Raw genomic sequence first — 108,133 nt, forward strand, 5'->3', positions numbered from 1 at the left:
CGCCCCTCTCCCCCTCTTTCTGACCCCCAACCGCCCACCCCCCCAGCTAACCCCTGACCTCGCCGTTCCCCCCCCCCCCCCCCCCCTCCCCCCCCCCCCCCCTCCTCCCCCCCCCCCCCCCCCCCCCCCCCCCCCCCCCCCGCGATCCGGGTGTGGCACCGGTCGTGGACTTTGCGGAAGCTGTCGGCTCGCGGCTGCGCCCGTTCTCGGGTGGCGGGCATCCGCGCGTACAGGTCGTGAGCGGCCAGCGCATCCAGGTAGCGGCGACCATCGAAGTTGTATGCGACCACGGTGACCGCCGCCGGGTCCACGTCGGCGGATTCGAGCAGCCAGTTCACGGCCCGTTCCGGGAACGCGGCCGCGTGTTTGATCCCGACGAGACGCTCCTCCTCCGCGAACCCGGTCAGGACGTTGTCGACCAGCAGCGCTGCGGCGGAGTCGTGCGTGAAGGAGCACAGCCCCAGCACGACGTCGCGGGTGCTCATTGCCCACCTGCGGCCGCTGCCTCGGCGAGGGCGCCGGCGTGGACAAGACGTTCGTACCAGTGACGAAGGGCCGCGCCGAGCGGGCCGGTAATGGCGACGGCCAGCTCACGCGCCTTCGGCCGGTCGCCTGCGCTCCAGTGCCGGTAGCTGTCTATGACCGCCGCCATCTCGTGCCAGGCGGCGTCCGCGTGCGGAGGCACATGCTTGGTGACGACAGCGTTCATGAACTCCGTCAGAGCATCCGCGGGTGCGCGAAGCGCAGCCATCACCGGCGAAGGTGCGACAGGGCACCCGGCGATCTCGGCGGCGGCCTGGTCGTGCTGGGCGTACAGGTGCAGCGAGTCGACGTGGTGGTGGTAGGCGCCGATCGGCACGCCGAGCCATCCCGCCATGAGCTCCTGCAGGATGGTGGCGGTAAACAGGTCGTACGGCAGGCCCAGCCATACGTCGTTGCTGCGCATCGTGGTGTGCATGTCGAGCCGCCCACCGCGGCGGAAGAACCGATAGTTCAGCGTGCACGGCACGTCGCGGTGGCCGCGCGTGTCGCGCTGCGGGTCGTAGAGCTGGACGACCGCCTGGCGGGTATCCGGGTCCCGGCTTAACAGCCGCCGGACGTGATCCAGTTGATCCACTTCGCCGTTCCAGCAGCGCATCCGCGGCCCGTACGCTCCTTGCAGCCGGCCCCCGTCGGCGAACTGCTCGAGCGAGCGGTTATAGGTGAAGATCCACGGCTCGTCCGAGCCCGACAGGATCCACAGCGCCTCCGCCACCGCGAAGGCAGGGTTCAGCACCCGTGCCGGCGGCACATCGATGAATCGGCGTTGTGGCTCGGTGAGCTGGAGATGAGCGCCGAGCACCTCCGTGGTGGCCAAGCCGCGCGGCGCGCTGCGCTGCCCCGTCGCCAGGACCTCGCGGCACACCGCCGCGTACAACTCGTTGGCCGAGGCGGCGGTCAGTTCGAGCATGCCGGTACCTCCTGCTGGATGGGAGGGGGCGCGTAGACGCGTAGCAGCCGCGGGGGTAAGCCGCGCAGCCACTCGGCGTGACGGGCCATCCCCGTGCGAAGGTCGATGCGCGGCTGGTACTTCAGCAGCAGCCGGGCGAGCGTCAGGTCGGCGGCCGTCGCCGCGACATCACCGGCCTGCGGTTCGACAGCGGTGAGCGGGACGGGGTTTCCGGTGACCTCGCGCGCCATGACGATCACGTCGATGAGAGAGACGCTGGAGCCGCCGCCGACGTTGATCACCGCCGCCGGGACGTCGAGGTCGGCCGCCGCGATGGTCGCATCCACGACGTCGTCGACGTAGGTGAACTCCCGCCGTTGCGTCCCGTCGCCGAAGATCGTGTACTGCTCCCCGGTCAGCGCAGCCGTCAGAAGGCGAGCGATCGCCATGTCCGGTCGCTGGCTCGGCCCGTACACCGTGAAGTACCGCAACGCGGTGGCCGAGAAATCGCTGTTGGGCATCTTGGCGTACGCCAAGCAAAGTTGCTCGCCGCAGAGTTTTGTTACCCCGTAAGGCGAGATCGGTTGGGTGAGATCGTTTTCGCCGCTTGGTGTGCTGGCGGAGCCGTAGACGCTCGATGATGATGCGTAGACAAGCTTCTCGGTTCCGGCGTGCCGGCAGGCTTGCAGCAGGTGCTCTGTAGCGACGACGTTGGCTGCGACGTAGTCCTCGAACGCGGTCCACGAGGAGCGGACGCCCGGGACGGCGGCAAGGTGAAATACGCAGTCCACGCCGCCGAGCAGCGCCAGCAAATCCGCTTTCAGGAGGTCCGCGTGAATCCATGAGAACCTCGGGTGATCCAAGACCCCGTCCAGGCGTACTCGAGTCAGTGGATCCGAGCGCGGATCTCGTCGATCGAGTCCGATGACCCTGCATCGCCGGTCGAGCAGCTTCTGCACCAGATGGGAACCGATGAACCCGGCCGCGCCGGTCACGACGACCGTCGCTCCGGCGTGAATCCTACTGGTCATGACCGAATAACCCTTCCGAGGTGTGGCTGAGTTGCCAGGACCGCCACGCCGGGGCGGACGGCAGCTAAAGCGGTCGAGGTGAGTCGCGGATCAATGGCTGGAGCGCCGTAGGTGGTCAGGGCTTGACGGCGACGCCGCCGTAGACCGACACAAGTTCTGGGGCCGGCATGTCGCCGGGCACGCGCCGCCACTGGCTGACGACCTCGACGCCAGGCGAGATGAGGCTCAGCCCATCGAAGAAGTGCAGGAACTCTGTGCCGCTGCGCCCGGTGAAGTCGCCGGTGCCGGCAACGTGCCTGGTGGTGAAGGCTTCCGCGACGTCTGCATCCATGAAGTCGAGGGTGGCGTGTGAAGCAGCGAGATAACTACCGGAGGGCAACGCCTCGACCAGCGCTTTGACGGCGGCGTATGCCTGCTCGTTGTCCGGCAGGAAGTGCAAGACCGCGACGAGCAGCAGCCCGACCGGCTCGCATAGGTCGAGGATGTCGGTGAGCGCCGAGTCGGCCAGGATCTTGGTCGGGTCGCACAGGTCAGCGTCGACGTAGGCAGTGCGACCGGCGGGATGGCTGGTAAGTAGGGCTCGGGCATGGGTAAGCACGAGGGGGTCGTTGTCGACGTAGACGACGCGCGCGGCCGGGTTGATGGCTTGGGCGATCTCGTGAGTGTTGTCAGCTGTAGGTAGACCGGTGCCGATGTCGAGGAACTGCCGGATGCCCGCCTCGCTGGCGAGGAATTGAACGGCCCGGCTGAGAAACCGTCGGTTCTCCACAGCGGCGGTCCGGATGTGCGGATAGACCGCTTCGATGGCGTCGCCAGATTCGCGATCGGCGGCGAAGTTGTCCTTACCGCCTAGCCAGTAGTCGTACCGGCGGGCGGAATGCGCGACAGTGGTGTCGATGTTTCGGGTCGGGTCCTCGGTGCTCATCTGGCGCGGCCTTGTCGTTGGCGGATGAGATGTGTCGGGCATTGATGTTGGAGCCGGGCGGCGCACCGGCGTCGGGGCATGCGGCGCACCGCCCGGGTCTGGAACCGCTTAGCCGCGTAGTGCGGCGTCGGTGGGTCGCAGCGTTATCGCACCGCGTAATCCCGGCAAGTCACGGAGCCCGCCACTGTGCGCGACATGGTTCGCCCATTCGACACGGGGTGGCGTCATGTGCGGTGCGCGCACTATCCGCGCCATAGTGCGCGGTCACGCCATGGGCATCCCGCTATGAACGTGATTTCCTCACAGGGTGACGCTCTCAGACAGGACGGGTCAGCCGCACGCCCCTCGATGCGCTGCCCGGCTGCGGCAGCAGGCCCCGCAACAGGGGTGGTCGCTTCGTGAGCTAGCCGAAGCGATCGCGGGACACTGCGGTCACAGCAGACTCCGCGCCTACCGACTTGCCCGAGGCTGGTCGTTGGCACAGCTGATCGAGCAGATGGTGAAGGTGACAGGCCTCGGGCAGCGTTTGGTCCCCTCCCGGGTCTCACGGTGGGAGCGCGGCGAGGAACGACCGTCGAGCGGCTATCTCGACGCTCTGTGTCGGGTACACGGCACCGGGCCCGTCGATCTCGGTATCGCCGCCGACTACAGCGAATTGGCACCCGGTAACCGATCGCCAGTCGCCGAAGCTCGCGGACCCGTCGTGACGGACGGAGAGTCACAAGACGCGTCAAGTGGAAGCACATTTCTCTTGACCAGCCGCGGCGACCAGATCCGCCGCCGCGTTGACGAGACGCTGTCCGGTTCCACCCTGTCTGACTGCACCGTCGCCTACAAGGAAGCGGTCGCCTCTCAGTACGGCCGCATCTACAAGACTCAACCCGCCACCCTCTTTCTAGCCAACATCCTTGCGGACCTCGATGACTTGCAGATCTTGACTGACCGACGACTGCCCGCCGGTCAGCGCCGGGACCTGTGCGCAGTCACTGCGCAGCTCGCCGGCCTGGTATCCATGACCATGGTCAACCTGGGCCAGTACCGACATGCTCGAGAATGGGTCCACACCGCCCGGCTGGCCGCCGACGAAGCGGGGGACCCTCTCCTACGCGCCTGGGTAGCAACCCGCAGCGCCGTGGCCAGCTTGCACTTGGGCGATCCACATGCCGCGATGGCGGCAGCCCGTGAAGCTGAGCTGCTCACCCGACACCATCGCGCCCCAATCACTGCGATGGCTTGGGCAATTGTGGCTCGAGCCGCTGCGACCATGACCGATGCACACACCGCCCACACTGCGCTGCATCATGCCGATGCGCTCTATGGCGCAGTCGAAGAAATCCAGGACAACACCGCGTACGCGTTCACCGCAGGGCAGCTACATTTCTACCGCTCCCACGCGCTGACCACTCTCGGCGAGAGCCGCGCCGCCTGGCAGGCCCAAGACGACGCCATCGCCGCTTTTGGACCAGATGAACGCTTGGACCCTACGCTTGTGCATCTTGACCGCGCCCTTTGCATGGTGCACAACGGCGACATAGTTCAAGGCGCCGACTACGCGGCCACTGTCCTGCAGCAGTTGCCCGTCGTACATAGACCTGCAATCGTCTGGCACCGAGCGCAGGCCGTTGCCAGCGCCATCCCGACCGCGCGGCGTAGCGCTCCGATGGTCCGAACGTTGCACGAAGTCCTTGCCATAAGCGCCGAGCCGGCTCGGTAGGCCTTTGACCATGACCGTCAATTTCGTGATCCGCGAGTACCAGACTGATGACCACGCTCAGGTGGTCGCGCTTAACGCGTACGGGCTGGCCGCCGCCGGAGTACCCGCCGACGCGGACGTCTACGCCGGCGACCTTGACAACATCGAGGCGACTTACCTGACCGGCCGCGCCGCCCTAATCATCGGCGAGGTTAACGGGCAGGTCGTCGCCATGGGGGCGCTGCATGAGATCGACCAAGCCACGTGCGAGGTCACTCGCATGCGCGTTGCTCCGCATGCTCAAGGACACGGCTATGGCAAGGCCATCCTGGAACGGCTAGAGGACATCGCTCGCCGGTACGGCTACCGGCGGGCGATCCTGCTTACTGGTCCTGACCAACACCCAGCTATCGATCTGTACAAGGCGGCAAGCTACACCGTTACTGAGACCGAACAACATGGTCCGCTCAGTGGTGTCCGTATGAGTAAGCAGCTGGCGCGTCCCGTGAGTTGAGGTTCGTCTTTCCCAGCACCCATTTCACGCGCCTTCGACCACAGTCGGACAGGGGAAGGAGCGGAGTCCTCGGCGATCGCCCTCAAACTACGACTGGGGCGGAAAAGGACGGGGCTAAGCTGAGTTGGGGTTTCGAAGACCCCAACTTCCTGGCGGTCACCGAGTACGCCCAGACCAATTGCCGGTCCTGTTCAACTCGGCACCGATGCGTTCTTGAGTACCCCGCGGTAGGCGTCGAATTCCGCCTCCAACGCCGTCACTAGTGCGGACCCAGACACGTAGTGCCCCACCCCATCCAGCGCCAGCATCCCCACCAGCAGGTCGCGCTCGCGCAGGCCGACCGCAAGCGTGGTCACATCATCGATGGGCGCGACCTCATCGCGTACGCCGTGGACCAGCAATACCGGCCAGCGCACCCGACCCGCTCGAACCGCGGCGTCGGGTGAATCCAAGATCGCAGCGTGCGGGCGCTGGAACCGGGGTGCGGTCGTGATCCACCGGTGTGTATCCACGATTGCCGACCGGGCCACCGCCAGTGCGAACGGCCCGTCCTCGGAGACAGCGCGCAATGCGGTGTAGCCGCCCGCGCTGGCCCCGGAGATGAACACCGCCTCCGGTACGGCGCGGCCAGTGTCGATCAAATGTTGGGCGACGGCCCGGCAGTCGGCAACGTCGAGCTGTCCCCATTCCCCGTCGAGGGCTTTGCGGAACGCCCTGCCGTAGCCGGTGCTGCCCCGGTAATCGACATTGGCCACCGCGAACCCTCGGCTGGTGAAGAACTGCACCTCACCGTCCAGCCGCAGATCGCTGTGATAGGTCGGCCCGGCATGCGGCCGCACGATCACCGGCGCCGGCCACGCCGCACCGGCCGGCGGGTACACCAATGCCGTCACCGCACCGACCGTCACCAGTTCGGGCACCGAGACATCGCCGAACCGATGGCCGGGGCCTCGCCGGATCACCTCGATGTCTCCGGAGCCGTCCGCGCTGACCAGCGCGATCTCCTGAATCCGGGTCGGCGAGGCGCCAATCAGCGCGACCCGGTCGCCCGCCGTCGCCAGGAACGGCTTGATCGACGTGTACGGCATCGGCACGCTCACCACGCCACCGGCGGACACCAACACGAGCTCCTGCATCGGGCCCCGTTGCACGGTCATGGCGATGCGGCCGTCCGGCAGAAACGTGTAGTTGGCGTAGCCGGACTCCCACGGCGCGGTGGCGCACTCGGCCTCCATCGGCGCGACCGCTTCGGTCCGGCCGTCCCGCCACCGGTGGAGATTCCACCACCCAGTGCGATCCGACAGGTAATACAGCCATCCGTCCGGCCCCCACTGCGGCTGGAACGCCGACTCCTCAGCACCGCCCGCGATCCGCTCGGGGTTCATCGGTCGCCCACCAGCGAAGTACCGGGCGACCCAAATCTCGCTGGAATCCCAGGGCATCACGTCCGCGGCCCAGCGAACCCAGGCCAGCCGATCCGCGGACACTCGCGGCGAGGCAAGGAACCCGTCCGTCTTCTCCAGGACCCGCAGCTGCCTAGCGGACACGGCGATCAGCTCATCGTTTCCGGCGCCTTCGCGTACGCCGAGAAGTTCCCCGCCAGACCAGATCAGGTCTCCGTAAACGTGCTCGCTAGCGGGGATAGCGACCCCGCCGGCAAGTTGCCCAGAGGAGTCGTCCACCACGACGACCTCGCCGGAGGAGAGGGCCGCGTAGGGCATGCCTCCATAGGCGTGCAAGCCGCTGCCTACACGTGCTCCTGGCAGGACCGAGACCGACCCTTCGAACCAGGTGACCAACGCGGAACCGCCCGTCTCTGGGGACGACTCCACCCAGTACAACCGGCGGTCGACGCCGGTCAGCCAGTCATACGAGACGCCGGCTCGAGCCACATCTGCAGCCGTCGGCGTAGCTCCCAGGCCTTCAGCGGTCACCAACACCCACCCTGCTTCAGCTCGCACTGGTATCGGATGCGGACACCGCCAGTGTCCGCGTTTAACGGCTAGCAGCAACCAGACCCACCGGATCATTGGAACCATAACCTCGCCGCTGTACCTATCCCCACGCTGCGGCGGCGAGCGACCGGCGGGCTCGCCGGATCTCAACCCTCAGCACAACGTTCGGCGAGCCCGCCCTCCAAGGCAGCGGAAGGGGTGGTGATCAGTGACGACTTACCTGACAAGGTCCGCGAGCGGCGTGATCCTGGCAGCGCTAGACGCCATCAACACCCGTGCAACCCCTAGCAGCACCGATACCTGTCGTACCTGCCAGACGGAGGGGTCATGCGACAAGTGGCTCCAAACCGAACGCCACCTCCATGACATGGACCTCTTGCCCCCGTCAGCCCAGCGCAGCCGACCGGCGAGTCCTACCGGGTCGTCCCGACCGCCCCGGTCGACGCCGTGTGGCATGTCTGCCTTCAGAACACTGAGCCGTACGCTGCCGTCTGTGACGCGACCGCCGGCTTCGTGTATCACCGCCCGATCCTGACCGAGGTCATGCAGGACGGCACCGCGAAGGAGTACACGATGAGCGCGCTAGCAGCGACCGGCTATGCCATCGACATGGAGTTCTGGGACGGCAGGCGGAGTCCTGCTGCCCGCCGAACCCCGGCGTCTGAAGGGCCGAGTAACTGATGCGTAGTGACTGGAACGCTTTGCCCGAAGCCGTTAAGCGGGAGATCGCTGCCAGGATCGGCGGATCGCACGCTGTCCCCGCTACCAACGGCGATCATGCCGAGATCGCCGGAACGGTCACGGGGACGAGCGGAAAGGCGTTCGTCAAGGCGGCCTTCTCCGACTTCGGCGTCCGGTCCCTGCGCTACGAGCTGCAGGTGGGTGAGGCCCTCAACCAGCCCCACCCGCCTGCGATCGAGTGGTACTTCGAGGCCGACGGCTGGCTCGTGGTCGGATTCGAGCACCTGGAAGGAACCCACGCCGACCTTTCACCAGCCAGCCGCGATCTCGATCTGCTCGGCGCAACCTTGAAGGAACTCGCCGCGACGCCGGCACCCGACTTGCCGCTGTTCAAGCCGCCGGCTCGGCTTGGGTTCGCGCATCCAGCGATGGAGGGCGGCACGCTCGTCCATACCGACCTCAACCCGGCCAACCTGATCGTGACGGCGCAGGGCCTTCGCATCGTTGACTGGGCGTATGCCACCGAGGCGGCGCCGTGGGTCGAACTGGCCTTGCTCGCACAATGGCTGATCGGCAGCGGCCACACTCCGGAACAGGCCGAGACCTGGCTGTCTCAGCAGCCGGTGTGGGGCACGGTCGACGCGGATGTCTTGGACGACTTCGCGTTCAGCAACGCAGCGAAGTGGTCGCTGAAAGCCGAAGACAATGCCGCACCCTGGGTGCAAGATCTGGCGGCCTGGACGGCTCGCTGGTCGGCCCATCGGTGCGCAAAAGCTGTCAAGCGGTGAGCCCCAGGTGGCGATCCAGTTCGAGCAAGAACGACTCAAGCGCTCCCTCCCCCGTCCGGAGACTTCCCCCTACAGGGAAGTGTCGGGTTTGCCGGCTGGCCGACCCGAGGGCTCCTAGCTGCAGCGTTGGGCGACGCGGGTCGGCCCAGGGTCGGCCGGGCACTGCGGGGCCCTGGCCGGACTGCTGGCCTACCCGCAGACGCATGTCAGGCCGATCTCTTGATCGACGCTGAATGGCGCGACCAGACGGGGTGACCACGGGGGCCTGGCGCGAGGCCGTGCGAGCTCGGCTCCTTCCGCCGTCAAGGGATCGGAAGCGAACTAGGCCCAGTCAGGCCGACGCCGCCGAATCTCCGGGACGCGGACGGGGCCCGCCGCGTGCCCGTGGCTTGTTCACGAAGGGCCTCTGTCGGGTGTCCAACGCGGCCTCCGCTCGGCCGATCCGCCCAACACCGGCCCAACAGCGGTCTCTTGGCTGCCGCCGTTGGGCCGCCACCGCGGGCGGAGGGCACCACCGACAGCTGGCTTCGTCGCGATCGAAAGCGCGACGGCAACTGAGCAGGTTAAGGCGTTGCCGCGCTGGAAGATGCCAAGAGCTGCGGCCCAACGGCGCAGATCAACGCCGCTGCTGGGCAGATGTTGGGTGGTGCCCCGGGGCAAAGGACGCCCAACGACCGCCTTCGCTGTTGGGTCGCTGTTGGCCCGAAACAACAGCGCCAACGCCGCGAACGGGAGCGCGAGGACGCCTTTGTAAGTTGCGAACACGGCCAGTGGGCACCGGGGGCAACCCGCCAATGACTGCCACAGATGGCGCGGCGTCAGACAGTTCGAACGACGCCGACACCCCGCGACAAACACCCGACACCCGCATCGGTCGTCTTCGGTCATCCGGGCCGGCGGCCGTGACACCCCACGACAGTCGCGACAGCGATCTCGAGCCGGCGCGTCAGAACCAACACCGGCGTCCTGTCACCCCCGACACCACACCCAGCACTCGCGACAGAAACCCGTCACCCGGCGACAGAGCCGACAAGCCGAGCCAGCAGCCAAATGAGTCAAGCTACGCTGCGGCGGCACAGCCCCGCGGCGCCCATCCGCTCAGCGTGAAGATCACGTTCGTCGTAGTTCACGGGACTGCCGCCGAGGAGCTGACCAAGCGGCAGGGAGCGGCCGTCAGGGACGCCCTGGAATGGTTCTCCAACCACCCGCCCGACCAGACGGACGGATGAATCCCAGACGGAGGCGTGCCAGCCGCACCGCAACAGGGAGGGCAACATGACCGCACAACCGCCCGAGGTGTCGCAGCCCATCGACGACGGCAGCGAGGCGAGCCTGCTGGACTGGCTTCGTGTCGTCGCCGACCAGAACGTGCCCGAGACTCTCCAGCAGTCGGCGGTTCCCGTCGCGTGGATGGGCCGCACCTCTACCGACGACGCTCAGGACCCCACACTCTCTCTCCCCCGGCAGCTGGAGAACTCGCGTAACGCGCTGCCGCCCGGGTTCGTGATCGTGGCGAAGTTCTACGACGTGGAATCGGGCCGCAAGAGCGTCGAACGCCGAGGCACGGGTAACGCACACCAGCAGTTCGACATCCCCATCCCCCGCGACGGCGGCATCGCCGATCTACTCGCCGAAGCCAAGCGACCAGACCGGCGGTTCGTCGCGGTGGTCTGCGAATCGATCGAGCGGGTCGCGCGGACCACCTACTTCAGCACCAAGATCGAGTACGAGCTGGAGCAGGCCGGCGTTGCCCTGCTGGCCGCCGACGAGGGCATCGACCCGTCAGCGATTCCCGGTCTCAACGAGACCGCAGCGCCGTTCCGCCGGGCGACGCCCACCCTGACCCGGCGCATCAAGCAAGCCATCGCCGAGTGGTACGTCCTGAACATGCTCGAGCTGTCCTGGGGCGGCACCAAGGCGCACACCAACCAGGGCTTCAACATCGGTAAGCCGCCGTACGGCTACGCCGCCGTCAAGGTGCGCCACCCGGTCAAGAACAAGGCCGAGCAGGGCAGGACCAAACATCGGCTCGTCCCGGATCCCGTCCGCGGCCCGGTGGTGACCGAGATCTTCCTCATGCGAGCCCTGGAGCGAATCGGCTACCAGGCCATCGCCGACCGACTCAACCGCGAACCCGACCGGTATCCGCCACCGGACCCGATCATCGGAAAGGGCCGCCGCCACCGGGTCGGCGCCTGGACGGCCAGCAACGTCCGCGAGGTCCTCGACAACCCGAAACACACCGGCTACATGGTCTGGAACCGCCGCAAACGCCCGCGTCCCGAGCGCGGTATCCGCGGCAAGGTCAATCCGCCCACCGCCTGGGTATGGTCCGCCCTGCCCACCCACGAGCCGCTGGTCACCCGCGAGATCTTCGAGGCGGCCAGCACGGTCGGCCGATATCGCCAAGGCTCGCGGTCCGACGCCGGTCAAAACGCGATCGCCAAGCGCACCTACGCCCTGCGCGGCTACCTGCAGCATCAGTCCTGCGGTCGCCGCATGTGGGGCCACACCGTGCGGACGAATGTCTACTACCGGTGCACCCCAGACCCGAGTCATCACCGGCATCTTCCCTGGTTCGAAGGCCACCCGCCGCACGTTGTCGTCCGCGAAGACGAGCTCCTGGAACCGCTCGGCCGCTTCTTCCAGCGGCGGATCTTTGGGGACGGACGCGAGCTATTCCTTGCCCGAGCGACCGACGAACCCGTGACCGCCGGAGAAGCGGCCGACAGCACGGCAACGCTTACTCAAGAGATCACGTCACTGCAGCAGCGACAGAACAACCTCGTTGCCGAACTCGAACAGTTCGAGCCAACCGGCGACGACGACTTCGACCGAGCGTGGCGATCCGGCATCCAGGACCGGTTCCGGTCAATCCTGGCTGAAATTAAGGAAAAGACGGCAAGGCTCGCAAAGCTGGCTCAACGGCGCCAGGCTCTACCCGCCACAAACCCTGCGCTGCTCGAGGCGATCCCCCAAGCGAACATCGACGTCTGGAAGCTGCCGGAAGAGCGACGACGCCGGCTGTTCGACGCATTCCACCTCGAACTGCGCTACGACGATCTCAACCATGAGCTCGCCATACGCGTCACGATCACGGGAGAGACCGCAAGCGAACTGGGCGCCACTGTCGAGGCACTCGTTAGGGATCCGTTGCGTGACCGAAGTGGGTCACCCAGCGCACCTCAACCGGAAGCAGATGATCTCGTTGCGGATCTTCAGGGTGCCCGGGGCGGGTCTCGAACCCGCACGCCTCTACGAGGCAGCCGCTTTTAAGGCGGCCGTGTCTGCCATTCCACCACCCGGGCGGGCGAGTAACACCGTATCGGTTGCCGCCCGGGCGGTGGAATCGGACTAGCGGACCCCCGCGCCGACTGGCTTGCGGTCGTCGGGGAGGGCTACCGGCGGGGTCACGTGGGTGAACTCCGACCGCGGGGCGTGCAGCTGGCCGAGGGCGATCGTCTCGCGGCGCAGGACGAAGGCCAGCGTCCAGTCGGCGACGACCCGGACCTTCCGGTTGAACGAGGGGATTCGGCTCATGTGGTACGTGCGGTGCATGAACCACGCGGGCAGGCCCTTGACCTTGATGCCGTAGACGTGGGCCACGCCCTTGTACAGGCCGAGGCCGGCGACACTGCCGACGTACTTGTGGCGGTATTCCTTGGGCAAACCGCCCAGGATGACCGTACGGATGTTGTCGGCCAGGACTCGGGCCTGGCGCACGGCGTGCTGGGCGCTCGGCGAGCAGTACGCCCCGGGGTTGGTCAGGTCGGGCACCTGGGCGCAGTCGCCGGCGCTCCACGCTCCGTCGAGGACCTCCCCGTCGGAGGAGACCACCTGGAGCGTGGGGAGGCAGGTGACGTGCCCGCGCGGGCCGCGCGGCAGGTCGGTGCGGTCGAGCATCGGCGACGGCTTCACGCCGGCCGTCCAGACCAGCGTTTCGGCCCGGAAGCGCGAGCCGTCGGAGAGCACGATCTCGCCGTCGACGCAGGACTCGAGGCGGGTGTCCAGACGCAGGTCGATCCCGCGAGCGGCGAGCGCGCGGGCCGCGTACGCCCCCATCTTCGCTCCGACCTCGGGCAGGATCCGGTTCGTGGCCTCGACCAGCACGAACCGCAGCTCGGAGGGGTCGAGATCGGGGTAGTAGCCGAGCGCGTCGCGGACGACGTCCTCCATCTCCGCGAGCGCCTCGATGCCGGCGAACCCGCCGCCGACGAAGACGAACGAGAGCGATGCCTTGCGCACCGCCGGGTCGGGGGTGACCGCCGCGACGTCGAGCCGGTCCAGGATGTGGTTGCGCAGGTAGATGGCCTCACCGATGGTCTTGAAACCGATGCCGCGCTCGCGCAGGCCGGGAACCGGCAGGGTGCGCGAGACCGAGCCCGGGGCCACGATGATGTGGTCGTACTCCATCTCCGTGGACGGGCCGTCGATCGGCTGGATGGTGACCGTCTTGCGCGCGTGCTCGATCTTCGTGACCTCGCCGGACACGATGCGGCACTGGGAGAGCTCACGCCGGAGCGGGACGACCGCGTGCCGCGGGCTGATGTTGCCGGCCGCCGCCTCGGGGAGGAACGGCTGGTACGTCATGTGCGGCTGAGGGTCGATGACGACCACCTCGGCGCGGCGCCGGCTGAGCTTCTTGGAGAGGCGAAGGGCCGCGTACAGCCCGACGTGACCTGCTCCTACGACTACGATGCGCTGCGGATTCACATGAATATTGTCGCTCGTCGCAGCCCGCGGTGCGTCGTTCTGTGACGTATCACAAGTCCATTTGTCAAGTGCTGTGACGCACATATTTCCAGCGGATTTCACGCCCTCTGCAAAAGGCGTGCTATGACGACCGTGGCGCCCACGGCGCCGGCGATGCCGACCAGCGTGGCCAGCAGAAACGCGTCGCCGGCAAGATCAGCCGACAGTCCCAGCGCGACCACGGTGAGTACCGCCGAGACCAGCACGACCGCGGCGGCGCGGAGCAGCCACCCGCCGACCATGTCGAGGCTCACCATCGCGTCGTACGGGAGGACGGCCGCGAGCGCCGTGAGACTGTGTCCGATGTAGAGCAGCGTGGCGAGGGTCAGAACCCGGGCGAGCGTGATGCGGGACTCGAAGCCGGTCGTGTCGGTGATCCACCCGGCCACGACGACCAGGGCCGAGAACGTGGCGCCCCGGCCGCGCGGCGCGACCGCCGGGTACAGCGCGATCAGCACCAGCATCGGCGACGTGTACTGGCTCGTGCTGACCTCGCTCGGCCAGGCCACGAACATCGCGATCAGGCCGCACAGGCCGATGCCGACGCGCACCAGGACCGGGATCGCGGTGGCCCGGGAGAGCACCGCCCGCGCCGCCTCGACCTGCCGGGAAAACGTCCGGGCCATCAACGCCCCCTCGGCGCCGAGGCGAGCCGGGACACGTCGCGCAGCACCAGGTCGAGGCTGCCGGCCCCGGCCCAGGCCACCACCGGCACGCCGTGCTCGCGCAGCCGGCCCAGCACGTTCTCGCGCTCCATCCGCCACAGCCGGGTCGCCAGCGGCGTCCACTGGCTGCGGTTGGCCGGGGTCGCGCCCGCGGGCAGCGTGTCGACCGCCACCACGTACCGGCCGGAGCGGGTGAGCTGCGCCAGCATGTCGGCCGAGCGCGGGTCGACGAGCGGGGTCAGCACCATGACCAGGGCGTCGGACGAGACGTGGTGCACGCCGAAGACGTTCTCGTAGTCGTCCTCGTCGACCTCGACCGGGTCGGGGCGCACGTCGAGCAGCCACTCGAGGACGGTCAGGTATTGCCGGCGGCCGGTGGCGGGGCGCAGCCGGCGGGCCTGGGCGCCGTACTCCAGCAGGGACACCCGGTCACCGCGCTGGAGGTAGTGCTCGGCGATCGCGGCCGCCGCCCGGACGGTCGTGTCCAGGACCGACGCGCTGCCGCCGACGCCGCCGGAGACGCCCACCTCGCCCAGCACGTCGAGCAGCAGGAGCACCTCGGCGTCGCGGTCCGAGAGCGTGGAGGCGACGTGCAGGTCGCGCGTCCGCAGCGAGACCCGCCAATCGATGCGCCTCAGCCGATCGCCGGGCGCGAACGGCCGTACCCCCGCAAGCTCTCCGCCCTCGCCGGGACGCCGGGAGCGATGGTTACCCACCAGGCCGGCCGCGGCCGGCATCGCCTCGGTCGCGTTGAACGGCTCGGTGACCGGATAGACCCGGACGCCCTGACCGGACACCACCACCGGGCGGCAGGCCAGCAACCCGCCGCAGGCCGCCACCCGGGCCGCCGCCGGACCGACGTCCTGCCGGCCCCAGCGCAGCGCGTCGCCGGGCAGTTCCACCGAGTACCAGCCGTCGCGCGGCACCGAGATCGCGAACGGCCGATCGGCCTGCTCGAGCTTGAGCCAGCGCGAGGTGCGGGTGCGAAGGACCACGAGGTCGTACGCGATGACGTCCGGATTACTGACGGTGACCGATGCCTCGACATGGCCGCCCTCGACCGTGTAATCGTCGTCGCCCGAGATCAGCAGTTCGGGGGCCGAGCGAGGCATCCGGCGCAGTCCGATGGCCGCCCCGATCGCGAAGGGTGCGCCCAGCAGCACCAGATCGACCCGGCCCAGTGCCACGCCCAGCAGCAGGAGCAGGCCGGTGAGCAGCACCGACCGGCCCAGCGCCCGGGTCGGCACCCAGGCCGGGGCGGCCCATGTCTCGGAATCGGCGGCCGCGGACGGCGGCACCGAATGCCGCAGCGTCAGCCGGTCAGTCATGCCGCGCATAGGTCGGCAGCGCGCCGCTGGCCGGCGCCGGCACGTTGGTCAGCACCTCCTGCACCACGAAGGCCGGGTCGACGCGGCGCAGCCACATCTCGGGCCGCAGCGTGATGCGGTGGGCCAGGGCGGGCACGGCCACGTCCTTGACGTCCTCGGGGACCACGAAGTCGCGGCCGGCCATCGCGGCCCGGGCCCGGGCCAGCAGCAGCAGCGCCAGCGAGCCGCGCGGCGAGGAGCCGACCAGCACCGAGGCGTGCTCGCGGGTGGCCGCCGTCAGCGACACGATGTAGCGGCCGATCGAGTCCTCCACGGTGATCGACTCGAGCGCGCCCTGCATGGCCTGCAGCGTCCGGGCGTCGACCACCGGCTGGAGGAAGGCCTCCTCCTGGCGGCGGGACATGCGGCGTTGCAGCACGTCCCACTCCTCCTCGGCGGTCGGGTAGCCGAACGAGACGCGGATCAGGAAGCGGTCGAGCTGGGCCTCGGGCAGCGGGTAGGTGCCCTCGTACTCGATCGGGTTCGCGGTGGCGAGCACGTGGAAGGGCGGGTCGAGGCGGTAGGTCACGCCCTCGACCGACACCTGCTTCTCCTGCATGGCCTCGAGCAGCGCGGCCTGCGTCTTCGGCGGCGTCCGGTTGATCTCGTCGGCCAGCAGCATGTTGGTGAAGACCGGGCCGGCCCGGAACGCGAAGTCGCCCTTGCGCTGGTCGTAGAGGAACGAGCCGGTGACGTCGGCCGGCAGCAGGTCGGGGGTGAACTGGAGACGCCGGAAGTCGAGGCCGAGCGACTGCGCGAAGCAGCGCGCGGTCAGCGTCTTACCCAGGCCCGGCAGGTCTTCGAGCAGCACGTGCCCGCCGGCCAGGATGCCCGCCAGCACCAGCTCCAGCGACTCCCGCTTGCCGACCACGACACTGCCGACCGAGTCGAGGACGGCACCGGCCAACCTGCCCACCTCGTACGGGGGAAGGGCGTTCTCGGTCACCGGCACACCTTTCTCACAGTCGTTCCAACGCATTCACGTAGGTCTCGAGCTCACTCGCCTTGGCCGAGCGCCGCCCATGGTCGTGCAGCGCCGCCCACAGCGGGTCGCCGAGCAGCTCACGAGCCCGGCGCGGGTCGGACGCCCGGGTGATCCCGTGGCGCAGACGCAGCCGCTCGTCGGCGAGCTCGGCGAGCACCGGCAGAACGTTACGCGCATAGAGATCCGCGTCGGCGTGCGCCCGGTCGAGGTTGCGCTCCCAGCGGCGTACGGCCGCGCGCAGGGAGTCGCCGGCCACGTCCTCCCGGCCGGACGCGCCGCCCCGCCGCTTGGGCATCGCCGGCGGCGCCACCTCCTGCACGGCGAAGACCACCAGCCGCAGGCCGGTGTAGAACGCCACCACCAGCAGAACGGAGATGTGGTTGCCGGAGTAGCGGATCGCGGCCACGGTCACCACCGTCAGCGCGACGATCAGCAGCGCGTTGCGCAACAGCCACAGCGCCCGCGAGCGCTGCTTGGGCACCGCCTCGCGTTCCTCGACCGGCTCGTCCCGGAGGCTGAAGAGGTCGTCGAGACCGCCGTCGCTCACGACATCGCTCCCGCGCCCGCGCCGAGGTCGGCGCGCAGCCGCTCGAGCGCGCTGATCGCCTGCTGGCGCATCCGGTTGTCGACGGTGTGCGTCGCGTAGCGCGCCTCGCGGTAGACGTCCAGCAGCGCGGCGAGCACCTGGGCGTCGACCTGCTGCTCGCGCAACAGCCGGCCGACCAGGTCGGTGGGACTGTCGCCGGGGTGGCGGGGTGTGCCGGCCGCGGCGGCGGCCTGTTCGAGCCGGACCCAGCAGGCGATGATCGCCCGGCGCGGGTCACGGTCGGTGTCGGAGAGCTCCTCGAGGCCGGCGTCGAGGGCGGCGACCAATTCCTCGGCCGTACGCGCACCTTGCTGTCCCGGGACGGCGCGGCGGCCGCGGCGGCGCTGCCGGCGCTTGGCCTGGTCGCGCAGGAACGCCCAGAGCACGACGCCGACGACGACCAGCGCCACGATCACCAGCAGCAGCAGGGCCGCGGTGCCGAGCCAGTCGGGCAGGCCCTTCGCCGCATCGGGCGGCTGGGCGGCGCCGGTGGTCGCGCTCGGCTCGGTGCGCGGCAGCAGCGGCGGGGTGGTCGGCGTCGCGTCCGGCGCGATCTGGTCGAGCTGGGGCGCCGAGCGGGTGGCCGTCAGCGCGGTGACGAAGAGCAGCACGAGGACGGCGGCGAGAGGCCACCAGCGTCGCACAGCGGCGAGATCCATCAGTGCAGGCTCAGTCTCGTTCGGTTTCCGAAATTTGGCTGTGCCGAATCATGCCAGGCCCGCGAGTGACTTCGCACGGCCGAACACGTCGTCGAGCATCGCCGGGGTGAGCCGGCCCGTGAAGGTGTTCTGCTGGCTGACGTGGAAACACCCCAGCAGGACCGGCCCGCCGGGGACAACCACCTCGGCGCCGTGGCCGAACTTCGGCCGAGGCACGGGCGCTTTTGTGCCATAAACCGCGGTCATCGCCGGCCACCAGCTCGCCCAGGCGAAGGCGCCGAGGGCCACGACCACCTTCACCGTCGGGCGGATCAGCTCGAGCTCCCGGTGCAGCCAGGGGGCGCAGGTGTCCCGTTCCTCGGGGGTGGGCTTGTTGTCGGGCGGCGCACAGCGTACGGCCGCAAAGATCCTGGTGTGCTTGAGGGCGAGCCCGTCGTCGATGGCGACGCTGGTCGGCTGGTTGGCCAGGCCCGCGCGGTGGAGGGCGGCGAAGAGCACGTCGCCGGACCGGTCGCCGGTGAAGACGCGGCCGGTGCGGTTGCCGCCGTGCGCGGCCGGGGCGAGGCCGAGGATGCCGATCTCCGCGTCCTCGTTGCCGAAGCCCGGGATCGGTCGCCCCCAGTAGTCCTGATCGCGGAAGGCGGCACGCTTCGTCATTGCCACCTCCTCACGCCAAGCGACCAGTCGGGGGCACGCGTAACAGTCCGCTATCCGGTCGTCGAGAACCCTGAGCGACGTTGCGCCTTCGGCGCTCTCTTTCGGATTTTTTATCATTTGTCGTATTCGTCCGGCAGGCGCAGGTTAGGGCCGCCGACCTGGAGGCCGAGCGGGGTGGCCCGCCCCTTCGGCTCCTCCCACTCCTCCTGCCGGCCGAGCGCGGTGAGGTCGAGCCACTGATAGCCGTTGTGGAACTCCTCGATGCCGCGGCCGAACGTCGAGTAGGTGTGGAAGACGTCGTCGCCGACCCGCAGGAACGTGCTGATCCCCGGCATCTCGGTGCCGTTCATGTCCTCGGTCCACGGCCCGCTGGTCCACGGCGTGCCGGCCGCTGCCAGCTCGTCCTTGTCGCGGAAGTGCAGCTGCACCGGGGCGACCCGATCGTCGAGCGTCGCGTGGAAGTCGTAGTTGAAGTCGCTGCCGTGCGACGAGTACCAGGGAAAGCTCCAGCCCAGCCGCCGCTGGACGGCGGCGAGTTTCGGGTACGGCGCCCGGGAGACCGCCACCAGCGTGGTGTTGCGGATGTGCAGCCGGCCCAGCCCCGAGATCCCCTCGGCGGCGCTCGAGCAGCTCGGGCAGGGATCGTCCCACTCCGGCGCGTACATGAAGTGGTGCATGACGAGCTGCCGGCGGCCCTCGAAGAGGTCACTCAGCGTCGCCTGCCCCCGCGGCCCCTCGAAGACGTAGGGCTGATCCACCCGCACCATCGGCATCCGGCGGCGATCGGCGTTGACCCGATCGCGGGCGCGGGTGACCTCTTTCTCCTTGGCCAGCAGCTCCCGGCGCGCGGCGTCCCACTCCTCGCGCGACACGACCTCGGGCAGGTTGTCGCTCATTTGTCCGACGCTACCAAGATGGCCCCATGGGACAGACGCTGGCAGAGATCTTGGAAGCGGCGGCCGGGGGCCGATTTCCCCCGGACGACGGTACGACGTCGATCGTGCCGCAACCGAGCCATCGCGACGCCGGCGTCGTCGCCTTCACGGCGCACTCGATCGTGTTCACCGACGAGGACCCGGCGTGGGTACGCGAGGCGCTGTCCACAACCACCGCCGACTCCCTGGCCGCGGCGATGAGCGCGCCGTTCCTCAATGCGCTGCTGGCACGGACCGGCCGCCGTACCGACACGATCGACGTGCTGTCGGTCGCGGACCGGCTCCCGGGCCCGCCACCACTCCCGTTGCGCGAGATCACTGACCCCGGTCATCCCCGCGTGCGGCGTGCGCTCGACCACCGAGATGACGTACGCGTATGGACCGTCGACGACGCGGTCCTGATCCTGGGCCGGGGTGTGGCCGGCCGCTGGGAGGTGGCGCTCGAGGTCTCCCCCGCCGCGCGGCATCGGGGTTTGGGGCGGCAGCTCGCGGTGGCGGCCCGCCACTTGCTCCCGGACGGCGAGTTCGTGTGGTCGCAGGTGGCCGCCGGCAATGCCCGAAGCCTGCGCGCCTTCCTGGCGGCGGGGTACCGCCCGATCGGCGCCGAGTCGCTGATGACGCCGCACTGACCCTCGACCGCAAGGCCCCGCGCTCCCGGCCGGCCAGGGCAGATCGCCGGCCGGCCCCGCCCGCCGCCTCGCCGACCCACGACCTTGCCGACCCACATCGCGCGACCACCGCCTAGCCGACCAACCTGGCCGCCGACCCACCCGCCAGCCGACCCACCAGGCCGCGGCCCACCAGCCAGCCGACCCACCAGACCGCAGCCCACCAGACCGCAGCCCACCAGCCAGCCGACCCACCAGCATGCGGCCCACCAGACCTTGCCGACCCCACCGCGTCCGCATGGTCTGCTGGTCCACTTTGCCGGGTTGGCCTCCCACGTGATGCCGCGGGCGCGAAGGCCGAGGTAAGCAATGAAGAGTTTGTGCGCGCTGCGAGCACGAACTCTTCAAGATTGCCGAAGTCGACGCGCGGCGCGGGGGAAATTTCGTGATTTTGTGGGCGGGCATCCGCGGCGACCGAGCGGCCGCGAGCGAAGGGACGTCAGCGGGCCGGAAGCGACGCGCCGGCGGAGGTGGATGGCGACGGGGCGCGGGAAGGCCCCGTGGAGCTGGACGGCGCGGCCGAGGTAGGGGCGGCGGAATCGGACGGGGTGGGGGCCGAGCTCGGGCCGAAGGGGGCGTCCTGCGGGCAATACGGGTAGCCCATGTTGCGCGAGCGGAGGCTCTCGCCGGTGGAATCGTCGGTGCAGAAGTTGGTGCCCAGCTGGATCGGGGAACCGTCCTGGTCGTAGAGGTGCGCGCCCGGCACCAGGTGGCCCTGGCTGTCGTACACGTAGATGTCCTGGACGTTGCTGTACGGGTTGGGGTCGCTGTAGCCGTAGTTGGCGTCGCTGAAGTTGGGGTCCCGGACGTCGCTGTCGGCGCTCACGAAGCCGGCCAGGGCGAAGATGACCAGCAGCGCGGTGGCCGAGCGCAGGGCCAGGCGGGGCATCCGGGCCATGGACGCCGTGCGGTTGCCGAGGACGATCGAGAGGGTCACGCAGCCGGCCAGCAGGACGATCGCGACCAGGGCGCTGTCGCCGATGCGCGGGAGCAGGCCGAGGTTGCTGCCGCCCGCCGACTCCGACAGCAGGTAGGCCACCGCCATCGCGGCCAGGTAGCCGCGCAGCACCCACCACGCCGGACGCAGCAGCACCAGGAAGTCGGCGGCGCGCTCGTAGCCGATCACCGGACCGATGCGGCGGTCGGCCCGGTCCAGCACGGCGAGAGCCTGGTCGCGCGCCTCCAGCAGGGAGGCGAAACGGTCGGGCGGCGGGTCGGGGAAACCGCCCACCAGCCCGGCGGTGGCGCGCAGCTCCGACGCGTACGCCCGGGGCGAGCCCAGCCTCTCGACCAGCGTGCCGCTCCCCTCCGCCTGCACCTCCGCCAGGTGTTCCGGAAGGTCCTCGAGCAACTCGTCGCGAACGTCCGCGGAGACGCCGGCCAACTCCTGCCGGACCTCGTCGACGTACGCGTTGATCTCGTCGTTCACGCCGCCCCCCGCTCGCGCAGCAGATCGTCCATGGTGGATGCGAATCCGTGCCAGATCTTGCCCGACCGTTGCAACTCCGCGCGGCCGGCCGGGTTGAGCCCGTAGTACTTGCGGTGCGGGCCCTCGTCGCTGGGCACCACGTATGTCGTCAGGAAGCCGCCGTTGAAGAGCCGCCGCAGCGTGCCGTAGACCGAGGCGTCGCCGACCTCGTCGAGGCCCGCGGCCCGCAACCGGCGCAGGATGTCGTAGCCGTAGCCGTCCTCGTCGCGCAGTGCCGCCAGCACGGCCAGGTCCAGCACGCCCTTGAGGAGCTGGGTCGTGTCCACGCGATGCACAGTAGTGCGCAGTGCGAAGTACCGTCAAGAGCACGATAGCGAGCCGGTCACCGGGGAACCTAGGCGAGGGAGAAGGCGATCCCGTCGAGGATGTCGTGTTCGGACGCGACGACCGACGAGGCGCCGGCCCGGTCCATGATGATCTTCAGGATGAGTGCGCCGCCGCCGATCACGTCGGCCCGGCCGGGGTGCATGACCGGCAGCGCCAGGCGCTCGGCGACGGTCATCCCGAGCAGCGAGGCGGTCACCGCGGCGACCTGATCGCGGGTGATGCGAGCGTGGTGGATCTTGTCGGCCTCGTAGGAAGGAAGCCCGAGGGCGAGCGCCGTCATGGTCGTGACCGTGCCGGCCAGACCGACCAACGTACGCGCGGAGGCACCGTCCACCGCGGCCAGAGCCACGTCGACCGCGTCCGAAATATCCGCGGAAGCGGCGGCGATCTCCGCGGCGGAAGGCGGATCGCCGTGCAGATGCCGCTCGGTCATCCGCACGCAACCGATGTCCATCGAGATAGCGCGGCCGACCGACGAGCCCCCGGTCACGAACTCCGTCGACCCGCCGCCGATGTCGAAGATCAGGTAGGGCGGCGCGGCGGCGAGACCGGCGACCGCACCCGTGAACGAGAGCCGCGCCTCCTCCTCGCCCGTGATCACCTCGGGGTCGACGCCGAGCACGCCGCGGACCATCGCCCGGAAATCGGCCGCATTGGAGGCATCACGGGACGCGGAGGTGGCGCACATTCGCACGTGTGAAATGCCAAGATCGGCAATCTCCGCGGCGTACGCGCTCAGGGCCGTCCTTGTTCGGGAAAGCGCCGCCTCGGAGAGCCGTCCGGTCCGGTCGACGCCCTCGCCGAGCCGCACGATCTCCATGCGCCGGGCGACGTCGGTGAGCCGGCCGTCGGCGACGTCCGCGATGAGCAGGCGGATCGAGTTCGTCCCACAGTCGATCGCGGCGACCCGGCTCATAGGTGCAGCAGCATTCTCGTGTTCCCCAGCGTGTTGGGCTTGACCCGCTCCAGATCGAGAAACTCGGCGACACCCTCGTCGTACGACCGCAGAAGTTGCTCGTAGACCGCGTGCGGGACAGGAGCGCCGTCAATCTCGGCGAACCCGAACGAGCCGAAGAACCGGGTCTCGAAGGTGAGGCAGAAGACGCGACGGATGCCCAGGTCACGGGCCACGTCGAGGAGCTGGGTCACGATCTTGTGGCCGATCTTCCGGCCGCGGCAGGCGGGATCGACGGCGACCGTGCGGATCTCGGCGAGGTCCTCCCACATCACGTGCAGGGCGCCGCACCCGACGACGACCTCCCCGTCGACGGCGACCCAGAACTCCTGCACCGCCTCGTAGAGGGTGACCGTGGCCTTGCTGAGCAGGCGGCGGTCGGCCGTGTACGCGTCGACGAGCGCCCGGATCGCCCGGATGTCGCTGGTCCGCGCCCGCCGGATTTCCACCTATTCGTCCTTCTTGTCGGGAAGGGTGACGCACGGCCCCTCGGCCCACCAGGGCGCCACCGCGTCGCGTACCTCGTCCCCGAAAGGATTCACCCCGGGACCGGCCGCCAGGGCGTGGCCGAGGTGCACGTGCAGGCATTTCACCCGGTCGGGCATGCCGCCGGCGGCCACGTGCGCGATCTCCGGCACGTCGTCGATGGCCTTGCGCCGGGCCAGGTAGTCCTCGGCCGCCTTCTCATATTGCTCGGCCAGCTCGGGATCGGTGGACAGCCGCTCCTGCATGTCGCGCATGACGCCGGCCGACTCGAGCCGGCTGCACGCCGCCGTCGCATGCGGACAGGTCAGGTAGAAGAGCGTGGGAAACGGGGTGCCGTCCGGCAGGCGCGGCGTCGTCTCGACCACGTCGGGGTTGCCGCAGGGGCAGCGATGCGCGATCGCGCGGGTCCCCCGGGGCGTGCGGCCCAGCTGGGCCGCCACGATCTCGAGGTCGGCTTCGGAGGGTCCATCCGGGGTTTCATTCGGTTTTCCGCCGCGGGTTGGCACAGTCATGGTCAGTTCGTGGACTCCGCGTCGGCGGCTCGGACGCTGTTCCACAGCGTGTCGTACCAGCGGTCGGGCGCGGCCGCCGCCGGCTTGTTCGGGTCGGCCGCGGCGGCGGCCGGATTGTTCAGCACCAGCAGCGGCGTCTCACCGGGTCGCACGTAGAACAGCTTCTCCCGCGCCTGGGCCCGCAGATATTCCGGGTCCTGCCACTTCTGGAGCTCCTGCTGCTTGTCGGCGATCACCTTGGCCTTGATGGCCCGCTCGGACTCGAGCTGGGCGATCTGCGACTCCTGGGCGAGATAGACCCGCAGCGGGTACGTGTAGGCCAGCGCCAGCGCGACGAACACGACGATGAGGACGGTCGCCCGGCCGGTCAGCGCCCGTGGCCGGGGTGCGGCGGTGCGCTTGGCCGGACCCGTTCCCACGTTCACCGTGCGACGGGTCGGGGCGGGACGGGCCCGCGTGCGCGTCTGCACCCGGGTCGAGCCGGTCGTGCGCACCCGCGACGATCCCGGGCGGCGGGCCGGGCCCTGTCCGCTCGGTGCGCGTCGCTGTGTCGTCACCCTGCTCCCCCGCTCGACCGGTCATGGATTGTGGCACTCCGTTCGAGAGTGCCACAACTCCATGATCTTCGGCCCGGCGTTACGCGGCCCGGTAACGCGGGAAAGCGCCCGCACCGGCGTACCGGGCCGCGCTCTCCAGCTGCTCCTCGATGCGCAGGAGCTGGTTGTACTTGGCGACGCGGTCCGAACGGGCCGGGGCGCCGGTCTTGATCTGGCCGCTGCCCACCGCGACGGCCAGGTCGGCGATCGTGGTGTCCTCGGTCTCACCCGAGCGGTGCGACATCATCGTCGTGAAGCCGGCCCGGTGCGCGAGGTCGACGGCGTCGAGGGTCTCGGTCAGCGAGCCGATCTGGTTGACCTTGACGAGCACGGAGTTGGCCGCGCCCTCGGCGATGCCCCGGCCGATGCGGGTCGGGTTGGTGACGAACAGGTCGTCGCCGACGATCTGGATCTTGCTGCCGAGCTGCGAGGTCATCGCGCTCCAGCCGGCCCAGTCCTCCTCGGCCAGCGGGTCCTCGATGGAGACGATCGGGTAGTCGCCGGCCAGCTTCGAGTAGTAGTTGATCATCTCGTCGGTCGACTTCGGCGAGCCCTCGAAGACGTACGAGCCGTCCTTGTAGAACTCGGTCGCCGCCACGTCCATGGCCAGGACGATGTCGGTGCCCAGGGTGAAGCCGGCGGCCTGGACGGCCTCGGCGATCAGGTCGAGCGCGGCCGCGTTGGCCGGCAGGTTGGGGGCGAAGCCGCCCTCGTCGCCCAGGCCGGTCGAGAGGCCCTTCTTCTTCAGCACCGACTTGAGCGCGTGGTAGACCTCGGCGCCGGTGCGCAGCGCCTCGCGGAAGGTCGGGGCGCCGATCGGGGCGATCATGAACTCCTGGACGTCGACGTTCGAGTCGGCGTGGGCGCCACCGTTCAGGATGTTCATCATCGGGACCGGCAGCACGGCGGCGTTCGGGCCACCCACGTACCGGAACAGGGGCAGCTCGGCGCTCAGCGCCGCCGCCTTCGCCACCGCGAGGGAGACGCCCAGGATCGCGTTCGCGCCCAGCTCGCTCTTGTCGGCGGTGCCGTCGAGATCGAGCATCTTCTGGTCGATCAGACGCTGCTCGCTGGCCTCGTAGCCGACGAGCTCGTCGGCGATCTTGTCTTCGATGTTGGCGACGGCCTTCTCCACACCCTTGCCCAGGTAGCGGCCCTTGTCTCCGTCGCGCAGCTCGAGCGCCTCGAAAGCGCCGGTCGAGGCGCCCGAGGGCACCGCGGCGCGGCCGACCGTGCCGTCGTCCAGCCCGACCTCGACCTCGACGGTCGGGTTGCCCCGGGAGTCGAGAATCTCGCGGGCGACGATCGCTTCGATGGTGGCCATGTTGTCGTGTCGCTCCCATTCGTAAGGCTGCAGTTCTCCGACCGCGACCCTGCGGCGGACCACGGTCTGAGCGTATCGGTGCCGGTTGACGGGCGTACGCGGGGCCGGTGAACTTCGGCCCGACTATCGCTAATGGGTGCGAGTCGGTTGCCGATATCCCGGGCACTATGAGTGCTGACATGCTCCCGCCGGACGGGTCTTACATCGAGATGACCTCGTACGGCGAAACGCTCCCCGAGGTGCGGGTGGTGCACGCCTCGGGCACCGTGATCACGCTCTCGCTGGCCCGTGCGCACGTGCCGCCCGAGCATTCGACGGTCGAGTTGCGCTGGGCGGCCGCCCCGCGCGGCCGATATGCGCAGGAGGGCCAGGTCGCCGCCGTCGACGGGAACCGGGTCGAGATCCATTTCACCGGCCGGGCGGTGGTGATGCAGAGCCGGTCGTTCGTGCGCGGCGGCGGTGGCGAGCCGATCGTGATGAGCCGGGACAAGGAGGAGGACGCCATCGGCATGGTGCACGACATGAGTGAGCGGGCCGTGCGCGCCCACTTCACCGACGTGCATCTCAAGCCCGGCGACGAGATGATCCTGCGCATCCACGTCGGCGGGGAGCTCGTGGCGTTCCCGGCGACCGTGCTCAAGGCCAGCTCGATGCGGCAGCAGGTGCCGGTCCGCGGGCCTCTCTCGGTGGAGATGGTGGCGGTCTTCGACGACCAGGACGAGAGCCAGGCCAAGATCATTCGCCGGTACATCATGCAGCACCAGTTGCAGTCGAGGAACCGGGGCTCCTGAGCCGGCGCCGTTACTCGATTGCGCGGGCTTGCGCGCATGGACCAAGGTGGCAGTCGTGCCGTCGCGTCCGCGCCTGTCGTTCGCCGTCGCCGCCTCCGCGGCGACGGTGCTGGCCGCCACCGGTTGCACGGGCCTCGACGAGGCGAGCGCGGCCGGCATCGGCCACGACGATCTGGTGTCCGAGCTGACGGTGCAACTCGCCCGCGTGACCGGGCTCACCTATACCGCGGCCTACCATCTGGCGGGCGGCGGCACGGCGACGGTCACCCAGGCGCAAAAGCCCACCCGGACGACGTACGTGTATCCCGGCGGTCGCCTGCTCGAGACCGGCGATGCCACGATCCGCTGCGCCGGCGACACCTGCACACAGACCGCACCGACTCCGGCCACCGCGCTGCCGCTGGCCGGGAGCGACCTGGTCACGCCCGAGGCGGCCCTCGCACTGCTCAACACGGCCGCGCTCGACCCCGAGGTGACGGCCACCCAGCACGACACCACGGTCGCCGGGCGGCACGCGACCTGCCTCGACCTCAGCCAGGTCGACGGCACGCCGGCGTCCGAGTTCGGCCTCTGCGTCACCAACGAGGGCGCCCTGGGCAGCTTCACGGCGACGATCGCGGGCAAGAGGTTCGAGCAGGCCCTCACGTCGTACGAGGAAAAGGCCGCCCCGTCGTCGTTCGAGGTGCCACCTCACACCTTGCGGTAGCGGGCCTGCACCACGCCGAACAGCCCATAGGCCGCGATGCCGAGCGCCGTCAGGGTCAGCAGCCAGGTCCCGTACGCCTGCCCCGCCATCGCCCGCAGCGCCGCATCGAGTCCCCGCGCCTTGTCCGGGTCGTAGCGCACCGCCGCCAGCACGAGCAGCACGCCCGCGATCGCGTAGGCGCCGCCCTTGGCCGCGTAGCCGACCGTGCCGAGCGTCCGCACCGCCGCCTTCCCCGGACCGGCCTTGAGGTGCTTCTCGAACTTCTGAGCGATCCCGTAGATCGCCAGCCCCACCCCGATCACCGCCACCGCGACCCCCGCCAGCGCCACCGTGAGACGCCCGCCGGTCGACACCATCAGATCCTGGCTGGCCTGCTCCTGCGTGTCGGCGGTCGACGTCTTCTTGCCCTTGAGAACCTTCACCCCGGTCCAGGCCACGTACGCGTAGAAGGCCGCCCGCCCCGCCGAGGCGACCCGCTCGTAGACCCGATGCCGGCCGCGCTCGCCCCGATGCCCGGTGGCCGCCTCGAAGGCCTGCCAGATCGTCATCGCCACCAGCCCGACCACGATCGCCACGATGAGAGCGGCCCCGAACGGTTTGCTCGCGAGCGTGTGCAACGCGCCCGACTGATCCCCATCGGCGGGCGCCCGCCCAAACGCGATGCGCACAATGAGCCAGGCAAAGAGCAAATGCACGGCGCCGTACCCCACCAGCCCGGCCCGCGTGAGGTGCTCAAGCCAGGGCGCGCGCCGTACAAGCGTGTTCACGAGCCCAGATTCACCAAACGATCACCCGCCGAAACCTGCCCACCGCGGCGGCCCCGCTCTCAGCCTCGCCCGCCGCACCCACCCGCAGCGGCCAACTCCATGGCGAGGCCCGATCTCAACCCGCCCGGCTCGCAGCACGCCCACTCACCGCGCCCGGCCGCAACGGCCAAGCCGCAGCCCGACCCCGCGCCGCAACGCCGACTCACCGCGCCCGACCACCACGGCCAAGCCGCAGCCCGCGTCGCCGGCCGCACAAGCTTCGTCCGCCGCGCCGGCCGACTCCATGGCGAGGCCCGGTCTCAACCCGCCCGGCCCGCAGCACGCCGACTCACCGCGCCCGACCGCGACGGCCAAGCCACAGCCCGACCCCGCGCCGCCAACTCACCGCGCCCAACCGCAACGGCCAACCACCGCACGCTCCCGCTCGCAGCGCCCACTCACCTGCGCCCCGACCGCGCCGGCCAAACCGCAGCCGGCCACGCCCGCGGCGCGCCCCAAACGCCCAGCGCGGGCCGTGCAGCGCCGTCAGACGCCGAGCAGCGTGCGCAAATGGCGGGGCGGCGGGGAGCCGTGCGCCAGCATCGCGTCGTGCCAGGCCTTGGGGGTCGCGCCGAACGGGCGGGACGCCGCGATGGCCGCAACCTCCGTGTAGCCGACGAAATAGGTGCTCAGCTGGGTCGACGTGAGCAGCGCGCGGCGCCACTTGCCGGCCGCCTCGCCCTCCTCCTGGAAGCCGGGGCCGGTCATCATGGCCATCGCCTCGGACTCGGGCAGCTCCTCGCAGTGCACCAGCTGGTCGATGACGGCGTTGAGGCTCATGCGTAGCTGCATCTTGAGCTGCTGGAGCCGCACCGGCAGGCCGCCGAAGCCCAGCTCGGCCATCAGCTCCTCGGTGTAGACCGCCCAGCCCTCGACGAACGGGCCGGACCAGCCGAGCGCGCGCACCCGGGTCGCGGCCCGGAAGCGGCGGGCGTGGGCGAGCTGGAGGAAGTGACCGGGCATCGCCTCGTGGACGGTCAGGTTGCGGAGCATGTGGTCGTTGTACTCGCGGTAGAACGACTCGACCCGCTCCGGCGACCAGCCCGCGGGAGTCGGCGAGATGCAGTAGAACGTGGGCACGTCGGCCGTCTCGAGCGGGCCCGGCGGGTCGCAGTAGGCGGCGGCGACGCCACGGGCGAACTCGGGCATCTCCTCGATCACGCACGGGTCGTCGAGCAGGGTGAGCACGTCGTTCTTCCGGACGAACTCGGTCGCCTCGTCCATCGTGCGGCGGGCCAGGCCGATGATCGTGGCGTCGTCGGGGTGGTCGGCCGCGAGCGTGTCGAGGGCCCGGCGGACCGTCTCGTCGGTCTCGGGGCCGCCGACCAGCTCGGCCGCGGCCGCCCGCAGCTCGGCGCCGACCCGGTCGAGGCGCTCGCGGGCGCGGGCGAGCACCTCGGCCGCGGGCAGCTCGGTGTCGAGCGTGTGCCACAGCCGCGCCTCCCACAGCGGGCGGCCGAGCCGCGGGTCGCGGCCGGGCTCGCCGCCGTCGACCCGGGCGCGCAGCCAGCCGTCGAACTCGCCCAGCGCGGCCAGCGCCGCCGCGGCCGCCGGCTCGACCGCCGCGCGCATGCCGGGCTCCTGCTCGAGCAGGCTCGGCAGCTCGTCGCGGATCAGCGCGGCCGTGCCGGCGAACTGGCCGACGGCCGTCTCGGCGTGGATGCGTGGCACGTCGCGCAGCACGGCGCGGGCGGTGGCCAGCGCGTCGGGAATCGCCGCGAGCCGGCCGCCGAGGCTGCTCAGCCGCTCCTCGGCGGGCGCGAACGGGCGGGAGATCAGCGCGTGCAGGAGCGGGCCGGGGTTGTGGTGAAGCGGGTTCCACTCGTGCTCGCGCACGTCGGTGAGCTCGAACAGCCCGCGCTCGACCATGGCCGCGAGGATCGCGTGATCGACCTGGTCTTCCGGGCCGAAGGCCTCGGGATCGATGCCGGCGAGGGCGTCGGCCGCGTCGCGCAGCATCGACACCCGCTCGGTGACGGCGCCCGGTGAGAGATCGGGCAGACGGTCGTCGTAGCGATGGTCACCCGCGCTCGACGCCAGGCCCGGATCGCTGCGCAGGATGGCGTCGACGATGCTCTCGGCTAACGGCACAAACTCCGGCATGCCGAGAAACCTACTCGGCGGGTCTGACAATTCTCCGCTCGGCGCTCCGCACTTCTTCGGCGTAGTCGAGAGTCGCCCGCCGGACCTCGGCCTCGGCGTCGGCGCCCGCCTTCCGGGCCTCGGACACGAGCCGCAACAACGCCGGTCCGAGGTCGTCGCCGGCCGGCAGCGGCACGTCGAGGCCGGCCCGCTCGACCCGCTGGAGGATCTTGGCAGCCAGCGCGAGCGCGGGCTGGCTCAGCGCGATCCCGTCGAGGATCGAGTCGCGGGACTTCTCGGCCTTCTTGATCCGTTCCCAGTTCTCGGTGATCTCGTCGAGGTCGGCGGCCTCGACGCCGGCGAAGACGTGCGGGTTGCGGCGCACCATCTTCTCGACCAGGATCGCGGCCACGTCGTCGATGCCCCAGGCCGCGCCGTCCGGCAGCTCCTCGGCCAGCCGGGCGTGCAGCACCACCTGGAGCAGCACGTCGCCGAGCTCCTCGCGCAGCGCCGACAGGTCACCGGCCTCGATCGCGTCGTAGGCCTCGTACGCCTCCTCGAGCATGTACGGCGCGAGCGTGCGGTGGCTCTGGGCCCGTTTCCAGGGGTCGCCGCCGGGCGAGACGAGCCGATCGAGGACCGCGACCGCGTCCAGCAGCCGCGCGCCGGGCGGGTCCCACGAGCCGTACATGAGCTCGAGTTCGGCGAGATCGGGCTCGCGGGTCAGGCGCAGGCCCAGGTGACGGGCGAAATCCTGGTCGCCGGCCGGCCCGGCGAGCCAGACGACGGCCTCGTGGTCGGCCAGCGCGTCCAGCAGCACCTGCGGGTCGGGCTCGATGACGGCGACCGGCACGCCCGACTGGCGAAGGACGGCCGACTGTTCGGACTCGGCGGCGGCGAAGACCGGGTGCTGCCGGACGACGTCCCAGGCCGCGGCCGTGAGCAGGCCGGCGGGCAGGCGCGGCGAGGTGACCAGCAGGACGATGCGACGAACCGGCATGCGTCAGGAGAGGTCGTTGACCGGCGCCGACTCGTCCTTGCCGAGCGGGGCCGACACCAGCGGCTTGACCGCACCGTCCTGCGTCTGGAACTGCAGGACCGGGATGCTGGCCGGCTGGTAGCGCGGGTTGATCCTGATCTTCAGCGGCGCGGTGACCTCGTTGATCTGGTTGCGCACCGCGGTGGCGGTCTGCACGAGCTGCTTGTTCTCCGCCGGGAGGCTCTGCTTGAACTGCTCGAACGTGCCGCCCGGGGCGACCTGCCCGCTCTGCACCAGCACGTCGAAGATCTCTTGCAGGTCGGCGTCGCTGGGCTCGGGCGCGTCCTTCACGCCCTGGCGCAGGAGCCGCACGTACTGGTCGGCGGTGGCGTAGAGCTTGAGGTACTCGGTGGAGGCCGGGATGTGCAGGGTGTTCGCGTAGTCGTCGAGCTGCAGGTCGGCCGGGAGCGTCACGCTGTGCTGCCGGGCGACCCGGGCCAGCACGTCGGCGCTGATGATCGTGCGCACCACGTCGCCGCGGGTGATCGGGACGGTCGTCGCCTCGCCGGTGGCCGGCGGAGCGGCGGCGTCGATGGCCGTGCGGGCCTCGTCGTAGACGCCGTCCACGCGGGACTCGGTGATCTTGGTGTCGCCCAGGTAGGCGGCCACGGACGGCTCCGAACGGCAGGCCGAGAGCCCGGCCACGGCCAGGGACGCGACGGCGACGACGGAGGCGAGTCGGCGAGCACGCTGCATGGGCATGACTCTCTCACGTCTGTTGTGACGCACGCCGCCGACCCCCGGAAAACGGATCAACCGCCCTTCGCCGCGATCGCGGCGATCAAACCGACAGCTACGACGATCAGCACGGCCACCTGCATGGTTTCTCGGCGCTTGCGAGGCGCGTACGCGAGTCCGGCGCCCACCGCCGCACCGGTGACCAGTCCGCCCAGATGCCCCTGCCACGACGTGAACCCGGCGGCGAACACGAGCCACAGCAGGGCCGTGAAGATCAGGCGGTTCCGGTCGATCGGATACTCGTGCAGCTTGCGCGTGATCACGAAGTACGCGGCGGCCAGCCCGAAGCCCGCGCCGGACGCCCCGATCGCGCCCTGGTGCGGGTCGATGAGCACGATGAACACCGACCCACCGAGCGCCGACAGCAGGTAGAGCGCGAGGTAGCGCCCCCAGCCGAGCTGCCGCTCGAGGAACGTGCCGAGCGTCGCGATCCACATCATGTTGAAGAGGATGTGGGTGAGACCGAACCCGTTGCCGCCCGGCAGCTCGTGCAGGAACGTGCCGGTGAACAGCCGCCACCACTCGCCGTGCAGCACGCCGATCAGGTCATACCCGGCGGCCGGCACCCCGTCGTCGACGTAGTACCGCCCGTCGGCCCCGATCAGCCCCGTCCCGAGGACGTCGAACCGGTTGATGATCGCCGGGTGGATCAGCTCCACGACGTACGCGAGGACATTGATCGAAATAATCGAGTACGTGACGTAGGCCGGCCCGTTGCCCGCCCGCGCCCCGAAGATCGTCCGCGCCTGCCGGATCGTCTTGTTCTCGCCCTTGACGCACTCCGGGCAGCGCTGCCCGACCGGCGCCTCCCGCATGCAGTCCGAGCAGATGAACCGGTCGCACCGGCTGCACCGGACGTACGTCTCCCGCTTCGGATGGCGATAGCAGGTGGTCTCGGCACCCACGGTCTCCACGGGGCTCTCCTCGAGTGATCGGCGATCGGGCCCGGAGATTGTGCCTGCTCGATGGCCCGCCACGCATTCGCCGATGCACACATGCAACACATCGCGTCAGACCGCCGCCTTGGCCGGCACCTCCCCCAGCACGTCCTTCAGCAGCTGGGCACACCACTGCAACAGAGCCTGGTCGCGCAACAGCTCCCCGCCCACGCGCCGGGTGGCCGGCCGCGGGACGCTCACCTGGTCGGTGGCCGGCTTGTAGACCGCGTCGGGGTGGTAGCGCTTCAGCCGCAGCTGCTTCGAGTCGGGCAGCGGAAGCGGGGAGAAGCGGATGTGCTTGCCCTGCATCGAGACGTCGGTCAGGCCGTAGGCGCGGGCCACCTGGCGGAAGCGTGCGACCGCGATCAGGTTGGCGACCTGCGTCGGGGGCTCGCCGTAGCGGTCGGTCATCTCGGCGACGACCTCGTCGAGCTGGGCGTTGTCGCGGGCCTCGGCCAGTTTGCGGTACATCTCGAGGCGCAGGCGCTCGACGGCGATGTACTCGACCGGGAGGTGGGCGTCGATCGGAAGGTCGATCTTCACCTCGGGCTCCTCCTCGGGACGCTCGCCCTTGAAGGCCTGCACCGCCTCGCCGACCATGCGGACGTAGAGGTCGAAGCCGACGCCCTCGATGTGGCCCGACTGCTCGCCGCCGAGGAGGTTGCCGGCGCCACGGATCTCGAGGTCCTTCATCGCCACGTACATGCCGGCGCCGAGCTCGGTGTGCTGGGCGATGGTGGCCAGCCGCTCGTGGGCGTGCTCGGTGAGCGGCTTCTCGCGGGGGTACAGGAAGTACGCGTACGCCCGCTCGCGGCCCCGGCCGACCCGGCCGCGGATCTGGTGCAGCTGGGCCAGGCCGAGCAGGTCGGCCCGCTCGACGATGAGCGTGTTGGCGTTCGGGATGTCGATGCCGGACTCGACGATCGTGGTGCAGACCAGGACGTCGAACTCCTTCTCCCAGAAGCCGACCATCACCTTTTCCAGCTGGTCCTCGCTCATCTGGCCGTGCGCCACCGCGACCCGGGCCTCGGGGACGAGCTCGCGCAGCTTGCGGGCGGCCCGGTCGATCGACTCGACCCGGTTGTGCAGGTAGAAGACCTGGCCGTCGCGGAGCAGCTCGCGGTGGATCGAGGCAGCGATCTGCTTCTCGTCGTGGGCGCCGACGAACGTGAGCACCGGGTGGCGCTCCTCCGGCGGGGTGGCGATGGTGGACATCTCGCGGATGCCGGTGATGGCCATCTCGAGCGTACGAGGAATGGGTGTCGCCGACATGGTGAGCACATCGACCGACGCCCGCAGGGCCTTGAGCTGCTCCTTGTGCTCGACGCCGAAGCGCTGCTCCTCGTCCACGATGATCAGGCCGAGGTTCTTGAAGCGGGTCGAGTTGGCCAGCAGGCGGTGCGTGCCGATCACGATGTCGGCGGTGCCGTCGGCGGCCTGCTCGAGGGTCAGTTTCGCCTCGGTCGGGGTCTGGAACCGGGACAGCTGCTTGATCTGGACCGGGAACTGGCCCATCCGGTCGGTGAACGTGTTGAAGTGCTGCTGCACGAGCAGCGTGGTCGGCACCAGCACGGCGACCTGCTTGCCGTCCTGCACGGCCTTGAAGGCGGCCCGCACCGCGATCTCGGTCTTGCCGTAGCCGACGTCGCCGCAGATCAGCCTGTCCATCGGGACGGCCAGCTCCATGTCGTGCTTGACCTCGTGGATCGCGGCCAGCTGGTCGGGGGTCTCCGTGTACGGGAAGGCGTCCTCGAGCTCGCGCTGCCAGGGCGAGTCGGGGCCGAACGCGTGCCCCTTCGAGGCCTGGCGGGCCGCGTAGAGCTGGATGAGCTGGGCCGCGATCTCGCGTACCGCCTTGCGGGCCCGCGCCTTGCTCTTCTGCCACTCCGACCCGCCCATCTTGTGCAGGGTGGGCTGCTCGCCGCCGACGTAACGGGAGAGCTGGTCGAGCTGGTCGGTGGGCACGTAGAGGCGGTCGCCGGGCTGGCCGCGCTTGGACGGGGCGTACTCGATCACGAGGTACTCCCGGTCGGCGCCGTTGACCGTGCGCTGCACCAGCTCGACGTACTTGCCGATGCCGTGCTGCTCGTGCACGACGTGGTCGCCCGGCTTGAGCTCGAGCGGGTCGATCGTGTTGCGCCGGCGGGACGGCATGCGGCGCATGTCCTTGGTGGACGCGCCGCGGCCGCCGCTGATGTCGTTGCCGGTGATGACCGCGAGCTGGGACGCGGCGTCGATGAAGCCGTGGTTGAGCCCGCCGCAGGTGACCAGCAGCTGGCCGGGCTCGATCGGCGTCTCCACGGAGTCGACCGGGGTCACGCCGAGGCCCGCGTCGCGCAGCACCTCGGTGGCCCGCTGGGCGGTGCCGTGGCCCTCGAAGACCAGCGCGATCGCCCAGCCGTTGCCCATCCACTCCGTCATGTCGGCGACGAGCCGCGAGGTGTCGCCGTGGTAGAGCGGAACGGGCTGGGCCGACAGGGCGATGGCGTCGCCGAGATCGGGCGTGACCTGGGTGGCGGACGGCGCCTCCAGCCACGGCTGATCGTCGGCCGGCGCCTCGTCCTCGGCCGCGGCGAGGCCGAACGGCGAGACCGTCCACCAGGGCTGCGAGAGGGTCGCGGCGTGGGCGCGTACATCCGCAAGGGTCTTGAATGCGGCGGCGCCCACGTCGATCGGCGCCTTGCCCCCGACGGCGGCCGCGGCCCAGGACGCTTCCAAGAACTCATCGGACGTACGGGTGAGGTCGTGCGCGCGGGTGCGAATGCGCTCGGGGTCGCAGAGCAGCACGTGGCTGCCGGCCGGCATGCAGTCGAGCAGCAGCTCCATGCTGTCGGTGCCGTGCAGCAGCGCCGGGGCCAGCGACTCCATGCCCTCGACCGGGATGCCCTCGGCCAGCTTGTCGAGGATCTCCGCCAGCTCCGGGTGCTGCTCGGCGAGGGAAGCGGCCCGGGCCCGCACGTCGGGGGTCAGCAGCAGCTCCCGGCACGGGGGCGCCCAGAGGCGGTCGACCGGGTCGATCGTGCGCTGGTCGGCCACCGCGAACGTGCGGATCTCCTCGACCTCGTCGCCCCAGAACTCGACCCGGGACGGGTGCTCGTCGGTCGGCGGGAAGACGTCGAGGATGCCGCCGCGCACCGCGAACTCGCCGCGCTTGGTGACCAGGTCGACCCGCGCGTAGGCCATGTCGGCCAGGCGGCGGGCCACCCCTTCGAGCTCGGCCTCGCCGCCCGCGGTCAGCTCGACCGGCTCGAGGTCGCCCAGGCCCTTGAGCTGCGGCTGGAGCACGCTGCGCACGGGCGCCACGATCACCTGCACCGGCTGCTCGCCGGGGTGGGCGAGGCGGCGCAGCACGGCGAGCCGGCGGCCGACCGTGTCGGAGCGCGGGGACAGCCGCTCGTGCGGCAGCGTCTCCCACGACGGGAAGACCGCCACCCGGTCGGGGCTGATCAGGCAGCCCAGGGCGTCGGCCAGGTCGTCGGCCTCGCGGCTGGTGGCGGTCACCGCCAGCACCGGCCGGCCCGCGCCGCCGAGGTCGGCCGCGCCGGCCACGGTGGCCACCACGAACGGCCGCAGCGAGGCCGGCGCGGTCAGGTCGAGCGAGTCGGAGTCGACGAAGCCTTTGCGCGCGAGATCACGAGCGCGCGCGAGGCCCCGGTCGCGCAGTGCAGCCGGGATCAGTCCGGAGAGTTGCATGCCGATTTCCCCCACGTCGAATAACCCCAGACGTCCATCGGACGGGGGTATGCGATCGAGTCTAGTCCGGCCGTCTGACATTCCAGGGTCGGACAACATGTCCGACATGACTATCGATACCCGGAGAAAACTCCCGTCTCGTTGTCGGTGTGGGCTCCAGAGGAGGGCAACGTGCGGATCCTGCTGCTCGTTACGGCGTTCAACGGACTGAGCCAGCGTGCCTGGTGCGCGCTGCGCGAAGACGGACACGACGTCGGCGTGCTGCTGGCCACGAGTGAGCGGGACATGATCGACGGCGTCCGGCGGGCCGGGCCCGACCTGATCCTCTGTCCGTTCCTCAAGGACCGGGTGCCGGCCGAGGTCTGGCGGCACTGGCGCACGGTGATCATCCATCCCGGGCCGGTCGGCGACCGGGGACCGTCCGCACTCGACTGGGCGATCAGCGAGGGCGCCCGGGTCTGGGGCGTCACCGCGCTGCAGGCCGTCGAGGAGATGGACGCCGGGCCGATCTGGGCCACCCGCACGTTCGCCGTCCCGGCCGTGCCGCCGCGCAAGTCGTCGCTCTACAACGGGCCGGTCGCCGACGCCGCGATGGACTGCGTCTTCGAGGTGGTCGCCAAGGCGAAGGACCCGTCGTTCACGCCGGTGCCGGCCGACGTCGCGCCGGCCGAGGTGCCCGGCGCCCGGCTGCGCCCGCTGATGCGGCAGCCCGATCGCGCGTTCGCCTGGGACGACCCGACCGAGGAGATCGTCCGGAAGATCCGGGCCGCCGACGGCAGCCCGGGCGTGCGCACCGAGATCGGCGGCCTGCCGGTCTTCGCCTACGACGCGCTGCCCGGCCTCGGCCGGGCCGGCCGCGCCGGCCAGCTGATCAGCCGCCGGCAGGGCGCCGTGCTGGTCGGCACCGGCGACGGCAGCGTCTGGCTCGGCCACCTGCGCGCCGCTGAGCCAACCCGCGGCGGAAAACCCCAGAACAAAGCGTTGGATTACCCGGGGCACGGCCGCGCCGGGATCAAGCTGCCGGCCACCACACTGCTCGGCGCCCGGCTGCGTGGGGTGTCGCACTCGCCGCTCCCGGCCGGCAGCGAGCCCGAGCACCCGGCCACCTACCGGCAGATCCGCTACCGGCGGGCGGGCGCGGTGGGCTGGCTCAACTTCGACTTCTACAACGGCGCGATGGCGCCCGGGCACTGCCGTCGGCTGGCCTCGGCGCTGCGCCACGCGGCCGGCCAGGACACCGAGGTGCTGGTGCTGCGCGGCGGCATCGACGCGTTCAGCAACGGCATCCACCTCAACGTCGTCGAGGCCGCCACCGATCCGGCCAGCGCCGCGTGGGCCGGGATCCGGGCGATCAACGAGGTGTGCCGGGAGATCATCACGTGCACGCGGCAGGTGGTCATCGCCGCGTACGCGGGCAGCGCCGGCGCCGGCGGCGTGATGCTCGGCCTGGGCGCCGACATCGTGGCGGCCCGCGACGGAATCGTCCTCAACCCCTACTACGACATCGGCCTGTACGGGTCGGAGCTGCACACGTTCACGCTGCCGCGGCGGGTCGGCGCCGACCTCGCCCAGCAGCTGATCGACGAGAAGCTCCCGGTGAGCGCGGCCCGGGCGCGGGAGATCGGGCTCGTGGACCAGGTCGGACCGCGGCATCCCGACGCGTACGGGGAATGGCTCACCGCCCTGGCCGAACGGGAGAGTGACGTGCGCTCGGCGCGCAACCGGCGTCAGGCGAAGTCCCGGCGGCTCGCCGCCGAGCGCGTCCCGCTCGAGGTCTACGAGGCACGCGAGCTCGCCGAGATGAGCCGCGACATGTACGCCGACCGATCCGGTTTCGCACGCGAACGGCACGCCTTCGTCCGCAAGCTCAAGCCCGCCGAGACCCCGTCCCGGCTGCTCCTGGGCAAGAAGGCGCCGCGCGCGAGGACGGTCACCGCCACCCTCCGGCCGGCGGTGCCGATCTCCGCTTAGCATTCCCGCCGGCCGAGGTGAGACTTGCCTCAATTCACCCGGTACCTGAGTGACGCCGATACCATCGGCGGAGTCGGGACAGCGCCGTCCTGGAGCACCGAAAGGTTAAAGGAGCGCCCCGATGACCGACCAGCACGGCCACCTCGACCCCGAGGGGCCGGACGCGGCACTTCGCGCCGACATCCGGCGTATCGGCACGTTGCTCGGCCAGACTCTGGCCCGGCAGGAGGGCCGGCCCCTGCTCGACCTGGTCGAGGAGGTTCGCGCCCTGGTGCGGCAGGACGCCGCCGCCGCGGCCGACCGGCTGGCCGCGATGGACGTGACGACCGGCACCAAGCTGGCCCGCGCCTTCTCCACCTACTTCCACCTCGCGAACATCACCGAGCAGGTGCACCGGGCCCGCGACCTGCGCCGGCGCCGCGCCCGTGACGGTGGCTGGCTCGACCAGGCGGCCAAGCTGATCGCCGAGCGCGGGGTGCCGGCCGACGAGATCGCCGCGGCCGCCCGCCGGCTCGCGGTGCGGCCGGTCTTCACCGCGCACCCGACCGAGGCCGCGCGCCGCTCGATCCTCTCGAAGCTGCGCCAGGTCGCCGACGAGCTGGACAACGAGGCCGCGGCCGCGGTCCTCTACGGCGCCTCGGACACGACCGCCTCGACCCGCCGCTTCGCCGAGCTGATCGACCTGCTCTGGCAGACCGACGAGCTGCGGCTCGACCGGCCGGACCCGACCGACGAGGCCCGCAACGCCGTCTACTACCTGCGCGACCTGTACGCCGAGGCCGCGCCCCAGGTGCTGACCGATCTCGCCGAGACGCTGCGCAACCTCGGCGTCGAGACCGCCCCGACGGCCAAGCCGCTGAGCTTCGGGTCGTGGATCGGCGGCGACCGGGACGGCAACCCGTTCGTCACCCCGGCCGTCACCCGCGACGTCCTGATGATCCAGCACGAGCAGGGCATCCAGGCCACCGAGAAGGCCATGGACCTGCTGATCGACGAGCTGTCGGTCTCCCGCCGGCTGCGTGGCGTCTCGCTCGACCTCTCCGCCTCGCTCGCCAAGGACCTGGACAACCTGCCCGGGGTCGCGCCGCGGTTCCGCAAGACCAACGCCGAGGAGCCGTACCGCCTCAAGGTCCGCGCGATCAAGGCGAAACTCGCGAACACCCGGGAGCGGCTGCGCCAGGGCACCCCGCACGTGCCGGGCCGCGACTACCTCGGCAACGACGAGCTGATCAGCGACCTCGAGCTGATGCGCGCGTCGCTGGCCCGCAACTCCGGCCAGCTCACCGCCGTCGGCGTGGTGGCGGCCGCGATCCGCACCGTCTCCGCCTTCGGCCTCCAGCTGGCCACCCTCGACGTCCGCGAGCACGCCGAGAAGCACCACGAGGTGCTCCAGCAGATGTACACGCAGGTCGGCGAGGTCGAGGACTACGACGCGCTGGACCGGGCCGAGCGCACCAAGCTGCTCGCCGGCGAGCTCGCCGGGCGCCGCCCGCTGGCCAGCGCCGACACCCCGCTCACCGACTCGGCCCGCAAGACGTTCGACGTGTTCAACACGATCCGGGACGTGCAGGAGCGGTTCGGCATGGACGTCATCGAGACGTACATCATCTCGATGACCCTCGGCGTCGACGACGTGCTGGCGGCCGCCGTGCTGGCCCGCGAGGCCGGCCTCATCGACATCCACACCGGCCGCGCCCGGGTCAACATCGTGCCCCTGCTGGAGACGCCGGCCGAGCTCGACGCGGGCGGCGACCTGCTCGACGAGATGCTCTCGCTGCCGGCCTACCGGGAGATCGTGCGGGCCCGCGGCGACGTGCAGGAGGTCATGCTCGGGTACTCCGACTCCAACAAGGAGGGGGGTATCACGACCAGCCAGTGGGGCATCCACAAGGCGCAGCGCTCGCTGCGTGACGTGGCGGCCCGGCACGGCGTGCGGCTGCGGCTCTTCCACGGCCGCGGCGGGACGGTCGGCCGGGGCGGCGGTCCCACGCACGAGGCGATCCTGGCTCAGCCGTACGGGACGCTCGACGGCGCGATCAAGGTGACCGAGCAGGGCGAGGTCATCTCCGACAAGTACACGCTGCCGGCGCTGGCCCGGGAGAACCTCGAGCTGACGGTGGCCGCGGTGCTGCAGGCGACGCTGCTGCACACCTCGCCGTCGGTCGACGCCGAGCGGCTCACCCGCTGGGACGCCACCATGGACACGGCGTCGGACGCGGCCTTCGCGGCGTACCGGTCGCTGGTGGAGAACCCGGACCTGCCGGCGTACTTCTGGGCGGCCACCCCGACCGAGCTGCTCGGCCAGCTCAACATCGGCTCGCGGCCGGCCAAGCGGCCGAACGCGGACGCCGGCCTGGGCGGGCTGCGGGCGATCCCGTGGGTGTTCGGCTGGACCCAGACCCGGCAGATCGTGCCCGGCTGGTTCGGCGTCGGGTCGGGCCTCAAGGCCGCCCGCGAGGCCGGGCACGAGGAGACCCTGCGCTCCATGTACGCGGACTGGCAGTTCTTCAAGACGTTCCTGTCGAACGTCGAGATGATGCTGAACAAGACCGACCTCGACATCGCGCGGCGGTACGTCGACACGCTCGTGCCGGCCGACCTGCACCCGATCTTCGAGACGATCGTCGCGGAGTACGAGCTCACCGTCCGCGAGGTGCTGGCGATCACCGGCGACGACGAGCTGCTGGCGTCGCAGCCCGAGCTCCGGCGGACGCTGGATGTGCGCGACACGTACCTGCTGCCGTTGCACCACCTGCAGGTCGCCCTGCTCCGGCAGTACCGCGACCTGGGCGATCAGGATCGGCAGCCGGCCACCGCGCCGGGTGCGCGGCGGGCGCCGTCGGACTCGACCGCTCTCGAGCGGGCGCTGCTGACCTCGGTCAACGGCATCGCCGCCGGCATGCGGAACACCGGCTGATCTTCGGACGTACGCGGCCGGGCAGCGCTTTCTCGCGCTGCCCGGCCCTTTTTGATCCGCTTCACCGTCGCTTGCGTATTGAGGGGCACCTGCCTCGGGAGCGCTCCCACGCTCCCCTGCCCCTGGAGCGCCGGCTATGTCCAGATGGAAGCTCGTGGCGGCCTCGGCGGCGACCGTCGTGGCGATCTCCGCGGCCACGGTGGTGGCGCTGTCGGTCACCACGTTCAGTTCCGCCAGTACGACCAGTCCCGTGGGCGGCGCCGATCCCTTGAGCGCCGCCGATCCCCTGAACGCCGCCGATCCTCTCAGCGCCGCCGATCCTCTCAGCGCCGCCGATCCACTGAGCGCCGCTGACCCGGCGAGCGCCTCCAGCCCCACCGCCGCTGCCCCCCACCCTTCGTCCGACATTTCCGGAATTTCGGGTAAGGGGCTAGCGTCGCCTTCCGTGAGCGCTTCGTCCACGCCGGTCGCGATCAACGGGAAGCTGCGCGTCTGCGGGGTCCATCTCTGCAACCAGGCCGGCCGGCCGGTTCAGCTGCGCGGGGTCAGCACGCACGGCCTCCAGTTCGCGCCGGACTGCTACACCGACGCCTCGCTCGACGCGATCGCCCACGACTGGCACGCCGACCTGCTGCGGATCGCCATGTACGTGCAGGAGGGCGGCTTCGAGACCGATCCGGCCGGCTTCACCGCCAAGGTGAACTCGCTGGTCGACAAGGCGTCGGCGCGGGGCATGTACGCGCTGATCGACTTCCACGTGCTCAATCCCGGCGACCCGGCGTTCAACCTCGAGCGGGCCAAGACGTTCTTCGCCTCGGTCGCGAAACGGAACGCGGCCAAGCGGAACGTGCTCTACGAGATCGCGAACGAGCCCAACGGCGTCAGCTGGGCGGCCATCAAGGCGTACGCGCAAAAGGTCATTCCGGTTATTCGGCAGCAGGACCCGGATGCGGTCGTCATCGTCGGGACGCGCGGCTTCTCCTCGCTGGGCATCGCCGAGGGGTCGGGCGCGGCCGAGACCATCGCCGATCCGCTGAACCTGCCGAACGTGATGTACGCGTTCCACTTCTACGCGGCGTCGCACAAGGAGAACTACCGCGCCGAGCTGACCAAGGCCGCGGCCGAGCTGCCGATGTTCGTGACCGAGTTCGGCACCGTGACCTTCACCGGCGGCGGGACGTTCGACGCCGGGAGCACCAATACCTGGCTCGACCTGCTCGACCGGCTGAAGATCAGCTACGCGAACTGGACGTTCTCCGACATCGACGAGTCGAGCGCCGCGCTCCGGCCGGGCACCTGCAAGGGCTCGACCTTCGCCGGGACGGGCGTGCTCACCGCCTCGGGGAAGCTGATCCGGGCTCGCCTGAGGGCCCGCTGAGCCTTTTGCTGAGACTGAGCTGAGAAACCCCCGAGGGTCTCTCAGGGATTCTCCGGATCCGCGAAGGTGCGACCGGTTCTTAGGCTGTGCCCGTGACCATCATCGCGACTCAGGCGCTGACGAAGACGTACGGCGGCCGGGTGACGGCTTTGTCCGACCTGACCGTCGAGGTCGACGCGGGCGTCATCGGGCTCGTCGGCGCCAACGGCGCCGGTAAGAGCACCTTTATCAAGATCATGCTCGGGCTGCTGGCGCCCACCTCCGGTTCGTTGAGCGTCTTCGGGCTCGACCCGGTGACCGACACCGACAAGGTGCGGACGCGGGTCGGCTACATGCCGGAGAACGACTGCCTCCCGCCCGACGTGTCCGCCTCCGAGTTCGTGACCCACATGGGCCGGCTCAGCGGGCTGCCCAAGACCGCCGCCCGCGAGCGCGCCTCCGAGGCGCTGCGGCACGTCGGCCTCTACGAGGAGCGCTACCGGCAGATCGGCGGCTACTCGACAGGCATGAAACAGCGGGTCAAGCTGGCCCAGGCCCTCGTGCACGACCCCGACCTGCTGCTGCTCGACGAGCCGACCAACGGCCTCGACCCGGCCGGGCGCGACGCGATGCTGACGCTCGTGCACCGCATCGGCAACGAGTTCGGCATCTCCGTGGTCGTCTGCTCGCACCTGCTCGGCGAGGTCGAGCGCATCTGCGACTCGCTCATCGCGATCGAGGCCGGCCGCCTGCTGCGGGCCGACCGCATCTCGGCCATGACCGCGGCCTCCGACGTGCTCGCGGTCGAGGTCAGCGAGGGCACCGAGGAGCTGGCCGCGGTGCTCCGCGACCTCGGCCTCAAGGTCACCCCCGAGGGGCGGCAACTGCTGGTCCCGCTCGACTCCGACAGCTCGTACGACCAGATCCTGCGGGCCGTGGCCGAGCTCGACCTCCCGCTGCACCGGCTCGACCAGCGACGTCACCGCGTGGCCGAGCTCTTCACCACGAAGGAGACCGCCGATGTCTGAGGCCGGAGTCATCCACGACATCGGATACCAACGCTACGAGGGCCCGCGCCTGGGCCGGGGCGCCCTGCTCAGCGCGCTCTACGTGCACGGGCTGCGGGCCTCGTTCGGGTTCGGTCGCTCGGCCAAATCCAAGATCTTCCCGTGGGGCGTGGCCGGCCTCATCATGCTCGTCGCCGTGATCAACGCGGGCGTCCGCTCGCAGACCGGCACGTGGCTGTTCGACTACTACATGCTCGACAACAACATGAGCCTGCTGATCATCTTCTTCGCCGCGATCGTGGCGCCCGAGCTGGTCTCACGGGACATGCGCTCCGGCGTGCTGCCGCTCTACTTCAGCCGGCCCCTGCGCGCGGCCGACTATGTGACGGCCAAGGTGGCGGCGCTGGTCACGGCATTGTGGCTGCTTCTCGGCGTACCTCAATTCGTGATGTTCTTGACCGGGGCCTTCACCTCGAAAACCGGGATGAAGGGCGTCTGGCACGAGCTCGGGCTGCTGATCCCCGGCTGGGGCTACTCGCTGCTGTGGGCGGTCGTCTTCGCGAGCATCAGCCTGCTGATCGCCTCGCTGACCGGCAAGCGCGCGTTCGCGGCCGGCGGCATCGTTGCCTTCGTGCTGATGACCGTGCCGGTCGTCGGCGTGATCAGCCTGCTGCCGTCCCAGACGGCGCAGAACCTGGCCGGCCTGGCCAGCCCGATCTCCCTGATCAACGGCGTCGAGATCTGGCTGCGCGACCGCAACGACCTCGGCCTCGACATCGGCAACCTCGGCCCGATCTACGGCATCGAGGCGCTCTGCCTGATCGCCGTCTGCCTGCTGCTGTTGCTGGCCCGCTACCGGAAGGTGGCCTCACTGTGAGCATCGTCGAACTGCAGAACGTCTCCCGCTGGTACGGCAACGTGGTCGCGGTCAACGACATCAGCATGACCCTGAACCCCGGGGTGACCGGCCTGCTCGGGCCGAACGGCGCCGGCAAGACCACGGTGCTGCACATGATGGCCGGCTTCCTGTCGCCCTCGCGCGGCACGGTGACCATCGACGGCGCGCCGACCTGGCGCAACCCCGGCATCTACCGCGAGCTCGGCCTGGTCGCCGAGCGCGAGGCGGTGCACGGCTTCCTCACCGCCCGGCAGTTCGTCGAGGCGTGCGCCAAGATGCAGAAGCTCCCCGACCCGGCGGCGGCCGCGAACCGCGCGCTCACGCTGGTGGAGATGACCGACGCGCAGGACCGGCGGATCGAGACGTTCTCGAAGGGCATGCGCCAGCGCACCCGGGTGGCCGCCGCGCTCGTGCACGATCCGCAGGTGTTGCTGCTCGACGAGCCGTTCAACGGCATGGACCCGCGGCAGCGGATGCACATGATGGAGTTGCTGCACTCGCTCGGCGACCGCGGACACACCATCCTGTTCAGCTCGCACATCCTGGAAGAGGTCGAGCAGCTCTCCGGCCTGGTCCAGGTGATCGTGGCCGGCCGTCTCGCCGCCTCCGGCGACTACCGGCGCATCCGACGGCTGATGACCAACCGGCCGCATGTCTTCGCCGTGCAGAGCTCCGACGACCGCAAGCTCGCGGTCGCGCTGATCGGCGAGAAATCGGTGAGCGGCGTCGAGATCGAGGCGGGCGGGCTGACCGTGCGCGCCTCCGACTACGGCAGCTTCACCCGCGCGCTGCCGCGCATCGCCCTCGGCGAGGGCATCCGGCTGCGGCGCCTGCTGCCGTCCGACGAGTCCCTGGAGAGCGTCTTCTCCTACCTGCTGGAGGCATGATGTCCACGGTCGCCTACATCACCGCCCGCGGCCTCTTCGGCCGCCGCCGGGTGCTGCTGCTGCTCCCGCTGCCGGTGCTGCTGATCGGGCTCGCGCTGATCTGCCGCGCCAACGACGTCGACCCCACCCAGTGGGGCCAGGCCGTCGTGGTCGGCCTCGGCCTGGCCGTGGTCCTGCCCGTGACCAGCCTGATCGTCGGCACCGGCGTGCTCGGCTCCGAGGTCGACGACGGCACGATCGTCCACATCCTCACGAAGCCGCTGCCGCGCCGCGACATCATCCTGGCCAAGCTCCTGGTCGCGGCCGGCGTCTCGGCCCTCGGCGCCGCGATCCCGCTGTTCATCACCGGCGTCCTGGCGGCAAACGTCCGCTTCGGCCTGGCCCTGGCCGCGGCCGCCACCGTCGGAGCGCTGGCCTACACGGCGCTGTTCCTGCTGCTGAGCCTGGTGACCCGCCGCCCGGTGCTGCTCGGCCTGGTCTACATCCTGGTGTGGGAGGGCTTGCTGGGCCGCTTCGTGAGCGGCACCCGCGTCCTGTCCATCGAGCAGTACGTCATCTCGATCGCCGACAAGATCGCCCCGACCGACATGCTGCCGGGCAAGGTGTCGCTCCCGGTGGCCATCGTCATGAGCGTGATCTTCGCCGTGGGCGGGACCGTCTACGCGATCAACCGGTTGGGTTCCTTCAGCGTGGCGGGCGAGACCAGCTGAGGGGTTGTTGAGGGCTGGCCGGGGTGGGCGCGGTGGGGGTCGCGCTCGCCCCGGCTTTTCTTTGCGCCGTGATGCGCGGGGATGCGGCGCGGCTCCGGCTCGGGGCGGCGCGGCGCAGGCACGGCGCGGGCGGGCACGGCGCGGCGCGGGCACAGGGCGGCGCGGCGCAGGCACGGCGCGGGCGGGCACGGTGCGGCGCGGGCACAGCGCTGGGCGGGCGCAGCGCGGGGCGGGCGCAGCGCGGGGCGGGCGCAGCGCGGGGCGGGCGCAGCGCGGGCGGGCGCAGCGCGGGGCACGGGCTTGGACGCGGCGCGGGGACGGCGCGAGACGGGGCGCGGGATTGGGTTGGGCTCGGCTTCGTGCCTGGCGAATCTTGTAGAAATTGTGTGCGCAGCTAACACAAACTCTTCAGCGCTTACGTCGGATGCCGCGACCCAGCTGCGATATGGGCGGTGTGCCGCTTTTCTCCGAGCGGGCGGGCCGAATGCTGGACGCGGCGGCCACAAGCTGAGACTGCCGACCACGATGCGGAAGGGGCCGGCCGGCATGCGGGAAACCGGGCAGCGGGTGCGGTGGGGGCGAGCGGTCAGGGGTTGCCGTTCTCCAAGTAGCGCGTCTCGCCGGGGATGGCGGCCCGCAGGCGCTTCGACAAGCGGGGGCCGGTGTAATCGTCGAGGCGCGCGGGCTCGACGTACGCCCATTCCAGGATCTCGCCGTCGGTGAACTCTATTGCGGACAGCTGGGCGGGCGTCAGGGCGCCGCCGTCGAAGACGAACAGCAGCTTGTCGCCCTGGGTGGGGTGGGGGGCCCAATCCACGACCAAGGCGGGGCCCGGCTTGATGGTCAGGCCCAGCTCTTCCAAGACCTCGCGGGCGCACGCCTCCGACGGAGTCTCCCCCTCCTCCACGATGCCGCCGGGAATGTCCCACTCCGGCTTGTAGTGCGGGCGCACCAGCATGATGCGGTTGCGCTCGTCTCGGAAGAGGGCGCCGGCGGCCACCAGCAGAGGCATGCGTCCAAGCCTAGGGCGTGACGGCCACCTGGAAGATCGGCAGCTTGCCCAGCCTGCGATAAGCCTGGAGCGCCGCGGGCGTACTGTCCACCGAGGAATCTTGGCCCTTTTGGTTGTGCGGGGTCTCGAACTGGACCATCGCCCGGACCTTCGGGAACCGGCGGATCTCCGAGCCCAGCTCGCGGTAGAAGTCCACCTTGTACGCGGTGTTGCGTTTCGAGCTCCAGACGCCCCACTCGGCGATCATCAGCGGCTTGCCGGGGTGACGGATGCACGCCCAGGTGTAGAAGCCGGGCCAGCCGCGCTTGCCCTCGATGCGGCGGTTGAACACCGAAGCGAAGTCGCCGTGGCCGTAGCCGGGGTCGCTGTACGCGTACGTGTCGAAGCCGATCCAGTCGACGACGTCGTCGCCCGGGTACATGTCGTTGAACCAGCTCTGCGTGGCGTGCGGCACGTACGCCATGTGCACCAGCACCGTGACCATGTTGTTCACGCCCCGCGCACGCAGCCGCTTGATCACATGCCGGTACATCGCCGCGTAGTCGCGGGCCGTGTAGCCGGAGCCGGCCCGGGGTCGCACGTCGTTCTCGCCCTCGTGGTGCACGGCGAAGAAGAACTGCTCGGGGAACGTCTTCTTGATGTGCACGGCGAGCCGGTCGAGGAACGCGTCGGTCCGCTTGTCGCCGTGGGCGATCGCGGCCCAGGACGCCGACTCGGGCTTCCAGTTGAGGAACAGGATGCGGTGCCGGCCGCGCTGGTGGGCGATCGCGATCTCCTGCTCCGTCGGGAACAGCTGCCGGGTGCCGCCGTGATAGGCGTGGTAGATGGCCTGCGTACGCCCGGTCTTGCGCTCGAACTCGGCGAGGGCCGACGCCCCGCGGCTCTCGGTGTGCGCGCCCGGCGCCACGCCCCACAGCACGTTGCAGGTCGGAATCAGCTTCCGCCCGGTGCGACACGCGCCCCGGCGTGGCGCGACGGCCGCCGCCGGCAGCGCGATGCGCGGCGAGATGTCGGTATAGGCCGCGGGCGCCGGGGCAACCGACGCGGGCGTCGGCAGGGTCGACGAAGAAGACGGCGACGGAGACGGGGGCTCCACCCATCGCGGCCCACCGAGGGCCGGATGCGACGGCGAGCCAAGAACCGGCAGCGACACGGTCGGGTCACCGGGCAGCCCGATCTGATCCACTCCGCCGGTCCACGCCCAAGCGAGCGTGGTGACGATGGACAGCACGAAGGCGGTCGGGACGGCGGCGAAGTGTACAAGCCGCATGCGGCGCGGGCGTCGACTCACGAGGTGCCAGTATTGTGACGAAGATCCGGTTTGTCCAATACCCGACGCGGGAAAAATCGGGCAAATGCGCGGAGCGGATACCCGTCTCGACCGCAATCGGCGGGACTGACAAACTGTCCCCTAATCGGCCGCAGGGGGATGCAGAGGTGAATGGTTCGGTGCTTCCCGAGGACGTCTTGCGCGACGCGCCGTCGTACACGCCGCACCCGCACGAGCTCGCGGATCTCGAACTCCTGCTCTCCGGCGCCTACGCGCCGCTGACCGGCTTTCTGGGTCGCGCCGATCTGAACGCGCTGCGCCGCCGCGGCCAGCTCGCCGACGGCACGCCGTGGCCGGTCCCGGTGACCCTCGAGGTGCCGGCCGAGCTGGCGAGCGACCTCGTCCTCGAGGACCCGCTGCACCGCACGATCATCCTGACCGATCCCGAGGGCGCGCCGGTCGCGGCGCTCGAGGTCACCGACACCTGGCCGAGGGGCGAGCGCACGTACGGCGTGGGCGGCACCGTCCGCCGGATGGGCGACGGCGGCCACGGCCCGTTCCAGCGCCTCCGGCGTACCCCGGCCGAGGTCCGGGCCCTGCTCCCGCCCGGGCGCGTGCTCGGCGTGATCGCCGACCGCCCGCTGCACCGGCCCCAGCTCGCGCAGATCGCCCATGCGGCCCGCACGCTCGCCGCGCATCTGCTGATCCTCATCCCGGTCAGCGGCCCCGGCCCCGACGGCCTGCCGCCCGAGGCGCTGGTCCGGGCGATCTTCGCGGCCCGCGACCGCATGCCCCCGGCCACCGTCGTCGCCGTCCCGCTGCTCAACCGCGGCGACGAGATGCGCGATGCCCTGCTGCGGGCGCGGGTGGCCGCGGCGTACGGCGTCTCGCATGTGCTCTCGACCGGCGAGATGCTCTCCGGCGGTGGACCGCGGGTGCTGGTGCCGCGCGAGCTCGCCTACGACAACCGCGACGGCCAGTGGCGCTGGCGCGACGACATCCCGCCGCGCAACCGGCGGCTCGCGATGACCCCCGACGAGATCAACGACGTTCTCGATCGCGGCTTCCCGCTGCCCGAGTGGCACACGCCGCCGGCGGTGGCCAAGGAGCTGGTCCGCGCCCGGCCGCCGCGCCGGCACCGGGGTCTCGTGGTGTTCTTCACCGGCTTCTCCGGCTCGGGCAAGTCGACCATCGCGCGGGGCCTGGCCGACTCGTTGCGCGAGTCCGGCGAGCGCACGATCACCCTGCTCGACGGCGATGTGGTGCGGCGCGAGCTCTCCGCGGGGCTGGGCTTCTCCAAGGCCGACCGCGACCGCAACGTACGCCGGATCGGCTGGGTGGCGGCGGAGGTGGGCCGGCATCGGGGCATGGCCGTGGCCTGCCCGATCGCGCCCTACGAGTCGGCCCGCGCCGCCGTGCGCGCGATGGCGCAGGACGCGGGCGCCGGCTTCGTGCTCGTCCACGTGAACACGCCGCTCGAGGTCTGCGAGCAGCGCGACCGCAAGGGCCTCTACGCCCGGGCGCGGGCCGGTCAGCTGCGCGGCATGACCGGCATCGACGACCCGTACGAGGAGCCGGCCGACGCCGAGCTGGCGATCGACACCACCACGATCACGGTGCCGGAGGGGATCGAGCTCGTGCTGGCGTACCTCGTCGAGAACGGCTGGGTGGAGCCGAAACTGACGTAAACCCATCACGTCGGCGGGAGTGGGCCGTTTACCCCCCTGGGGGCAAAACGCCCGATCTCACTCCACCCCCGAAAGGGCCGCCGAACCGATGGAAGCCTCTCGCCCCGCGGATGTCTCGCACTATCTCGGCATCTTCCGCCGCCACTGGTGGATCGCGCTGATCGCGACGGGCGCGGGTCTGGGTGCGGGCGCGGCGCTGACCAGCACGATGCCCAAGGTGTACGAGTCGTCCGCCGCCGTTCTGGTGCAGTCTCTCGACCAGGACACCAACGCGCAGGGCGGCCGCACCAAGGGCACGGTCAACCTGGACACCGAGGCGCAGCTGGTCGGCTCCGGCGCGGTCGCGGCCAAGGCGGCCACCCTGCTGCGGACCCCGCGCTCGCCGATCGACCTCGCCAAGGACGTCTCGGTCGAGGTGCCGGCGAACACCACCGTCCTGGTGATCACGTTCCGGGCCGGCTCGCCGCAGGACGCGCAGGCCGGCTCGCACGCGTTCGCCGAGGCCTACCTGCGCAACCGCGAGGAGACCGCGCAGAGCGGCCTCGACCAGCAGATCAAGACGCTGACCGCGAAGATCAAACAGCTCACCACGACGCTGACCGGAATCAACGCGCGGCTGGCCCGCGCGGTCAAGGGCAGCCCGGACGAGAGCAACCTGCAGAGCCTGCGCAACAACTCGCAGAACCAGCTCAACGGGCTCACCGGGCGGCTCAACGAGCTGACCACGACCACCGTCGGCGCCGGCAGCATCATCAGCGACGCGCGGCTGCCGGACACCCCGACCAGCCCCAACGCCATGATCAATGTGGCCACCGGCGGCATGATCGGCCTGCTCATCGGCGTGGCGCTGGCCTTCGCCCGGGAACGGTTCGACCGGCGGCTGCGCTCGGCCGCCGACGTGCGCGACCGCGGGCGGATCAACGTGCTGGCGGCCCTCGACGAGCGCACCACGCCGCATTTCGATGACGTGCTTCAGCCGTACGGCGCCGGTGGTCGCGTTTTCAACCGCCTCCGCAACGAGATCCTCGCGACGCTCCGCCCGAGCGACCAGGTGATCGTGGTGACCGGCGCGAGCCGCGGTTCGGCCGCGACCCTGGTGGCCGCCAACCTGGCCGCCGCCCTCGCCCGCACCGGCAGCGACGTGGTGCTGATCGGCGCCCACCTGCCGGACAGCGTGGTGGACGCCGCGCCGCTGGCCCGCATGCTCGGCGTGTCGGCCGTTCCGGGCCTCTCCGACCTGCTGGCCGGCCGGGTCGGCCTGGCCCGCGCGCTCCAGCGCACCCCGCGCATCCCGTCGCTGCGGGTGATCACCACCGGCGGCGCCGCCACCGCGGCCGGCCTCATGCAGTCGCAGCGGCTCAAGGACACGCTCGAGGCGCTGCGCCGGCAGGGCGGGTACGTGGTGATCGAGGCCCCGTCGACCAGCAGCAGCGCCGACGCCCAGAGCCTGGCCAGCCTCGCCGACGCCGCCCTGCTCGCGGTCGAGCTGCGCAAGTCGCGCCGCCCGGCCCTGCTGGACGCGGCCGAGCAGTTGCAGCGCGTCGGCACCCCGCTGCTCGGCGCCGTGGTGCTGCCCCGGCTCTCGCACCTGCGCGCGGTCGAGGCGGCCGGCCCGGCGGTCACGTTGTCGGCGAAGGACCGGCCGGCGGCCGCGTCGCTGGACGGCCCGGTCACGGACAACGATCTCACCCAGCCGATGCGCTTCCCCACCAACACGATGTCGGCGGCGGAGAAGGCGGCCAAGGCGAAGGCGGCGGCCAAGGCCGCGGCGTCCGAGAAGACCGCCGAGAAGCCGCAGGTGCGGCCCCGCAGCGCGGACTCGGCCGGCGAGATCACCGCCGTGATCGACATGTCAGGGATGGTCAAGGACGGCGACGGGAAGTGACCCCGGCAGCCCCGGCCATCGCGGAGACCGGACGGACGGCCGGACCCGCACACGGAGCGCGCAAGACCACGACCCTGCCGGCCTGGCCGGTGGCGAGCATCCTCGCGCTCTATCCGCTGTGGTGGGCGCTCGGGCTCGGCGTGCTCATCTTCGCGGTGATGGCCGTACCCATGGTCTTCCTGCTGCTGCGCCGCCGCGCGGCCGGCCGTGTGCTGCGGCTGCCGCCCGGCTTCGGCTGGTGGGCACTGTTCCTGGTGGCGGTGGTGGTCAGCATCGGCGCGCTCGGCGCCGACCCGGCCGGCACGATCGCCGAGCACGGGACCGGCCGGCTCCCCGCGGTCTCCTACAAGCTCGTGATGTACCTGGCGCTGACCGTGCTGCTGCTCTACGCCGGCAACCTGACCGAGGCCGAGCTGCCCAAGAAGCGGCTGGTCAAGTACCTCGGCTGGCTGTTCGTGGTGACCGTGGCCGGCGGCCTGCTCGGCATGGTGGCGGGGAACTTCCAGTTCACGTCGCCGGTCGAGATGCTGCTGCCGCACGGCGTACGGAGCAAGGGCTTCGTGCAGTCGCTGGTGCACCCGTACGCGGCCCAGATCATGGACATCGTCGGCGGGGACAAGCCGCGACCGGCCGCACCCTGGGGCTACACGAACACGTGGGGCAACAACTTCTGCCTCCTCGCCGGCTGGCTCCTGGTGGCGGCCTGGCAGAGCGAGAAGCGGTCGACCCGCTTCTGGGCCGTCGTCTGCCTGCTGATCTCGATCGTCCCGGCCGTGATCTCGCTCAACCGGGGCCTGTGGATCGGGGCCGGCCTGCTCGTCGTCTACGTCGCCGCCCGGTACGTGCTGGCCGGCAAGCTGTGGATCATCGGCGCGGTGACCGTGGTGGCGGCGCTGCTCGGCATCGCGCTGACCACCACCCCGCTCGGCGGCGTGGTCAGCGCCCGGCTCGACAACGGCAAGTCCAACGGCGTGCGCTCGTTCCTGGTCGACCGCGCGATCGAGGGCTTCGCCGACTCGCCGGTGATCGGCTACGGCGGCACCCGGAACACCGCGGGCGGCCGCAACTCGATCACCGTGGGCGAGAGCGCCGGCTGCGAGCGCTGCGGCAACTTCACCGTCGGCGGCAACGGTCAGCTGTGGCAACTGCTCTACGCGCACGGCGCGGTGGGCACGGTGGGTTATCTCGGCTTCTTCGCGTACGCGCTCTGGCGGTTCCGGCGCGACCGAAGCGCGATCGGGGTGGCCGCCAGCGCCGCGCTCGTCACCTCGTTCTCGGCGATGCTCTGGTACAACGCGCTGGTCACCCCGCTGGCCTTCATGGTTCTGGCCGTTGCGCTGCTCTGGCGCAACTCACTCGAGGGGAATGACACGTGAGTCCCGTGAAGACCGCGCCGGCCGAGCTGACCGCCGGCGACGCGGCGCTGCGCACGCAGTACCTGACCGAGGTGCTCGACCTCCTCTACCCGTGGCCGTGCCGCACCGACGGCTCGCCCGGCACCCCGATCGCCGAGTACCTGGTCGTCCCCGACGCGCGCCGGCCCCGCCTGCTGGTCCCGGCCGAGTCGCGCCGGGTGGCGGCGGCCGCCGTCCGCCGGTACGCCGAGCCGCAGTCCCGGGCCGCGCGGCTCAAGCGTGGCGCCGTGGTCGCCGCCGTCCGCACCGGCGCGTCGGCCGTGCTGCTGCGCGACCGGGTGCGGGTCACCGGGCCGTACTCGTCGAGCATCGACGGCTATCTGAGCGAGCAGCTCGGCCGGGAGCTCGCGGTGAGTGTGCACATCGGACCGGCCCGGGCCAATCGCAAGCCGGTCCTGCAGCTGATCGGGCCCGAGGGCGACACGTTCGGTTTCGGCAAGCTCGGCACCGGCCCGCTGACGCAGCGGCTGGTCCGGGCCGAGACCGCGGCGCTGACCGCGCTCGCGACGAGCGGCCTGACCAAGCTGACCGTGCCGCGCGTGCTGCACGCCGGCGAGTGGCGCGGCCTCCAGGTGCTGATCCAGTCGGCGCTGCCGGTCTGGCTGCCCCGGGCGCCGATGACCCCGCGCCGGCTGATCGCGGCCATGCTCGACATCGCCGGTTGTTGCGGCTTCACGAACGGGCGGCTGGAGGGCAGCCCGTACTGGCACGAGCTGCGCGCCCGGATCGCCGCGGTGAGCGACCGGCCCGAGGGCGCCGGGCTGGGCTCGGCGGCCGAGCTGCTGGTCAAGCACGCCGGGGACGCGACGTTCCGGTTCGGGGCATGGCACGGCGACTGGGCGCCCTGGAACATGGCGAACCTCGCCGACGCGCTGCTGGTCTGGGACTGGGAACGGTTCGCGACCGGCGTGCCGATGGGCTTCGACGCCGTGCACCACGAGCTCCAGCGCCGCATCCAGACGACCGGCGACGCCCGGGACGCCGTCGAGCAGACCGTGCGGCGGGCCGGCGAGTTGCTGCAGCCGTTCGGGGTGCCGGCGAACGAGCGCGAGGCGACCGCGCTGCTCTACCTGGTGGACCTCGCCGTCCGCTACCTGACCGACCGCCAGGCCGAGGCCGGCGCCCGCCTGGGCGTGCTCGGCACCTGGCTGCTGCCGGTGCTCATCCGCCGCGTCGAGGAGCTCTGACCATGATGGACGTACGCAACATGCCCGCCGGAATGAAGCGGGTGGTGCACCTGGGCTCCCGCTCGTACGGCCGCCTGACCGCACCGGGCCGGATGACCCCGTCGTTCCTGATCTGCGGCGGGCAGCGCTGCGGGACGACCTCGATGTACCGCGCCCTGGCCGCCCACCCGGTTGTGCTCAAGGCCGTGCTGCACAAGGGCGTGCACTACTTCGACACCCAGTACGACCGGGGACTCGCCTGGTACAAGGCGCATTTCCCGCTGACCCGCACCGCCGACAAGGTGACCGAACGCTACGGGGTGGCGGCACAGACCTTCGAGTCGAGCCCGTACTACATGTACCACCCGCAGGCGGCCGCCCGGATCGCCCACGACCTGCCCGGGGCCCGCCTGCTCGTGCTCGTGCGCGACCCGGTCGAGCGGGCCTACTCGCAGCACCACCACGAGGTGGCCCGCGGCTTCGAGACCGAGCGGGACTTCGGGGCGGCGCTCGCGCTGGAGGCGGCCCGGCTGCACCGGCAGGAGGAGCGGCTGGCCGAGGACCCGTCGTACTACAGCTTCGCCCACCAGCATCACGCGTACCGGGCCCGCGGCGAGTACGCCCGCTACCTCAGCGTGATGGCGCAGCACGTGGGCCGGGAGCGGATCCACGTGGTGGAGAGCGAGCGGTTCTTCACCGAGCCCGAGGACGTCTACGACGAGGTCTGCGAGTTCCTGGGCCTGCCGACCTACCTCGAGCGGCCGCCGTTCGAGCGGCACAACGCCCGCCCGCGTCAGTCCGATATGGACCCCGGCCTGCGGCAGGAGCTGATCAACTACTACCTGCCGCACGACGACGCGCTGTCCCGCTGGCTGGGCCGGATGCCGATCTGGCGCCGCACATGACCGATGTGCTGGAGAAATCCGCGAACAAGGCGGTCGCCCGCGGCGGCCTGGCCAACATGGTCGGGTCGGCGCTGGCCGGCGGCACCGGCGTGGCGGTCACCTGGATCGTGGCCCGGTCGCTCGGCACCGAGCAGGCCGGCGCGTTCTTCGCGGCCACCGCGGCGTTCGTGCTCGGCGGCGGCCTGGCCAAGCTCGGCACCCAGACCGGGCTGGTCTACTGGCCGGCCCGGCTGCGCGCCACCGGCCGGGCCGACCTGCTCGGCGCCTGCCTGCGCACCGGGCTCACCCCGGTGGTCGTGGTGTCGCTGGCGCTGGCGGCCGGCATGTGGCTGGCCGCGCCGGCGATCGCCCGCACCACCGCGCACGAGGCGGCCGGCGTGGTCGGCGCGCACACCGCGGGCCTGCGGGTGCTGGCCCTCTTCCTGCCGTTGCAGGCGCTGACCGACGCGCTGCTCACGGCGACCCGGGGCTACCGGGCGATGCGGCCGACCGTGCTGTTCGACCGGGTGCTCCGCAGCGCGCTGCAGTTGCTGCTGGTGGCGGCCGCGGGCGTGGCGGCACTGTGGACGGCGGGCTCGCTGCCGTGGTTCGCCCTGGCCTGGGCCGCCCCCTATCTGCCGGTGACGGTGCTGGCGGCGTACGCGCTCCGGAAGGTCTATCGCCAAGCCAAACCGCCCGGGGTGACCACCCGCCGGGTCGATCGGCGCGGGATGCGCCGCGACTTCTGGCGCTTCACCGGGCCGCGCGCCCTGGCCAGCGTCGCCCAGCTCGCGCTGCAACGGGTGGACGTGCTGCTGGTGGCCGCGCTCGGCGGTCTCGCGCCGGCCGCCGTCTACGCGGTGGCCGGCCGGTTCGTCGTGCTCATCCAGTTCGCCAACCAGGGCGTCTCGCAGTCGGTGCAGCCGCGGCTGGCCGAGGCCCTGGCCACCGGCGACCGTGAGCGGGCCAACGACCTGTACCAGACGGCGACCGGCTGGCTCGTGCTGGTCACCTGGCCGATCAACCTGCTCGTGATGCAGCTGGCGCCGATGTACCTGCGCCTCTTCGGCGAGGGCTACACGGCCGGGCGAAATATCGTGATAATTCTCGCGGCGGCCATGCTCGTGGCAACCGGCTGCGGCATGGTCGACATGGTGCTCGCGATGGCCGGCCGCACCTCGTGGAACCTGGTCAACGTGCTGATCGCGCTGACCGTCACGATCGGCCTCGACGTGCTGCTGATCCCGCGGTTCGGGGCGCTCGGCGCGGCGATCGGGCTGGCCTGCGCGATGGTCGCCAACAACCTGCTGCCGCTCATCCAGGTGGGCCGCGCGGTCGGACTGCACCCGTTCGGCCGGGGCACCCGCGCCGCCGCGCTGCTCTCGCTCGCCTGCTTCGGCCTGCTCCCGGCCGTCATCGGAGTACCGGCGGGGCTCGCCGTCGCGGTACCGGCCTTCCTGGCGGGGGTCTGGCTGCTGCGCGGTCCCCTCGCGCTGGACGCATTCACAAGCTCAAGGAGGACCCGTTGACCACGGATTACACCAAGGTGTTCCAGGACGCCGCGGCGGTCGAGAAGTACGAGAACATCACGTACGCGCCGGACAGCTACGCGTCGCAGATCAACCAGCGGCAGCGCGACTACCTGCGCACGCTGGTCCGCCGCGAGTTCGGCCCCCGGGCGCCGGTGCAGCACGACTTCGCCTGCGGCACCGGCCGGGCCATCCGCACGCTGCACGGGCTGGTCCGCGAGGCGCACGGCTACGACACGTCGGCCGAGATGATGGCGAAGGCGGCCGAGGTCGGCTCGCACGCGACCTGGCACCAGGTGGCGCCGGCCGGGCCGGTCCCCGAGCCGGTCGCGGCCGGCCATCCGGCGATCGTGACGATGTTCCGGCTGCTGCTCAACGTGGACGAGGAGATCCGCGACCGGGCGCTGGCGTTCGCCGCCAAGGTGCTGCCCGACCCGGTCTCGGGCGTGCTGGTGGTGGAGAACCACGGCAACGCCGGCTCGCTGCGTCACCTGCGGGCCCGGCGGCACCGCGCCGACCGCTGGTTCGCCGAGCTCTCCCACGAGCAGGTCGACGAGATGCTCGCCAAGCACGGCTTCGAGGTCGTCGAGCGGCGCGGCTTCTCGATGATCACGCCGTCGCTGCACGGGAGCGCGCTCGCCCGGGCCGCCGACGCCGCCGTGCGCCGCCTCCCGGGGACGGACGGTTATGCGGTGAATGTCCTCTACACGGCTCGGCGGATCCATGCGTAAGGGTCTCGCCGCCATCGCGGCGGTCGCGCTGCTTCTGGCCGGCTGCACCTCGCATGACAAGCCGGACACGACGCCGTCCACACCGCCCGATTTGTCGGAGAAGCCGGCCGCGGTCGCCGTCGACCGCGGCCCGTTCGCCAGCGGACCGGTGCGGGCCCCGGAGAAGGGCGCCCTCGTCGGGGCCTGGATCAAGCCGGACGAGCTGACCCACGTGGGCCGGCTCGCCGCCGTGGACAGCCTCGAGAACGACCTGGGCCGGCGGCTCAGCATCATCAACACGTACCGCCGCTTCGAGCAGATGGTCGGCACCGAGTCGGACAAGGAGTTCCTGGCCCAGGGCGCGACCCTGATGGTCAGCTGGGCCACCGGCGACAACCGGTCCATCCTGGACGGCGAGCACGACGAGCTGATCCGCAAGCAGGCCCTGGCCATCCGGCAGATCCACGCGCCGGTGCTGCTGCGGATGCGCTGGGAGATGGATCGGCCCAACCTGCGGCCCACGATGTGGTCGGGGGCCGACTACATCGCGGCCTGGAAGTACGTGCGCACGATCTTCCGGCAGGAGGGCGCCGACAACGTCTCCTGGGTGTGGTGCCCGACCGCCGAGGGCTTCACCCGCGGCGAGGCGCCGGACTTCTACCCCGGCGACGACCAGGTCGACTGGACCTGCGTCGACGTCTACGCCGGCGAGACGTTCCAGCCGATCGGGCAGCTCATGGGCCCGTTCCTGCAATGGGCCGCGAAGCACCCCAAGCCGATCGTCATCGGCGAGTTCGGGGTGGCCAAGGCGTGGGGCTCGGCCGGGCGCGCCGCGTGGCTCAAGGACGCCTCCCGCACGTTCAAGGCGAACCCGCAGATCAAGGCGGTCGCCTACTTCGAGAGCGACCCCGAGGGCAACGGGCCGACCAAGCAGTTCCAGCTCACCGGGGACAAGGCCGCGTTCCGGGCGTTCCACGCGCTGGCCCGGGATCCGTACTTCAATCCCTGATCTTTTCCAGGAACTCGAGCCGGTTGCCGTGCGCGTCCGGCGCGTAGAGCCGCCGGTGACCCGGGAAGTGTGGATCCCACTCGACCGGGTGGCCGGCGGCTTCGAGCTTCTCGGCCAGAAGATCAAGGTCTTGCACGAGTACGCCGGGATGCGCCTTCCGCTCGGGCACGAAGCTCTCCACCGGCGCGATGTGCACCTCCCACGCGCCGCCCCGGAACCAGGCGCCGCCCCGGGCCGCCAGCACCGGCGGCTTGGCCAGCTCGGTCATCCCCAGCACGCCGGCGTAGAAGGCGCGGGCCGCCTCCTCGCCGCCGGGCGGGCACAGCAACTGCACGTGATGCAGATCCAGGAACTCCATGCCTTAACAGTACGCTCGTACTGCTACTTGGCGCGTACCCGCTGGACCGGCGCCTGGGCGAGCAGGCGCAATGCGTACGGCGCATCGTGCCGCAGGTAGCGCCCGGCCAGCCGGCGCGGCTCGACGCCGAGCCGGTGCGCCCACTCCAGCCCGGTGCGCTGCATCCACCGCGGCGCCCGGGCCACGTCCCCGGCCACGAAGTTGACCGCCGCGCCGCAGCCGATGAACCAGCTTTTGCGCAGGCCGGCCCGCAGCCGCGTGATCATCCGTTCCTGCTTGGGAAAGCCGAGACCGACGAAGACCAGGTCCGGAGCGGCGTCGATCACCTTGGTGCAGATTTCCTCGTACGTCCGGGGATCGTCGTCGAAGCCGAAGTCCGGGCAGAGAGTCCCGGCGATCTTGAGGGTGGGGAACCGCTCCCCGAGCTTGTCGGCGGCCCGGGTGGCGCCGTCGTTCTCGGGCGCGCCGCCGACCACGAAGATCGACCGGCCGTCCAGCCCGAGGCCCTCCGACAGCGACCAGATCAGGCTGCTGCCGGCCACCCGTTCGGGGAGCGGGGTGCCGCCCAGCCGGCTCGCCCAGATGAGCGGCATGCCGTCGGCCACGATCAGGTCGGCGTCGTCGAGGTGCTCGCGCGCCTCGGGATCGGTCTGCGCCCGCCGCAGGATGTCGATGTTCGGGGTGATGATGCGGCCGCCCCGGCCGTGGGCGAGCGCGTCCCGAACCACGGCCACCACCTCGGCCTCGGTGATCCGGTCGATGCCCGTCCCGTCCAGGTCGACTCGGTCGAAAGCCTCGATGGACACCTCACGCCTCCTTCACGCTAGTTCGCTCGTTATAGGAGCGAAACGAGCGAAGGTGGGCCAAAGTGGCACGGGTGTTATTTCTGGGTGGATTAGGACGTAGCGGAACAACGCTCGTCGAACGTCTGCTCGGCGAGCTTCCCGGCGTGTGCGCGCTCGGCGAGGTCGTCCACCTCTGGCAGCGCGATCTGCGCGACGACGAGCGATGCGGCTGCGGCGCGCGGTTCTCGGCCTGCGTCTTCTGGCGGCGGGTCGGCGCGCTGGCCTTCGGCGGCTGGCACAACGTCGACGTCGACCGGGTGCACCACCTGCGCGACGCGGTCGAGCGCACCCGGCACATCCCGCGCCTGGCCACGGCCGTCGAGGCGCCCGACGAGGTGCACGAGTACGCCGAGTTCTACTCCCGGGTGTACGCGGCGGCGGCCGAGGTCTCCGGCGCCCGGATCGTGGTCGACTCGTCCAAGCACTCGGCGCTGGCCCACGTGCTGCGCTGGTCGAGCGATCTCGACCTGCGGGTGGTGCACGTGGTGCGGGACGCGCGCGGGGTCGCGTACTCGTGGACCAAGACGGTCGCCCGGCCCGAGACCGACGGCGCCGCCGAGATGACCCGCTACTCCCCCGGCCGGTCGGCGTTGCTGTGGAACGCGCACAACGCGGCGTTCAGCCTCCTCGCCCGCCGCGGCGTGGCGGTGCGCCGGGTCCGCTACGAGGAGTTCGTCGCCGACCCGCGGGCGGCGCTGACCGACCTGGCGGCGTTCGCCGGCGTCGACCTCGAGCCATCCTCGCTGGACTTCCTGCGTCCCGGCCAGGCCGATCTGAAGGTCGGCCACAGCGCGGCCGGCAACCCGATGCGCTTCACCGTCGGCCGCATCTCGCTGCGCCGGGACGACGCCTGGGTCTCGGCGCTGCCACCGCGACAGCGCCGCCTGGTCGGGGCGGTCTGCGCCCCGATGCTGCGGGCCTACGGCTACCCCCTCTCACCGGAGGTTTCGCTGTGAACTGGCCATCCGTCGGCGTCGTCATTCCCACCCGCAACCGGCCCGAGCTCGTCCGCAAGGCGATCGCCTCGGTGCGGGACCAGCAGTACCCGGGCGAAACCAAGATCCTGGTGGTGTACGACCAGACCGAGCCCGACTACCTGCTGGCGTCGACCGAGGGCGTGCAGGTGCTGGTGCTGACCAACTGGCGTACGTCGGGGCTGGCCGGCGCCCGCAACACCGGCATCCTGGCGCTCGACACCGAGCTGGTGGCGTTCTGCGACGACGACGACCAGTGGCGGCCGGACAAGCTGCGCCGGCAGGTGGCCGCGCTGCTGGCCGAGCCGGACGCCGAGTTCGCGACGTGTGCGATCGAGGTCGAGTACGAGGGCAAGTGCACACCCCGGCTGGCCGGGCGGGCCCGGGTGACGGTCGACGAGCTGGCCCGCTCGCGGATGGCGATGCTGCACTCGTCGTCGTTCCTGATCCGCCGGGATTCGCTGACCGCGGCCGCCATCGGCCTGGTCGCCGAGGACGCGCCGGGCAGCCAGAACGAGGACTGGGACCTGCTGCTGCGGGCCGCCCGCCGCGGGCCGATCGTGCATCTCGACGAGCCCCTGGTGCGGGTGCTCTGGGGGCGGAGCTCGCACTACGCCTACGAGTACGCCACGAAGATCTCCTCGCTGCGCTGGATGATGCAACGCCACCCCGAGATCAGCGGCTGCAAGCCGGGCGCGGCCCGGGTCTACGGCCAGCTCGCGTGCTGGTCGGCGGCGACCGGGAACCGCAGCCAGGCCTGGCAGTTCAGCAAGGAGGCGGTGCGGGCGAACTGGAAGGAACCACGCACCGCGATCGCCCTCGCCGCCATGACCGGCGCGGTCAAGGTGGAGAACGTGCTGTCGGCCTTGCACAAGCGGGGACGAGGTATCTAACCCCCTTCGACACACGTACTTTCCACCACGCCCGATCGCAAGGTAGTGTTCGGGCGTGTTCGAAATAGTGCGGATGCTTGAGTGCTAGCCCAACAGCGCCAGGCCGCCATCCTCGACCGGGTCCGGGCCGCCGGCGGCGTCCGGGTCAGCGAGCTGGCTTCCGAGTACGGCGTCTCCGACATGACGATCCGCCGCGACCTCGAGTCGCTGGCCGATCGCGGCCTCCTGGCGAAGGTACACGGCGGCGCGACCACCGTCTCCCCAGGCTCGGCCCACGAGCCCGGCTTCGCCGCCAAGTCCGTCCGCCAGCGTGACGAGAAGGCCGCCATCGCCATGCGCGCCGCCGCGCTGGTCTCTCCCGGCGACGCGATCGCGCTCTCGGCCGGCACCACCACGGCCGGGCTGGCCCAGCGACTGGTCGACGTGCCCGACCTGACCGTGGTGACCAACTCGATCCCGGTCGCGGACGTGTTCTACCGGGCCGGGCGACCGGACCAGACGGTGATTCTGACCGGCGGGACGCGTACGCCCTCCGATGCTCTGGTCGGCTCGGTGGCGATCGCCGCGATCGGTTCGCTCCACCTCGACATGCTCTTCCTGGGCGTGCACGGGATGAGCGAGCGCGCCGGCTACACGACGCCCAACCTGGCCGAGGCCGACGTCAACCGCGCCCTGGTCGCCTCGGCCGAGAAGCTCGTGGTGCTCGCCGACCACACCAAGTGGGGCACGGTCGGCATCTCGTCGATCGTCAAGCTCGAGCGCGCCGACGTGCTGATCACCGACGCGGGAATCGACCCGCAAGCGCGCATCCTGCTGGAGGAGACCCTGCCCGAGCTCGTGGTGGTGAGCGGTCCGTGACGTTCAAGAGCCGCACGGCTATTCGCCTGTCCGACGGCCGCGAGCTGATCTACTTCAACGAGGAGCCGCACACCCACCGCGCGGAGTACGCCGACACCCGGCACCTGCCGCCGCCCCCGCCGGCCTCCCAGCTGCGCTACGACCCGCTGGTCGACGAGTGGGTGGCGGTGGCCGCGCACCGGCAGACCCGCACGTTCCTGCCGCCCAGCGACGCGTGCCCGCTGTGCCCGTCGACGCCGTCGTTCGCCAGCGAGATCCCGGCGCCCGACTACGACGTGGTGGTGTTCGAGAACCAGTTCCCGTCGTTCAGCGACCGGATCAAGCAGGACGAGATCACGTCGCTCACCGACATGGTCCCGGTCCGGCCCGGCATCGGCCGCTGCGAGGTCGTCTGCTTCACCAGCGACCACAACACCTCGTTCGGGGCGCTGTCGCCGGCCCGGGTGCGCACGGTGGTGGACGCGCTGGCCGACCGCACGGCGGAGATGTCCACGATCACCGGCGTGGCCCAGGTCTTCCCGTTCGAGAACCGGGGCGTCGAGATCGGCGTGACCCTGCATCACCCGCACGGGCAGATCTACGCGTACCCGACGGTGCCGCCGCGCACCCAGCAGATGCTGCGGGCGGCGGCGCGGTACTTGAAGCGCACCGGCCGCGACCTCTACACGGACACGCTGGCGGCCGAGCGGGCGGCGGGGGTCCGGGTGGTCGCATCCAACGAGCATTGGACGGCGTACGTGCCGGCAGCCTCCCGCTGGCCGTACGAGGTGCAGCTCGCGCCGCACCGGAAAGTTCCCGACATTCCGGCTTTGTCGGATGAGGAGCGGGATGCGTTCGGGCCGCTCTACCTCGACGTGCTGCGCCGGTTCGACGGCCTGTTCGGCAAGCCGATGCCGTACATCTCGGGCTGGCACCAGGCGGTCGTCGGCGAGGGCCGCGAGCTGGGCTACCTGCACCTGCAGCTGTTCAGCATCCGCCGGGCCGCCGACAAGCTGAAGTACCTGGCCGGCTCGGAGTCCGCGATGGGCGCCTTCGTGAACGACGTGGTCCCGGAGAAAGCGGCGGAAACCCTGCGCTCGGTCTGAGATCACGTTGCGTTCTCCGTTCCCTTGCTTGAAGGTCGGAGTTATGGGATTCGCCTGGGAGAACATGTTCGTCGCGCCGCACGAGGATCCGCGCGCCGACGGCGGCTTTGTCGGCGAGCGGGAGACGCTGGTCGGGTACCTCCGTGACCAGCGTCTGACGCTCGAGCTGAAGTGCGACGGCCTGACGCCCGCGCAGCTGGCCGCCCGCTCGGTCGAGCCGTCGAAGATGTCGCTGCTCGGCCTCGTGCGGCACATGGCCGGCGTCGAGCAGGGCTGGTTCCGGATGAACATGGCCGGCTTCCCCGGCCCGCGGCGCTACCGCGAGAACGACAACCGGGACGAGGACTTCGACGGCGCGGTGGCCGACCCGGCGGTGGTCTCGGAGGCCTTCGCGGCCTGGAAGACCGAGATCGCGTTCGCCGAGGACTACGTCGACTCGATCGGTGACCTCGGCTACGTGGGCGAGGGCGGCAACCCCCTGCGCGAGGTGCTGATCCACATGATCGAGGAGTACGCCCGGCACAACGGCCACGCCGACTTCCTGCGCGAGCGCATCGACGGCCGCGTCGGCCAGTAACCCCGAAATTAGGGGCGGGGGGCCCGGGACAAGGCCCCCCGCAGGGGAAGGGACTGGTCGCGTCAATCCCCGAGAGAACCGTGCCGGCGCCCGGGACAAGGCGGCCGTGCAACGGCGGGCGAACTCTCGGCGTCGGCGACCGTCATCCGTTTCGCAGTGAAAAACGAACCCTGTACCCACTGGTTACGGAAATAAACCTGCGTTTTACGACATAGTGGGGAGCTGCACGATCGTGTCGCGGTTCGCGCGCAGGTAGGCCACGATCTCGGCCGGGGCCGTCGCCGGGGAACCCGCCCCGAACGGGGGCTGCGGGTCGTACTCGATGCCCAGCTGGACGGCCATCGCGGCCTCGGGGGCGGTCATCCGGGCCAGCAGCGAGAGGGCCATGTCGATGCCCGCGGAGACGCCGGCGGCGGTGACGTACTTGCCGTCGAAGACCACGCGCTCGGCGACGGGCTCGGCGCCGTAGCCGGGCAGCCGGTCGAGGGCGATCCAGTGCGACGTGGCCCGGCGGCCCTCGAGGAGCCCGGCCACGCCCAGCACCAGCGAGCCCACGCAGACCGACGTGGTCCACGTCGAGGTGGCGTCGGCGGCCCGCAGCCACTCGTGGATCGGGCCGGGCGTCAGGGGCGGCGCGTAGCCGCCGGGCACCAGCACGATGTCGGCGGGCGGGGCCTCGTCGAGGGTGGCGTCGGCGACGAGCGAGAGGTGGCCGGTGTCGGCGCGGACCGGGCCGGCCCGCTCCCCGACGAACAGCACCTCGGCGCCGGGGAAGCGGCTGAGCACCTCGTAGGGGCCGATCGCGTCGAGGGCGGTCATCCGGTCGTACAGGAGAATGTTGATCTGCATGGTTCGGCTCCCTCTAGAAACGGCGGCGGTACTCGGCCGGTGACACGCCGAGGGCTTGCAGGAAGGCCCGGCGCATGGCCTCGGGAGTGCCGTAGCCGGCCCGGCGGGACACCTCGGCCACCCCGGCGGCGGTGTCCTCCAGGAGGCGCCTGGCGGTCTCCAGGCGTACGCGATCGACGTAGCGGCCGGGCGGCAGACCGATCTCCGCGGTGAAGGCCCGGGTGAACTGCCGCGGCGACAGGTTGGCGGCGGCCGCGAGCGTGGGAACCGAGAGGTCGGCCTCGGGATGGTCGGCGATCAGGCGCTGCACCTCGCGCAACGGCTCGCGGTCGGCGACCTGGCCGGCGAGCTGGGCGCTGAACTGGCTCTGCCCGCCCGGCCGGCGCAGGAACATGACCAGCCCGCGGGCGATCGCGAGGGCGACGTCGCGGCCGCGGTCCTCCTCGACGAGGGCGAGCGCGAGGTCGATGCCGGTGGTGACGCCGGCCGAGGTGGAGACGCGTCCGTCCCGTACGAAAATCGGTTCGGGGTCGATGTTGATCTTGGGGTGGCGGGCGCGCAGGGAATCGCAGTATTGCCAGTGAGTGGTGGCCTTGCGGTCGTCGAGGAGGCCGGCGTCGGCCAGCAGGAACGCGCCGGTGCAGACCGACATGATCCGCCGGCTCCGGTTGCCGCGGAGCCACCCGATGATCTCCGGCTGCGGCTCGCGGGTGCCCTCGCCGCCCGGCACGACCAGCGTGTCCGATTTTTCTGACAAATCGCCATCTGGCGTTATTCGCAGGCCGCTCGACGTGCGAACGGTCTTGCCACCGACGCTGGCCGTGGTCACCCGGTAGCCGCCGGCGAGGGTGAACACCTCGAGCGGGCCGGTCACGTCGAGGCTCTGCACCCCGTCGAACAGCAGGATCTGCACGTGGTGGGCCATGAAGCAATCGTTGCGGCCGCCCTACGGCGACCGCAACGACGTACTTCCCACCTTTTAGGCCAGCTTGCGGGCCAGGTTCTCGTCCAGCGCGTTCATGAACTCGTCGGTGGTCAGCCACGGGGCGTCGCGCGAGATCAGCAGCGCGAGGTCCTTGGTCATCTGGCCGGCCTCGACGGTCTCGACGCATACCTTCTCGAGCGTCTGGGCGAACTCGCTGACCGCCGCGTTGTCGTCGAGCAGGCCGCGGTGCTTGAGGCCACCGGTCCACGCGAAGATCGAGGCGATCGGGTTGGTCGAGGTCTTCTCGCCCTTCTGCCACTGCCGGTAGTGCCGGGTGACCGTGCCGTGCGCGGCCTCGGCCTCGACGGTCTTGCCGTCCGGCGTCATCAGCACGCTCGTCATCAGGCCGAGCGAGCCGAAGCCCTGGGCCACGGTGTCCGACTGCACGTCACCGTCGTAGTTCTTGCAGGCCCAGACGTAGCCGCCCTCCCACTTGAGCGCGGCCGCGACCATGTCGTCGATGAGCCGGTGCTCGTAGGTGAGGCCCGCTTCTGCGAAGTCGGCGGCGAACTCGGACTCGAAGATCTCGGCGAACAAATCTTTGAAGCGGCCGTCGTACGCCTTGAGAATCGTGTTCTTGGTGGAGAGGTACACCGGGTAGTTGCGAGCCAGGCCGTACCGGAACGAGGCCCGCGCGAAGTCGCGGATCGACTCGTCGAAGTTGTACATGCCCATGCCGATGCCGCCGGCCGGGAAGTCGGCCACGTGGAACTCGATCGGCTCCGAGCCGTCCTCCGGCGTGAAGGTCATCGTGAACTTGCCGGCCTTGGGGGCCACGAAGTCGGTCGCCTTGTACTGGTCGCCGTGGGCGTGACGGCCGATGATGATCGGCTTGGTCCAGCCCGGCACGAGCCGCGGCACGTTCGACATGATGATCGGCTCGCGGAAGACGACGCCGCCGAGGATGTTGCGGATCGTCCCGTTCGGGGAGCGCCACATCTTCTTGAGGCCGAACTCCTCGACGCGTGCCTCGTCCGGCGTGATCGTGGCGCACTTGACGCCGACGCCGTGCCGCTTGATGGCGTTGGCCGCGTCGATCGTCACCTGGTCGTCGGTCTCGTCGCGGTGCTGGATCGACAGGTCGTAGTACTCGAGGGGGACATCGAGGTAGGGCAGGATCAGCTGCTCCCGGATCTGCTTCCAGATGATCCGGGTCATCTCGTCGCCGTCGAGCTCCACGACCGGGTTTGTGACCTTGATTTTCGCCATCGGCCGGCGCTCCTCTCCCGAAAACCATTCTTAGCAGTACGAGCGTACTGCCCGCGGTGTGAAGATCGTCTACCGCCCCCGACCTGGAGTTATCCACAGGTTCGCAAACGGGCACGCGGGATCTCTCCCCGACGCGGCACAATCCCCTCCATGCCGCTGACACACACGATCGGCCAGCTGACGATCACCGCGCTGGAGGATGCCGCGGGCCCGTTCTTCCTCCCGCGGGCCGAGGCGTTCCCCGAGGCCACGGCGGAGCAGTGGGCAGCGGCCGACGCGGCCGACCCGGCCGCCGTGACCGCCGAGGGCGAGTGGTGGCTGCGGTTCCGGAGCTACGCGATCCGGCACGGCGACGGCCCGGTCACGCTGGTCGACGCCGGCATCGGCCCGGCCGGCTCGCTGGCGTCCGACTGGGCCCCCGTCCCCGGCCACCTGCCCGCCGAGCTGGCGGCGGCCGGCATCGACCCCGCCGACGTCGCCGAGATCGTCCTGACCCACCTGCACAACGATCACATGGGCTGGGCCGTGCCCCGCGATTCCCCGTTCACCCGGGCGCGCGTGGTGGTGCAGCAGGCCGACGTGGATGCGTATCGGGCCAACCGCGACCAGGCCGGCCAGTTCGACCTGCTGATCGAGCCGCTGCTGGCCCAGGGCCGCCTCCAGGTGCTGGCCGGCGACCACCCCCTGTCCCCCGGCGTCCGCATCGTGGCCACCCCCGGCCACACGCCCGGCCACCAGTCGGTCCTGGCCGAGGAGGGCGACGAGAGCGTCCTGATCGCCGGCGACCTGGCCGTCCACATGATCCAGCTGCTGCACCCGGAGTTGGCCTACGCCAGCGACATGGATCCGGAGCGGGCCCGAGCCACCCGCCGCCGAGTGGTCCGGGAGGTGATCGATCGAGGTTCTGCGTTGGCCGTCTCACACCTTGGGGTGCCGTTCCGCAAGCTTCCCTGACCGCCGCCTCACGCCTCACGCCGCCTCACGCCGCTGCTCCCGCCGCGTCACGCCGCCTCCCGCCGCCTCCCGCCGCGTCACGCCGCCTCCCGCCGCGTCACGCCGCCTCCCGCCGCGTCACGCCGCTGCTCCCGCCGCGTCTCGCCGCCTCACGCCGCTGCTCCCGCCGCGCGAGCCAACCTGGCGCGGGCTAACGCAGGCGCAGCCTGAAGCGGCGCGATGCCTCCCCATGCTGGTCGGCGCGACCTCGCGCAGGCGCGACCTGACCTGGCGCAATGCAGCGCGATCTCACGCGGCCGGCCACAGCCTCACGCGGCCCGGCGCCGCCCGACGCGGCCTCACCCCCGGCCCGACGCGGCACACCGCCGCCCGACGCGGCCTCACCCCCGACCCGACGCGGCCACACCGCCGCCCGACGCGGCCACACCGCCGCCCGACGCGGCCTCACCCCCGGCCCGACGCGGCCCAACGCGGCCCGGCACGGCGCGGCGTCACCCGGCCCGGCACAGCGCGGCGTCACCCGGCCTGGCACAGCGCGGCGTCACCCGGCCCGGCAGCGCGGGTTACTCGGCCAGGCCGGCGTCGCGCAGTTCGCGCAGGTGGGACAGGCGCTCGGCGAAACGCTTGCTGCGCTTCGGGGCGATCGCCACCAAGCTGTCCAGCCGGCTGTCCAAGACTCGCTGGAGGGCTATCCCGGCGTAGGCGGGGAACTCGCTGCGGTCGGCGGCCAGCGCCCGGGAGCGGTGGATCAGGAACTGCGTCTCGGGATCTCGGCGGATCAGGTGGCCGGGAACGCCCAGGAACTCGGCGTCCTGGAAGTCGGCCTCGGTTATGTCCAGGGCCCAGTCGGTCTTGCTGTCGTAGGCGTCCTTGGCCGCGCGCATCACCGGCTTCAGGTCGTCGGCGACCATCGGGCTGACGTCGCGCTCGCAGATGGGGCCGATGCGGCCTCGCAGGGTCACGTGGCGGAACGTGCAACCCCACAGCCAGAGGTTGGCGGTGGCCAGGTGCTCGATCTCGACGTCCTCGAAGCGGATGTGCTGGGCCGACGCGTGCTTCACCGTGCAGCGGACGGCGCGCACGTCGCGTACCGCCATCGGGAAACCGGGATCGTCCACGTTGAGCAGGTGCGACCGCAGGATCTCGCATCTGTTCAGCGCGAGGTCGCCGAAGACCCGGCCGCCGCCGATGACCTTGACGTTCTCGATCACAGGTCGATGGCCTGCCACGCGTGCCCGGCCGGCCACGCCTGGCCGGACCGGAAGCTCTGGAGGAAGAGCACTGCCTCGTCCGGGTCGGTGGTTTCGGCCCGCACGTGACCGGAAGCGTCCCGGTGCTCGAGGGCGTAGACGCCGGCCGCCGCGCCCGCCTTCGGGCCGTATCCGACCTGGGCGTACACACCGTCGGACCGCTCCAGCACGGCGAAGAAGCGCTCCTCGTCGAGCCGGTGCACCACCCGCGCGAGCTGCTCCGGAGCGGGGTCGACCACCGGGTCCAGCGACAGCGCGGCGCGGACCTTGAGCCGGTACGTGTAGGCGGGCGCCTCCCGGGTGGTGGTCGCGGCGGAACGCCCGGCCAGCGACTCGATCCGGGCGATGCCGGCGGCGTACGCGTCCCGGTCCCGCACCTCGATCGGATAGGCCGTCTCGACCACCCGCAACGCCTCCTCCGGGTCGTCGAGAACCAGCAAGCCGGCCGCCACGATCATCGGCAGCGGGCCGATCCAGCCGTTGTGCGGCTGCGTGCGGATCTCCGCTCGCTGCGCCGCCACCAGATCGGCCACGGAGGTGCGCCGATCCAGGTACGACACCAGCGGATCGAGCAGATATCGCGAAACCTCCAGCCCGGCCAGTTCCTCGGCCGAGCCGAACGCGAGCCACGGCGGATCGACGGCCAGCGTGTCCAGCAGCCCCATGTCGACGATGTCGGATTTGCGGAGCGGGGCCCCGGTCAGCGCGGCCACCTCTCGGGCCATGGCCGGGAAGGCGACCGACGCCCGCAACGACAGCCGCGCACCGCCCTGGCGGATCAGGTCGAGGTGCAGGCGCTGGCGACCGTCGGCGATCTTCCGGCCGTAGGTGACCCCGGCGCGGCGAAAACCCCGCTCGGCCAGCACCGCGTCCCACTGGTCGGCGGCCACGTCGCGAAGCCACTGCGTACTCATCGGGGCACTTTAAACAGAAAAGGCCGGGCGCACGCGCCCGGCCTTTTCCGAAGAGATCGCTCAGAGGTTCGCGACGTCCGCTTGCTTGGCGCGGACGGCCTCGGCCGCCTCCTTGAGACCGGCGATCTCGGAGTCGGTGAGCTTGTCCTCGACGACCTGCTTGATGCCCTCACGGCCGATCTTGGCCTCGACGCCGAGGTAGACGCCGGAGATGCCGTACTCGCCGTCGACCCAGGCGCACACCGGCAGGGTCTCGCCGGAGTCCTCGATGACCGCCTTCGCCATGCGGGCCGCGGCGGCCGACGGGGCGTAGTAGGCCGAGCCGGTCTTGAGCAGGGCCACGACCTCGGCGCCGCCGTTGCGGGTGCGCACGACGAGCTCCTCGATCTTCTCGGCCGGGAGCAGGTCGGACAGCGGCTTGCCGTCGACCGTGCAGCGCGACGGGACCGGCACCATGGTGTCGCCGTGCGAGCCGAGCGTGAGCGCCTTGACGCTCTTCACCGGCACCGCGAGGGTCTCGGCGATCGAGTTGGTGAAGCGCGCGGTGTCGAGCACGCCGGCCTGGCCGAAGACCCGGTTCTTGGGGAACTGGGTGGCGAGCTGGGCCAGCGCGGTCATCTCGTCGACCGGGTTCGAGACCACGATGACGACGGCGTTCGGCGCGTACTTCGCGATGTTCTCCGCCACCTGACGGACGATCTTGGCGTTGACCTCGAGCAGGTCCATCCGGCTCATGCCCGGCTTGCGCGGCAGGCCGGCGGTGACGACCACGACGTCCGAGCCCTCGATGGCCTCGTAGCCCTCGCCGTTCGGGCCGGTGGTGGCGCCGACGATCTTGGTCTCGAAGCCCTCGATCGGCCGGGACTGGTTCATGTCGAGCGCGAGACCGGCCGGCTTGCCGTCGATGATGTCGGTGAGCACCACGGTGTCGAAGATGTCGTACTCGGCCAGACGCTGTGCGGTCGTGGAGCCGTAGAAACCGGCGCCTACGACGGTTACCTTCTTGCCCATAGCTCTTCCACTCCCAGTGGTGACGATTTTTCGCCGACCGTATCAGTCGTGTAACGGGGCATTTCCCGCCGGTCGGCCTAACGCGAGCTAAGCCACTCCGCGCGCTCGACCACGTTGGTGAGCAACATGGCCCGGGTCATCGGGCCGATGCCGCCGGGCACCGGGACCACGGCGCCGGCCACCTCGCGTACGCCGGGATCGACGTCGCCGGTGTAGCGGCCCTTGCCGTCCTCGCCCACCACCCGGGTGATGCCGACATCGACGACGGTCGCGCCGGCCTTGACCATGTCGGCCTTGATCAGCCCGGGCACGCCGACGGCGGCCACCACGATGTCGGCGCGGCGGGTGTGCGCGGCCAGGTCGAGGGTGCCGGTGTGGCAGAGGGTCACGGTCGCGTTCTCGGTGCGGCGGGTGAGCAGCAGGCCGAGCGGGCGGCCCACGGTGGTGCCGCGGCCGACCACGGCGACCTCGGCGCCCTTCAGCGGTACGTCGTTGAGCCGCAGCAGATGCACGATGCCGCGCGGGGTGCAGGGCAGCGGCCCGTCGAAGCCGAGCACGAGCCGCCCGAGGTTGACCGGGTGCAGCCCGTCGGCGTCCTTGCCGGGGTCGATCAGCTCGAGGATCCGGCCGGTGTCCAGGTGCTTCGGCAGCGGCAACTGGACGATGTAGCCGTGGCAGGCGTCGTCCTGGTTGAGCTCGGCCACGACCGCCTCGACGTGCTCCTGGGAGGCGTCGGCCGGCAGGTCACGGCGGATCGACGCGATCCCGACCTCGGCGCAGTCGCGGTGCTTGCCCTCCACGTACGCCCGGGAGCCCGGGTCGTCGCCGACCAGGACCGTGCCGAGCCCGGGCACGACGCCCCGCTCGGCGAGCGCCTTCACCCGCGCCCGCAGGTCGTCCTTGACCGCCGCCGCGGCCGCCTTGCCGTCCAGAATCCGTGCAGTCACTCTCTCACCCCGAAACGATGGCACCGTATGCACGCGCAAAGGCTCCCGCCTGCGCCAGGTCGATCTTCGCGCCGGTCAGGTCGACCCCGCGCAACTCCACCCCGTCGAGGTCGGCGCCGCGCAGGTCGGCGCCCTTGAACACGGCGTCCTTGAGCCGCGCGTTCGACAGGTCGGCATTGCGCAGGTCGGCCCGGGTCAGGTCGGCGCCCATCAGGTCGGCCTCCCGCAACCGTAGGCCGCCGAGCTTGGCCGCGGTCAGGTTCTGCCCACGCAGCGACACGAAACCCCAGTCACCGCCGTCGACGGTCAGCGGCCGCAGCCCGCAGTCGAGGAACTGGGCGCCGGTCAGCTTGCAGCCGGTCAGCGTCGCGTCGAAGAAGTTGCAGCGCTCGAGCGTCGACTGGATGATCGCGACCCGGTCGAGCGTGGCCGCGTTGAACCGGACGTTGCCGAACGTGCAGTGGCTGAAGACGCAGCCGGTGAGCGTGGCCTCCGACCAGTCGACGTCGTGGAACGCGCAATCCTCGTACCGGACGCCGACCACCTCCTCGAGCGCCCAGTCGGCGCCCGAGAAGGTCTGGTTCTGGATGAGGTCCATCAGCCGTGGTAGAAGTGCCGGGTTCCGGTCAGGTAGACGGTCACGCCGGCCTTCGCGGCCGCCTCGATCACCAGGTTGTCGCGGATCGAGCCGCCCGGCTGCACGACCGCCTTGATGCCGGCCGCGATCAGCACCTCGAGGCCGTCCGGGAACGGGAAGAACGCGTCGGACGCCGCCACGCTGCCCTTGACCCGGTCGGCGCCGGCCCGGTCGACCGCGAGCTTCGCCGCATCGACCCGGTTGACCTGCCCCATCCCGACGCCGACCGTCGCGCCGTCCCGGGCCAGCAGGATCGCGTTGCTCTTCACGCTGCGGATCGCCCGCCACGCGAACGCCAGGTCGGCCAGTTCCTCGGCCGTGGCGGCCGTGCCGGTCGCGAGCTCCCAGTTGGCCGGGTCGTCGCCGGGCGCGTCGATCCGGTCGGCCATCTGCACCAGCATGCCGCCACCGACCTGCTTGACCTCGGCCGGCGCCGGGTTCCAGGCCGGCGCGACCAGCACGCGCAGCTTCTTCTTGGCACGGAAGATCTCGAGAGCGGCCTCGGCGTAGGCCGGCGCGACGATCACCTCGGTGAAGATGCCGTCGAGCTGCTTGGCCATCGCCTCGGTGACCTCGCGGTTGACGGCGATGACCCCGCCGAACGCCGACACCGGGTCGCAGTCGTTGGCCTTGCGGTGCGCCTCGGCGACGTCGGCGCCGACCGCGATGCCGCAGGGGTTCGCGTGCTTGATGATCGCCACGCACGGCTCGCTGAAGTCGTTCGCGCTGCGCCAGGCGGCGTCCGCGTCGACGTAGTTGTTGAACGAGAGCTCGCCGCCGTGCACCAGCTCGGCCTGCGCGAGCCCGGCCGGCGCGTTCGGGTCCACGTAGAGCGCGGCCTGCTGGTGCGGGTTCTCCCCGTAGCGCAGCGTGCTCTCCCGCTTGAGCGCGAGCCCGGCGAACTCCGGCCACTCGGCCGGGTCCAGGGTGGTCGCGCACCAGTTGGCGACGGCCACGTCGTACTCCGCGATGTCCGCGAAGGCCTTCGCCGCCAGGTGCTTGCGCTGGGCGAGCGTGAAGCCGCCCTCTTGAAGAGCATTCATGATCAGCCCGTACGCCGAGACGGTCGTGACCACGGCGACGGAGGGATGATTCTTGGCGGCCGCCCGCACCATGGCCGGCCCGCCGATGTCGATCTGCTCGACGCACTCGTCGACGCTCGCGCCCGACGCCACCGTCCGGGTGAACGGGTAGAGGTTGCTGACCAGCAGGTCGAACGGCTCGATCTCGAGCTCGGCGAGCTGCGAAGCGTGGGTGTCGAGGCGCAGGTCGGCGAGCAGGCCGGCGTGCACGCGTGGGTGCAGCGTCTTGACCCGGCCGTCGAGGCACTCGGGGAAGCCGGTCAGCTCCTCGACCCGGGTCACCGGCACGCCGGCGGCCTCGATCGTGGACGCGGTCGAGCCGGTCGAGACGATCTGGACCTCGGCGCCGTGCAGCGCCTGGGCGAGCTCGACGAGGCCGGTCTTGTCGTACACGCTGAGCAGGGCCCGCTTGATCTTCCTGCGACCCTCGTCGGAGCTCACGGAATTCGTACCTTCCTGTTCTCGATGGTCCAGCCCTCGCGCACCAGGCGGCCGACGTAGTCGACCAGCTGGGCGCGCTCGGCCACCTTGATGCGCTCGGTGAGCGTCTCCTCCGTGTCGTCGTCGAGCACGGGGACGGCCACCTGGGCGATGATCGGGCCGGTGTCGACGCCGGCGTCCACGAAGAAGAGCGTGGCGCCGGCGACCTTCACGCCGTACGCCAGCGCGTCCCGCGGGCCGTGGATGCCCGGGAAGGACGGCAGCAGCGCGTTGTGGGTGTTGATGTAGCGGTCGCCGAACGCGGCGAGGAACGCCGGGCCGACGAGCTTGAGGAAGCCGGCCGAGACGACCAGGTCGGGCTTGGCCTCCGCGACGTGGGCGGCGAGGGCCGCGTCCCAGTCGTCGCGCGTCTCGTAGGCCTTCACCGAGTCGACGAACGTGGGCACGCCGGCGGCGGCCGCGCGGTCGAGGCCGGCGATGCCGGCCCGGTCGGCGCCGACGGCGACGACCTGAGCGCCGTAGGCGGGGTCGGCGGCGGCGTCGAGAAGGGCCTGCAGGTTGCTGCCCGATCCGGAGACGAGGACGACCAGGCGGGCGGGCGCGGGGTCGGTCACCCCCGAACCCTATCGCCGCGGCCGCACGCTCACGATTTCGGGCTCAGCCCTCAGGACTTGGGGCGCGGACCGAACGTGCGGGCCGCGAACGCGCCGATCGCGGCCGCGATGGCGACCACGACCGTCGCGATCAGGCCGACCTGCCACGGGTCGGGGCCGATCGTGGCGAGCCGGCCGTCGCCGAGCGGGCCGCCGGAGGCCCGGCACAGCACCGCCAGCACCAGGCCGGCGGCCGGGCCGGCGAGCAGCCCGGAGCCGAGCACCAGCGGCCAGGGCGGGTCGGCGTCACTCGCGCGGTTGACCCGCAGCGTCATCAGCCAGCCGGCCGCGAGCCCGGCCACCACCGGGATCGCCAGCAGCAGCGCGCCCTCGGCGCCCATCGGGCCGTTCGGCAGGCCGGCCAGCAGCGGCAGGGTGGGCAGCGGACCGGCGGTCACCTCGGTGAGCCGGATCGCCGAGCCGGTGCCGAGCGCGAAGCCGGGCCCGAGCAGGTAGGCCGCCGCCCAGACGGCGGCGTTCGCCCCGTACGCGAGGCTCAGCAGGGTGATGCCCGCCTGGCCGGCCACGCCGGTGCGATAGGCCGAGATGGTGTCCGCCGCCTGTCCGCCGCCGACCGCCACCGACAGCCCGGTGATCGCGGCGCCGGCCGCCAGGATGAACAGCGCGGCCATCAGGCCGGTGCGCAGGCCGTGCCGCAGCGCGCGCGGGGTGCGGCGGGCCAGGGCGCTGAGCGCGTCGGTGCCGCGGAGCGAGCCGGCCAGCGCGCCGATCAGGCCCAGCACGAAGAAGTTGATCGCGGCCCGGGCCGGCGTGACCTCGGTGCCCTTGCCGTCGACGGCGAGCGCGGCCACCGACCCGAGCAGCGAATAGACGAGCGCTATCCCGAAACCCACGAGCAGGGCATCGCCCGTACGGCCGGAGCGCCGCGCGCCGATCGCGCGGGTGACATGGAGTCCGGCCCGGTTGAGCCGCCAGATGACCAGGAAGGTGAGCAGCAGCGGAGGCAGGCCGAGCGGGCCGATCGAGGTGCCGATCGGCACGCCGTGGCCGAGCAGCCAGCCGGCCAGGCCCGCGTGTGCGGCGCCACCGAGACCACCCTGGCCTTCGAGGGTGCGTGCGAGGCCGATGACGGCGGCAACCGGGAGGTACGAGAGGACGGCCGCCCAGAGCGTGGCGAAGGTGACCGCGATCGGCATCGGCGCGCGACGGCCGCGCGGGGGCGGGCGGCGCTGGCCGGGGACCTTGACCGTGGGGCGCTCGCCGAGGACCTTGTCGTCGACCATGACCGTCGGCCGGTCCTCGACCTGGACGGCCTCGGTCTTTCGCTCCACCGGCTCGGTTCGTCGCTCCACCGGCTGGGTTGGGCGGTCGAGCGGGACCGTCTCCCGGGCGTCCAGGGCCGCCTCGGCGACCGCGAACGGGTCGTCCGAGCCGTCGGGACGGTCGGGTGGGGTCGGCATCGCCGCCTACTTTTCCACGAGGGAGGGCTCGCGGCGACGCAGATACGACGGCGCGCCGCCATTCGGGTCGGTCCGACCCTCGTGGCGGCGCGTCGCTGACAGCCTGGCCAAACTCAGCTCATGACCTCTCGCATGAGCCGCGCGGTCTCGCTCGGCGTCTTGCCGACCTTGACGCCCACGGCCTCGAGCGCCGCCTGCTTGGCGTCGGCGGTGCCGGCCGAGCCGGAGATGATCGCGCCGGCGTGGCCCATGGTCTTGCCGGGCGGGGCGGTGAAGCCGGCGATGTAGCCGACCACCGGCTTGGTCACGTTGGCCTTGATGAACTCGGCCGCTCGCTCCTCGGCGTCGCCACCGATCTCACCGATCATGACGATCGCGTCGGTGTCCGGGTCGTCCTGGAACGCCTTGAGCGCGTCGATGTGGGTGGTGCCGATGATCGGGTCGCCGCCGATGCCGACACAGGTCGAGAAGCCGATGTCGCGCAGCTCGTACATCATCTGGTAGGTCAGCGTGCCGCTCTTGCTGACCAGGCCGATGCGGCCGGCCGGCGTGATGTCGGCCGGGATGATGCCGGCGTTCGACGCGCCCGGCGAGGCGATGCCCGGGCAGTTCGGGCCGATGATCCGGGTCTTCTGCCCGCGGTCGAGGTTGAGCGCCCAGAACGCGGCCGAGTCCTGCACCGGCACGCCCTCGGTGATCACCACGGCGAGCGGGATCTCGGCCTCGATGGCCTCGACGACCGCGGCCTTGGTGAACGCCGGCGGGACGAAGATGACCGACACGTCGGCGCCGGTCTCCTTCATGGCCTCGGCGACAGTCGCGTACACCGGCAGCGTGGTGCCGTCGAAGTCGACGGTGGTGCCGGCCTTGCGCGGGTTCACGCCGCCGACCACGTTCGTGCCCGCGGCGAGCATCCGCTTGGTGTGCTTGGAGCCCTCGGAGCCGGTGATGCCCTGGACGATGACCTTGGAGTCCTTGGTGAGCCAGATAGCCATTACGTCACTTCCCCGCAGCCGCGAGCTCGGCGGCGCGCTCGGCCGCTCCGTCCATCGTGTCCACCCGCTGGACCAGCGGGTTGTTCGCGCCGTCGAGGATGGCGCGACCCTCCTCGGCGTTGTTGCCGTCGAGGCGTACGACCAGCGGCTTGGTGACGCTCTCGCCGCGCTCGGTCAGCAGGGCGAGGGCCTGGATGATGCCGTTCGCCACCGCGTCGCAGGCGGTGATGCCGCCGAAGACGTTCACGAAGACCGACTTGACCGCCGGGTCGCCGAGCACGATCTCCAGACCGTTCGCCATGACCTGGGCGCTCGCGCCGCCGCCGATGTCGAGGAAGTTGGCCGGCTTGACGCCGCCGTGCCGCTCGCCCGCGTAGGCCACCACGTCGAGCGTGGACATGACCAGGCCGGCCCCGTTGCCGATGATGCCGACCTCGCCGTCCAGCTTCACGTAGTTGAGGTTCTTGGCCTTGGCCGCCTGCTCCAGCGGGTCCACCGCCGACTGGTCGACCAGCGCCTCGTGGTCGGGGTGCCGGAACGACGCGTTCTCGTCCAGCGTGATCTTGGCGTCGAGCAGGAGCACCCGGCCGTCGCCGACCTTGGCCAGCGGGTTGACCTCGACCAGCGTGGCGTCCTCGGCCACGAAGGCCTGCCACAGCTTCACCGCGATGTCGACGATCTGCTCGGCGACCTCGGCCGGGTACTGAGCGGCGGCGACGATCTCGCGGGCCTTGGCCTCGTCCACGCCCTTGCTGGCGTCGATGGCGATCTTGGCTACTCGATCGGGCTGCTCCTCGGCGACCGTCTCGATCTCCATGCCGCCGGCGACGCTGGCGATGCAGAGGAACGTGCGGTTGGCGCGGTCGAGCAGGTAGGAGAAGTAGTACTCCTCCTTGATGTCGGCCGTCTCGGCCAGCATCACCTTGTGGACCGTGTGGCCCTTGATGTCCATGCCCAGAATGTCGGTGGCGCGGGCCTCGGCCTCGTCGGCGCCGTCGGCCAGCTTCACGCCGCCGGCCTTGCCGCGACCGCCGACCTTCACCTGCGCCTTGACGACGACCTTGCCACCCAGGCGCTCCGCGATCGCGCGGGCTTCCTGCGGGGTCTCGGCGACACCGCCGCCCAGCACGGGCAGCCCGTGCCGTTCGAACAGGTCACGCCCCTGATACTCGAACAGGTCCACGTGTCTCCTTTCGCTCGCGACGCCAAGCGCCGGCAAGCCGCACCGTTGCGTCCCGACCTGTGTGCGCGGCGGCTTCTGGCGTCGCCGGCGTGAAGAATGTCCGGCCCGAGGGGCCTTCATCCGCAGACTAGCGACCTTTCGGAGCGCGCCGTAGCGGCGGGTGCGCGGTGTGCAAGACGGCACACCACCAGCCCCACGGGCTACGCCCGGCTCTGCTTACCCCGGAGCGCCTCCGGGCCTCTCCCGCCACTCGGTGGGGGCGCCGGGACGGGTGGTCGAAAAAGTCGGACGGCAGCGCGTAACCGGGCCCGTAGGGCGTCGTTGAGAGTGGTGTCGGAACGCTACGGCGAGCTGATGCGGAACGGCCGATGCCCTGTCGGTCGAGGGGTGGCGGCGGGGCATCGTGCATAGAGAGGCCGGACGTGTGAGGGGTGCGTCCGGCCTCTCCCCTTGCCTCTTACCCGGTCATGACACGGGCGTCGTCACATTGGCGCGTACCCATTCGATGATGGATGCGGTAGTGGCCCCCGGTGTGAAAATTTTCGCAACGCCGAGCGACTCCAATTCGGCAATGTCGTCGGCCGGAATGATGCCGCCGCCGAATACCACGATGTCGGTTGCGTCACGCTCCGCCAGCAGCTCGATCACGCGGCGAAACAATGTCATGTGCGCACCGGACAGAACGGACAAACCGATCGCGTCGGCGTCCTCCTGAATGGCCGTACCGACGATCTGCTCCGGCGTCTGGTGCAGGCCGGTGTACACCACCTCCATACCCGCGTCACGCAGCGCGCGGGCCACCACCTTGGCGCCGCGGTCGTGCCCGTCCAGCCCAGGCTTGGCCACGACCACCCTGATGCGTGCCTGCATACCGACCCTCCGTGTCCGGCGAACCCCGTTGTCCTGAACGAACGGTAACCCGACACGCCCGGGGCGGGTAGTCGGCTCCCGGTAACTGTGATCACCTGGAGTGACCGGAAATGTATTCAGAGTGACTTGACTTTGCGTTTCCGTGCCAATCACAGAGAGTGCGCAACGAACGCACCCGGGAAAGGTAACGAATTCGGACATTAGCTCCGCAAAACGGACCCGGAACTGTCAGCGAATTGGCGCTTCGACTTGTGACACGGCAGCCGTTTCGTTACCGTGGCTCCCGGCTGTCATCCGGTTAACGCCGATCCGACAGCACGGACGACCACCGCGTACCTCGGAAATATGAGGTCCCGGCCGAGTCCGAAAGTATTGCCATCGACGGAGGGTTGTTCGTGCGCCAGCGCTTGTCGTCTGAGCCCGACCGGTATCGCGGCCGACGCCGTGTACCCACCCCTCCCCGTAGCCGTTATGCGGTCGTCACCACCGCCGCCTTCCTGGGCGCCGGAGTCGTGGCCCTCGGCGCCGGCAGCAGCTTCCCCGACCACAAGGCCGTCAGCCCCGACGTGTTGCAGGGCCTTCAGGCCGCGCACGGCGCCGACGACGCTCTCGCGGCTCGCGCCGACGACAGCAAGGCTTCTCGTGGCGAGGACCGCGGCGCGGTCAACAAGACCAAGGTCAGCGCCGACCAGGAGTCGGCCGACGTCTGGCTGCTCCCGATGGACGAGTACTCGTTCACGTCGCCCTACGGGGTCCGCTGGGGCAAGCTGCACGCCGGCATCGACCTGGCCGCCCCCGAGGGGATGCCCTACAAGGCGGTGCACTCGGGCGTGGTGACCCAGGCCGGCTACAACGGCGGCTACGGCAACGCGATCACCATCAAGAACGCGGACGGCACCGAGGTCATCTACGCCCACTCCCGGCGCGTGCTGGTAAAGGTCGGGCAGCAGGTCAAGGCCGGCCAGACGATCGGCGAGGTCGGCAACACGGGCGCCTCCTACGGCACCCACCTGCACCTCGAGATCCACGTCGGCGGTCAGCCCACCGACCCCATCCCGTTCCTCCGCGACCGCGGCGTGGACATCAAGCTCCAGGTCGAGTCGGTGTACGCGGGCATGGCCGCCGCCGCTTCCTGATCCACCCCGCCCGACCGGTTGCAGTTCGGGTGCATCTTCCCTGACGCTCAGCCGCCCTCCGGGTCGCGCCGACGAGACATATGTCGGTCCGATCATTCGCCGGAGGGAATCGCCGCGTGCCGCACCAGCCCGCCGGCCGTCATCGTCACCACCGCCGCCCGCAGCACCGCGCCCCACGCGCCGGCCTGATTGCGGCCCTGCCGACCCACGGCGAGCGCCGCCGCACCGTGGCCCTGACCGCGACGATGGGCGCCGCCTTGATAACCGGCATCGCCGGCGGCACCACAGCGGCCGCCACCACCAAGCACGCCGCAACCGCCCCGCCCGCCTCAGCCTTCGTCACCTCCGGCGTGCAGCTCGGCATCGCGACCAATCCCGAGATAACGGATAAATCCGGCAGCGGAGGAGCGGCCAGCGGGAGCGCGGCCGGCAACGACGGTGAGGCCGGAGACAGTGGCGCGGCCCGCAACAGCGGCGCGGCCAGAGATGGCGGCGCGGCCAGAGATAGCGGCGCGGCGGGCAACAGCGGCGCGGCCGGAGATAGTGGCGCGGCCAGAGATAGTGGCGCGGCGGGCAACCGCGGTGCGGCCGGCGGCAACAGCGCGGCCAGGAGCGACAGCGCGGGCGGCACCGACGATGAGTGGGCGCCCCCGGTGGGAGCGCCGATCAAGGCGTCGGGCATTCAGCAAAAGGCGCGCCCGAAAGCCCAACCCCCGACCGCCGCCGCGTGGGTCAACCCCAACCCCGCCGCGCGCGTCACCTCCTGCTTCGGGCCCCGCTGGGGACACGTGCACGAAGGCGTCGACTTGGCCGCGCCCGACGGGACGCCCATCGTGGCCGCCGGCGGCGGCGTTGTGGTGCGGGCCGGGGTGGCCGAGGGCTACGGCAATGCCGTTCTGATCGACCACGGCGACGGCTTTCTCACGCACTACGGGCACCTCGCCGTGATCACCGTGGCCGTCGGGCAGCACGTCGCCGCCGGCGAGCAGATCGGCAACGAAGGCTCGACCGGGCATTCCACCGGGCCGCACCTGCACTTCGAGGTGCACCAGGGCTTCTACCAGAACCCGATCGAGCCCACCCGCTGGATGCGGGAGCACGGCGTCGACATACCGGGCTGCTAGATCTTCTCGATCGGGGCGTGCCGCAGGATCAGCCACATCACCTGGTCGCCGAAGTCGACCTGGGCCCGCGCCCCGGGGCCCTGGCCCTCGACCGCCGTCACCCGGCCCAGCCCGTAGCGCTGATGGTTGACCCGGTCGCCGACCGCGACCTTCGGCGTCTGGGGCAGCTCGCTGGCGGTCGCGAGCTTGCTGGCATCGATGCCGAGCCGGCTCGCCAACTGCTGTGCTTTCGGCGTACCACCGGAAAAGCCCCCGCCGCGTGCGCGGTCTCCCCCACCGCGACCACCCACGCCGCCGCCCGTCCCCGACCATGAGGTGTACGAACCGGCCGTGCGCTCCCAGCGGATCAGCTCGGGCGGCAGCTCGTCGGTGAAGCGGGACGGCGGGTTGTACTGCGGCTGGCCCCACGCGCCGCGCGTGACCGCCCGGGAGAGGTAGAGCCGCTGGCGCGCGCGGGTGATGCCGACGTAGGCCAGCCGGCGCTCCTCTTCGAGCTCGGTGTTGTCGCCGAGCGCGCGCATGTGCGGGAAGACGCCGTCCTCGAGTCCGGTCAGGAACACCACCGGGAACTCGAGGCCCTTGGCCGTGTGCAACGTCATCAGCGTGACCACGCCCTGGTGGTCGGGATCGTCGTCGGGCAGTTGGTCGGCGTCGGCCACCAGCGCGACCTGCTCGAGGAATCCGGCCAACGTGGCAGCTTGCTCCGCACCCTCCTCGGCCTGGGCCTCGACTCGCTCGGTGTACTCCCGGGCGACGCTCACCAGCTCCTGAAGGTTTTCCACCCGGCCCTGGTCCTGCGGGTCGATGCTCTCCTCCAGCTCGCTGAGCAGGCCCGACCGCTGGAGAACCGCCTCGAGCACCTCTTCCGGCGGCGCCGTACGGGCCATCTCGCGCAGGTCGTCGAGCATCTGCACGAAATCGGCGATCGCGTTGGCCGAGCGGGCGGCGATGCCGGGCGCGTCCTTCGCGTGGCGCAGCGCCTGGCCGAACGACATGCGGTCGCGTGCGGACAGCGCCTCGACGCACGCCTCGGCCCGCTCGCCGATGCCGCGTTTCGGGGTGTTGAGGACGCGGCGGATGCTCACCGTGTCGTCGTCGTTGACCACCGCGCGCAGGTAGCCCAGCGCGTCGCGCACCTCCTTGCGCTCGTAGAAGCGCACCCCGCCGACCACCTTGTAGGGCAGGCCGACCCGGATGAACACCTCCTCGAACACCCGGGACTGGGCGTTGGTGCGGTAGAAGACGGCCACGTCGCCGGGGCGGATGTCCTCCCGGTCGTGCAGCCGGTCGATCTCGCGGGCCACCCAGTCGGCCTCGGCGTGCTCGGTGTCGGCGACGTAGCCCACAATCTGCTCGCCCGCGCCCTGGTCGCTCCAGAGCCGCTTGGGCTTGCGCGACGGGTTTCGCTCGATCACCGCGTTGGCGGCGGAGAGGATCGTCTGGGTGGATCGATAGTTCTGCTCGAGGAGGATCGTGCGCGCGTCGGGGTAGTCGCGCTCGAACTCCAGGATGTTGCGGATCGTGGCGCCGCGGAACGCGTAGATCGACTGGTCGGCGTCGCCCACCACGCACAGCTCCCCGGGCGGCAGGTCGCCACCGGGTGCACCCACCAGTTCCCTGACCAGCGTGTACTGCGCGTGGTTGGTGTCCTGGTATTCGTCGACGAGCACGTGCCGGAACCGGCGGCGGTAGGCCTCGGCGACGTGCGGGTGCGACTGGAACAGGTGCACCGTGGCCATGATGATGTCGTCGAAATCGAGGGCGTGCGCCTCCCGCAGGCGGCGCTGATACATCTCGTACGCCTCCGCGAGCGCTCTTTCGTTCGGACCCTTCGCGTCGTTCTTGAAGTCGTCGGGCTCGACCAGCTCGTTCTTCAGGTTGGACACCTGGGCCGCGAGGCCGCGCGCCGTGTAGCGCTTCGGGTCGAGGTCGAGCTCGCGGATCACCAACTGCATGAGCCGGCGCGAGTCGTCGGCGTCGTAGATCGAGAACGTGCTCTTGAGGCCCGCGTGATCGTGCTCGGCCCGCAGGATGCGCACGCACGCCGAGTGGAACGTCGACACCCACATCAGCCGGGCGCGGTTGCCGACCAGGTGGGCGACCCGCTCCTTCATCTCGCCGGCGGCCTTGTTGGTGAACGTGATCGCGATGATCTGGCCGGGATGCACGTTGCGCTCGGCCAGCAGGTAGGCGATGCGGTGGGTCAGCACCCGCGTCTTGCCCGAGCCCGCGCCCGCGACGATCAGCAGCGGCGAACCGGCGTGGGTCACCGCGTCGCGCTGGGGGCCGTTCAGGCCCGTGAGCAGCGACTCCGGGTCGAGCCGTCGTTTCTTCGGCGCCTCACCCTCCCGCACGGCGGGCATGGCGAAGGGCAGGCTGGGCTGGGGTTCAGAGGAAGCTCGCATCGCGGGGGCAAGTCTAGGCCCACCCCCCGACAAGAAATCCGCCGCCGAACGAGGGGGGGTGCGTCGGCGGCGACGGTTTGTTTGAATCAGCGCACGGCCGGTCCGGCCCGAGGAGGCGCGGTGCGGGACTTCACGGGGGTGCACGACCGGGCCCGGCATGTCGGCGGCGCGATCCTGGCCGTGGTCCTGGCCATCTCGATCTCGATCGTGTTCACCGATCCGGATGATCCGGCGCGGGTGGTCCCGGCCGGCGCGGCCACGCCCGGCCCGAAGCCCAAGGACCCCGTGCGCCAACTGCTGACCGGGCAGGCGAAGGCGCTCAACCGCGGCGATCTCGCCGGGTGGCTCGCGCCGGTCGACCCCACCCTGCGCGAGAAATACCAAAACCTCTTCCGTACGCTGCGCGCGCTGCACGCCACGGTGGACTATCGCGTGACGAAGGGCCAGGTCGAGCTCGCCTACTGCTTCGTCCGGCCGCAGTGCCCGGCGGACAGCCCGCGCATCGCCCAGCGGTTGACGGTCAAGCCGCGCGGCCGGTCCTATGTGATCACCGCTCTGATCGAGGCGGCCACGCCCACCGGCCTCCAACCGACGCCGTGGGAGCAGGGCGATCTCGTCTTCGCCCAGGGCAGACGGGTCACCGTCGGCGCACCCCCGGCCCTGCGCGGCCGGCTCAAGGAGGTCGTCGCGATCGCCGATCAGGCCGCCGCGGTCGACGATCGATTTGCCGCTCTGGCCGGCAACCGTCAGACGCGCTACCGGCTCTTTCTCGCCACCGACAAGACCTGGCGGATCTGGTACGGCGGGAAGGCGACCCAGTGGGCGGTCGGTTACATGCAGCCGCTCGGCCCGGCCGGCGCCGACGTGGTGATCAAGCCGTCCCGCCTGACGTCCCGGAGCGCGCTGCGCGAGGTGATCCAGCACGAGCTCGGCCACGTCGCCACGATCAGCGGCGTCACCACCAAGCACGAGGACATGTGGCTGGTCGAGGGCGTCGCCGAGTACATCGGCATGCAGCCGCGAAGGGCCTCCGACACGTACAACCGAAATGCCCTGCGCCGCACCACCCGGATCGCCACCGCGCCGTTGCGCGACGGGGCCGGCGAGAAGGAGGTGGCCGCGTTCTACGCCGAGGGGCATTTCGCGGTGGACTGCCTGGTCAACCACTTCGGAGAAGCAAGAGCGATGGAGTTCGTACGCCTCCGGCTCCGGCTCGGGAACTCGCTGGAGAACGCCTCGAGGAGCGTCTTCGGCCGGCCGTACACCGATGTCAACAGGACGTGCGTCGATTGGATCAGCAATCTAGTTGTCACCCGGAGGTAGTAGCGCTCACCTGCGTGGATGGATCAGGCTGTTTCGACGTTGGTTGAAAATCTATCGGGAGACCCAATACCCATGGACATCCGCCGAGTGCTGCGTCATCTGGCCGCACCCGCTCTTGCCCTGGCCGTCGTGACCACCCTTCCGTCGGCCCGGCAGACCACCACGACCACCCCACCGGCCGAGTTCAAGCCGGTCAGCGTCTCGTTCGGCACGAAGCCCGCCACCACGGTGAAGGGCCAGTTCCTCAGCTACAACGACTTCCACGGCGCCATCGACCCGCCCAGCGGCAGCGGCGCCGTCGTGAACGCCTCCGGCACGAGCACCCCGGCCGGCGGCGTCGAATACCTCGCGACCTACCTCAAGAAGCTGCGCGCCGAGGCCAAGGCCGAGGGCCGGTCGACCCTCACCGTCGGCGCCGGCGACCTGATCGGCGCCTCGCCGCTGGTCAGCGCCGCCTTCCACGACGAGCCGACGATCGAGCTGATGAACCAGATCGGACTCCAGGTCAGCTCCGTGGGCAACCACGAGTTCGACGAGGGTGTCGACGAGCTCATCCGCATGCAGCGCGGCGGCTGCCACCCGGTCGACGGCTGCCAGGACGGCGACCCGTTCTACGGCGCCAAGTTCACCTACCTGGCCGCCAACACGATCAACAACAAGACCGGGCTGCCGATCCTCCCGCCGATCTCGATCAAGCTCGTGGGCGGCGTGCCGGTCGGCTTCATCGGCATGACGCTCGAGGGCACGGCCGGCATCGTGAACCCGGCCGGCATCAAGAACGTGCACTTCGCCGACGAGGTCGAGACCGCCAACAAGTGGAGCAACCTGCTCAAGCTGTTCGGCGTGAAGGCCCAGGTGCTGCTGCTGCACGAGGGCGGCGCGCAGGGCTCGGCCAGCCCGACGCCGGGCGTGTCCGACTGCTTCAACTTCGCGGGCCCGGTCGTCGACATCGTCAAGGGTCTCAACCCCGAGATCGGCCTGGTCGTCTCCGGCCACACGCACCGGTTCTACTCGTGCTCGCTGCCCAACAAGTCGGGCACCTCGGTGGTCACCAGCGCCGGCACCAACGGCCAGCTGATCACCGACACCGACTACACGCTGGACAAGCGGACCGGCCGGTTCGCCGAGATCACCGCGAAGAACGTGATCGTGGAGAACGGGGTCTCGGACGGCGCCGGCGGCTGGAAGAAGGACGCGGCGGGCGTCTACCTGAAGAACCCGGACACCGTCGACCCCGCCGCCAAGAAGGTCGCCGACAAGTACCGGACGGCGGTCGCCCCGATCGCCAACAAGATCGTCGGCAAGATCACGAAGGACATCACGCGTACGAACACGGCAGCCGGCGAATCTCCGCTCGGTGACGTGATCGCGGACGCCCAGCTGGCCCGCACGACCGGCAGCGGCGCCCAGCTCGCGCTGATGAACCCGGGCGGCATCCGCGCCGACTTCGACGCCGAGGCGTCCGCGGGCGGCGAGGCGGTCGGCGAGGTGACGTACGGCGAGGCGTTCACCGTCCAGCCGTTCAACAACCTCGTGGTCACCCAGACGCTGACCGGCGCGCAGATCAAGGACGCGCTCGAGCAGCAGTTCGCCGGCTACAAGGGACAGACGACGACCAAGATCCTGCAGGTCTCGGCCGGCGTCACGTACACGTGGAGTGCTTCGGCTCCGCTCGGCTCGAAGATCACCAACCTGGCCCTGAACGGGACGGCGATCGACCCGGCCGCCAACTACCAGGTCACGACCAACGACTTCCTCGCCAACGGTGGCGACGGCTTCACGGTCCTGACCGGCGGCACCGGGCGCACCACGGCTCCGGGCTTCGATGTCGACGCTCTGGTCGCGTACCTCGGCGCCGGCGCTCCGGTCGCACCCGGGCCGGCCGACCGCATCAGCACCATCGCCTGACCCTTCGGTTATTCGTGAGGCCCGTCGGATCTTCCGGCGGGCCTCATCGTCTCGAGGCCGTCGAGCATCCGCTGCAGGCCGAACTCGAGCAGGACGTCCAGGTTGAACTCGTACCCGCCGGTGACGAACCGCTCCATCATCGGCAGCTTCCCGCTCGACAGCACCGTCGCGAACTGTTCCTGGCGACTGCGGAACCAGTCCTCCTCGGTCATCCCGGTCTCCTGGATCGCCTGCGCCTCCGCCTCCAGGTTCACGGCGGTTCCGCGTACGTAATTGGCGATCATGACGGCCGACCGGAACTGGAGATCCGGGTCGAGACCGTGCTCGCCGAGCGCCCGCATCGCCCACTCGGTGTGCGCCATCGCCCGGGGCGCGAGCAGCGGCCGGGTGAACGAGACCGCCTGCGCGAGCCAGGTGTGCCGCCGGTACATCGACCACTGCAGCCGGGCCAGCGCCTCGATGCAGGCCCGCCAGCCGTCCCGGGCCGGCGACAGGGACGGCGGCGGGTTCGCGCCCATCACCTCGTCCATCATCAGGAGCAGGAGCTCCTCCTTGTCGTCGACGTAGCGGTAGACCGACATCGTCGGGATGCCGAGCTCGCCGGCCAGCCGCCGCATCGAGAGACCGGTCAGCCCCTCGGCGTCGGCGATGGCGATCGCGGTGCGCACCACGCGATCGCGGTCGGGCCCGGCGCTTCCGGCCACCGGCGCCACCACCGTGCCGAGACCGGGCCGGGTCTGTACCAGCCCCTGCTCCCGCAGCGACGTGATGACCTTCGTGGCGGTGGCCATCGCGACGTCGTACTCCGCCACGATCTGCCGGGTCGACATGATCTTGGCGCCGGGCGGCAACTCACCCGAGTCGATCCGCGCCGCGATCTCCGCGGCGATGCGGCGGTACGCCGGAATCTCCACCGTGGCCTCCAGGTGCACTAGTGCACCACACCCTAGTGCACTAGCTGGATGGTAGTGCTAGCACCATTACCTCTCATGGTAGTGCGCTCGTACGGTGTACTTATGACTGACGCGGTGCGACTCGAGTCCCTCTCCAAGACCTACGACAACGCGGTGACCGCCCTCGACGGCGTCACGGCCTCCTTCGCCTCCGGCAGCTTCACGGCGGTGATGGGCCCCTCCGGCTCGGGCAAGAGCACGCTGTTGCAGTGCGCGGCCGGCCTCGACGCCCCGACCGCCGGCCAGGTGTTCATCGACGGAAAGGAGCTGAACACCGCCGACGACACGGCCATGACGAAGTTCCGCCGGCGGCGGGTGGGCTTCGTCTTCCAGGACTACAACCTGCTGCCGTCGCTGACCGTCGCGCAGAACGTGGAGCTGCCGTTGCGGCTCGACGGCCGTCGCGCCGATCGCCGCCACAGCCGGGCCGTCCTCGAGCGACTCGGCCTCGGCGACCGGGCCGACGAGATGCCCGAGCGGCTCTCCGGCGGCCAGCGTCAGCGGGTGGCGGTGGCCCGCGCCCTGGTCAGCGACCCAGCGGTGATCTTCGCCGACGAGCCGACCGGCGCGCTCGACATGCGCAGCGCCCGCGAGGTGCTCACCCTGCTGCGCTCGGTGGTGCACGAGAACGGACGCACGGTCGTCATGGTCACCCACGATCCGGTCGCCGCGGCGTACGCCGGCTCGGTGGTCTTCCTGGCCGACGGCCGGATCGCCGGATCGCTCGCCGCGCCCACCGTGGACGCGGTCGCCGAGCGGCTCGCCCACCTCGGCGACGCCCGCGGGATCGGAGCGGCGGCATGATCTCCGTCGCGCTCCGCAACCTGCGGCATCGTCCCGGCGGCTTCGTCGCCACGTTCCTCACCGCGTTCCTCGGCGCCGCCCTGCTGATGGCGTTCGCCTCGCTGCTCGACACGGCCGGCGCGGCCGACGCGACCAGCGCCGACTCGCTCGGCACCACGGCCGGCGTCGGCGGCGGCTGGTGCCTGATCATCGTGGCGTTCGCGGTGACGTCGACGATGAGCCTGGCCATCCGCCAGCGGGCCGACCAGGTGGCCCTGCTCCGCCGGGTCGGCGCCACCCGCCGCCAGCTCCGCCGCATGATCGTCGGCGAGGCGGCGGCGGTCGCCCTGATCGGCGCGACGGCCGCGCTCCCGGCCGGTCTGGTGCTCGGGCGCGTGCTGTTCTCGCTGCTGCGCGACACCGGGCAGGCCGCGTCCTCGGTCTCGTTCGCGTTCGGCCCGATCGCGTTCGGGGTCGGCTTCGGCGTCACGCTGCTCGGCTCGGTCATCGCGGGGGTCTTCGCCGCCGGCCGCACGATCTCGGCCCGGTCCGCGCGCCGCGAGCGACCCGTCCTGCGGCGGATAGCGGCGGTGTTCTTCCTGGCCGTGGGCGCGAACTGCGCGGTGCTGACGGCGACGCTGATGGACGGCAAGGGCATCGACGCGATGCAGACCGGCGGCCAGGCCGGCATCTGGGCCTCGGTGGGGCTCGCGCTGCTCGCACCGGAACTGTTGCGCCTGGTCACCGCCGTGTTGTCGCTCCCCGTGCGAACGCTCGGCGGCGCTCCGGGCGAGCTGGCGGTGCTCGCGGTGAAGACCCGGACCCGCCAGCTCGGCGGCGCGGTGATGCCGGTGCTGTTCTTCACCGGGATAGCGACCGGCACGGTCTACATGCAGGGCATCGAGAACCGCGCCTCGGCCGGCGAGATCGAGCCGTCGTACGCCCAGGACGTGAAGACGCTGAACTACGTGGTGGTCGGCATGATCACGCTCTTCGTCGCCATCATGCTGCTCAACACCCTGATCGCCGCCACGATCCGCCGCCGCCGGGAGTTCGCCCAGCAGCGCCTGTCCGGCGCGACCCGGGGCCAGCTGGTCGCGACGGTCAGCCTGGAGGGCCTGCTGGTCACGGTGACGGGCGTGCTGGGCGGCTCGATCGCCTCGCTGTTCACGGTCCTGCCGTTCGGTTCCGCCCGGGCCGACCGCCTCTGGCCCGACGCGATGCCCTTGCCGTACCTCGCGATCGTCGCCATCGCCGCGGCCCTCACCGGCGCCGCCATGATCGGGGCGACCCGGCGGGTGATCCGCGGCCCCGCCGTGGCCGGGGTCGGGTTGCCGGCCTGACCGCGGGCGGTGTCGCGGCCGGGGCTGTCCCTCTTCCGGCGTCCCACGGATCGGGCGGTTTCCTTGCGGTCGGGATCGGGGCGGGGGCATACTCGGCAGCGTGATCGAGCAGGCGCGATTTTTTTACTACGGTTCCGGGGGTCCGGCGACCGTAGGCCGCGTCTGAACGACAGACCTACATCAAGCCCCGGGCTTCCCAGCCCGGGGCTTGATGCTGCCCGGGCCGGGTCGACCGGGGCGCGAGCACCCGAGGAGCACGAAATGACGGCCGACGTGGCAGACCAGACGACCGGCGCGGGCGAGCCGTTGGCCGCCGACGAGATCCGCGCCATGCGCGAACGTATCGACGAGATCGACCAGGCCATCATCGACCTGTGGCTGGAACGGGCCCGCCTCTCCCAGTCGGTGGGCAAGACCCGCATGGCCAGCGGCGGCACCCGCCTGGTCCTCTCCCGCGAGCGCGAGATCGTCGACCGCTTCCGCGCCGCCCTCGGCCCCGACGGCACCCAGATCGCCCTGATGATCCTCCGCGCCGGCCGCGGCCCCCTCTGACCACCAGCACCCGCGCAGCGCTGATGAGTTCGTGCTCCCTACCCGCACGAACTCATCAAGATCCCGGCGACGCCCGCAGTGAGCGAGCACAAATTCACCAAGATCTGGGCGCGGGGGCGAGCCGAAAGCGAGCCAGGCCCAAGGCGAACCAACCGCAAGAGCGCCCCTCAGTACCGGTGAATCACGTCCCGGATCTCGGCGTAATGGCACGCGCTCGGGTGCGGTGACCTCTGGCGGATCTGCAACAGCGGCTCGTGGTCGGCGCAGAAGGGCTGGGCCTTCCAGCAACGCGTGCGGAAGCGGCACCCCGACGGCGGGTTGGCCGGGGACGGCACGTCGCCCTCGAGGACGATGTGGTCGCGGCGGCCGCGCAGGCGTGGGTCGGGGACCGGGACGGCCGAGAGCAGGGCCTGCGTGTACGGGTGCGTGGGCTGCTCGTAGATCGCCATGTGGTAGCCGGTCTCCACGATTTTGCCCAGGTACATGACGGCTACCCGGTCGGAGATGTGGCGTACCACCGAGAGGTCGTGCGCGATGAAGACGTACGACAGGCCGAGCTCTCGTTGCAGGCGCTCGAGCAGGTTGATCACCTGGGCCTGGATCGAGACGTCGAGGGCCGACACCGGCTCGTCGCAGACGATGATCTCGGGGCGCAGGGCCAGCGCGCGGGCTATGCCGATTCGCTGGCGCTGGCCGCCGGAGAACTGGTGCGGGTAGCGGTTGATGTGGTCGGGGTTGAGGCCGACCAGGTCGAGCAGCTCCTGCACGGCGCGGGCCCGGCCGGCGGGCGGCACCGCCTCGGGGTGGATCTCGAAGGGCTCGCCGATGATGTCGCCGACCGTCATGCGGGGATTCAGCGACGTGTACGGGTCCTGGAGCACCATCTGGATGTTGCGGCGGGCCCGGCGCAGGGCGTGACCGGAGAGCCGCGCCATGTTCTCGCCGCGCACCATCACCTCGCCCGACGTCGGCTTCTCCAGCCCGACCAGCAGCTTGGCCAGCGTCGACTTGCCGCAGCCCGACTCGCCGACGATGCCGAGCGTCTCGCCCCGGCGCAGCTGGATGTCGACGCCGTCGACCGCGCGGACGGCGCCCACCTTCGTCTTGAAGACGATGCCCTGGGTGATCGGGAAGTGCTTGACCAGGCCGCGGGTCTCCAGCACCAGATCGGACACGTCAGACACCGAGGACCTCCCGGATGAAGTGGCAGCGGGAAATGCGGTGCGCCGCGATCTGATACGGCGGCGGCTCCTCCTGGCGGCAGATCTCCCGCGCGTACCCGCATCGGGGGTGGAACGCGCACCCGCGCGGAAGGTCGGTGAGCGCCGGCGGCAGTCCGCGGATCACGTTGAGCTGCTGGCCCTTGAGATCCAGGCGGGGAATCGATTCCAAGAGCGCTTTCGTGTACGGGTGAGCAGGTCGCGCGTAGATGTCATAGACCGGCGCCTCCTCCACCATCTTTCCGGCGTACATGACCGAGATCCGGTCCGCGACGTCGGCCACCACGCCCATGTCGTGCGTGATCAGGATCAGTCCCATGTTGCGCTGGTGCTGGAGCTCGGCGAGCAGGCCCATGATCTGCGCCTGGACGGTGACGTCGAGGGCCGTGGTGGGCTCGTCGGCGATCAGCACCTCGGGGTCGAGGGCCAGCGCCATGGCGATCATGACGCGCTGCCGCATGCCGCCGGAGAACTGATGCGGGTAGTCGTTGATCCGCTCGCGGGCGGCCGGGATGTGCACCTGGTCGAGCAGCTCGATCGCCTGCCGCTTGGCGTCCGCCCGGGACATGCCCCGGTGCTTGCGGAACAGCTCGGCGAGCTGGAACCCGACCGTGTAGACCGGGTTCAGCGCCGAGAGCGCGTCCTGGAAGATCATCGCGATGCGGTTGGCGCGCACCTTGCGGCGGTCGTTCTCGGAGAGGCGCAGCAGGTCGACGCCGCGGTAGAGCACCTGGCCGCGGGTGACGTACGCGGGCGGGGTGTCGAGGATGCCCATGATCGCCTGCGCGGTGACCGACTTGCCGCAGCCCGACTCGCCGAGCAGGGCCAGGGTCTCGCCGGCCGCGAGCCGGAAGCCGGCGCCGTTGACGGCCTTGGCCACGCCGTCCCGGGTGCGGAACTCGACGTGCAGGTCGTCGACGGCCAGCAGCGGCGCCCGGGGGTCGAGGCCGGGCAGCGCGTCCATCTGCGCCTTGATGTCAGTCATGTCACCGCAGCTTCGGGTCGAAGGCGTCTCGGACGGCGTCGCCGAGCATGATGAAGGCCAGCACCGTGGCGGCCAGGAACACCGATGGCCAGATCAGCGGGCCGGCGGCCACCCGTACGTACCCGGTCGCCTCGGAGATCGAGATGCCCCAGCTCACCGCGTCGCCCTTGAGGCCGATTCCGAGGAACGACAGCGTCGCCTCGCTCGCGATGTTGATGCCGAGCAGGATCGTCAGCACCACCACGTAGGAGGCCATCGAGTTCGGCAGGATGTGCCGGAACAGCAGCCGGGACGGGCTCGCGCCGAGCATGCGGGCCGCGGCCACGTAGTCCTGGTTCTTCGAGGCGATCACCGCGGAGCGCATGACCCGGGCCGCCGTGGTCCAGCCGAGCACGCCGAGGGTGACCGTCACGGCCAGCACGCCGTTGCTCTGCGGGTCGCTCGACAGCCGCTTGGCCAGCACGATCGCGCCGAGCAGGAACGGGATCGCGAGCATGACGTCGATGAACCGGGACAGGACCGCGTCGAGCCAGCCGCCGAGGAAGCCGGCCGCGAGTCCGAACGCCAGCCCGATCACGCCGGCGATCAGCGTCGAGAAGACCCCCACGATGATCGAGTAGCGCGCGCCGTAGACCGTCTTGGCGTACACGTCGCAGCCCTGGAAGTCGTACCCGAAGATCGCGCCGCCGTTCGGACCCTTGTGCTGCCGGGAAAGCACGCAGTCGTGTGGGTCGGCCGAGGTGAACAGCTTGGGGAACGCGGCCATCAGCAGCACGAGCGCGATGATCACCAGCGCCGCCCAGAAGATCTTGCTGCGGCGCAGGTCGTGCCAGGCGTCGGAGGCCAGGCTGCGGGACTTCGCGTTGCTGCCACCGCCGCCGGGGACGACCGGCGTCTCCGCGGCCAGGGCGCTCATGTCACTCATAGCGGATCCTCGGGTCGAGCGCGGCGTAGAGCAGGTCGACGATCAGGTTCACGACCAGGAAGACGATCACCAGGACGCTGACGAAGCCGACCACCAGCGGACCGTCCTCGGTGCGGATGCCGCGGAAGAGGTTGAAGCCGACCCCGGGGATGTTGAACACCTTCTCGGTGACGATCGCCCCGGACATCAGGGCGCCGATGTCGACACCGATCAGGGTGATCACCGGGATGAGCGAGTTGCGCAGGACGTGCACGCCGATCACCCGCCCGCGGCTGAGCCCCTTGGCCCGCGCGGTGCGCACGTAGTCGGCGCGCAGGTTCTCGGCGACCGAGGCCCGGGTCACCCGCAGCTCGGTGGCGACCACCAGGCTGGCCAGCACGGACGCGGGTAACAGCAGTTCGTACAGCGACGCGTCCTTGCCGGCTGTCGGCGGGAACCAGCCGAGCTTGATGCCGAAGATCAGCTGGGCCAGCGGCGCGAGCACGACGATCGGCATGGCCAGCACGACCAGCGTCAGGAAGAGCGTCGCGTTGTCGAAGATGCTGCCGCGCCGGATGCCGGAGATCACGCCGGCCACGATCGCGATGGTGGCCGCGATGATGATCGCCAGGAGCGAGAGGCGCAGCGTCACCGGCCACGCGTCGGCGAGCATGTCGGCGACCCGGCGGTTGGTGAGCGACGTGCCGAAGTCCCCCGTGAGCAGGCCCTTCACGTAGTACCAGTACTGCGTGAAGAAGCTGTCGTCGAGGTGGTACTTGGCGGTGAGGGCGGTGCGCTGGCTGTCGGTGAGGGGACGCTCGCCGACCAGCGCCTGGAGCGGATCGTCCTGAACGGCGAACATCAGGGCGTAGACGATGAACGTCGCCCCGAAGAAGGTCAGGACCATCTGCAGCAGGCGCCGCACGATGTAGCGGAACATTCAGTTGCCTTCGGCGGTGAAGAAAAAATGCGGCGGCGCCACGGTTTCAGATAGACCGTGGCGCCACCAGGGTTCGAGCGGTCAGACGTTACTCCGCCACTTCGATCTTGTAGATGTCCACCTTCTGGAACAGGTCCATGGTTACGTTGGTGACCTTCTCCGAATGGCCGAAGACGTTCTGGCCGAAGCGGAGCGGGATCACCGGCATGTCCTGCGCCAGGATGTCCTCGGCGTCCTGCCACTGCTTGATGGCCGCCGCCGGCGTGGCCGCCTCGGAGCCCTCGCGAACCAGGCTGTCGAACGCGGTGTTGCTGTACCCGTAGTAGTTCGACGAGCCGTCGGTCGAGTACAGCGGGCCGAGGTAGTCCTCCATCAGCGGGTAGTCCATGACCCAGCCGAGCCGGATGAGGCCCACCTGCTGGTGCCTCTCCACCTTCTTCAGCAGGTCGGCCAGCTTCGGCTCGCCCACGCCGACGCAGTTGACGCTCAGTGCCGCCTTGATCTGGTTGCACATGGCGTCGATCCAGGCCTTGTGACCGCCGTCCTGGTTGTACGAGATCTTGATCTCGGACGGGCCGCCCGCCGCGGTGTACAACTGCTTCGCCTTGGTCGGGTTGTACTCGCAGTTCTCGCCACAGGTGTTGGGCCGGTAACCGGCGACCACCGGGGAGACGAAGGAGGTGGCGGGCGTCTCGGAGCCGAGGAAGATCTGCGACGTCAGCTCCTCGCGGTTGACCGCCATCGAGATCGCGCGCCGGACGTCCTTCTTCTCGTATTCCTTCTCGTAGATCGGGAAGCCGAGGAACTGGAAGCCCGAGCTGGGCGTCTTCTGCAGACGGTCGCCGAGGTCGCCGGACGCGGACGCCAGGCTCTCGATCGGCACCTTCGTCTGGACGTCGAGGTTGCCCGCGACCAGGTCGGCGTACTGCGCGCCGAGGTCCTGGTAGATCTTCCAGGTGATGCCGTCGACCTTGGGGACCGTGCCCTTGAAGTCGGCGACCTTCTCGACCTGGATCTGCGCGTCGTGCTGCCACTTGCCCTTGAGCTTGAACGGGCCGTTGCCGATCGGGGCGTCACCGAAGCCGTCGGCGAGCACGCCGTCGCTCTTGAACGCGGCCTTGGGCAGTGGGTAGAACGAGTCGTACCCCATCACCGACTCCCAGCCCGCGAAGCCCTGCGTGAGCGTCACCTTGAAGGTCGTGTCGTTGACCTTCTTGAGGCCCGTGAGCTTGTTCGCCTTCGGGGTGGGCGCCTTCTCGGGGCCGTCGTTGTCGGGGTCGACCGACTGCATCTGCGCGTAGCCGTCGATGCGGCTGAAGTAGTACGACCCGAGCTGGGCGTTCGGCCCGTACGCGCCGTAGTTCCAGGCGTTGATGTAGTTGTCCGCCGTGACCGGCTCGCCGTTGCTGAAGGTGAACCCCGGCCGCAGCTTGATGGTCCAGACCTTGTTGGCCTTGTCGTGCGAGATCGACTCAGCCGCGACGTTGTACGGCTCGCTCTTCTCGTCGAAGCGGACGAGTGGATAGAACAGCGACGACAACACCTGCGAGCCGTTGTTTTCCGTCGTGTTGGACGGAATCAGGCTCTCCGGCTCGGCGATACCGATGCTGATGGCGTTCGGCAGCGTCGCTTCGTCGTCCGAGGAGCCGCTGGAGCAGCCGGCCGCCAACAAGGCGATGGCGGCCGCTCCGGCCGCCACCTTCCATGGGCCATTCCCACGCATGTGGAGGATGCCTCCTTCAGGGCGCTCACGGGGGTCTGTGAGTCGCCAGCAACTGTGACACAGCGAAACCGGGGCCCGGAGCCCCGTTATCAAGCCGATACTAGCCACAGGCCGTTCGGGCAGTCTCACACTGGGCCTTGAGCTGGCGTTATGCCCTTCAGTACACACCCATTGACGGAGCGTCAGACGAGGCGCCGGTCGGCCGCCCATCGTGACAATTCGTAACGGTTGCTCATTTGGAGCTTGCGCAGGACGTTGGAGACGTGGGTCTCGACCGTCTTGATCGAGATGAACAACTCCTTGGCGATCTCCTTGTACGCGTAGCCCCGCGCGAGCAGCCGCAGGACCTCGCGCTCGCGGTTGGTGAGCTGGTCGAGCTCGGGGTCGGCGACCGGCACGTCGGGCCGGGAGGCGAACGCGTCCAGCACGAACCCGGCCAGCCGCGGGCTGAACACCGCGTCGCCGTCGGCCACCCGCTTGATCGCGGCGGCCAGCTCGTCGGGCGAGATGGTCTTGGTGACGTAGCCGCGGGCGCCGGCCCGGATCAGGCCGATCACGTCCTCGGCGGCGTCGGAGACGGACAGCGCCAGGAAACGGACCTGCGGGTGGCTGCGGCGCATCGCGTCGAGAACCGCGCGGCCGCCGCCGTCCGGCATGTGCACGTCGAGCAGCACCACGTCGGGCTCGGCCGCGGCGATCTTGCTGATCGCCTCGGGCACCGTGCTGGCCTCGCCGATCACGTCGACGTGGGCGCCCAGCTCGGCACGCACCCCGGCGCGGAACATCGCGTGGTCGTCGACGAGGAACACTCGCAGCCGGCCGGCCTCGGTCTCAGTCATCGTGCGGACTCCTTCCCAGCCGTCATGCTCTCTCGGGTGACCGCCAGCATGAGGCGGACCTCGGTGCCCTCGCCGGGCGTACTGCGGATCTCGGCCTTGCCGCCGTGGCGTTTCATGCGCCCGATGATCGACCCTCGGACGCCGTGGCGCGACTCCTCCACGCCGGAGATGTCGAATCCGGCCCCCCGGTCGCGGACGAAGACGCTCAGCTCGTCGGCCTCGACCTCGGCGTAGAGCGAGACGGTCTGCACGCCGGCGTGCCGGGCGGCGTTGACCAGGGCCTCGCGCGCCGCCGCGACGAGCGCGGCGACCCGCTCGTCACACTCGGTGTCGCCGACCACGACGGTCTCGACAGTGATCGCGTACGTGTCCTCGACCTCGGCGGCGGCCTGCTCGAGCGCGGCGGCGAACCGCTCGGTCGGCGACGCGGTCGGCTTGTAGAGCCAGTTGCGCAGGCTGCGCTCCTGGCCGCGGGCCAGTCGCTGCACTTCCTTGATGTCGGTCGAGTTGCGCTGGATCAGCGCGAGCGTGTGCAGCACCTGATCGTGGATCATGGCGGCGACCTCGGCCCGCTCCTGCTCGCGGATGCGGCCCTCGCGCTCGGCGCGCAGCTGGTTGAACATGCGCCAGAGCAGCGGCGCGGCGACCACGCCGACCCCGAGCAGGCCGACCAGCGCGAAGATCACGCCGTTGACCACCGAGGAGAGCGAGCCGGCCGGGGCGTAGACGGCGACCACGCCGATGATGCCGGTCGCGACCAGCACGCCGCCGCCGATGAAGCGGAAGAGGAAGAAGCGCCGGTCGCTCTCCGCCACCACGGCGGCCAGCCAGGGCGTCTGCGGCAGGCTGCCGGTCCAGTGGCCGCGGCGGGACGGGTCGGACTGGTGCCAGATGATGCCGGCGCCGACCGCGACCACCGCGATCAGCCAGCCGACGGTGCCGGCCACGCTGTTCTTGAAGACGAGCGCCTGGAGCAGCACGACGCCCAGGCCGATGGCCGCGAACGGCAGAAGCATGGCCAGATCGCGTCGCGGCGGGGACGCGTCGGTGGGAACCTGTTGCGGCAGGACCGCCCAGAAGGCCGCATAGAGAAGAAGGCCCAGGCCGCTGAACCCGAGGAGCACGACCAGAGCGATGCGAACCGCCAGCAGCGGAACACCCAGATGCTCCGCCAGACCGGCGGCGACCCCGGCGATGATCCGGTGGTCGCGTGGCCGGTACAGCCGGCGCGTGGGTGGGGTGACTGCGGTGGCGATGACTCCTCCTCGGTGTCGTCATCCGATCGTCACACGTCCCAGCGTCCCGGGCCACGGGGAATGTCCCCCGGTATCCGGGCCCCAGGATCTCAGGGTGGCCTCAGGGTCGGCGCCGGAAGCATCTCAGGCCCGCTCTCGGACAGGATCGATGGCATGACCGACGAAGCCGACCACACCGCTTCCACACCGCCCGGCGCCACCGCCACTTCGTCGGGCACCACTCCCCCGCCCAGCCCGCCGCCCTTTCCCGGGCCGTCGTTCTCGCGGGAACACCTCGTCCGCCCCCGCCAGGGCCGCTACGTCGCCGGCGTCTGCGCCGCGCTGGCCCGGGCCACCAACACCGACCCGGTGCTGTGGCGCGTGCTGGTCGCCGTGCTCGGCATCCTCAGCGGCGTCGGCGTCCTGCTCTACCTGATCGGCTGGCTGATCATCCCGGCCGAGGGCGACAGCGCGTCGCCGATCGAGTCGTTGCTCGGCAAGGGCCGCTCGGGCATGGCGCCGATCTCGGTGGTGCTGCTCGGCGCCGCCGCGGTGGTCTCCTTCGGCTTCATCGTGCACGACGGGATGCGGGCGAGCCTGCTGGCCGCCGCCGTCATCCTCGGCGCGGTGCTGCTGATCAAGCGCGGCACGCCCCACCAGGGCCAGAGCCAGAATCAGAGCCAGGTACCGGGTCCGGGCGCGACGTTTCCGCCGCCGGCCGATCCCGCGACCGCGCCGCCGGCCGCGACCGCGCCGCCGACCACGGCTTTCGCCGCTCAGGGCTTCCCTCCGCCGGCTCCCGCCGCGCCGGCCACGCCCGCATCGGCCGAGGAGCCGGTGACCGCGCCCATCCCGGTGCCGCCGCCGTCGTTCCAGCCGCCGGTCAGCGGCTACCGCCCGCCGTTCGCGCCGCACGGCCCGTGGGGCTCGCAGCCGCCGCAGTACCAGCCGCCGCAGCCCCGCCCGCCGAAGGTGCCAAAACCGCCCAAGGAGCGCTCGAAGCTCGGCCGGCTCACGTTCTTCGCCGTCGTCGTGGTGATCGGCCTGATGGCCGTGATCGACATGGCCGGCGCCAGCATCGCGGTCTCCGCCTACTTCGCGGCCGCCCTGGTCACGATCGCGCTCGGCCTGATCGTCGGCGCCTGGCTCGGCCGGGCCCGCGGGCTGATCGCGCTGGCCCTGCTCGCCTCGCTCGGCCTCGGCATCTCCACCGGCGTCGAGCGGTGGGGCGGCCAGGTCGGCAACAGCGTCTACCGCCCGCAGACCGTCGCGGCGATCGCCGACCGGTACGACTTCACCGCCGGCAACGCCACGCTCGACCTGCGCGGCATCGACTTCACCGGGCAGCAGCAGACGATCATGCTGACCATGAAGGTCGGCCAGATGCGGGTGCTGCTGCCGGAGACGGTCGACACCACGGCCACCCTGTCGCTCGACACCGGCCGCGGCCTGCTCCTCGGCAAGGTCTACGACAACGGCAGCGTCTCCAACCAGTCGATCACCGACCTGGGCACGGACGGCGCCGGTGGCGGCACCCTCAAGCTCGACCTGCAGATGGACACCGGGAACGTGGAGGTCATCCGATGAAGCCGCACCGCACCGACGGCGTCTCGCTGAGCTTCGGAGTCATCTTCCTGCTGGTGGCGCTCTGGTGGGCGGTCTCCCGGGTGATCAACATCCACCTGCCGGCGGTGGGCTGGCTCGTGGCCGGCGCGCTGATCATGTTCGGCGTGATCGGGCTGCTCGGGGCGATCCGCTCCGGCCGCCGCCCGGCCCCGCAGCCGGTGCACGTGGTGGCCGAGCAGGCCGCCACCGAGCCCGAGATCCCCGGCGACCTGCCGCCCGAGATGCACGCGTCGATCGTCCGCGAGCTGCTCGACGACCCGGCCGACCGGTTCCGCCAGGAGCACCCCGAGACCGCCGGCGAGAAGCCCCGGCAGGACTAGTACGAACGGTTCGACCCGCCGCCCGCGAGCCCCGCTCGCGGGCGGCGCAATATGCTCGGCGTCATGACCCCGTACCCCGCCGTGTCCAAGGCACCCATCGTCGGCATCGGCAGCACGGCCGCCCGCGCCCTCACCGCCGAGTTCGCCCGGCACAACGCGGCCACGTCGGCGCTCGTCGTCGGCGCCGACCACGCGTCGCTCGTGGTGGCGTCCGCGGTCGAGGCGCTCCTCCCGGGTGACGCGCTGACCCTGGTCGCCGGCGAGCGCAGCACCGCCGACCTGCTTCGCGACCACATCGCCGGCCTGGGCAGCTGGATCGCCGACCGGGTCAAGGTGGTCGACGCGCTCGACGAGGCGCAGCCGGCCGACGTGGTGATCGTCGGCGAGCCGGTCACCGGCACCGCGCAGGAGGTGCGGGCGCTGCTCGACCGGCTCGGCAAATATCTGAACGACGGCGCGGTGGTCACGCTGGCCACGCCCGCGGTGCCGGGGCGCACGGGCGGGGCGGCGGCCGAGCTCTTCCGGCAGGGCGCACTCTTCGGCGTCGGCTCCGACCTGGTCGTCCGCAACTCGCCGCCGCTGCGGGTGCACAAGCTCCGCTTCACGGCCGCCGATCCCAAGGTCGCCACCACGCTCGCCCCGGCGTACCGGCCGTCGAGCGTGCCGGTCACCCGGAGCATGCACATCGACTCGAACGGGGTGGCGGCGGCCGGCATCGCGCTCGGCCTGGCCGCGCTGGCCCGCACGGCCCGCCCCAATAGCAAGTTGTGGCTGATCCCGGCGCTGGCCGCGGCGCCGGTGGCGGCGTTCTTCCGCGACCCCGAGCGGGAGGCGCCGAGCGACCCGGCCGCGATCGTGGCGTCGGCCGACGGGCGGGTGCTCTCGGTCGAGCGGATGACCGACCCCCGCTTCGGCGAGGGCGAGTTCCTGCGGATCGCGGTCTTCCTGTCGGTGCTCGACGTGCACGTCAACCGGGTGCCGGTGGCCGGCCGCGTGGCCGACTACTTCGTCGAGGACGGCGGCTACGCGAACGCGATGACCGCCGCGGCCGAGCACAACGTGGCCGCCTACACGGTCCTCGACACCGAGCACGGCACGGTCGTGGTGGCCCAGCGCACCGGCCTGATCGCCCGCCGCATCGTGCAGCGCGTCCCGGTCGGCACGCTGGTCGCCCGCGGCGAGCGGATGGGCCTGATCCGCTTCGGCTCCCGCACCGACGTCTACCTGCCGGCGAGCAAGGCCGAGCCGCTGGTCACCGTCGACGAGAAGGTCGTCGGCGGCGCCACGGTGATCGCCCGCTGGAAGTAGCAAAAAGGGCCGCCCGGGAGGGCGGCCCTTCGCGTAGCGAACCTCAGGCGCGCTTGGCGCGGGCCCACATGACCGGGCCGCTCACCAGGTACGCCAGCACCGCGGCGGCGAACGTGAGCCGCGGGTCGACCAGGGCGCCGACCGCCGGGAGCAGCCAGATCCACGGCGGCAGCTTCAGCAGGCGGGCGAGCTTCGCGTACGGGAAGCTCGACACCATCGCGAACGCCAGCACCGCGACGCCGCCCAGCAGCACCGCGCCGGGCACCGGCAGGCCGATCAGCACGGTCACCGCGAGCACGGCGGCCGCCATCGTGGTGGGGACGCCGCAGAAGAACTTGCCGTCCTTCGGCGAGACGTTGAAGCGGGCCAGCCGGATCGCGGCGCAGCCGGCCACCAGCACGCAGGCGACGGCCGCCGCCGGGGTCGGGACCGTGTGGGCCAGCGAGGCGTAGACCACCACGGGGGCGGCCAGGCCGAACGAGCACATGTCGGCGAGCGAGTCCATCTGCGCGCCGAACGGGCTGGCGACGCCGAGCTTGCGGGCCAGCGCGCCGTCGAGGCCGTCGAAGGCCACGCAGGCGACCAGGCAGGCGGCGGCGGGGCGGACGTCGCCCTGCATCGCCAGGAAGATCGCGAGGAGCCCGAGACCCAGGCTCGCCAGGGTGCAGCCGTTCACCAGCGCGAAGCGCAGCCGGCGGGCGGCGGTCTGCTCACCGGGGAGCAGCGGGACGGTCTTGGCGACCGTCTGGGCCGGCTCGATGAGATCCGGCTCGGTGGGAAGGGCGGCGATCGCCTCGAGAACGGGACCGGTGTAGATCACCTCTGCCCGCGTGGCGGTGGCGGCACGCCGGGAGTCTCCCGGACGGCGGCCCACCCGCACCAGCAGGGCCTGCCGGGCGATGGTGCCGCCGCGGCGCAAACGGCCAGCCCAACGACGACCGGCGGGACGGGGACTATCCGTCGAACGACGCCGGCGCCAAGGGGTACTCGGCACGTGTTTCCTCCATGGTTCGGTCTTCCCACCTGCACAGTTGCGGTGGGTCGTGGCCCCGTAGCCCCTTGCACACGCTTGACCCGGGCTTTTGGGGGTTACACCATTGCACAGCCGCGCGACCTTGGCGATAGATCGAACGACAGCCTTCGGTACGGGCGAGCCCGCGGTTTCAGACGCGGCCTGTGAGGATTTTAACTCGTATGTTCCGCATCGATTCGGGCTACGGCTTCGCGGGCGAGCTCCGAGAGCGGCAAGTGATCGATCTCCTCCCGGGCGAACCAGCCCGCCTCCGCGGTGGAACCCCCGGCCTCCTCGGTGACCACGGGTTCGGTCGGCGCGTCCACCAGGACCCTGAACAGGACGCGGATGACGTGCCAGTCGATCGGCACTCCTTCCGGTCCAACGGCCGAGGGGTCGTAACGGTGCCCGACGCCCAGCAGGCCGGTCACCCGCCCGTGTTGCGACGTTTCTTCCAACAACTCCCGATGCAGCGCCTCTTCCGGGGTCTCACCGTGATCGGTACCACCTCCCGCGAGGTGCCAATGCCCGGCGCCGGGGTAACCCTGGGCGATCTTGGCGAGCAAGATGCGGCCGTACGGGTCGGTAGCCGCGGCATATGCCCCGAACCGCTGCACCCGCGCCGGCTGCGCCAGCTCCTCACCCGCGATCAACTCACCAGATATGCCAGATTTGTCGGAAATGTCGGAAATATCGAGGGCGGCCGCCGTGAACGGCATGAGCGGCAATGAAGTCAGTGAAGAAGACGAAACCCACTCGACGAGATCGGTCGTGCCCCCGACCTCGGCCCGAAGGCTCCCGCCGACGATCGACACGTCATAGATGATCCGGTCGGTGTGCTCGAGATCCCCGGCCGGCAGGCGCGCGACGTCCGCGGTCACCGTCCGCAGTCCGTCCCGGCGCACCGCGAAGCCGGTCTCCTCGCCGAACTCGCGCACCACCGCGTCGTCCGGGTGCTCGCCCTGCTCGACGCCGCCCCCGGGCAGGGTCCAGCGGCCGGGGAACTCGCTGAGCTCCGAGTTCCGGGCGAGGAGCACCCGCCCGGACCCGTCGCGACAGACTCCGTACGCGCCGACCCGCCTGATCTTCACTCGATCAGGTTAGCCGCGCCTTCCGCAGCGCCTCGGCGGTCACCTCGGTGAGCTGCTCCTCGCCGAGCTCGACGACCTCCGTGAGCGGCATCCACCGGGCCTCGGAGGTCGATCCGCCGACGTCCTTGACGATCACCTCGGTCGGGTCGTCGACGATCACCCGATAGAAGGCACGCACCCCGTGCCAGTCGATCGGGTAGCCCTCGGGGCCGAGCGAGGCCGCGTCGCGGTGGCTGGCCACGCCCATCAGCTCGACGATGCGCCCCTCCTGGCCGGTCTCCTCGACCAGCTCACGGATCAGCGCCGGCCCCGGCTGCTCGCCGTAGTCGGTCCCGCCGCCGGGCAGGTGCCAGCGCCCCTCGCCCGGGTAGCCGGGCGCGATCCGGGTGAGCAGCAGGCGGGTGTCCTGGCGGTCGGTGGCGATCGCGTAGGCCGCGAAGCGCTGCGCCCGGTGCAGCCCGTCCGGCCCGGGGTAGGCGTAGAAGGACGGGAACGTCGGGGCGACGTCGGGGCGCAGGTCGCCGGATGCGGCGCCGAGCCCGAGCGCCTCCGCCGCGAACGGCCGGAGTTTCAGCCGTTCGGCCTCCTCGAGGGTGTGCCACCGGGCCAGGTCGGTGGGGTGGCCGACCCGGTCGACGAGCGTGCCGCCCCGGATCGACACCGAGTAGATGAGGCGATCGGTGTGGATGGTGACGCCACGGTGCGGCAGCGACCGCATGTCGGCCAGCACGTCACGCAGCCCGGTGACGGCGACGGACAGGCCGGTTTCCGCCGCCGTCTCGCGAACGACGGTGTGGTTGGGGTCTTCACCATGATCGACTGCGCCGCCGGGGAGCGACCAGACGCCGGGGGTGCCGGAGCGGCTCGAGGCTCGGACGAGCAGCACACGACCGGCGTCGTCGGTGGCGACGGCGTACGCGGCGATTCGCCGAAGTGGTTCCAGTGCGGGGGTCACGGGCGGCAATTCTGCCCGGTTTACGTTACCTGCAGAAAACGTCTGTCAGATTCCTGACAGCGTGATGGCGAAGAGTAACCGCAGATCAGAGCGTTGACACCTACTCGACGCACCCGGTTCGTTACCCGTCGTGTCCGGAATTTCGGATCTTGTCAGCCCCGAATTTCAGGGTTCTTCTCGGGGCTGTCACCGAGGTTCTGGGGCCGGTTCCCCGGTCACGATGGGTGCATGACTGACGCACCCTACCGCCGCCTCCTCCGTCCCCAGGACGACCGCATCGTCGCCGGCGTCTGCAGCGGGATCGGCCGATACTTCGGCGTCGACCCGGTGCTCATCCGGGTCGCCTTCGCCATCTTCGCCGTGGTCACCTGGGGCGTGGCGCTCATCGCGTACCCCGTGTGCTGGTTCCTCATCCCCGAGGAGCCGCTGCCGGTGGCGCCGGCTCCCGGCCAGCACTGGGGCCACCCCTAGCCGGCCGTCACTCCCACTCGATGGTGCCCGGGGGCTTGCTCGTGACGTCGAGGACCACCCGGTTGATCTCGCGCACCTCGTTCGTGATCCGGGTCGAGATGCGGGCGATCAGGTCGTAGGGCAGGCGCGACCAGTCGGCGGTCATCGCGTCCTCGCTGGAGACCGGCCGCAGGACCACCGGGTGACCGTAGGTGCGGCCGTCGCCCTGGACGCCCACGCTTCGCACGTCGGCCAGCAGGACCACCGGGAACTGCCAGACATCGCGGTTCAGACCCGAGGCGGTCAGCTCCTCGCGGGCGATCAGGTCGGCCTGGCGCAGGATGTCGAGGCGATCGCGGTCGACGGCGCCGATGATCCGGATGGCCAGGCCCGGGCCCGGGAACGGGTGACGGTGGACCATCTCGTCGGGCAGGCCCAGCTCGGCGCCGAGGGCGCGCACCTCGTCCTTGAACAGCGTGCGCAGCGGCTCGATCAGCGAGAACTGGAGATCGTCGGGCAGGCCGCCGACGTTGTGGTGCGACTTGATGTTGGCGGTGCCGGTGCCGCCGCCGGACTCGACCACGTCGGGGTAGAGCGTGCCCTGGACCAGGAACTCGATGTGCCGCTCGGCGTCCAGCTCGCGGGCCGCGGCCTCGAACGTACGGATGAACTCCCGCCCGATGATTTTGCGCTTCTGCTCGGGGTCGGTGACGCCGGCCAGGTGACCGAGGAAGACGTCGGACGCGTCGACGACCTTGAGCCGGATGCCGGTCGAGGCCACGTAGTCCTTCTCGACCTGCTCGGCCTCGCCCGCGCGCAGCAGACCGTGGTCGACGAACACGCAGGTGAGCTGGTCGCCGATGGCCTTGTGCACGAGGGCGGCCGCGACCGCCGAGTCGACGCCGCCGGAGAGCGCGCACAGCACCTGCTTGTCGCCGACCTGGGCGCGGATCGCGGCCACCTGGTCGTCGATGATGTTGCCGGCCGTCCAGGTCGGCTCGAGGCCGGCGATGTCGTAGAGGAACCGCTTCAACATCTCCTGGCCCTGGTCGGTGTGCGCCACCTCGGGGTGGAACTGCACGCCGGCCCGCTTGGCGGTGAGGTTTTCGAAGGCGGCGACGGGCGCGCCCGGGGTCGACGCGGTGACCGCGAAGCCCTGCGGCGCGATGGCCACACTGTCGCCGTGGCTCATCCACACCGGCAGGTCGGCGGGGAGGTCACGCAGCAGGGTGCCGCCCTGGGCGGTGAGCAGCGTCCGGCCGTACTCCCGGGAGCCGGTGTGCGCGACGTTGCCGCCGAGCGCCTGGGCCATCGCCTGGAAGCCGTAGCAGATGCCGAAGACCGGCACCTCGTTGTCGAACAGCGCCGGGTCGAGCGAGGGCGCGCCCTCCTCGTAGACGCTGGACGGGCCGCCGGACAGGATGATCGCGGCCGGGTCTTTCGCGAGCATCTCGGCGACCGGCATCGAGTGCGGCACGATCTCCGAGTAGACCCGCGCCTCGCGGACGCGGCGGGCGATCAGCTGGGCGTATTGGGCGCCGAAGTCGACGACAAGCACGGGTCGCGGTGTACTCACCCGGCGAGTTTACCGGCGCGCTCCCGAGGGCTCCCGAGCCGGTCAGCGGGGCGCGTATGAGTGAGCAGAGCCGGGGCAGCGGCAGAGCCGGGGCAGCGGCAGCGGCAACGGCAACGGCAGCGGCAACGACGCGCGTATGAGTAAGCAGAGCCGGGGGACGTCAGCGGCAACGACGCGCGTATGAGTAAGCAGAGCCGGGGGACGTCAGCGGCAACGACGCGCGTATGAGTAAGCAGAGCCGGGCGACCGCGCGCGTATGAGTAAGCAGAGCCGGGCGACCGCGCGCGTATGAGTAAGCAGAGCCGGGCGACCGCGCGCGTATGAGTAAGCAGAGCCGGGCGACC

General features: G+C 70.7%; 95 protein-coding genes, 1 tRNA gene and 1 pseudogene. 40 read left to right on the forward strand and 57 right to left on the reverse strand.

All coding sequences use genetic code 11. The features are described from left to right. Window positions 1–481 precede the first annotated feature (481 nt). From ACZ6TB_RS38485 to ACZ6TB_RS38495, 3 genes are all read right to left on the reverse strand, one after another. The gene (locus tag ACZ6TB_RS38485; protein WP_465563409.1) at window positions 482–1,450 is read right to left on the reverse strand and encodes a thymidylate synthase; all 969 of its coding nucleotides are present in this window, start codon (window positions 1,448–1,450) and stop codon (window positions 482–484) included. After that, window positions 1,438–2,460 (reverse strand): NAD-dependent epimerase/dehydratase family protein, encoded by a 1,023-nt coding sequence (locus tag ACZ6TB_RS38490; RefSeq protein ID WP_465563412.1) that lies wholly within the window; start codon window positions 2,458–2,460, stop codon window positions 1,438–1,440. Before ACZ6TB_RS38490 ends, ACZ6TB_RS38485 begins: the two co-directional genes overlap by 13 nt. Before the next feature lie 115 nt (window positions 2,461–2,575). Then, window positions 2,576–3,385, reverse strand: coding sequence for an SAM-dependent methyltransferase (locus tag ACZ6TB_RS38495; protein ID WP_465563415.1), 810 nt, complete (start codon window positions 3,383–3,385; stop codon window positions 2,576–2,578). A gap of 307 nt (window positions 3,386–3,692) precedes the next feature. Here ACZ6TB_RS38495 and ACZ6TB_RS38500 point away from each other — a divergent pair, with 307 nt between their 5' ends. Both ACZ6TB_RS38500 and ACZ6TB_RS38505 read left to right on the forward strand, forming a co-directional pair. Continuing rightward, window positions 3,693–5,099 (forward strand): helix-turn-helix domain-containing protein, encoded by a 1,407-nt coding sequence (locus ACZ6TB_RS38500; RefSeq protein WP_465563418.1) that lies wholly within the window; start codon window positions 3,693–3,695, stop codon window positions 5,097–5,099. 10 nt (window positions 5,100–5,109) lie between these two features. Further along, on the forward strand, window positions 5,110–5,592 hold the full coding sequence (locus ACZ6TB_RS38505) for a GNAT family N-acetyltransferase (protein WP_465563420.1): 483 nt from the start codon (window positions 5,110–5,112) through the stop codon (window positions 5,590–5,592). A 191-nt stretch (window positions 5,593–5,783) separates the two neighbouring features. Here ACZ6TB_RS38505 and ACZ6TB_RS38510 read toward each other — a convergent pair whose 3' ends face one another. After that, the gene (locus ACZ6TB_RS38510) at window positions 5,784–7,313 is read right to left on the reverse strand and encodes a S9 family peptidase (protein WP_465563422.1); all 1,530 of its coding nucleotides are present in this window, start codon (window positions 7,311–7,313) and stop codon (window positions 5,784–5,786) included. A gap of 914 nt (window positions 7,314–8,227) precedes the next feature. On the opposite strand from ACZ6TB_RS38510, the gene ACZ6TB_RS38515 reads away from it, so the two are divergent. From ACZ6TB_RS38515 to ACZ6TB_RS38525, 3 genes and pseudogenes are all read left to right on the forward strand, one after another. Further along, window positions 8,228–9,016, forward strand: a complete 789-nt coding sequence (locus ACZ6TB_RS38515; protein WP_465563424.1) for a phosphotransferase — start codon at window positions 8,228–8,230, stop codon at window positions 9,014–9,016. 1,103 nt (window positions 9,017–10,119) lie between these two features. Beyond that, the gene (locus ACZ6TB_RS38520; RefSeq protein ID WP_465563427.1) at window positions 10,120–10,245 is read left to right on the forward strand and encodes a hypothetical protein; all 126 of its coding nucleotides are present in this window, start codon (window positions 10,120–10,122) and stop codon (window positions 10,243–10,245) included. An 847-nt stretch (window positions 10,246–11,092) separates the two neighbouring features. Next, window positions 11,093–11,344 (forward strand): annotated as a pseudogene (locus tag ACZ6TB_RS38525) (recombinase family protein); the annotation flags it as partial. A gap of 896 nt (window positions 11,345–12,240) precedes the next feature. On the opposite strand, the gene ACZ6TB_RS38530 reads toward ACZ6TB_RS38525, so the two are convergent. The 9 genes from ACZ6TB_RS38530 to ACZ6TB_RS38570 form a co-directional block, all read right to left on the reverse strand. Next, window positions 12,241–12,324 (reverse strand) — tRNA-Leu (locus ACZ6TB_RS38530). Between the two features lie 46 nt (window positions 12,325–12,370). Beyond that, the gene (locus ACZ6TB_RS38535) at window positions 12,371–13,729 is read right to left on the reverse strand and encodes an NAD(P)/FAD-dependent oxidoreductase (protein ID WP_465563430.1); all 1,359 of its coding nucleotides are present in this window, start codon (window positions 13,727–13,729) and stop codon (window positions 12,371–12,373) included. A gap of 98 nt (window positions 13,730–13,827) precedes the next feature. Next, complete coding sequence (locus ACZ6TB_RS38540) at window positions 13,828–14,394, reverse strand: hypothetical protein (RefSeq protein ID WP_465563433.1); 567 nt, start codon at window positions 14,392–14,394, stop codon at window positions 13,828–13,830. Next, window positions 14,394–15,761, reverse strand: a complete 1,368-nt coding sequence (locus tag ACZ6TB_RS38545) for a DUF58 domain-containing protein (RefSeq protein ID WP_465563435.1) — start codon at window positions 15,759–15,761, stop codon at window positions 14,394–14,396. The genes ACZ6TB_RS38540 and ACZ6TB_RS38545 overlap by 1 nt, the downstream gene beginning before the upstream one ends. After that, window positions 15,754–16,779, reverse strand: a complete 1,026-nt coding sequence (locus tag ACZ6TB_RS38550) for an AAA family ATPase (protein ID WP_465563437.1) — start codon at window positions 16,777–16,779, stop codon at window positions 15,754–15,756. The genes ACZ6TB_RS38545 and ACZ6TB_RS38550 overlap by 8 nt, the downstream gene beginning before the upstream one ends. Beyond that, entirely contained in the window at window positions 16,760–17,332 is a 573-nt protein-coding gene (locus ACZ6TB_RS38555) for a hypothetical protein (protein WP_465563440.1), read from the reverse strand. The genes ACZ6TB_RS38550 and ACZ6TB_RS38555 overlap by 20 nt, the downstream gene beginning before the upstream one ends. Next, window positions 17,329–18,030, reverse strand: coding sequence for a DUF4129 domain-containing protein (locus ACZ6TB_RS38560; protein WP_465563443.1), 702 nt, complete (start codon window positions 18,028–18,030; stop codon window positions 17,329–17,331). Before ACZ6TB_RS38560 ends, ACZ6TB_RS38555 begins: the two co-directional genes overlap by 4 nt. A 48-nt stretch (window positions 18,031–18,078) precedes the next feature. Next, window positions 18,079–18,804 carry a uracil-DNA glycosylase gene (locus tag ACZ6TB_RS38565; protein ID WP_465563445.1) on the reverse strand — a complete coding sequence of 242 codons (726 nt, stop codon included), beginning with the start codon at window positions 18,802–18,804 and terminating at the stop codon, window positions 18,079–18,081. Then, window positions 18,801–19,583, reverse strand: a complete 783-nt coding sequence (locus ACZ6TB_RS38570; protein ID WP_465563447.1) for a DUF899 domain-containing protein — start codon at window positions 19,581–19,583, stop codon at window positions 18,801–18,803. The genes ACZ6TB_RS38565 and ACZ6TB_RS38570 overlap by 4 nt, the downstream gene beginning before the upstream one ends. A gap of 26 nt (window positions 19,584–19,609) precedes the next feature. Here ACZ6TB_RS38570 and ACZ6TB_RS38575 point away from each other — a divergent pair, with 26 nt between their 5' ends. After that, the gene (locus tag ACZ6TB_RS38575; protein WP_465563450.1) at window positions 19,610–20,251 is read left to right on the forward strand and encodes a GNAT family N-acetyltransferase; all 642 of its coding nucleotides are present in this window, start codon (window positions 19,610–19,612) and stop codon (window positions 20,249–20,251) included. A 478-nt stretch (window positions 20,252–20,729) separates the two neighbouring features. On the opposite strand, the gene ACZ6TB_RS38580 is transcribed toward ACZ6TB_RS38575, so the two are convergent. The 7 genes from ACZ6TB_RS38580 to eno all read right to left on the reverse strand — a co-directional run bounded on the left by ACZ6TB_RS38580 (window position 20,730) and on the right by eno (window position 25,979). Then, the gene (locus tag ACZ6TB_RS38580) at window positions 20,730–21,719 is read right to left on the reverse strand and encodes an HAAS signaling domain-containing protein (RefSeq protein ID WP_465563453.1); all 990 of its coding nucleotides are present in this window, start codon (window positions 21,717–21,719) and stop codon (window positions 20,730–20,732) included. Next, complete coding sequence (locus ACZ6TB_RS38585; protein ID WP_465563456.1) at window positions 21,716–22,045, reverse strand: PadR family transcriptional regulator; 330 nt, start codon at window positions 22,043–22,045, stop codon at window positions 21,716–21,718. Before ACZ6TB_RS38585 ends, ACZ6TB_RS38580 begins: the two co-directional genes overlap by 4 nt. Window positions 22,046–22,113: 68 nt before the next feature. After that, entirely contained in the window at window positions 22,114–23,022 is a 909-nt protein-coding gene (locus ACZ6TB_RS38590; protein ID WP_465563458.1) for a Ppx/GppA phosphatase family protein, read from the reverse strand. Next, entirely contained in the window at window positions 23,019–23,510 is a 492-nt protein-coding gene (locus ACZ6TB_RS38595) for an amino-acid N-acetyltransferase (protein WP_465563461.1), read from the reverse strand. The genes ACZ6TB_RS38590 and ACZ6TB_RS38595 overlap by 4 nt, the downstream gene beginning before the upstream one ends. Continuing rightward, window positions 23,511–24,059, reverse strand: coding sequence for a DUF501 domain-containing protein (locus tag ACZ6TB_RS38600; RefSeq protein WP_465563463.1), 549 nt, complete (start codon window positions 24,057–24,059; stop codon window positions 23,511–23,513). It abuts the gene before it with no gap. Between the two features lie 2 nt (window positions 24,060–24,061). Continuing rightward, window positions 24,062–24,616, reverse strand: coding sequence for an FtsB family cell division protein (locus ACZ6TB_RS38605; RefSeq protein WP_465563464.1), 555 nt, complete (start codon window positions 24,614–24,616; stop codon window positions 24,062–24,064). A gap of 79 nt (window positions 24,617–24,695) precedes the next feature. Further along, window positions 24,696–25,979 carry a phosphopyruvate hydratase gene (gene eno, locus ACZ6TB_RS38610; RefSeq protein ID WP_465563824.1) on the reverse strand — a complete coding sequence of 428 codons (1,284 nt, stop codon included), beginning with the start codon at window positions 25,977–25,979 and terminating at the stop codon, window positions 24,696–24,698. 167 nt (window positions 25,980–26,146) lie between these two features. Here eno and ACZ6TB_RS38615 point away from each other — a divergent pair, with 167 nt between their 5' ends. Beyond that, window positions 26,147–26,770 carry a hypothetical protein gene (locus ACZ6TB_RS38615; RefSeq protein ID WP_465563467.1) on the forward strand — a complete coding sequence of 208 codons (624 nt, stop codon included), beginning with the start codon at window positions 26,147–26,149 and terminating at the stop codon, window positions 26,768–26,770. 55 nt (window positions 26,771–26,825) lie between these two features. Further along, entirely contained in the window at window positions 26,826–27,476 is a 651-nt protein-coding gene (locus ACZ6TB_RS38620; protein ID WP_465563469.1) for a hypothetical protein, read from the forward strand. Here ACZ6TB_RS38620 and ACZ6TB_RS38625 read toward each other — a convergent pair. The 6 genes from ACZ6TB_RS38625 to mfd all read right to left on the reverse strand — a co-directional run bounded on the left by ACZ6TB_RS38625 (window position 27,461) and on the right by mfd (window position 36,772). After that, window positions 27,461–28,243 (reverse strand): DUF1206 domain-containing protein, encoded by a 783-nt coding sequence (locus ACZ6TB_RS38625; protein ID WP_465563472.1) that lies wholly within the window; start codon window positions 28,241–28,243, stop codon window positions 27,461–27,463. The genes ACZ6TB_RS38620 and ACZ6TB_RS38625 overlap by 16 nt on opposite strands. Before the next feature lie 525 nt (window positions 28,244–28,768). Further along, the gene (locus ACZ6TB_RS38630) at window positions 28,769–30,385 is read right to left on the reverse strand and encodes a DUF885 domain-containing protein (protein WP_465563474.1); all 1,617 of its coding nucleotides are present in this window, start codon (window positions 30,383–30,385) and stop codon (window positions 28,769–28,771) included. Window positions 30,386–30,395: 10 nt separating this feature from the next. Continuing rightward, window positions 30,396–31,364 (reverse strand): nucleoside triphosphate pyrophosphohydrolase, encoded by a 969-nt coding sequence (locus ACZ6TB_RS38635; RefSeq protein ID WP_465563475.1) that lies wholly within the window; start codon window positions 31,362–31,364, stop codon window positions 30,396–30,398. 3 nt (window positions 31,365–31,367) lie between these two features. Next, window positions 31,368–32,099 carry a hypothetical protein gene (locus tag ACZ6TB_RS38640; protein WP_465563478.1) on the reverse strand — a complete coding sequence of 244 codons (732 nt, stop codon included), beginning with the start codon at window positions 32,097–32,099 and terminating at the stop codon, window positions 31,368–31,370. A gap of 56 nt (window positions 32,100–32,155) precedes the next feature. Continuing rightward, complete coding sequence (locus tag ACZ6TB_RS38645) at window positions 32,156–33,055, reverse strand: rhomboid family intramembrane serine protease (protein WP_465563481.1); 900 nt, start codon at window positions 33,053–33,055, stop codon at window positions 32,156–32,158. Window positions 33,056–33,151: 96 nt separating this feature from the next. Then, window positions 33,152–36,772, reverse strand: coding sequence for a transcription-repair coupling factor (gene mfd, locus ACZ6TB_RS38650; protein ID WP_465563483.1), 3,621 nt, complete (start codon window positions 36,770–36,772; stop codon window positions 33,152–33,154). Between the two features lie 171 nt (window positions 36,773–36,943). Here mfd and ACZ6TB_RS38655 point away from each other — a divergent pair, with 171 nt between their 5' ends. The 7 genes from ACZ6TB_RS38655 to ACZ6TB_RS38685 all read left to right on the forward strand — a co-directional run bounded on the left by ACZ6TB_RS38655 (window position 36,944) and on the right by ACZ6TB_RS38685 (window position 46,519). Continuing rightward, window positions 36,944–38,743 (forward strand): enoyl-CoA hydratase-related protein, encoded by a 1,800-nt coding sequence (locus tag ACZ6TB_RS38655; protein ID WP_465563486.1) that lies wholly within the window; start codon window positions 36,944–36,946, stop codon window positions 38,741–38,743. A gap of 121 nt (window positions 38,744–38,864) precedes the next feature. Further along, a complete protein-coding gene (gene ppc / locus ACZ6TB_RS38660; protein ID WP_465563489.1) occupies window positions 38,865–41,660 on the forward strand; it encodes a phosphoenolpyruvate carboxylase in 2,796 nt (931 codons plus the stop codon). A gap of 445 nt (window positions 41,661–42,105) precedes the next feature. Next, window positions 42,106–43,038, forward strand: a complete 933-nt coding sequence (locus tag ACZ6TB_RS38665; protein ID WP_465563491.1) for a glycoside hydrolase family 5 protein — start codon at window positions 42,106–42,108, stop codon at window positions 43,036–43,038. 92 nt (window positions 43,039–43,130) lie between these two features. Then, a complete protein-coding gene (locus tag ACZ6TB_RS38670) occupies window positions 43,131–44,045 on the forward strand; it encodes an ABC transporter ATP-binding protein (RefSeq protein WP_465563494.1) in 915 nt (304 codons plus the stop codon). After that, on the forward strand, window positions 44,038–44,901 hold the full coding sequence (locus tag ACZ6TB_RS38675) for an ABC transporter permease (protein ID WP_465563497.1): 864 nt from the start codon (window positions 44,038–44,040) through the stop codon (window positions 44,899–44,901). Before ACZ6TB_RS38670 ends, ACZ6TB_RS38675 begins: the two co-directional genes overlap by 8 nt. After that, entirely contained in the window at window positions 44,898–45,809 is a 912-nt protein-coding gene (locus tag ACZ6TB_RS38680; RefSeq protein ID WP_465563500.1) for an ABC transporter ATP-binding protein, read from the forward strand. The genes ACZ6TB_RS38675 and ACZ6TB_RS38680 overlap by 4 nt, the downstream gene beginning before the upstream one ends. Next, window positions 45,809–46,519: an ABC transporter permease gene (locus tag ACZ6TB_RS38685; protein WP_465563828.1), complete on the forward strand. Its 711-nt coding sequence runs from the start codon at window positions 45,809–45,811 to the stop codon at window positions 46,517–46,519. The genes ACZ6TB_RS38680 and ACZ6TB_RS38685 overlap by 1 nt, the downstream gene beginning before the upstream one ends. Window positions 46,520–47,105: 586 nt before the next feature. Here ACZ6TB_RS38685 and ACZ6TB_RS38690 read toward each other — a convergent pair. Continuing rightward, window positions 47,106–47,531, reverse strand: coding sequence for an NUDIX domain-containing protein (locus ACZ6TB_RS38690; RefSeq protein ID WP_465563503.1), 426 nt, complete (start codon window positions 47,529–47,531; stop codon window positions 47,106–47,108). Between the two features lie 10 nt (window positions 47,532–47,541). Next, on the reverse strand, window positions 47,542–48,801 hold the full coding sequence (locus ACZ6TB_RS38695) for a glycosyl hydrolase (protein ID WP_465563505.1): 1,260 nt from the start codon (window positions 48,799–48,801) through the stop codon (window positions 47,542–47,544). Between the two features lie 167 nt (window positions 48,802–48,968). On the opposite strand from ACZ6TB_RS38695, the gene cysC reads away from it, so the two are divergent. The 8 genes from cysC to ACZ6TB_RS38735 all read left to right on the forward strand — a co-directional run bounded on the left by cysC (window position 48,969) and on the right by ACZ6TB_RS38735 (window position 59,087). Then, window positions 48,969–50,489 (forward strand): adenylyl-sulfate kinase, encoded by a 1,521-nt coding sequence (cysC, locus tag ACZ6TB_RS38700; RefSeq protein WP_465563507.1) that lies wholly within the window; start codon window positions 48,969–48,971, stop codon window positions 50,487–50,489. Window positions 50,490–50,577: 88 nt separating this feature from the next. After that, window positions 50,578–52,374, forward strand: coding sequence for a Wzz/FepE/Etk N-terminal domain-containing protein (locus ACZ6TB_RS38705; RefSeq protein WP_465563510.1), 1,797 nt, complete (start codon window positions 50,578–50,580; stop codon window positions 52,372–52,374). Then, entirely contained in the window at window positions 52,371–53,750 is a 1,380-nt protein-coding gene (locus tag ACZ6TB_RS38710; RefSeq protein ID WP_465563513.1) for an O-antigen ligase family protein, read from the forward strand. The genes ACZ6TB_RS38705 and ACZ6TB_RS38710 overlap by 4 nt, the downstream gene beginning before the upstream one ends. After that, window positions 53,747–54,976, forward strand: a complete 1,230-nt coding sequence (locus tag ACZ6TB_RS38715; RefSeq protein ID WP_465563516.1) for a hypothetical protein — start codon at window positions 53,747–53,749, stop codon at window positions 54,974–54,976. The genes ACZ6TB_RS38710 and ACZ6TB_RS38715 overlap by 4 nt, the downstream gene beginning before the upstream one ends. 5 nt (window positions 54,977–54,981) lie before the next feature. Further along, on the forward strand, window positions 54,982–55,860 hold the full coding sequence (locus ACZ6TB_RS38720) for a sulfotransferase family protein (protein ID WP_465563831.1): 879 nt from the start codon (window positions 54,982–54,984) through the stop codon (window positions 55,858–55,860). Continuing rightward, entirely contained in the window at window positions 55,857–57,368 is a 1,512-nt protein-coding gene (locus ACZ6TB_RS38725; RefSeq protein ID WP_465563519.1) for a lipopolysaccharide biosynthesis protein, read from the forward strand. Before ACZ6TB_RS38720 ends, ACZ6TB_RS38725 begins: the two co-directional genes overlap by 4 nt. Next, complete coding sequence (locus ACZ6TB_RS38730; protein ID WP_465563522.1) at window positions 57,365–58,099, forward strand: methyltransferase domain-containing protein; 735 nt, start codon at window positions 57,365–57,367, stop codon at window positions 58,097–58,099. The genes ACZ6TB_RS38725 and ACZ6TB_RS38730 overlap by 4 nt, the downstream gene beginning before the upstream one ends. Continuing rightward, window positions 58,092–59,087 carry a glycoside hydrolase family 26 protein gene (locus ACZ6TB_RS38735; RefSeq protein WP_465563525.1) on the forward strand — a complete coding sequence of 332 codons (996 nt, stop codon included), beginning with the start codon at window positions 58,092–58,094 and terminating at the stop codon, window positions 59,085–59,087. Before ACZ6TB_RS38730 ends, ACZ6TB_RS38735 begins: the two co-directional genes overlap by 8 nt. Here the strand turns inward: ACZ6TB_RS38735 and ACZ6TB_RS38740 are convergent. Further along, complete coding sequence (locus ACZ6TB_RS38740) at window positions 59,077–59,445, reverse strand: VOC family protein (RefSeq protein ID WP_465563528.1); 369 nt, start codon at window positions 59,443–59,445, stop codon at window positions 59,077–59,079. The genes ACZ6TB_RS38735 and ACZ6TB_RS38740 overlap by 11 nt on opposite strands. Window positions 59,446–59,468: 23 nt before the next feature. After that, window positions 59,469–60,251, reverse strand: coding sequence for a WecB/TagA/CpsF family glycosyltransferase (locus ACZ6TB_RS38745; protein WP_465563530.1), 783 nt, complete (start codon window positions 60,249–60,251; stop codon window positions 59,469–59,471). A gap of 62 nt (window positions 60,252–60,313) precedes the next feature. Here ACZ6TB_RS38745 and ACZ6TB_RS38750 point away from each other — a divergent pair, with 62 nt between their 5' ends. The 5 genes from ACZ6TB_RS38750 to ACZ6TB_RS38770 all read left to right on the forward strand — a co-directional run bounded on the left by ACZ6TB_RS38750 (window position 60,314) and on the right by ACZ6TB_RS38770 (window position 64,677). After that, window positions 60,314–61,246 (forward strand): sulfotransferase, encoded by a 933-nt coding sequence (locus tag ACZ6TB_RS38750; RefSeq protein ID WP_465563533.1) that lies wholly within the window; start codon window positions 60,314–60,316, stop codon window positions 61,244–61,246. Then, on the forward strand, window positions 61,243–62,157 hold the full coding sequence (locus tag ACZ6TB_RS38755; RefSeq protein WP_465563536.1) for a glycosyltransferase family 2 protein: 915 nt from the start codon (window positions 61,243–61,245) through the stop codon (window positions 62,155–62,157). The genes ACZ6TB_RS38750 and ACZ6TB_RS38755 overlap by 4 nt, the downstream gene beginning before the upstream one ends. 81 nt (window positions 62,158–62,238) lie before the next feature. Next, window positions 62,239–63,015 (forward strand): DeoR/GlpR family DNA-binding transcription regulator, encoded by a 777-nt coding sequence (locus ACZ6TB_RS38760; RefSeq protein WP_465563539.1) that lies wholly within the window; start codon window positions 62,239–62,241, stop codon window positions 63,013–63,015. Next, on the forward strand, window positions 63,012–64,100 hold the full coding sequence (gene galT / locus ACZ6TB_RS38765) for a galactose-1-phosphate uridylyltransferase (RefSeq protein WP_465563542.1): 1,089 nt from the start codon (window positions 63,012–63,014) through the stop codon (window positions 64,098–64,100). The genes ACZ6TB_RS38760 and galT overlap by 4 nt, the downstream gene beginning before the upstream one ends. A gap of 43 nt (window positions 64,101–64,143) precedes the next feature. After that, a complete protein-coding gene (locus tag ACZ6TB_RS38770; RefSeq protein ID WP_465563545.1) occupies window positions 64,144–64,677 on the forward strand; it encodes a DinB family protein in 534 nt (177 codons plus the stop codon). Between the two features lie 204 nt (window positions 64,678–64,881). Here the strand turns inward: ACZ6TB_RS38770 and ACZ6TB_RS38775 are convergent, their stop codons facing one another. From ACZ6TB_RS38775 to ACZ6TB_RS38785, 3 genes are read right to left on the reverse strand one after another with little or no spacing between them, the layout of a single operon-like run. Then, entirely contained in the window at window positions 64,882–65,526 is a 645-nt protein-coding gene (locus ACZ6TB_RS38775) for a DJ-1/PfpI family protein (RefSeq protein ID WP_465563548.1), read from the reverse strand. 13 nt (window positions 65,527–65,539) lie between these two features. Then, window positions 65,540–66,451: a GlxA family transcriptional regulator gene (locus ACZ6TB_RS38780; RefSeq protein ID WP_465563551.1), complete on the reverse strand. Its 912-nt coding sequence runs from the start codon at window positions 66,449–66,451 to the stop codon at window positions 65,540–65,542. Between the two features lie 54 nt (window positions 66,452–66,505). Then, window positions 66,506–67,720 carry an NADP-dependent isocitrate dehydrogenase gene (locus ACZ6TB_RS38785; protein WP_465563554.1) on the reverse strand — a complete coding sequence of 405 codons (1,215 nt, stop codon included), beginning with the start codon at window positions 67,718–67,720 and terminating at the stop codon, window positions 66,506–66,508. Window positions 67,721–67,870: 150 nt separating this feature from the next. Between ACZ6TB_RS38785 and ACZ6TB_RS38790 the strand changes: the two genes are divergently transcribed. Next, window positions 67,871–68,674 (forward strand): MBL fold metallo-hydrolase, encoded by an 804-nt coding sequence (locus tag ACZ6TB_RS38790; protein ID WP_465563557.1) that lies wholly within the window; start codon window positions 67,871–67,873, stop codon window positions 68,672–68,674. Window positions 68,675–69,237: 563 nt separating this feature from the next. On the opposite strand, the gene ACZ6TB_RS38795 is transcribed toward ACZ6TB_RS38790, so the two are convergent. The 11 genes from ACZ6TB_RS38795 to ACZ6TB_RS38845 form a co-directional block, all read right to left on the reverse strand. Next, the gene (locus ACZ6TB_RS38795; RefSeq protein WP_465563559.1) at window positions 69,238–69,885 is read right to left on the reverse strand and encodes a hypothetical protein; all 648 of its coding nucleotides are present in this window, start codon (window positions 69,883–69,885) and stop codon (window positions 69,238–69,240) included. Beyond that, window positions 69,882–70,838 carry a hypothetical protein gene (locus ACZ6TB_RS38800; RefSeq protein ID WP_465563562.1) on the reverse strand — a complete coding sequence of 319 codons (957 nt, stop codon included), beginning with the start codon at window positions 70,836–70,838 and terminating at the stop codon, window positions 69,882–69,884. Before ACZ6TB_RS38800 ends, ACZ6TB_RS38795 begins: the two co-directional genes overlap by 4 nt. 60 nt (window positions 70,839–70,898) lie before the next feature. Continuing rightward, entirely contained in the window at window positions 70,899–71,849 is a 951-nt protein-coding gene (gene mdh / locus ACZ6TB_RS38805; RefSeq protein WP_465563564.1) for a malate dehydrogenase, read from the reverse strand. A gap of 77 nt (window positions 71,850–71,926) precedes the next feature. Next, on the reverse strand, window positions 71,927–72,796 hold the full coding sequence (locus ACZ6TB_RS38810; RefSeq protein WP_465563567.1) for a bifunctional methylenetetrahydrofolate dehydrogenase/methenyltetrahydrofolate cyclohydrolase: 870 nt from the start codon (window positions 72,794–72,796) through the stop codon (window positions 71,927–71,929). A 4-nt stretch (window positions 72,797–72,800) separates the two neighbouring features. Continuing rightward, entirely contained in the window at window positions 72,801–73,394 is a 594-nt protein-coding gene (locus ACZ6TB_RS38815; RefSeq protein WP_465563570.1) for a pentapeptide repeat-containing protein, read from the reverse strand. Further along, window positions 73,394–74,956: a bifunctional phosphoribosylaminoimidazolecarboxamide formyltransferase/IMP cyclohydrolase gene (gene purH, locus ACZ6TB_RS38820; protein ID WP_465563573.1), complete on the reverse strand. Its 1,563-nt coding sequence runs from the start codon at window positions 74,954–74,956 to the stop codon at window positions 73,394–73,396. The genes ACZ6TB_RS38815 and purH overlap by 1 nt, the downstream gene beginning before the upstream one ends. Beyond that, entirely contained in the window at window positions 74,953–75,570 is a 618-nt protein-coding gene (gene purN, locus ACZ6TB_RS38825) for a phosphoribosylglycinamide formyltransferase (RefSeq protein ID WP_465563575.1), read from the reverse strand. The genes purH and purN overlap by 4 nt, the downstream gene beginning before the upstream one ends. A gap of 50 nt (window positions 75,571–75,620) precedes the next feature. Further along, window positions 75,621–77,030 (reverse strand): cell division protein PerM, encoded by a 1,410-nt coding sequence (locus tag ACZ6TB_RS38830; RefSeq protein ID WP_465563577.1) that lies wholly within the window; start codon window positions 77,028–77,030, stop codon window positions 75,621–75,623. 113 nt (window positions 77,031–77,143) lie between these two features. Next, complete coding sequence (gene sucD / locus ACZ6TB_RS38835) at window positions 77,144–78,025, reverse strand: succinate--CoA ligase subunit alpha (protein ID WP_465563580.1); 882 nt, start codon at window positions 78,023–78,025, stop codon at window positions 77,144–77,146. Window positions 78,026–78,029: 4 nt separating this feature from the next. Continuing rightward, on the reverse strand, window positions 78,030–79,208 hold the full coding sequence (sucC, locus tag ACZ6TB_RS38840) for an ADP-forming succinate--CoA ligase subunit beta (protein ID WP_465563582.1): 1,179 nt from the start codon (window positions 79,206–79,208) through the stop codon (window positions 78,030–78,032). A 465-nt stretch (window positions 79,209–79,673) separates the two neighbouring features. Continuing rightward, the gene (locus ACZ6TB_RS38845; RefSeq protein ID WP_465563584.1) at window positions 79,674–80,078 is read right to left on the reverse strand and encodes a cobalamin B12-binding domain-containing protein; all 405 of its coding nucleotides are present in this window, start codon (window positions 80,076–80,078) and stop codon (window positions 79,674–79,676) included. Between the two features lie 395 nt (window positions 80,079–80,473). Here ACZ6TB_RS38845 and ACZ6TB_RS38850 point away from each other — a divergent pair, with 395 nt between their 5' ends. Beyond that, the gene (locus ACZ6TB_RS38850) at window positions 80,474–81,214 is read left to right on the forward strand and encodes a M23 family metallopeptidase (protein ID WP_465563586.1); all 741 of its coding nucleotides are present in this window, start codon (window positions 80,474–80,476) and stop codon (window positions 81,212–81,214) included. Window positions 81,215–81,330: 116 nt separating this feature from the next. After that, window positions 81,331–82,338 carry a M23 family metallopeptidase gene (locus ACZ6TB_RS38855; protein WP_465563588.1) on the forward strand — a complete coding sequence of 336 codons (1,008 nt, stop codon included), beginning with the start codon at window positions 81,331–81,333 and terminating at the stop codon, window positions 82,336–82,338. Here the strand turns inward: ACZ6TB_RS38855 and pcrA are convergent. After that, on the reverse strand, window positions 82,335–84,701 hold the full coding sequence (pcrA, locus tag ACZ6TB_RS38860; protein WP_465563834.1) for a DNA helicase PcrA: 2,367 nt from the start codon (window positions 84,699–84,701) through the stop codon (window positions 82,335–82,337). The genes ACZ6TB_RS38855 and pcrA overlap by 4 nt on opposite strands. Window positions 84,702–84,863: 162 nt before the next feature. Between pcrA and ACZ6TB_RS38865 the strand changes: the two genes are divergently transcribed. Together ACZ6TB_RS38865 and ACZ6TB_RS38870 are read left to right on the forward strand one after the other, a co-directional pair. After that, window positions 84,864–86,066: a hypothetical protein gene (locus ACZ6TB_RS38865; protein ID WP_465563591.1), complete on the forward strand. Its 1,203-nt coding sequence runs from the start codon at window positions 84,864–84,866 to the stop codon at window positions 86,064–86,066. Between the two features lie 72 nt (window positions 86,067–86,138). Beyond that, window positions 86,139–87,974, forward strand: coding sequence for a bifunctional metallophosphatase/5'-nucleotidase (locus ACZ6TB_RS38870; protein ID WP_465563593.1), 1,836 nt, complete (start codon window positions 86,139–86,141; stop codon window positions 87,972–87,974). Between the two features lie 8 nt (window positions 87,975–87,982). Here the strand turns inward: ACZ6TB_RS38870 and ACZ6TB_RS38875 are convergent, their stop codons facing one another. Next, window positions 87,983–88,906 carry a TetR/AcrR family transcriptional regulator C-terminal domain-containing protein gene (locus ACZ6TB_RS38875; protein ID WP_465563595.1) on the reverse strand — a complete coding sequence of 308 codons (924 nt, stop codon included), beginning with the start codon at window positions 88,904–88,906 and terminating at the stop codon, window positions 87,983–87,985. Window positions 88,907–88,990: 84 nt separating this feature from the next. Here ACZ6TB_RS38875 and ACZ6TB_RS38880 point away from each other — a divergent pair, with 84 nt between their 5' ends. The 3 genes from ACZ6TB_RS38880 (at window position 88,991) to ACZ6TB_RS38890 (ending at window position 91,605) form a co-directional block, all read left to right on the forward strand. Then, window positions 88,991–89,731: an ABC transporter ATP-binding protein gene (locus tag ACZ6TB_RS38880; RefSeq protein WP_465563598.1), complete on the forward strand. Its 741-nt coding sequence runs from the start codon at window positions 88,991–88,993 to the stop codon at window positions 89,729–89,731. Then, entirely contained in the window at window positions 89,728–91,053 is a 1,326-nt protein-coding gene (locus ACZ6TB_RS38885; RefSeq protein WP_465563601.1) for an ABC transporter permease, read from the forward strand. Before ACZ6TB_RS38880 ends, ACZ6TB_RS38885 begins: the two co-directional genes overlap by 4 nt. Window positions 91,054–91,314: 261 nt before the next feature. Further along, window positions 91,315–91,605, forward strand: coding sequence for a chorismate mutase (locus tag ACZ6TB_RS38890; protein ID WP_433300778.1), 291 nt, complete (start codon window positions 91,315–91,317; stop codon window positions 91,603–91,605). 167 nt (window positions 91,606–91,772) lie between these two features. Here ACZ6TB_RS38890 and ACZ6TB_RS38895 read toward each other — a convergent pair whose 3' ends face one another. The 7 genes from ACZ6TB_RS38895 to ACZ6TB_RS38925 all read right to left on the reverse strand — a co-directional run bounded on the left by ACZ6TB_RS38895 (window position 91,773) and on the right by ACZ6TB_RS38925 (window position 99,439). Further along, window positions 91,773–92,780: an ABC transporter ATP-binding protein gene (locus ACZ6TB_RS38895; protein WP_465563837.1), complete on the reverse strand. Its 1,008-nt coding sequence runs from the start codon at window positions 92,778–92,780 to the stop codon at window positions 91,773–91,775. Between the two features lies 1 nt (window position 92,781). Next, window positions 92,782–93,810: an ABC transporter ATP-binding protein gene (locus ACZ6TB_RS38900; RefSeq protein WP_465563604.1), complete on the reverse strand. Its 1,029-nt coding sequence runs from the start codon at window positions 93,808–93,810 to the stop codon at window positions 92,782–92,784. Window position 93,811: 1 nt separating this feature from the next. Further along, entirely contained in the window at window positions 93,812–94,735 is a 924-nt protein-coding gene (locus ACZ6TB_RS38905; RefSeq protein ID WP_465563606.1) for an ABC transporter permease, read from the reverse strand. Beyond that, window positions 94,728–95,654, reverse strand: a complete 927-nt coding sequence (locus ACZ6TB_RS38910; protein WP_465563609.1) for an ABC transporter permease — start codon at window positions 95,652–95,654, stop codon at window positions 94,728–94,730. The genes ACZ6TB_RS38905 and ACZ6TB_RS38910 overlap by 8 nt, the downstream gene beginning before the upstream one ends. A gap of 88 nt (window positions 95,655–95,742) precedes the next feature. Next, window positions 95,743–97,377: a peptide ABC transporter substrate-binding protein gene (locus ACZ6TB_RS38915; RefSeq protein ID WP_465563612.1), complete on the reverse strand. Its 1,635-nt coding sequence runs from the start codon at window positions 97,375–97,377 to the stop codon at window positions 95,743–95,745. A 182-nt stretch (window positions 97,378–97,559) separates the two neighbouring features. After that, a complete protein-coding gene (locus ACZ6TB_RS38920; protein WP_465563614.1) occupies window positions 97,560–98,216 on the reverse strand; it encodes a response regulator in 657 nt (218 codons plus the stop codon). Further along, window positions 98,213–99,439 (reverse strand): PspC domain-containing protein, encoded by a 1,227-nt coding sequence (locus tag ACZ6TB_RS38925; RefSeq protein WP_465563839.1) that lies wholly within the window; start codon window positions 99,437–99,439, stop codon window positions 98,213–98,215. The genes ACZ6TB_RS38920 and ACZ6TB_RS38925 overlap by 4 nt, the downstream gene beginning before the upstream one ends. A 186-nt stretch (window positions 99,440–99,625) precedes the next feature. Here ACZ6TB_RS38925 and ACZ6TB_RS38930 point away from each other — a divergent pair, with 186 nt between their 5' ends. The 3 genes from ACZ6TB_RS38930 (at window position 99,626) to ACZ6TB_RS38940 (ending at window position 102,705) form a co-directional block, all read left to right on the forward strand. Beyond that, window positions 99,626–101,038: a PspC domain-containing protein gene (locus ACZ6TB_RS38930; RefSeq protein ID WP_465563617.1), complete on the forward strand. Its 1,413-nt coding sequence runs from the start codon at window positions 99,626–99,628 to the stop codon at window positions 101,036–101,038. Beyond that, entirely contained in the window at window positions 101,035–101,397 is a 363-nt protein-coding gene (locus ACZ6TB_RS38935) for a phage holin family protein (RefSeq protein WP_465563620.1), read from the forward strand. The genes ACZ6TB_RS38930 and ACZ6TB_RS38935 overlap by 4 nt, the downstream gene beginning before the upstream one ends. A 63-nt stretch (window positions 101,398–101,460) precedes the next feature. Beyond that, window positions 101,461–102,705, forward strand: a complete 1,245-nt coding sequence (locus tag ACZ6TB_RS38940; protein ID WP_465563623.1) for a phosphatidylserine decarboxylase — start codon at window positions 101,461–101,463, stop codon at window positions 102,703–102,705. Window positions 102,706–102,748: 43 nt separating this feature from the next. Here ACZ6TB_RS38940 and ACZ6TB_RS38945 read toward each other — a convergent pair whose 3' ends face one another. The 3 genes from ACZ6TB_RS38945 to ACZ6TB_RS38955 all read right to left on the reverse strand — a co-directional run bounded on the left by ACZ6TB_RS38945 (window position 102,749) and on the right by ACZ6TB_RS38955 (window position 105,763). Then, window positions 102,749–103,624 (reverse strand): CDP-alcohol phosphatidyltransferase family protein, encoded by an 876-nt coding sequence (locus tag ACZ6TB_RS38945; RefSeq protein ID WP_465563625.1) that lies wholly within the window; start codon window positions 103,622–103,624, stop codon window positions 102,749–102,751. 266 nt (window positions 103,625–103,890) lie between these two features. Beyond that, a complete protein-coding gene (locus ACZ6TB_RS38950) occupies window positions 103,891–104,808 on the reverse strand; it encodes an NUDIX domain-containing protein (RefSeq protein ID WP_465563628.1) in 918 nt (305 codons plus the stop codon). Between the two features lie 4 nt (window positions 104,809–104,812). Next, entirely contained in the window at window positions 104,813–105,763 is a 951-nt protein-coding gene (locus ACZ6TB_RS38955; RefSeq protein WP_465563630.1) for an NUDIX hydrolase, read from the reverse strand. A 228-nt stretch (window positions 105,764–105,991) separates the two neighbouring features. Here ACZ6TB_RS38955 and ACZ6TB_RS38960 point away from each other — a divergent pair, with 228 nt between their 5' ends. Then, the gene (locus ACZ6TB_RS38960) at window positions 105,992–106,234 is read left to right on the forward strand and encodes a PspC domain-containing protein (protein ID WP_465563633.1); all 243 of its coding nucleotides are present in this window, start codon (window positions 105,992–105,994) and stop codon (window positions 106,232–106,234) included. Between the two features lie 7 nt (window positions 106,235–106,241). Here the strand turns inward: ACZ6TB_RS38960 and guaA are convergent, their stop codons facing one another. Next, window positions 106,242–107,789, reverse strand: a complete 1,548-nt coding sequence (gene guaA, locus ACZ6TB_RS38965) for a glutamine-hydrolyzing GMP synthase (protein ID WP_465563636.1) — start codon at window positions 107,787–107,789, stop codon at window positions 106,242–106,244. Window positions 107,790–108,133 lie beyond the last annotated feature (344 nt).

It is taken from the genome of Actinoplanes sp. NPDC051537 (genome assembly GCF_055586105.1).

Excerpts from the sequence above, each read along its gene's own strand:
- ACZ6TB_RS38485 (WP_465563409.1), bottom strand. The coding sequence starts at position 1,450 with ATGCTCGAACTGACCGCCGCCTCGGCCAACGAGTTGTACGCGGCGGTG.
- ACZ6TB_RS38490 (WP_465563412.1), bottom strand. The coding sequence starts at position 2,460 with ATGACCAGTAGGATTCACGCCGGAGCGACGGTCGTCGTGACCGGCGCG.
- ACZ6TB_RS38495 (WP_465563415.1), bottom strand. The coding sequence starts at position 3,385 with ATGAGCACCGAGGACCCGACCCGAAACATCGACACCACTGTCGCGCAT.
- ACZ6TB_RS38505 (WP_465563420.1), top strand. The coding sequence starts at position 5,110 with ATGACCGTCAATTTCGTGATCCGCGAGTACCAGACTGATGACCACGCT.
- ACZ6TB_RS38510 (WP_465563422.1), bottom strand. The coding sequence starts at position 7,313 with ATGCCCTACGCGGCCCTCTCCTCCGGCGAGGTCGTCGTGGTGGACGAC.
- ACZ6TB_RS38515 (WP_465563424.1), top strand. The coding sequence starts at position 8,228 with ATGCGTAGTGACTGGAACGCTTTGCCCGAAGCCGTTAAGCGGGAGATC.
- ACZ6TB_RS38540 (WP_465563433.1), bottom strand. The coding sequence starts at position 14,394 with ATGGCCCGGACGTTTTCCCGGCAGGTCGAGGCGGCGCGGGCGGTGCTC.
- ACZ6TB_RS38545 (WP_465563435.1), bottom strand. The coding sequence starts at position 15,761 with ATGACTGACCGGCTGACGCTGCGGCATTCGGTGCCGCCGTCCGCGGCC.
- ACZ6TB_RS38550 (WP_465563437.1), bottom strand. The coding sequence starts at position 16,779 with ATGCGTTGGAACGACTGTGAGAAAGGTGTGCCGGTGACCGAGAACGCC.
- ACZ6TB_RS38560 (WP_465563443.1), bottom strand. The coding sequence starts at position 18,030 with ATGGATCTCGCCGCTGTGCGACGCTGGTGGCCTCTCGCCGCCGTCCTC.
- ACZ6TB_RS38565 (WP_465563445.1), bottom strand. The coding sequence starts at position 18,804 with ATGATAAAAAATCCGAAAGAGAGCGCCGAAGGCGCAACGTCGCTCAGG.
- ACZ6TB_RS38570 (WP_465563447.1), bottom strand. The coding sequence starts at position 19,583 with ATGAGCGACAACCTGCCCGAGGTCGTGTCGCGCGAGGAGTGGGACGCC.
- ACZ6TB_RS38575 (WP_465563450.1), top strand. The coding sequence starts at position 19,610 with ATGGGACAGACGCTGGCAGAGATCTTGGAAGCGGCGGCCGGGGGCCGA.
- ACZ6TB_RS38590 (WP_465563458.1), bottom strand. The coding sequence starts at position 23,022 with ATGAGCCGGGTCGCCGCGATCGACTGTGGGACGAACTCGATCCGCCTG.
- ACZ6TB_RS38600 (WP_465563463.1), bottom strand. The coding sequence starts at position 24,059 with ATGACTGTGCCAACCCGCGGCGGAAAACCGAATGAAACCCCGGATGGA.
- eno (WP_465563824.1), bottom strand. The coding sequence starts at position 25,979 with ATGGCCACCATCGAAGCGATCGTCGCCCGCGAGATTCTCGACTCCCGG.
- ACZ6TB_RS38615 (WP_465563467.1), top strand. The coding sequence starts at position 26,147 with ATGAGTGCTGACATGCTCCCGCCGGACGGGTCTTACATCGAGATGACC.
- ACZ6TB_RS38630 (WP_465563474.1), bottom strand. The coding sequence starts at position 30,385 with ATGCCGGAGTTTGTGCCGTTAGCCGAGAGCATCGTCGACGCCATCCTG.
- ACZ6TB_RS38635 (WP_465563475.1), bottom strand. The coding sequence starts at position 31,364 with ATGCCGGTTCGTCGCATCGTCCTGCTGGTCACCTCGCCGCGCCTGCCC.
- ACZ6TB_RS38640 (WP_465563478.1), bottom strand. The coding sequence starts at position 32,099 with ATGCAGCGTGCTCGCCGACTCGCCTCCGTCGTCGCCGTCGCGTCCCTG.
- mfd (WP_465563483.1), bottom strand. The coding sequence starts at position 36,772 with ATGCAACTCTCCGGACTGATCCCGGCTGCACTGCGCGACCGGGGCCTC.
- ppc (WP_465563489.1), top strand. The coding sequence starts at position 38,865 with ATGACCGACCAGCACGGCCACCTCGACCCCGAGGGGCCGGACGCGGCA.
- ACZ6TB_RS38675 (WP_465563497.1), top strand. The coding sequence starts at position 44,038 with ATGTCTGAGGCCGGAGTCATCCACGACATCGGATACCAACGCTACGAG.
- ACZ6TB_RS38685 (WP_465563828.1), top strand. The coding sequence starts at position 45,809 with ATGTCCACGGTCGCCTACATCACCGCCCGCGGCCTCTTCGGCCGCCGC.
- ACZ6TB_RS38690 (WP_465563503.1), bottom strand. The coding sequence starts at position 47,531 with ATGCCTCTGCTGGTGGCCGCCGGCGCCCTCTTCCGAGACGAGCGCAAC.
- ACZ6TB_RS38695 (WP_465563505.1), bottom strand. The coding sequence starts at position 48,801 with ATGCGGCTTGTACACTTCGCCGCCGTCCCGACCGCCTTCGTGCTGTCC.
- ACZ6TB_RS38705 (WP_465563510.1), top strand. The coding sequence starts at position 50,578 with ATGGAAGCCTCTCGCCCCGCGGATGTCTCGCACTATCTCGGCATCTTC.
- ACZ6TB_RS38720 (WP_465563831.1), top strand. The coding sequence starts at position 54,982 with ATGGACGTACGCAACATGCCCGCCGGAATGAAGCGGGTGGTGCACCTG.
- ACZ6TB_RS38725 (WP_465563519.1), top strand. The coding sequence starts at position 55,857 with ATGACCGATGTGCTGGAGAAATCCGCGAACAAGGCGGTCGCCCGCGGC.
- ACZ6TB_RS38735 (WP_465563525.1), top strand. The coding sequence starts at position 58,092 with ATGCGTAAGGGTCTCGCCGCCATCGCGGCGGTCGCGCTGCTTCTGGCC.
- ACZ6TB_RS38740 (WP_465563528.1), bottom strand. The coding sequence starts at position 59,445 with ATGGAGTTCCTGGATCTGCATCACGTGCAGTTGCTGTGCCCGCCCGGC.
- ACZ6TB_RS38770 (WP_465563545.1), top strand. The coding sequence starts at position 64,144 with ATGGGATTCGCCTGGGAGAACATGTTCGTCGCGCCGCACGAGGATCCG.
- ACZ6TB_RS38775 (WP_465563548.1), bottom strand. The coding sequence starts at position 65,526 with ATGCAGATCAACATTCTCCTGTACGACCGGATGACCGCCCTCGACGCG.
- ACZ6TB_RS38780 (WP_465563551.1), bottom strand. The coding sequence starts at position 66,451 with ATGGCCCACCACGTGCAGATCCTGCTGTTCGACGGGGTGCAGAGCCTC.
- ACZ6TB_RS38785 (WP_465563554.1), bottom strand. The coding sequence starts at position 67,720 with ATGGCGAAAATCAAGGTCACAAACCCGGTCGTGGAGCTCGACGGCGAC.
- ACZ6TB_RS38790 (WP_465563557.1), top strand. The coding sequence starts at position 67,871 with ATGCCGCTGACACACACGATCGGCCAGCTGACGATCACCGCGCTGGAG.
- ACZ6TB_RS38800 (WP_465563562.1), bottom strand. The coding sequence starts at position 70,838 with ATGAGTACGCAGTGGCTTCGCGACGTGGCCGCCGACCAGTGGGACGCG.
- mdh (WP_465563564.1), bottom strand. The coding sequence starts at position 71,849 with ATGGGCAAGAAGGTAACCGTCGTAGGCGCCGGTTTCTACGGCTCCACG.
- ACZ6TB_RS38815 (WP_465563570.1), bottom strand. The coding sequence starts at position 73,394 with ATGGACCTCATCCAGAACCAGACCTTCTCGGGCGCCGACTGGGCGCTC.
- ACZ6TB_RS38830 (WP_465563577.1), bottom strand. The coding sequence starts at position 77,030 with ATGCCGACCCCACCCGACCGTCCCGACGGCTCGGACGACCCGTTCGCG.
- sucD (WP_465563580.1), bottom strand. The coding sequence starts at position 78,025 with ATGGCTATCTGGCTCACCAAGGACTCCAAGGTCATCGTCCAGGGCATC.
- ACZ6TB_RS38845 (WP_465563584.1), bottom strand. The coding sequence starts at position 80,078 with ATGCAGGCACGCATCAGGGTGGTCGTGGCCAAGCCTGGGCTGGACGGG.
- pcrA (WP_465563834.1), bottom strand. The coding sequence starts at position 84,701 with ATGCCCGCCGTGCGGGAGGGTGAGGCGCCGAAGAAACGACGGCTCGAC.
- ACZ6TB_RS38870 (WP_465563593.1), top strand. The coding sequence starts at position 86,139 with ATGGACATCCGCCGAGTGCTGCGTCATCTGGCCGCACCCGCTCTTGCC.
- ACZ6TB_RS38880 (WP_465563598.1), top strand. The coding sequence starts at position 88,991 with ATGACTGACGCGGTGCGACTCGAGTCCCTCTCCAAGACCTACGACAAC.
- ACZ6TB_RS38885 (WP_465563601.1), top strand. The coding sequence starts at position 89,728 with ATGATCTCCGTCGCGCTCCGCAACCTGCGGCATCGTCCCGGCGGCTTC.
- ACZ6TB_RS38890 (WP_433300778.1), top strand. The coding sequence starts at position 91,315 with ATGACGGCCGACGTGGCAGACCAGACGACCGGCGCGGGCGAGCCGTTG.
- ACZ6TB_RS38900 (WP_465563604.1), bottom strand. The coding sequence starts at position 93,810 with ATGACTGACATCAAGGCGCAGATGGACGCGCTGCCCGGCCTCGACCCC.
- ACZ6TB_RS38905 (WP_465563606.1), bottom strand. The coding sequence starts at position 94,735 with ATGAGTGACATGAGCGCCCTGGCCGCGGAGACGCCGGTCGTCCCCGGC.
- ACZ6TB_RS38910 (WP_465563609.1), bottom strand. The coding sequence starts at position 95,654 with ATGTTCCGCTACATCGTGCGGCGCCTGCTGCAGATGGTCCTGACCTTC.
- ACZ6TB_RS38915 (WP_465563612.1), bottom strand. The coding sequence starts at position 97,377 with ATGCGTGGGAATGGCCCATGGAAGGTGGCGGCCGGAGCGGCCGCCATC.
- ACZ6TB_RS38920 (WP_465563614.1), bottom strand. The coding sequence starts at position 98,216 with ATGACTGAGACCGAGGCCGGCCGGCTGCGAGTGTTCCTCGTCGACGAC.
- ACZ6TB_RS38930 (WP_465563617.1), top strand. The coding sequence starts at position 99,626 with ATGACCGACGAAGCCGACCACACCGCTTCCACACCGCCCGGCGCCACC.
- ACZ6TB_RS38935 (WP_465563620.1), top strand. The coding sequence starts at position 101,035 with ATGAAGCCGCACCGCACCGACGGCGTCTCGCTGAGCTTCGGAGTCATC.
- ACZ6TB_RS38940 (WP_465563623.1), top strand. The coding sequence starts at position 101,461 with ATGACCCCGTACCCCGCCGTGTCCAAGGCACCCATCGTCGGCATCGGC.
- ACZ6TB_RS38960 (WP_465563633.1), top strand. The coding sequence starts at position 105,992 with ATGACTGACGCACCCTACCGCCGCCTCCTCCGTCCCCAGGACGACCGC.